Origin of the sequence: uncultured Williamsia sp. (assembly GCF_947494875.1) — a bacterium.
In the GTDB taxonomy this organism is placed as follows: Bacteria; Actinomycetota; Actinomycetes; order Mycobacteriales; family Mycobacteriaceae; genus Williamsia_A.
The window spans coordinates 1-115,343 of record NZ_CANLWM010000009.1 but is presented as its reverse complement, the minus strand read 5'-3'; the positions used below and the strand labels follow the sequence as shown (position 1 = coordinate 115,343).

Here is a 115,343-nt window from a genome sequence, read left to right as displayed (position 1 = left end):
CGGTTGCTCGCCCTGGCGCAGTGTGGTCGACGACGACACGACGCGTAGCGACACCCGCTGCGCCGAGGTGCGATCGGGGGTACCGGTGAGGGTCGCCGGCGGCGCGGTTCCGGGCTGATCGAGTGTGACCGCGGCCGGCGCGATCGGCAGCAGGGAGGCGCTGTCGGCGCCGACCGTGGTCTGCGTGGCGCAGCCGCTGTCGGACGCGGCCGTGCTCGAGCCGCCGTCGCGCGCACCCTCGGACGACCCGCATCCGGTCAGCACCAGCAGGGCGACGCCCGCGATCGAGGCCGCGGCCACGGGCAGTCGTCGGGCGGGGGACACTACGGGGGCGGGCACGCGATTCAGGCTAGCGACGGTCGTGAGGGATGATGGAGCGCGTGACCGACGACTCCCGGACCGACCCCGCGCCCACTCCGGTCACCGCGCCCGGGAACGCGTCTGACGCGCCGACCGCTGAGGGCCGCTCCCGGGCGGTCCTCGCGGTGCTCCCCGTCGTCGCTCTGGTGATCCTCGTGCTCGACCTCGTCACCAAGATCGTGGTCGTCGCGACCATCGACCCGCTGCGGCCGGTGCACATCATCGGCGACACCGTGACCCTGCGCCTGGTCCGCAACTCCGGCGCCGCGTTCTCCTTCGCCACCGGCTACACCTGGGTGCTCACCATCGTCGCCGCGGCCGTGGTCGTCGGCATCATCCGCTTCAGCGGACGCCTCCGGTCGGCCTGGTGGGCCGTGGGTCTCGGACTCGTGCTGGGCGGAGCGCTGGGCAACCTGGTCGACCGGTTCTTCCGGTCACCCGGGCCGCTGCGCGGCCACGTCGTCGACTTCGTCTCCGTCGGATGGTGGCCGGTGTTCAACGTCGCCGACTCCGCCGTCGTCTGCGGCGCGATCCTGCTGGTCGCGCTCACCGTGTTCGGGGTCGAGATCGACGGCACGCGCACGCCGTCGCGACAGTCGTCGAAGCGGTCCGCCGATGCGTGACAGTCGGTCGATGCCCGTGCCCGACGGCATCGACGGCATGCGTCTCGACGCCGGTGTCAGTCGCATCCTCGGCCTGTCGCGGACGGTCGTGGCGACCCTCGCCGACTCCGGGGACGTGACGGTCGACGGCGCCGCGGTGGGCAAGTCGCACCGGCTGACCGCCGGCACCTGGCTCGAGGTCACGCTGCCCGAACCCGCACGCCCGCCGGAGAACCCGGTCATGGAGGTCGAGGACATGACGGTCCTCTACGCCGACTCCGACATCGTCGTCGTCGACAAGCCCGTCGGCGTCGCCGCGCACGCGTCCGTCGGCTGGACGGGCCCCACCGTCATCGGCGGCCTGGAGGCGGCGGGCTACCGCATCTCGACCTCCGGCGCGCACGAGCGGCAGGGGATCGTCCACCGGCTCGACGTCGGGACGTCCGGCGTGATGGCGGTCGCGGTGTCCGAGCGGGCGTACACGGTGCTCAAGCGCGCGTTCCGCGAACGCACCGTCGACAAGCGCTACCACGCACTGGTGCAGGGGCACCTCGACCCGTCGAGCGGCACCATCGACGCGCCGATCGGCCGGCACCCCGGCAGCGAGTGGCGGTTCGCCGTCACCACCGCGGGCAAGCCGAGCGTCACCCACTACGACACGGTCGAGATGTTCGCCGCGGCCAGCCTTCTCGACGTCCACCTCGAGACCGGCCGGACCCACCAGATCCGGGTGCACTTCTCGGCGCTGCACCACCCGTGCTGCGGCGACATGACCTACGGCGCCGACCCCACCCTCGCCGCGCGGCTGGGACTCGAGCGGCAGTGGCTGCACGCGCGCGCCCTGGCGTTCGCGCACCCCGCCGACGGGCGGATGGTCGAGTTCACCAGCCCGTACCCCGACGACCTGCAGCACGCGCTGGACGTCCTGCGTGCCGGCTGACGGGGCGGACAGGGCGGGATCGGCGGCGCGGGCCGCGCGGACGATCGGCGCCGTCGTCGTGGCGGTGGTCGTGGTGATCGCGGGGCTGTACTGGCTCGGCGCCACGCACCCGCCGCGGTCGTCGGGTGTCGCCACCGACAGCCTCGGTCCCGACTCCGGCGAGCCCGTCGCGGACTACGTGGCCTCGTCGCAGCGCGGACTCGCCCGTGCCACCGGTGTGCGGTGGGCGCTGGTGTCGCTGCGAACGGCCGTCGACGACGCGACCGCACGATCGGTGATCGCGGGCACCACCCCGGCGCAGGTCGCGCTGCACGTCCCCATCCCCGACGTCGCCACCCCCACGGCGGTGGTCCCGGTCACGCCCGACGCCGGCTCGTTCACGACCGCGCGCGAACTCGCCGTGTCCCGCCTGGACACCGACGGCGGCCCGGTCGACGCCGATCGTGGCACCGCGGTGGACGAGGTCGTCACGCAGCGGCTGCGTGCGTCGTGCGCGTGCGTCGCCGGGGTCGTCGTCCGCGGTACGGCCGAGCGGTTGCGCACGATCGCGACCGATCCGCGGGTCCGTGTGGTCCAGGTGCTGCCCGCCGACGCCGGCGGCGGGCGGTTCGCGGTGGTGCCGCTGCTGCCCGAACAGACCGTCGGCGCGGCGCCGTTGCCCGACACCGGCGCCGTCCCCGCGCGCTGACCGGCGCGTCGCCGGGCGTGTCGCCCCGGAGTCGTCGGCCACGCCGCGTCTCCTCCCCGAGGACGTCGGTACCGACACCTAGACTGATCGGGTCGCGACGGCCGGTCCCATCCGCCGTCAGGGTGCACCGCCGCGGTCGCGACATCCGGGGATGCAGGTCAGGAAGGTCGTGGAGTGTCAGGTCAGTTCGTCCATCTGCACAACCACACCGAGTACTCCATGCTCGACGGGGCCGCGAAGGTGGCGCCGCTGTTCGCCGAGGCCAAGCGCCTCGGGATGACCGCGATCGGCATGACCGACCACGGCAACATGTTCGGCGCCAGCGAGTTCTACACCGTCGCCAAGAAGCACGACATCACCCCGATCATCGGCATCGAGGCCTACATCGCGCCGGGGTCCCGCTTCGACACCAAACGTGTCCTCTGGGGCGATCGAGACCAGAAGTCCGACGACGTGTCCGGCTCGGGCGCGTACACGCACATGACGATGGTCGCGGAGAACGCGACCGGCCTGCGCAACCTGTTCCAGCTGTCGTCGCTCGCGTCGATCGAGGGTCAGCTCGGCAAGTGGTCGCGCATGGACGCCGAGCTCATCGCGCAGCACGCGTCCGGGATCATCGCGACCACCGGCTGTCCCTCGGGGGAGGTCCAGACCCGTCTGCGCCTCGGTCACGAGCGCGAGGCGCTGGAGGCGGCGGCGAAGTGGCAGGAAATCTTCGGCAAGGAGAACTTCTACCTCGAGCTGATGGAGCACGGGCTCGAGATCGAGCGGCGGGTCCGCGACGGCCTGCTCGAGATCGGCCGCAAGCTCGGCATCAAGCCGATCGTGACCAACGACTGCCACTACGTGCACAAGTCCGACGCCGTCACCCACGAGGCGCTGCTGTGCATCCAGACGGGCAAGACGCTGTCCGACCCGACGCGGTTCAAGTTCGACGGCGACGGCTACTACCTGAAGTCCGCCGAGGAGATGCGCGCACTCTGGGACGACGTCATCCCGGGCGCGTGCGACAACACCGTCGAGATCGGCGAGCGCATCGGCGACTACTCCGAGGTGTTCACCCACCGCGACCGGATGCCGGTGTTCCCGGTTCCCGAGGGTGAGACGCAGGACAGCTGGCTGCGCCGTGAGGTCGCGTCGGGCCTGAAGCGTCGGTTCCCCGACGGCCCGGTCCCCGACGACTACGTCTCCCGCGCCGACTACGAACTCGACGTCATCATCCAGATGGGGTTCCCGGCCTACTTCCTCGTCGTCGGCGACCTCATCCGGCACGCGCAGGAGGTCGGTATCCGCGTCGGCCCGGGCCGTGGATCGGCCGCCGGGTCGCTCGTCGCCTACGCGCTGGGGATCACCAACATCGACCCCATCCCGCACGGCCTGCTGTTCGAGCGGTTCCTCAACCCCGAGCGCGTGTCCATGCCCGACATCGACATCGACTTCGACGACCGCCGTCGCGGCGACATGGTGCGCTACGCGACGGACCGCTGGGGCAGCGACAAGGTCGCGCAGGTCATCACCTTCGGCACCATCAAGACGAAGGCGGCCATCAAGGACTCCGCCCGCGTCCAGTTCGGTCAGCCGGGCTTCTCCGTCGCCGACCGCATCACCAAGGCGTTGCCGCCGCCGATCATGGCCAAGGACATCTCGGTCAAGGGCATCACCGACCCCGAGCACGAGCGCTACGGCGAGGCCTCCGAGGTCCGCGGTCTGATCGAGACGGACCCCGACGTCAAGAAGATCTACGACACCGCACTGGGTCTCGAGGGTCTGATCCGCAACGCCGGCGTCCACGCCTGCGCGGTCATCATGTCGTCGGAGCCGCTCACCGACGCGATCCCCGTGTGGAAGCGCGCCCAGGACGGCGCGATCATCACCGGCTGGGACTACCCGTCGTGCGAGGCCATCGGCCTGCTGAAGATGGACTTCCTCGGTCTGCGCAACCTCACCGTCATCGGTGACGCGATCGAGAACATCAAGACCAACCGCGGCATCGACTTCGACATGGACGCCGCACCCCTCGACGACCCGAAGACCTACGAGCTGCTCGCCCGCGGTGACACGCTCGGCGTGTTCCAGCTCGACGGCGGGGCGATGCGCGAACTGCTCAAGCGCATGCAGCCCACCGGGTTCGAGGACATCGTGGCCGTGCTGGCGCTGTACCGACCGGGCCCGATGGGCATGAACGCCCACAACGACTACGCCGACCGCAAGAACGGTCGCCAGCAGGTCACGCCCATCCACCCCGAGCTCGCCGAGCCCCTGAAGGAGATCCTGGCCGACACCTACGGCCTGATCGTCTACCAGGAGCAGATCATGCAGATCGCGCAGAAGGTGGCCGGCTACTCCCTCGGCCGAGCCGACATCCTGCGCCGCGCGATGGGCAAGAAGAAGGCCGAGGTGCTCGCGGCCGAGTTCGAGGGCTTCGAGGCGGGCATGAAGGCCAACGGGTTCTCGGCCCCGGCCATCAAGGCGCTGTGGGACACGATCCTCCCGTTCGCCGGGTACGCGTTCAACAAGTCCCACGCCGCCGGATACGGCCTGGTGTCGTTCTGGACCGCCTACCTCAAGGCGAACTTCCCGGCGGAGTACATGGCCGGCCTCCTGACGTCCGTCGGCGACGACAAGGACAAGGCCGCGATCTATCTGGCCGACTGTCGCAAGCTCGGGATCACCGTCCTGCCACCGGATGTCAACGAGTCGCAGCGCAACTTCGCGGCCGTCGGCACCGACATCCGTTTCGGTCTCGCCGCGGTGCGCAACGTCGGCACCAACGTCGTGTCGGCGATCCTGCGCGCCCGTGAGGAGCGGGGGAAGTTCACCAGCTTCTCGGACTACCTCGGCAAGATCGACGTGACGGCCTGCAGCAAGAAGGTCACCGAGTCCCTCATCAAGGCAGGCGCGTTCGACTCCCTCGACCACCCGCGCAAGGGCCTGTTCCTCATCCACTCCGATGCCGTCGACGCCGTGCTCGGCACCAAGAAGGCCGAGGCGGTCGGACAGTTCGACCTGTTCGGTGATGCCGGCGGTGACGATGCCATCGTCGACGACGTGTTCGCGGTCAAGGTGCCCGACGAGGAGTGGGACTCGAAGCACAAACTCGCCCTCGAACGGGAGATGCTGGGGCTCTATGTCTCCGGGCACCCGCTGGGTGGCATCGAGCACATCATCTCGGCGCAGACCGACACGTCGATCACCAGCCTGCTGGAGGGCAACGTCCCCGACGGCGCGCAGATCGTGATCGGCGGCATCATCTCGGCCGTCACGCGGCGCGTGAACAAGAAGGGCGAGCCGTACGCGGTGGTCACGCTCGAGGACATGGTCGGCGGCGTCGAGGTCTACTTCTTCCCGCGGGCGTTCCAGGCCTACGGCATGGACATCACGCCGGACGCCGTCGTCCTGGTCAAGGCCCGCATCAACAAGCGGGATGACTCGACGATGATCAGCGCCAACGACCTCGCCGTCCCGGACCTGTCGCACGCCGGTGAGTCACGGCCCGTCGCGGTCAGCATGTCGACACGACTGTGCACCCGGGACAGGGTGGGCGAGCTCAAGCGGGTCCTCGCGCGGCACCCGGGTACCGCCGACGTGCACGTCCGGTTGATCTCCGGGGACTCGACGACGCTGCTGCGTCTCGACGACACGTTCCGCGTGACGCCGAGCTCGGCACTCATGGGCGATCTGAAGGCGCTGCTCGGACCGAGCTGCCTGTCGAGCTGACGATCAGCGGTGCGTCAGGACCGCAGATGCGCGACGCGCAGCGCCCACCACGCGGCGGTGGTGGTCGCCGCGGCGGCGAGAACGGTGGTCTCCGCCGACAGCGTCGCCACGCCGACGACCACCGCGACCAGTAAGCCGACGATGAGCGCGTGCACCTTGTAGGCGGGCCACGGGACACCCGCGACGTCGACGGAGGGGACGGCGTGGACTCCGCTGGTCGTCTCGATTGTGGTCATCGTCAGTCCTCCTCCCGTGCCGGCGTGTCACGATCGTCGGTGCGGGTCGATCGGATCGGAAGGCCGACGTCCGCGCCGCGTCGACCACAGTGTACGACAACCCGCAGCCAAAAGTTCGGGACCCCGAACTCCCGTGTCGCGGGTCACCGCACGACGAGAGGATCATCATGCCTTTGCAGGGCGAATACGCACCGAGCACAAGCGACTGGGCGCGGGAGCACGCCGAGAAGATCGAGGCGTCGGGAGGTACCGAGGGCACCGAGATGAACGGCATGCCCGTCGTCCTGTTGACCACCGTCGGCAACAAGACGGGCAAGCTGCGCAAGACGCCGCTGATGCGGGTCGAGCACGACGGGCACTACGCGGTCGTGGCGTCGCTCGGCGGCGCCCCGAAGCATCCGGTCTGGTACCACAACATCGTCGCGAACCCGCACGTCGAGCTTCGGGACGGCGAGCAGGTGTTCGACATGGTCGCGCGCGAGGTGTTCGGCGGCGAGAAGGCGCAGTGGTGGGAGCGCGCGGTGGCGGCCTACCCGCCCTACGAGGACTACCAGAAGAAGACCGACCGCGAGATCCCGGTGTTCGTCCTGGAGCCCGCCGTCACGGAGTGACGCGGATCGCGGCCGTCGCGGATGAGACGATGGGACACGTGAGCACAGCAACGCGCGCGCAGACGGGTGGCGACGTCGCGGACGGACCACGTCTGACCGCCGACGACGTCCGCGCCGCTGCCGTGCGGGTGCGCGACGTCGTCGACAGGACCCCACTGCAGACCAGCGCGCGGCTGTCTCGTGCGACCGGCGCGTCCGTACTCGTGAAGCGCGAGGACCTGCAGACGGTCCGGTCGTACAAGATCCGCGGCGCCTACAACACGATGGCGCAGCTGTCGTCGGAGGAACGCGCCGCCGGTGTGGTCGCGGCGAGCGCCGGCAACCACGCGCAGGGCGTGGCCTACGCGTGTCAGGCGATGGGGGTGCAGGGGCGGATCTACGTCCCCACCACGACGCCGAAGCAGAAGCGTGACCGCATCCGGTGGCACGGTGGTGACGCCGTCGAGCTGATCCCGGTGGGGGACACCTACGACGCCGCGGCGGCCGCGGCGCAGGCCGACATGCTGCGTACCGGCGCCACCTGGATCCACGCCTTCGACGACGTCCGCACCGCCGCGGGCCAGGGCACCATCGCGGCCGAGATCGTGGAGCAACTCGGCGCCGTGCCCGACGTCGTCGTCATCCCGGTCGGCGGCGGCGGCTGTCTGGCAGGCATGGCGACACTGCTGCGCGAGGCCGATCCCGACGTGGTCATCGTCGGTGTGGAACCCTCCGGGGCACTGTCGTTGTCGGCGGCGCTGGTCCACGGCGGGCCCGTCACCCTCGGCGACATCGACCCCTTCGTCGACGGTGCCGCCGTCAAACGCGTGGGCAGCGTCGTGTACGACGTGCTCGCCCCGATGGCGCCGACGGTGGCCGCGCACCCCGATCTCCCGGCGGCCGCGACCGTCGAACCCGCCGGCCGGGTGCTCACACCGGGTTCCACGCACATCGTCCACGTCGACGAGGGCGCGTTGTGTTCGACCATGCTGGAGCTCTACCAGGACGACGGCATCATCGCAGAGCCGGCCGGAGCGCTCTCGGTGGCCGCGCTCGATCAGCTGTCGCTGCAGCCGGATTCGACCGTCGTGTGCCTTCTGTCCGGGGGCAACAACGACGTGTCGCGCTACGGCGAGATCATCGAACGGTCACTGGTGCACCAGGGTCTCAAGCACTATTTCCTCGTCGACTTCCCGCAGGAGCCGGGCGCGCTGCGCGGCTTCCTCGACGAGGTGCTCGGGCCTGCGGACGACGTCACCCTCTTCGAGTACGTCAAGCGCAACAACCGCGAGACGGGTGCCGCGCTCGTCGGCATCGAACTGGGTTCGGCCGACAGCCTCTCCTCCCTGCTGGACCGCATGAACGCGTCCCGGCTCAGAGTCGAGCAGCTGCACCCGGATTCGCCCGCCTACCGCTACATGACCTGATCGCGCGAACACCTGCCGAGCACCGCCCCTCGACGGGTCACCCCACCCGTTCGTCGGGCGCCAGGAACCGGTCGTTGGGCAGCTGGCACCGGTTTCAGTGCGCACGTGTGATCGTCACGGCCCGACCGAATGGTTCCTGGGGCCGAACAGGCGGTTTCTGACGCCCGACGAATGGCGGATGGTGTCCGTCGTGTGGGGACACGAGGGATCCCGGGGCGTGAGCTCTCAGGCGTGGGCGGGCGCGAGGATGTCGGCGACGATGCGGTGCGACTCCAGGCGTGCATCGAAGTCGGCGAGCATGGAGCTCACCATGATCTCCTGCACGCCGGTCGATTCCACGAGGGCGGCGATCTCGTCGGCGACCTTCTGCCGTCCGCCGACGATCCATGCCGAGGCGGAGTCGCCGATGGTGGCCTCCTGCATCGGGGTGAGCGGTTCGGCGAGGGCCTGCGCGACGGTGGGGTAGCGACCGGGGCGGGTTCCGTCCCGTAGACGCGCCATCGCGAGCCGGTGCGGTGCGGCCTGCTGCTGCGCGGTCGCGTCGTCGGATGCGGCGACGACGGTCACGGTCAGCATGGCGTACGGCTCGTCGAGGAAACCGGGCCGGAAGCTGTCGCGGTAGACGGCGAGCGCGTCGTAGGTGGCCGCCGGCGCGAAGTGTCGAGCGAACGCGAACGGCAGTCCGAGGAGTCCGGCCACCTGCGCGCTGTAGGTGCTCGACCCGAGCATCCACATCTCGACGGCCGCGCCCTCACCGGGGACCGCGGTGATCGCCGAATACGGGTGCTCGGGCGGGAACTGCCCGGCGAGGAACGCACGCAGCTGGGCGAGTTCTTGGGGGAAGTCGTCGGCCGACGGGTTCGCGGCCCGGCGCAGCGCGTGTGCGGTCACCTGGTCGGTGCCGGGCGCACGGCCGATGCCGAGGTCGACACGACCGGGGAACAATGCGTCGAGCGTCCCGAACTGCTCGGCCACGACGAGCGGTGCGTGGTTGGGGAGCATGATGCCGCCCGATCCGACGCGGATCGTCTCGGTGGCGCGGGCGACCTGGCCGATCATCACCGCCGGGCTGGAGCTCGCGATACCGGGCATGTTGTGGTGCTCGGCCAGCCAGAACCGCCGGTAACCGAGCTGTTCGGCGGCCACGGCCAGCGCGATGGACTGGTTCAGCGCCTCGGACACGGACGAACCGTCGACCACGGGCGCGAGATCGAGAACAGAGAACGACACAGTCATACCGGAGACAACACCTCCGCTTGAAGCGATATTTCTCGCCTCAGCGTACGAGCCGACGGCCGATGACCACGTTGTGCCCGGGTGACGAGAGCCCCGCGTCGGACACCTCGACCGGATCCCACGAGAGCAGTGGTTCCACCGGGATGGGGACCGTCGTCGGGCTGTCCGCGAGGACGCAGATCGTGCTGACCGCGCCACGGTGGAGGGCGAACCACCCCCGCTCGACGTCGTACGACGCGGACACCGAGTCCCACCGGTCGTCGGTGAGATCGGGCACGGACCGGCGCAGCGCGATCAGCGCCCGGTAGAACTCGAGCAGCCGCGCGTGGTCGGGCCGGGCGGGTTCCGACCAGTCCAGCTTCGACCGCAGGAAGGTCTCGGGGTCCTGCGGGTCGGGGATGTCCGCGGCGTCCCACCCGTGGTCGGCGAACTCGGCCTTGCGTCCCTCCGCCGTCGCCGTCCCGAGTTCCGGCTCGGGGTGGGAGGTGAAGAACTGGAACGGTGTCGACGCGCCCCACTCCTCACCCATGAACAGCATCGGCGTGTACGCCGAGGTGAGGACCAGCGCCGCCTTGATCGCCAGCTGCCCGTGGTCGAGGTAGGCCGACGGGCGGTCACCGATCGCGCGGTTGCCGATCTGGTCGTGATCGCAGGTGTAGACGACCATCTGCGACGGCGCGACCGTGTCGGGGTCGATGGGTCGGCCGTGGCGACGGCGTCGGAACGACGAGTACGTCATCGCGTGGAAGAACCCTCGTGTCAGTGCCGTCGCGAGGCAGTCGAGGCTGCCGAAATCCGCGTAGTAGCCCTGACGTTCACCGGACACCGCCGTGTGGACGGCGTGGTGCACGTCGTCGTCCCATTGCGCGGCCAGGCCGTAGCCGCCGTCGCGGCGGGCGGTGACGAGCCGCGGGTCGTTGAGGTCGCTCTCGGCGATGAGCGACAGCGGCCGACCCAGCGCGGTCGCCAGGGCATCGGTCGCGACCGCCAGCTCTTCGAGGAGGTGGATCGCGGTGTGGTCGACGAGGGCGTGGACCGCGTCGAGGCGAAGACCGTCGACATGGAAGTCGCGCATCCACCGCAGCGCGTTGTCGATGATGTGGGCGCGGACGGCGTCGGAGTCGGCCTGGTCGAGGTTCAGCGACTGGCCCCAGGTGTTCGCACCCTCGGTGAGGTAGGGCCCGAAGCGGGGGAGGTAGTTGCCCGACGGGCCGAGGTGGTTGTAGACGACGTCGAGGATGACGCCGACGCCGGCGGCGTGTGCCGCGTCGACGAATCGCCGAAAGCCGTCCGGCCCGCCGTACGGCTCGTGCACCGCGAACCAGGCGACACCGTCGTAGCCCCAGTTGTGCACGCCGTTGAACCCGTTGATCGGCATCACCTCGACGAACTCGACACCGAGGTCGACGAGGTGCTGCAGGCGCGTCACGGCCGCGTCGAAAGTGCCCTCCGGGGTGAAGGTCCCGACGTGCATCTCGTAGACCACCGCGCCACCGACAGGCCGTCCCGCCCATGCCTGGTCGGTCCAGCTGAACGACGCGGGGTCGTCGAGCGCGCCGGGGGAGTGCACGCCCTCGGGCAGTCGGGGAGCGCGCGGATCGGGGATCACGTCGCTGACGTCACCGTCGATCACGTAGCCGTACCGGCCGGAGTCCGACGCGACGTCGGCGACGGCGGTCCACCACTGTCCGTCGCGCGACATCGGCGTGATCGTGCCGTCGTGCCAGAGACCGACGCTCTCCGCCGACGGGGCCCACACCGAGAAGGTCTGCTGCGTCACCAGGTCAGCCTACGGAGAAGGTGGGTACCCCCGCGCGGCGGAGGCGTGCACGCCGCGCGGGGGTGGTCGTCAGTCGCCGAGGCGCTCTCCGGTGTCGGGTGCGAACAGGTGGACGGTGGACTCGGTCTGCCGGAAGCGCACCTGCTCACCGAGTTTCGCAGGCGCACGACGTGGCGTGCGTGCCACGAGGGTGACGGGCCCGCCGTCGAGCGTGCGCACGGCGGGGTCGTCGATGGTGGCGTAGACGTAGGTCTCGCTGCCGAGTTCCTCGAGCAGGGCGACCGTGGCGGGGATGCCGGTGCCGTCGTCGGAGAGCCCCAGGGCCTCGGGGCGCACCCCGGCGACGACGTCCTTGGCGCCGGCTCGGTCGGCCGCGGCGAGTGTGGTCCGTTCGATCGCGAGGGTGGCGCCCCCGATCGTCACACCGCCGTCGGCGAGCGGCGCCGTGAAGAGGTTCATCGCGGGGGATCCGATGAACCCCGCGACGAACGCGTTGACGGGGCGGTCGTAGAGCTCGGTGGGGGTGCTGAACTGCTGCAGCTTGCCGTCGCGCAGGACGGCGACGCGGTCACCCATCGTCATCGCCTCCACCTGGTCGTGGGTGACGTAGACGGTCGTCGTGCCGAGACGTCGCTGCAGCGCGGCGATCTGGGTGCGGGTCTGCACCCGCAGTTTCGCGTCGAGGTTGCTCAGCGGCTCGTCCATGCAGAACACCTGCGGCTCACGGACGATCGCGCGGCCCATCGCCACACGCTGGCGCTGACCACCGGACAGCTTGCCCGGCTTGCGGTCGAGGTAGTCGGTGAGGTCGAGCAGCTTGGCGGCCTCGGCGACCTTCTGCTTGCGCTCCTCGACGCCGATACCGCGCATCTTCAGCGCGAAACCCATGTTCTCGCCGACGGTCTTGTTCGGGTACAGCGCGTAGTTCTGGAACACCATCGCGATGTCGCGGTCCTTCGGTGCGACCCCGACCATGTTCGCACCGCCGATGGTGATGGCGCCGCTGTCGATCTCCTCCAGGCCGGCGAGCATGCGCAGCGCGGTGGACTTGCCCGAGCCCGACGGGCCGACGAGGACGACGAACTCACCGTCGGCGATGTCGAGATCGAGGGAGTCGACGGCGAGCTTGTCGGCGCCCGGGTAGACGCAGCAGGCCTTGTCGTAGGTGATGGAAGCCATGGGATTCTCCTGTGTGCGAGAGGGTCTGAGGTGTGGGGGTCGGTCAGGCGGTCACTTGATGGCGCCGAAGGACAGACCGCGGACGAGCTTGTTCTGGGCGATCCAGCCGCAGATGACCACCGGCAGCGCGGCCAACACCGACGCCGCGGACAGCTGTGCCCAGAACAGTCCCTGCCCGGACATGAAGCCGGTGAGGAACACCGGCATGGTCTGCGCGTTCACCGCGGTCATGTTCACCGCGAAGAAGAACTCGTTCCACGAGAAGATGACGCAGATCAGTGCGGTGGCGGCGATCCCGGGCGAGATGAGCGGGAGGATCACCTCACGCACCGAGGTCCAGAGGCTCGCGCCGTCGATGCTGGCCGCCTCGAGGAGTTCCTTGGGGACCTCGAGGAAGAACGACCGCATCATCCACACCGCGATCGGCAGGTTCATCGCCGTGTAGAGGATGACCAGCGTCCACACGTTGTCGAGCATCCCGATCTTCCCGACGATCACGTACAGCGGGATGATCGCCGCGACGATGGGCAGCATTTTCGTGCTGAGGAAGAAGAACAGTGCGTCGGAGGTCTTGCGGACCGGGCGCAGCGACAACGCGAACGCCGCGGGGACGCCGAGCAGCAGCACCAGGACCGTCGACGCGACCGTCGCGAACACCGAGTTGAGCAGCGGCGTGGCGATACCGGCGTCGAAGACGTTGCGGAACTGCTCGAGGGTCGGGGTGAAGAAGAACGTCGGCGGGTTGGTGTTGGCGTCGGCTTCTTTCTTGAACGCGGTCAACACCATCCACAGCACCGGGAAGAAGAACCCGATCGAGATGATCCAGGTGAACGCGGTCAGCAGGCCGCCCTTGGGATTCCGCTTCCGTCGGATCACCGGGGTCGGTGTCGCGTCGGCCGTGACGGGACGGGTCGGTGTCGTGGTGGCCATCAGACCGCCTCCTGGGTTCCGTCGAAGGACTTGAAGATGAGTCGCAGGGCCAGCGTCGCGACCACGATCGTCCCGACGACGGTGACGACGCCCATCGCGGCGGCCTGGCCGATGTCGAAGCCGAGGAAGGCCCGCTGGTAGATGTAGAACGGCAGGTTCGAACTCGCGACACCCGGACCGCCCGAGGTCATCATGTAGACGGCGTCGAAGGTGTTCACCAGGTAGATCGCCCCGAGCACCGTGCCGAGCTCGATGAACCGACGCAGGTGCGGCAGCGTGAGCTCACGGAACAGCCGGAAGCTGGTGGCGCCGTCCACCTTCGCGGCCTCGGCGATGTCCTTGGGCATCGACTGCAGGCCGGCGAGGATCAGCAGCATCATGAACGGCGTCCACTGCCAGACGAGTTCACCCATGACGCTGGCGAGCGGGTACTCGCTGAGCCAGTCGGTCTGGACGCCGAACGGGCTCAACACATAGTTGAGCAGGCCGCTGGTGGGGGAGAGCAGGCTGGTCTTGAACAGCAGTGCCGAGGCGACCGGGGTCACCAGGAACGGGGTGATCAGCAACGTGCGGACCACGCTGCGTCCGACGAACTTGCGGTCGAGCAAAAGCGCGAAGATCAGCCCGAGCACGACCGAGATGATCACGGTGCCCACGATCAGCAGGACGGTGTTGAGCGTGACCGTCCAGAACTGCGTGTCCTTGAAGACCTCGACGTAGTTGTTGAGCCAGTTGAACTGTCGCGATCCCGGGCGCACCAGGTTCCACGACTGGGTGGAGTAGTACAGCGTCACCACGAACGGGATCTGGGTGACGACGACCATGAAGATCAGGGCCGGGAGCAGGGGACCCCGGCGACGCCACCCCTCGGCGCGCGAGATGTGGTCGCGACCAGAGGTGATCGGTGCCCGTTCGCTGGGCGCCGGGGCGTCAGGGTCGACGAGTGCGGTGGCCACGGGTCACCTCTCCTTCTTGTAGGTGTCGCCGACTGCCTCGGCATACGTCTGGGACTGCTTCAGCGCGTCGTCGACACTGATCTGGCCGGCGATCGCGGCACTGATCTGCTGGCTGACGCGGGTACCGAGATCCTGGAACTCGGGGATCGCGAGGAACTGCACGCCGGTGTAGGGCACCGGTTCCAGCGACGGCTTCAGCTGGTTCGCCGCGGTCATGGCCGACAGGGTGGGCTCGGCGTAGGCCGACGACACGGCCTTGTACGCGGGGAGCTGATAGGTGGACAGCCGGCTGCCGGGCGGGACGTGGCTGGCCCCGAGGGTGTCGGCGACCATGGCGATGTACTTCTTGTCGGTCATCCAGTTGATGAACTTCCAGGCGGCGTCCTTCTTCGTGCTGCTCGACGGGATGCCCAGCGACCAGGTGTAGAGCCAGCCGTTGTCGCCCTTGGCCATGCTGGGCGCCTGGGCGTACCCGACGTCGCCGGCGATCGTCGAGGTGTCGGGGCTCTCGAGCACGGAGACGGCCGACGTCGCGTCGTACCACATCGCGGTCTGGCCCTGCGACAACAGGTTTCCGCATTCCTGGAAGCCGGACGACGCGGCACCGGGCTCACCGACCTGTCGGACGGTGTCGACGTAGAACTGCACCGCGGCCTTCACCTGCGGGCTGGTCAGCTGTGCGTTCCAGTTCTTGTCGTACCAGCGGCCGCCGAAGGCGTTGATGACGGTGTCGAGTGGGGCGAGGACCTCGCCCCATCCGGGCTTGCCGCGCAGGCAGATCCCGGACACGCCGGGCTTGTCGAGCTTGCGGGCGGCCTCGGCGACCTGCGGCCAGGTCGGCTTCTCGGGCATGGTGACGCCGGCCGCGGCCAGCATCTTCTTGTTGTACATGAGGAAGGACGACTCGCCGTAGAACGGCGCCGAGTACATCCCGCCCTTGTAGGACAGGGCGTCCTTCAGCGTCGGGATGAAGTCGTTCGCGTCGTACCCGGGAGTGCGGTCCATGTAGGGCTGGAGGTTGACCAGCCAGCCGTTCTGCGCCCACATCTGGGTCTCGTAGTTGCTGATCATCACGACGTCGAACTCGCCGCCGCCGGTCGACACCGACGCGGTGATCTTGGCGCGGGCCTCGTTCTCGGACAGGGTGACGAACTTGAGCTTCACGCCGGGGTTCTCCTTCTCGAACCGCCCGGACAGCGAGATGGCGTCCTTCATCTGCGAGTTCGAGACCAGTGCGATGGTGACGGCGTCGCCGCCGCCGTCGGTGAAGGAGCCGGCGCCGGCGCAGGCGGTGGCCGTGAGCGCGGTGGCGATGAGCGCGCTGATGCCGGCGACGAGTCGCCGGCGTGGGGAGCGGATCACTGGTCCGCCTTTCTCTTCGGGGTGGTGGCGAGGGCGGGTTCCTGGCCCGCCAGCCAGGTGGCACAACCGATGTCGGTGACGAGTACGGTCGCGAGGCCGCCGCGGAGTGCTCCGAGGATCGACTCGTACCGCGGAGGTCCGCCGGACAGCAGGATGGTGGTGGGGCAGTCGCGGACCACGTCGAGTCCGACGGACACGGTGCGTCCGGTGAGGCTGGAGACCACCGGATGTCCTGCGGCGTCGTAGAAATGGCCGCCGATCTCCCCGACGGCGCCGACGGCGGCGAGTTCGTCGAGGACGGCGGCGTCGACGAAGGCACCGGAGAACAACGTGCCCGAGGTCGACACCGTGCCGACACCGAACATCATCACGTCGGATTCCTTCGCGGCGGTCAGTGCCTGGGACACGATCGAGTCGGCCTCGAGCGCGGACACGGTGCCGGTGTCGGCGTAGAGCGGCGCGACGAGTCGCAGCGGGCGGGCCGAGAGTCGCTGGGCGCAGCCGGAGAGGATGCGCTCGACGCCGGTCTGGTAATCCGTGGCCGAGACCGAGCCGTCCATCTGCACCACACGCAGACACGACGCCGACCGCCCGCCGAGCGCGTCGGCGACGGCAACCGTCTCCGGGCCCCACGTGAAGCCGAGCGTGTCCGGGGGACTGAGTCGTCGGGCCAGGACCGATGCGCCGGCGCGACCGAGTGCGGCGTACCCGCCGCGGGAACCGTCCACCTCGTCGTCGATGACCAGCACCTCGTCGAGCGAGAACCGCTGCTCGAGATCGCGCTCGAGGTCGGTGTGCACCGATTCCGACAGTTCCGGTGGCACCTCGACGACGATCCGCACCAGTCCCTGCGCGCGGGCCCGGGCGACGAGACGGCCGGCCGTGGGCCGCGACACCCCGAGGCGCGTGGCGATCTCGGCCTGGGTGGCGCCCTCGAGGTGGTACATCGTGGCGGCACGCACGAGGAGACGCAGGTCCTGTGCGGAGTCGTCCGGCACGGTGCCTCCTCGTCGTCGAGGTGTGAGCAGATGCTCACTGGTCGGGCATGTGCTCAGTACGCTAGCATCACCGATGTGACGCAGACAACATCTCGGGCCGTCGAGTTGCCCGAATCACCGGATTCGCCGACCGCGATGCGCGCGGCCGTGCTCATCGAGCTCGGCCGCATCGAGATGGAGCAGCGGCCGGTGCCGCGCCCGGCTGCCGGTGACGTCCTCGTCGCGGTCAGCGTCGTCGGGGTCTGTGGATCCGACGCGCACTACTACCGCGAGGGACGGATCGGGGACTTCGTCGTCGACGCCCCGCTGGTCCTGGGTCACGAGGCAGCGGGTCGTATCGTCGCGGTGGGTGACGGGGTCGACCCGGTGCGGGTGGGTGAGCGCGTGTCGATCGAACCGCAGCGCCCCGATCCCGCGTCGGCCGAGACGCTGCGCGGTGAGTACAACCTCTGTCCGCACATGCGGTTCTACGCCACCCCGCCTGTCGACGGGGCACTCGCCGACTACGTGACGATCGGTGCCGCGTTCGCCCATCGGGTCCCCGACTCGGTCTCGGACACCGCTGCCGCACTGTTGGAGCCGGCATCGGTGGCGCTCGCGACGCTGCGCAAGGCCGCGATCGGTGCGGGATCGTCGCTGCTGATCGCCGGGGCCGGTCCGATCGGACTGATGTGCGCACAGGTCGCCCGCGCGATGGGCGCCACGCGGATCGTCGTGTCCGATCCCGACGAGCGCCGACGGGCGAACGCACCACGATTCGGCGCCACCCTGGTGATCGCGCCGGACATGGTCGTCGACGTCGAGCAGGTCGACGCGTTCGTCGACGCGTCCGGTGCGCCGGCGGCGATCGTCGACGGGATGCGCCGCGTCCGTCCCGCGGGACGCGTCGTGCTGGTGGGGATGGGCCCGGACACGGTCGCGGTGCCGCTCGGGGTGATCCAGAACCGTGAACTTGTCGTCACGGGCGTGTTCCGCTACGCCAACACCTGGCCGGCGGCGATCGAACTCGCCGCCGCCGGGCGGATCGACCTCGACGGGATGGTCACCGGACGGTTCCCGCTGGAGCAGGCGGACCGAGCCCTCGACGCGGACCGGACCCCTGGCAGCATCAAGGCCGTGATCGACGTGGCAGGAGACCCCCGATGAGCGAGACGACAACGCAGACCGCTCGCGGCTGGTCCGACTCGGTCCCGCCGTACCCGCGACACGACGTGACACCGGGGATCGTCCACATCGGTGTCGGCGGTTTCCATCGCGCCCATCAGGCGATGTACGTCGATCGTGTGCTGCGCGCGGATCCTGCTGCGCCCTGGACGATCCGCGGCGTCGGGGTCCTGCCGGCCGACCGCCGGATGCGTGACGCGCTCGCCTCGCAGGACCACCTGTACACGCTGACGTTGAAGCATCCGGACGGGACCGTCGAGACCCACACGATGGGTGCGATCGTCGACTTCCTCGTCGCCCCGGACGATCCCGCCGCGGTGGTAGAGGCGATGGCCGCACCCACCACCAAGGTCGTGTCGCTCACCATCACCGAAGGTGGCTACAACATCTCCTCCACGACGGGGGAGTTCGTGCTCGACGACCCCGCCGTCGCAGCGGATCTGCGCCCGAACGCGGTGCCGAGCACAGTCTTCGGGCTCGTCGTGGAAGCGCTGCGACGACGCCGCGAAAGGGGCGTCCCGTCGTTCACGGTGATGTCATGCGACAACATCCCGGGCAACGGGCACATGGCCCGTCGCGTGTTCACCACGTTCGCCCGGGCTCAGGATCCCGATCTCGCCGACTGGATCGATCTGCACACGACGTTCCCCAACTGCATGGTCGACCGGATCACGCCCGCCACGCCGCCCGGACTCGCCGCCGAGGTGCGCGAGCGCACCGGCATCGACGACGCCTGGCCCGTGGTCGCCGAACCGTTCACGCAGTGGGTGCTCGAGGACGACTTCGTCGACGGCCGGCCGGCGTTCGAGGACGTCGGGGTGCAGATGGTCGGCGACGTCGAACCGTACGAGCTGATGAAGCTCCGACTGCTCAACGCCGGACACCAGACCCTCTGCTACGCCGGGTATCTCCTCGGATACCGCGCCGTCGCCGACGCGACGCGCGACCCGCTGATCGCTGCGCTGCTGCGTGCCTACATGCAGACCGAGGGCCGTCCGAGTCTGCCGCCCGTTCCCGGCGTCGACCTCGACGAATACATCGACACGCTCGTGGAGCGGTTCTCCAACGACGCGATCGGGGACACCGTCGCCCGGTTGTGCGCCGAGTCGTCGGACCGCATCCCGCAGTGGATGGTCCCCGTGGTGCGGGAGCGGCTCGCCGCCGGCGGGTCGGTCGACATCTGCGCCGCGGTGATCGCCACCTGGACGCGCTATGCGGAGGGTGTCGACGAGGACGGTGCCCCGATCGACGTGGTGGATCGTCGGGCCGACCAGTTGGTGCCCCTCGCCCGGGACAGCCGCGACGACCCGCGCGCTTTCGTCGGTGTCCGCGACCTCTTCGGCGACCTCGTCGACGAGCCACGGTTCATGGAGCCCTACACCCGCATCCTGGAGTCCCTGCGCGAGAACGGGACTCGAGCGACCCTGGAGACCCTCCTCCGCGATAGGTAGACCCCGGGGCGCGCTCGCCGAGCGTGCCAAAACTGCCCGCCGAGCGGGCCAGAAGTGCCCGCCGAGCGTGCAGTAGATCTCGCCGACCGTGCGGAAAAGCTCGCTGACCGTGCAGAAGATTCGCTCGATCGTGCACTCGATCCCGCGGTGCGCGCTCGGTGGTATCTGGTGCACGATCGACGGGATCTGCTGCACGGTCGGCGGGGTCAGCCGTAGATGGTCGACCGCGCCTCGCGGTAGCGCTCGATCACCGTGGGGTCTTCGTCGGCCTCGACGGTCTCGGTGACCGGGGCCGCCCACTCCGGCGGGTTCTCCGCGCCGGAGAGCGCCCACGCCGCCTGACGGGCCGCGCCGTCGGCGACGTACTCGCCGGGTGCGGGCACCGCGACGGGCAGTCCGAAGACCACCGGTGCGAGCGCCCGGACCGCCTCCGACCGCACGCCACCGCCGACCAGCAGCACCCGCCGCGCGTCGACACCGCATGCGCGGATGTAGTCGAGTCCGTCGCGCAGTGAACACAGCAGGCCTTCGACGGCGGCCCGCGCGATGATCTCCGGGCGCGCCGACCGCAGGGTCAGACCCCACAGACTCGCCTGAGCCGTCGGCAGATTGGGCGATCGCTCACCCTCGAAGTACGGGACCATCACGACGCCCTCGGCGCCGGACGGTGCCCCGAGCGCCAGCTCGGCGAGGCGGTCGAGGTCGACGCCGAGCATGGCGGCGGTCGACGCGAGGACGGGCGCGCCGTTCAGGGTGCACACCAGCGGCAGGTGCCGCCCGGTCGCGTCGGCGAATCCCGCGACGTAGCCGGATCCGTCGTGGGTCGGTGTGCCCGACACCGCGGACACCACGCCCGACGTCCCGAGCGACACGACGATGTCACCGGGACGCGCGTCCACGGCCAATGCGGCGGCGGCGTTGTCGCCGGCGCCGGGACCGACAACCGCGCCAGACCCGATCTCACCGACGATCTCGGCGGGGCCGACGACCCGCGGCAGCAGTGGGTCACGATCACGGAACGCCATGCGGAGCAGTTCCCGGTCGTATTCGCCGGTCGCCGCGGCGAAATACCCTGTGCCGCTGGCATCGCTACGGTCGGTGGTCAGCGCCGACACGTCGTCGGAGCCGCGCAACCGCCACGACAGCCAGTCGTGGGGGAGGCAGACAACTGCGGTCCGGTCCGCCGAGTCCGGCTCGGCGTCGGCGAGCCAGCGCAGCTTCGTGGCAGTGATCGAGGCGACCGGCACGACGCCCACCCGATCGGCCCATGCCTGTGCACCGCCGAGTTCGTCGACGAGGTCGGATGCGGCGTCGGCGGAGCGGGTGTCGTTCCACAGCAGCGCATCCCGCACGACGGAGCCCGACTCGTCCAGACACACCATGCCGTGTTGCTGCGCGCCGACGGCGAGCGCGGCGACATCGTCGAGTCCGCCGGCGTCGGCGATCGCGGTCTGCAGTGCATCCCACCAGCGGTCGGGGTGGATCTCGGTCCCGTCCGGGTGCGAGGCCCGCCCGGACCGGATCACCGACCCGTCGTCGGCGTCGCGGATCACCACCTTGCAGGACTGGGTCGACGAGTCGATCCCTGCCACCAGCGTCATCGCCGGGTCACCTCGCTGCGTCACGCTCCAGCACGGTCACCGGAACTGCTCCGACCGCCAGTGTGCCCGAGACGATCTCGCCTGTGTGCCGATCGCGCCATGCGTCGGTGCCGAGATCGACCGACGCGTCGACGCCGGGTCGGGTCACGACCACCACGGCGACGCGCGGGGTGTCGTCGTCGCTGGCGGTGAACGCGACGACGCGGTCCGCGTCGGCGCCGGTCACGGACAGCGGGCGGTGTCCGCGTGCGCAGACGAACGCCCCGGCGTGGGCGCGGCGGGCGGCGAGCGCCTGACGTACCACCGCGACCTTCGGGTGGTCGGTGGAGGCCGACCAGTCGATCGCGCGCCGGTTGTCGGGGTCGACGAGGGAGTCCTCGAACCACTCGGTGCCCTGGTAGACGTCCGGAACGCCCGGCGTCAGCAACGACAGTCCCTTGTGCGCGAGGATCATCCACTCCCTCTCGGCCCGGGTGTCCGCCACGTGCGTTGCGATCGCCGCGCCGACGGGCCCGTCGATCACCGCGTCGATCCAGCGGTGCACGGCGCCTTCGGACTCCTCGTCGACCGAGGTCCACGTCGTGATCAGCGCGGCCTCGCGGATCGCTTTGGTCGCGTACTCGTGCAACCGCTCGCGGACGCTGTCGGGCACCGGTCCATCGTCCGGCCAGACGCCGACGATGTTCTGCAGCAGGAACAGGCCGGTCACCCCGTCGGGTGGCGGCGTCCGTGACTGCATCGTCGCGACCAGGTCACGCCACGCGGGCGGGTGGGCGGTGAGCGCGACGATGCGTGTGCGGACGTCCTCGCCGCGCTTGGTGTCGTGGGTCGACGACGTCGTCATCGACCGGGGGAAGTCCGCCGACCGTGCGGCGACGCGGGAGTGGTACTCGTCGACCGTGACGCCGAACCGGCCCGGGTCGCCACCGACCTCCTGCAGTGCCACCAGGCGTGCCGTCCGGTAGAAGAGGTTGTCCTCCACGCTCTTCGCGGTCGTCGCCCCGCACACCTGTGCCAGGCGTACGGCCGGTTCGCCGTCGTCGAGCACGGTGGCCCGGAGCAGGCCGACGGCCGTGGCGAGGTCCGGCCGTGCTTCGCGGACAGTGTCGAGGGTGTCGGACAGGAGTCCGGACAGCGACGGGTAGTCGGCACGGTAGACACCGAGCCGCCCGATCACCTCGGCGATCGCGTCGTCGAGCTCGGGTTGCGGGACCGCGGCCGGATCGGTGTCCCCGGAGTCCCGGGCGGCCACCCGGATCGCGCGCGACAGTCGCGCCCGCTCGGCGGGGAACAGCTCGGCCAGGGTCGCGCGCTTCCGGTCGTGTTCGGCGTCGTGCAGCCAGGCCGCACCACCGTCGTTCCCCACGATCTCGCGGTGCACAGCCGAGAACGTCTCCTCGGCAGCGGCGTCGACGAACACCCCGTCGACCCACCGCAGTGCGTCGTAGCCGGTGGTGCCGTCGACGGGGAGTGCGGGGTCGAGGGTCTCGTCGGTGCCGAGGATCTTCTCGACCCACAGGACCCGCTCGTCACCGATGTCGGCACGCAGGCGCGTCAGGTAGCCGACGGGGTCGACGAGACCGTCGGGATGGTCGACACGGATGCCGTCGACGAGGTCCTCGGCCACGAGCCGGTGGACCAGGGCGTGTGTCGCGGCGTAGACGTCCGCGTCCTCCTGACGGAGTCCTGCCAGCCCGTTCACGGCGAAGAACCGGCGGTATCCGATGACCCCGGAGTCCCACGGGACCAGCCGGTATGCCTGTGCGGCGTGCGCAGCGGCGGGATCCTCGGTAGGCGTACCCGGCGCCAGGGGGAAACGGTGCTCGTAGAAGACGAGTTCGTGTGCGTCGGCGTCGATCTCGAGCGCGGTCTCGTCGTCGGCCGAGCCGAGCACCGGGAGTGCGATCTTGCCGTCGGCCCCGTTGTCGGTGTCCCAGTCGATGTCGAAGTAGTGCGCGAACTCCGACGACGCGCCGTGGGTCAGCACGTCCCACCACCACGTGTTCTGGCGCGGGTCCTCGACGCCGGTGTGGTTGGGCACGATGTCGACGACGACGCCCAGACCGCGGTCGGCGGCCGCCTGACGCAGGCTGCGCAGACCGTCGATGCCGCCGAGCACAGGCGCGACGTCGACCGGCGGGATCCAGTCGTAGCCGTGCGTCGAACCCGCGGTCGCCGTGTTGATCGGCGAGAGGTACAGGTGGCTGACCCCGAGCGATGCGATGTGGTCGAGCACCGACTCGGCGTCAGCGAACGTGAACTCCGCTGTCAGCTGCAGGCGGTAGGTGGCGACGAGTGGTGGGCGGGTGGGTGTCTCCGTCACGTCATGCGACCTTGCGGAGCACCAGAACCGACCGGTCCCGCACCACGACGGTGCCGCCGGAGTCGGCCGTCACGTCGGTGTCGCCGACCGGGCTCGCGGTGTCCAGCACGCCCTTCCACTGCGAACCGTAATAGCTCGACGGCAGGACGAAGTCGATCGGCTCGTAGTGCGCGTTGAAGCACAGCAGGAACGTGTCGTCGACGACGAGCCGCCCGCGGATGTCCTTCTCGTTGATGCCGTCACCGTTGAGGTACACCGCGAGGCTCCTGCCGAACCCGGAATCCCAGTCCTCCGGCGTCATCTCGGTGCCGCCCGGCGTCAGCCAGGCGATGTCGCGGGCCTCCTCGCCGGTACGGATGGGGCGACCGACGAAGAAGCGACGTCGACGGAACACCGGGTGGTCGGTCCGCAACGCGAACGCCTTGCGCGTGAACGTGATCAGGTCGGCGTTCTTCTCCGCCAGCGTCCAGTCCATCCACGACAGCGGCGAGTCCTGGCAGTAGACGTTGTTGTTGCCCTGCTGGGTCCGGCCCATCTCGTCGCCGTGGGCGATCATCGGGGTCCCCTGACTCAGTGCCAGGGTGACGAGGATGTTGCGTTGCTGACGCTGACGCAGGTCCTCGATCTGTGGGTCGTCGGTGGGTCCCTCGACGCCGCAGTTCCACGACCGGTTGTAACTCTCGCCGTCGCGGTTGTCCTCGCCGTTGGCGTCGTTGTGCTTCTCGTTGTAGGACACCAGGTCCCGCAGGGTGAAGCCGTCGTGGGCGATGACGAAGTTGATGCTCGCACCCGGACGCCGGCCGGTCGCCTCGTACAGATCCGACGACCCGGTGAACCGCGACGCGAACTCGCCCAGCGTCGACGGCTCGCCGCGCCAGTAGTCGCGCACGGTGTCGCGGTACTTTCCGTTCCACTCGGTCCACAGGCCGGGGAAGTTGCCGACCTGGTAGCCGCCCTCGCCGACGTCCCAGGGCTCGGCGATGAGCTTCACCTGGCTCACCACCGGGTCCTGCTGGACCAGGTCGAAGAACGCCGACAGCTTGTCGACGTCATGCAGCTCGCGGGCCAGGGTCGACGCGAGGTCGAAACGGAAACCGTCGACGTGCATCTCGAGCACCCAGTACCGCAGCGAGTCCATGATCAGCTGCAGCGTGTGCGGGTGCCGGACGTTGAGGCTGTTGCCGGTTCCCGTGTAGTCCATGTACATCTCGGGTTGGCCGTCGACGAGCCGGTAGTAGGCGGCGTTGTCGATGCCTCGCATGCAGATCGTCGGGCCCATGTGGTTGCCCTCGGCGGTGTGGTTGTAGACCACGTCGAGGATGACCTCGATACCCGCCTCGTGGAAGGCGCGCACCATCGCCTTGAACTCGGTGACGGCGCTGCCCGCCCGCGTGGTCGACGCGTAGTCGGCGTGCGGCGCGAGGAATCCGAAGCTGTTGTAGCCCCAGTAGTTCCGCAGACCCTGGTCGAGCAGGGTCTGGTCCTGCAGGAACTGGTGCACCGGCATCAGCTCGATCGCGGTCACGCCGAGATCGGTGAGATGCTCGATGATCGCCGGGTGCGCGAGACCCGCGTACGTGCCGCGCAGGTGCTCGGGCACCTCCGGGTGCGTGGCCGTCATGCCCTTGACGTGCGCCTCGTAGATCACCGTCTCGTGGTACGGGCGGCCGGGGGCGCGATCGTGCTGCCAGTCGAAGAACGGGTTGATGACGACGGACACCATGGTGTGGCCGAGGGAGTCCAGACCGGGCATGCCCGGGACCGTCGCGTCCTCGGAGGAGTCGATCTCCGCGATCTCCGCGGACAGGTCCTCGTCGTCGGCGCTGCGCACCACGGGTTCGTCGGGGTGGACGACCTCCTCGACCTCCTCCTTGTCCGTGGCGACGTCGGCGGCAGGGGCCGTCGCGGGCGTCGGCTCGACCGTGGCGTCGTCGCCGGGCAGCTCGATCGGGTAGGAGTACAGAGACCGGTCGCCGTCGAACTCACCGAGGAACGCCTTGCCGTAGGGGTCGACGAGGAGCTTCGACGGGTCGCAGCGCAGACCCCGGGCCGGGTCGTAGGGGCCGTGCACGCGGAACCCGTAGCGCTGGCCGGGCGCGACCGACGGCAGGTAGCAGTGCCACACGAACCCGTCGACTTCGTCGATCCGTACCCGTGTCTCGCTGCCGTCCTTGCCGATGAGGCACAGGTCGACGGCGTCGGCCACCTCGGAGAACACCGAGAAGTTGGTTCCCGCGCCGTCGTAGGTCGCGCCGAGGGGATAGGGGGTGCCGGGCCACACCTCGAACGTCTCGGGCGCGATGGCAGGCGTGGTGTCGTCGACGGGGTCGCCGCCGGTGGTGCTGGGGTCCGCGGTCATTCCCACGCTCGTGACGTCATGGGACGACCCTATCGGCAGCGCGGGCCTCGCTCATCCCGACAGCGCGGCGTCACACCGGCGGCGACGGTGCACGCGGAAGCGGTCACGCCCAGGGGAGCGCGGCCTTCATCTGACGCTGCAGTTCCGGAGCCAGGCTGCGGACGAAGGTCGCGCTGAGGTGGTGCCAGTCGTGGTAGACGGTGATGTTGCCGATGACCGCGGGGCAGAACGTGTCGGTGCACCAGCCGCGCGACAGGTCGATCGGGTGCATGTTCGGGAACCGCGCGACGAGGTCGTCGGTGAGGTTGGTCGGCCCATAGGTCGACGCTCGGTCGGTGCCACAGGACTTCGCGTCGCCGCCGTCGGCCAGGCAGGTGGGGGTGTCGATGGGGCCCTTGGCGTTGTGCGGCCACACCGAGTCGCGGACGCCGAGCACGGGGATGTTCGCGTCGTGGAAGCGCTGGAAGATGCCCACGTAGTCCGGCGGGACCCAGTCGTCGGTGATGCCGTAGCGGGGACGGGTCGAGTTGGTGAACACAGCATCGGGCCTGGTGGCGATGATGCGGTCCATCACGCGCCGGACCCAGTCCGCGCACTGCGGGTAGGGGACACCGTCGGAGGTCGGGTTCGGGTCCGTCGACAGCGGACACCCCATCTTCAGGTAGGTGACCACCTTGAAGTCGTTCTGCTTGCCGAGGATGTCCAGTGCCGAGATCCAGTACTCGGCGTGCGACCCGCCGGCCAGCGCGATGGTGCGGGTGGCGGTCGGGTTGCCGTAGACCCCGACGTGGATCTCGGGGTCGGTGAAGCTCGAGATGTGTCCGTTGTACGAGGTCTCCGGCAGGTCCTTCAGCACCTCGAGAGCGCTCGGGACGGCGTCGACCTTGGGCACCGGGGCACCGTCGAGGAACGCGCGTGCACCGGGGTAGATGCGCGGGTCGAGGTTCGTGGTGTCGACGACGATCCCGTCGACGTGCCGATGCCAGGCGGTGATCCCGACGCCGGTGGCGAGCGAACCGACGATCAGCAGGATCGTGAGCACACCGGCGTACCCGGGACGCGCGAGCTGCAGCCGGGGGCGGCGGCGGGGCAGGAGGGGATCGGCGAGCGATTCCGCGGTCGCCGCGCCGTCGGCGTGCGCGTGGTCGGCGACGCGGTGCTTCCCACCGGACGGCGCGACGGCGGCCGAGCGTGGGGCCCGCAGCGGGTCCTCGACGTACCGCTTGGTGAGCCAGGCCAGTGCGAGTGACACCGCGATGAGCCCGACGCCTTCGACGAACGAGGCGTGGTTCTTCCCCCGCCAGGCGAGGTAGAAGATCAGCAACGGCCAGTGCCACAGGTAGAGGGCGTAGGAGATCGACCCGAGCCAGACCGGGAACCGACTCGCCAGGGCGCGGTTCACGACGGGCTGCGGCACGGCGTCGCCGCGCTGGGTCGCGGTCGCGCCCGCCCAGATCAGCGCGAGCGTCGCCAGCACGGGCACCAACGCCATGGGGCCCGGGTACTCCTCGACGCCGACGATCCACCATCCGCAGGTGACGATGAGCGCGAGCGCGACGACCCCGACGAGGGCCCGCACGGCGTTCGGGACACGCACCTTCGGCATCCACACGGCGAGCAGGCCGCCGGCCAGCGGTTCCCAGGTGCGCGCGATCGTGTCGTAGTAGTTGAACTGCTGGTTGACGCCCATCCGCATGTGCGCCCAGTAGAAGGACACCGCGGCGACGCCCAGGATCGCGATCGACACGAGGGCGCGCAGCACGGCGGGCCGGGTGACCTGCGGGATCCACCGCGACGCCACCTTGACGACGCCGCAGAAGGCGAGCGCCGTGAGCATCGTGACGACGAAGAACTGACCCTGCACGGACATCGACCACAGGTGCTGGAGCGGGCTGTTGGCCGAGCTCGCGGCGGTGTAGTCCTGGCTGTTGAACGCCAGATGCCAGTTCTGGTAGTACAGCGCGCTCGCGATGACCTCGCGACCGGTCGACACCCAGCGGGTCTGCGGCAGCACGACGATCGTGAGGACCGTGATGGCCAGCAGGACGGTGATCAGGGCGGGCAGCAGGCGCCGCAGCAGACGGGTGAGCCGGGTGCGTGGGTCGACCGCGGCCCACAGCGTCACCGTCGGTTTCTGGCTGACGAGGACGTGCTTGAGCAGGGAGCCGACGAAGAAGTAGCCGGAGAGCGTGAGGAAGACGTCGACGCCACCCGAGACGCGGCCGAACCAGATGTGGAAACAGGCGACGAGGGCGATCGCGACGCCCCGCAGACCGTCGAGGTCGATGCGGTAGGCGGCCTTCCCCTCGGCCCGTGCGGGCAGTGTCCGCTCCGGCGAGCGGGTCGGGGCGGTCACCACGTGGTCGTAATCTACCGGCCATCTCCGGTATTTCCACGTTCACCACACGGGAGCAGGCCCGCTGATCGCACGACCGGGACGGTGAACGGCGCGATCCGGACCCGCTAGCGTGGGCCGGATGGCCACTCCCGCCCCGCCGAACACCCGGCTGCGCGCCGACGAGATCGCCGCGATCGACGCGGCCGCCATCTGGCATCCCTACGGTTCGGCGCGTCCGGGGACACCGCCGATCGTCGTCGAGTCGGCGTCGGGGACACGGCTGCACCTCGCCGACGGGCGGTCGGTGGTCGACGGCATGAGTTCGTGGTGGGCGGCGGTCCACGGTTACGCGCACCCCGTGCTCGACGCGGCGGTCACCGAGCAGCTGGGGTCGATGGCGCACGTCATGTTCGGCGGTCTCACGCACGAACCGGCGGCCCGGTTGGCGCGCACTCTCGTCGACATCACCCCCGACCCGCTGCGACGGGTGTTCTTCTGTGACTCCGGCTCGGTGTCCGTCGAGGTCGCGGCCAAGATGGCGCTGCAGTACTGGCGCGGACAGGGGATCCGCGGTCGCACCCGGATGTTGACGTGGCGCGGCGGCTACCACGGCGACACCGTCACCCCGATGAGCGTCTGCGACCCCGACGGCGGCATGCACGCCCAGTGGACGGGGGTCCTGCCCGAGCAGGTCTTCGTGCCCACGCCCCCGGTGGAGCACGACCCCGCCTACGTCACGGTCCTCGAGGAGGCGGTCGTCGCACACCACGACGAGCTCGCCGCGGTCGTCGTCGAGCCGGTCGTCCAGGGCGCCGGCGGGATGCGGTTCCACGACCCGGCGTACCTGCGGGACCTGCGCCGCATCTGCGACGACCACGGCGTCCTTCTGATCTTCGACGAGATCGCCACCGGCTTCGGACGCACGGGGGAGTTGTTCGCCTCCGACCACGCGGGGGTCTCACCGGACATCCTCTGCCTCGGCAAGGCGCTCACCGGGGGCTACATGACCATGGCGGCGACGCTGTGCACCGACCACGTCGCGCAGGTGATCAGCGACGGCGAGATGGGCGTCCTGGCCCACGGTCCGACATTCATGGCCAACCCGCTGGCGTGCGCTGTGTCGTCGGCGTCGCTGTCGCTGCTGGCGACCGGGGAGTGGCGGGAGCAGGTCGCCGGCATCGGCGACCACCTCCGCGCCGGCCTCGCCGATCTGCGCGACCTGCCACAGGTCGCCGACGTCCGGGTCCTCGGTGCCATCGGGGTGGTGCAGCTGACCCGACCGGTCGACATGGACGTCGCCACCGACGCGGCGCTCGACGCGGGTGCGTGGCTGCGTCCCTTCCGGGACCTCGTCTACACGATGCCGCCCTACATCTGCAGCCCCGACGACCTCGACACGATCGTCGGCGGCATCCGCGCGGTCGTCACCGCGCACGCCGCCGTCTGAGGCGGCGAAACGCGCCGCCGGGGCCCCTCCTGAGATGTGAGACGCTGGGCCGCGATGACCGCCACCCCCGACCCCCGTCCCGACGCCGGCCGCCCCGCGGCGCTGGCGTGGATGGCGGAGGCGGCCCGGGTCCGGGAGGCCGAGGGGCTGCACCGTGAGCTGCGCCCCCGTCCGCCCGTCACCGACCGGCTCGACCTGGCGTCGAACGACTACCTCGGCCTCACCCGGGATCCCCGCGTCACCGCAGCCGCCGCTCGCGCCGCGCAGGAGTGGGGTGGGGGCGCGACCGCGTCGCGACTGGTCGTCGGGACCACCGAGGCCCATCACGCGTTCGAGCGCGACCTCGCCGACTTCCTCGGTGTGCCCGCGGCGCTCGTCTTCAGCTCGGGCTACATGGCGAACGTGGGTGCGGTGTCGGCGCTCATGGGCCGCGGCGACCTGATCGTCAGCGACGGCGGGGCGCACGCCTCCCTCATCGACGGCTGTCGGCTCTCCCGGGCCCGCGTCGTCGTCGTCGACCGCGGTGACCACGCGGCGGTCCGCGCCGAGCTGGCCGCCCGCTCCGAGGATCGTGCGCTCGTCGTCACCGATTCCGTCTACAGCATCGACGGCGCCGTCGCGCCCGTGGCGCAGCTCTACTCGGCGGCCCGCGACCACGGTGCGGCGCTCCTCGTCGACGAGGCGCACGCGATCGGAGTCCGCGGTCCCGGTGGCCGCGGCGTCCTGGCCGAGGTCGGACTCCGCGATGCGCCCGATCTCGTCGTCACCGGAGTGCTGTCGAAGTCGTTGGCCGCGCAGGGCGGTTTCGTCGCCGGCTCGCAGCTGCTCCGGGAACACCTCGTCGACCGGGCGCGCACGTTCATCTTCGACACCGGTCTCGCCCCTGCCGCGGTCGGCGCGGCGCACGCGGCGCTGGCGATCCTGCGCGACGAACCCCATCTCGCCGACCGGGTCCGCGACATCGCACGGCGGCTGGCCGCGGCGTGTGGTGGCGACGTCCCCGAGTCCGCCGTGGTGTCGCTGATCGTGGGGGAGCCGGCGCCCGCGCTCGCGGCGTCCCTGCGGTGCCGGGACGACGGCGTCGACGTCGGCTGCTTCCGACCCCCGTCGGTGCCGCCGGGCACCGCGCGACTGCGGTTGACCGCCCGCGCCGATCTGACCGACGCCCAGATCGACCGGGCGGCCGCGGTCGTGACCGCGGCCCGCGACGCGGCGATGGCAGGGGTCGTGTGAGCACGCTCGTCGTCACCGGGACCTCCACCGACGTCGGGAAGACCGTCGCGACCGCGGCATTGACCGTCGCCGCCGAAGCCGCGGGCATCTCGGTCGGCGTGTGCAAACCGGCGCAGACCGGGGTCGTCGGCGACGAGCCGGGCGACATCGCCGAGGTGGTCCGGCTGACCGGCACGCGATCCGTCGCCGAGGGGATCCGCTACCCGGACCCTCTCGCGCCGGAGACCGCCGCGGCCCGCGCGGGCATGCCGGCCCTGACCCTGCCCGATGTGCTGGACGTGGTGGCGCGCGTCGCCGACAGTGACCTCGTCCTCGTCGAGGGCGCCGGCGGTGTGCTGGTCCGCCTCGGTCCCGACCTCACCGCGCTCGACGTCGCCGAGGCGCTCTCCGCACCGCTCGTGGTGGTCGCCGCCGCCGGTCTCGGCACCCTCAACCACACCGAACTGACCGTCGCGGCCGCGCGGGCTCGCGGCGTCGAGGTCGCCGGTGTCGTCATCGGCTCCTGGCCCGACGATCCCGACCTCGCCACCCGCTGCAACGGGGACGACCTGCCGCGACTCACCGGCGTGCCCGTCGTCGGTGTGATCCCCGCGGGCGCCGGACGGCTGTCGCGAGAGGACTTCCGTGACCGCGCTCCGTCCTGGTTCACGGCGGAGTGGGTGGCCGGGCTCACCCCCGGATAGGGCACACTGATCCCGGTCCGCGACCGTCGACCGAGCGATCGGACGGTGGCCGGGACGCCATGACCGACCACATCTCGACCACCACATCTCGACCCGAGGAGCTCGCGTGACCCAGGCCCCAGTCCGACCGGAGCAGACCGACGCACAGGGTGCCGCCGAGGGAACCGACATCCTGGAACTGGCGCGCGAGAAGGTGCTCGAACGCGGCGTCCCGCTCGACCGTGACGAGGTGCTGCGCGTCCTGCAGCTCTCCGACGACCACCTCACCGAGCTGCTGCAGCTCGCCCACGACGTGCGCATGAAGCACTGCGGGCCCGAGGTCGAGGTCGAGGGCATCATCTCGCTGAAGACCGGCGGTTGCCCCGAGGACTGCCACTTCTGCTCGCAGTCGGGACTGTTCACCTCGCCGGTCCGCAGCGCATGGATCGACATCCCCTCCCTCGTCGAGGCGGCCAAGCAGACCGCGAAGACCGGCGCCACCGAGTTCTGCATCGTCGCCGCGGTCCGCGGACCCGACAAGCGCCTGATGAGCCAGGTCGCCGCGGGCATCGAGGCCATCCGCGACGAGGTCGACATCCAGATCGCCTGCAGCCTCGGCATGCTGACCCAGGAACAGGTCGACGAGCTCGCCGCGATGGGTGTGCACCGCTACAACCACAACCTGGAGACCGCGCGCAGCCACTTCCCGAACGTCGTCACCACCCACACCTACGAGGAGCGGTGGGAGACCCTGCGCATGGTCCGCGACGCCGGGATGGAGGTCTGCTGCGGCGGGATCCTCGGCATGGGCGAGTCGCTCGAACAGCGAGCGGAGTTCGCGACCGACCTCGCGGCGCTCGAGCCCGACGAGGTGCCGCTGAACTTCCTGAACCCGCGCCCGGGCACACCGTTCGGTGATCTCGAGGTGCTGTCCGCGTCGGACGCGCTGCGTGCGGTCGCAGCGTTCCGCCTCGCCCTGCCGCGCACCATCCTGCGGTTCGCCGGTGGCCGCGAGATCACCCTCGGCGACCTCGGCGCCAAGCAGGGCATCCTCGGCGGCATCAACGCGGTCATCGTCGGCAACTACCTGACGACCCTGGGCCGGCCCGCCGAGGCCGACCTCGACCTGCTGACCGATCTGCAGATGCCGATCAAGGCGCTCAACGACAGCATCTGACCGACCGTGACCCCCGAGTTCGTGACATCGGCGTCGGCGGATCCGCTGACCGAACCGCTGGCGTTCAGCGTCTACACCGGTGTGCCCGTCGCCGACGGCGGTGACGCGGACGTCCCGACCGCGGCTCGGCTGGGTCTCGAACCGCCGCGGTATTGCGGGCAGTGCGGGCGACGCATGGTGGTCCAGGTGGTCCCGACAGGCTGGACGGCGAAGTGTTCGCGCCACGGGTCGGTGGACTCGTCCGACCCCACCCGCCGATGAACACTCCCGACGCGCCCGCGATCCCCGACCGTGTCGTGGTGCGTCGCGACCCGCACGCGCTGGTCCGTCCCGCGGTCGTCGTACTCGCTGTGCTCCTCGGGCTCGGCGCGGTCGCCGGTGTCGTGTGGGGCCTCGTCGTCCCGGGCGTGACCGGCGTCGTCGTCGCCCCGGGTCGCGCGGGTTCGCTCGGTGCCGACACCGGTCACCGGTTCGACGCGATCGCCCTCTTCGCCTGTATCTCGATGGTCGTCGGTGTGCTCGCCGGTGTCGTCGTGTGGTCGGTGCGGGCCCTGCGCGGCCCGCTCGGCGCCGTGCTCGTCGTCGTCGGCACGATCGCGGGCGGCGCGCTCGGCGCCTGGCTCGGCGGTCTGGTCGCGCACGCCCGCCACCCCGGACCGGGTGGCGCCGCGGTCGGCGGGTACTTCACCAGCGCACCGGGGCTGCGGCTCTCGGGTGCGCAGCTCGACCTCACCGGGGGGCTCGACATCTCGGTGGGCGTGGGCATGTCGTGGGCCGTGCTCGTCGTCGCACCGGCGGTGGGTCTCGTCGTGGTGCTGGTGCGGATCCTCGCGGCACGCTCGCCCGATCTCGACGTCCCCGCCGAACTTGCTGCGCCACAGCATGACTCAGGGCGGCGGACGCAGGGTGGCGAACTCGTCGGTGACGCGTAGCCCGGTGTCGGTGAAGCGGTAGAGCGCCGGCGGACGTCCGCCCGAGCGCCCCGTCGGTCCGGTGGTCCCCGTGGCGACGACGACCCCGCGCCGCGACAGGATGCGCAGCAGGTTCGTCGCGTCGACCGGATATCCCAGCGCCGCACCGTAGATGTCGGACAGCGTCGACATCGAGAACTCCGTGGGCGCCAGCGCGAACGCGATGTTGGTGTATGAGAGCTTGGCGGCCAGCCGACGCCGCGCGGACTCGACCACGTCGCCGTGGTCGAAACTCGTGACCGGGAGGTCGTCCACCGGATGCCAGCGCGTGTCCGACGGGGGAGTGCTCACCGACTCGGGACGCACGAGGGCGAGATAGGTCGACGCGACGACCCGCGGTCCGGGGACACGGTCCGGCGCGGAGAACACCGACAGCTGTTCGATGTGCGCGACCTGGCGCAGGTCGACCTTCTCGGCGAGTTGCCGGCGCGCCGAGGTGCGCAGGTCCTCGTCCGCGCCGAGCAGGCCACCCGGCAGCGACCACGTGCCCGCCTGCGGATCCTGACCCCGTTCCCACAGCAGGACCGACAGGTGGGGGGTGCCCTCGGCGAGACCACGGACGCCGAAGACGGCGGTGAGCACCTCGTGCAGGATGCTCGGTGGCATGGCTGGAGTGTAGGGCCCGCGCCGCGCGGTGTTACGCTGGCGGCACGTTTTCGACCGACAGTCGAAAACCTCTCGGCGCAGCCCCGTCGAGGACCCCACCGAAAGGAGGGCGGTCGTGTCGATCACCACCGCCGTCACCCCCGACGTCATCGATGCGAACGACCCCGGCCCCGAATGGGCGGCCGAGGTCCGCCGCCTCGCCGACCTCCGGGGAGCCACGCTGCTGGCGCACAACTACCAACTGCCGGCCATCCAGGACGTCGCCGACCACGTCGGCGACTCCCTCGCTCTCTCGCGGATCGCGGCGTCCGCGCCGGAGGACACGATCGTCTTCTGTGGCGTGCACTTCATGGCCGAGACCGCGAAGATTCTCGCGCCGGAGAAGACCGTCCTCATCCCTGACGCCCGCGCCGGGTGCTCCCTGGCCGACTCGATCACCGCCGACGATCTGCGGGCCTGGAAGGCCGAGTTCCCCGACGCCGTCGTCATCTCCTACGTCAACACCACCGCCGAGGTGAAGGCGCTCACCGACATCTGCTGCACGTCGTCGAACGCGGTCGAAGTCGTCGCGTCGATCGACCCCGACCGAACAGTGCTGTTCCTGCCCGACCAGTTCCTGGGCGCACACGTGAAGCGGGTGACGGGCCGGACGAACATGCACATCTGGGCGGGCGAGTGCCACGTGCACGCCGGGATCAACGGCGACGAGCTCACCGCCCAGGCCACCGCCCACCCCGACGCCGACCTCTTCGTGCATCCGGAGTGCGGCTGCGCGACCTCGGCGCTCTACCTGGCCGGTGAGGGTGCGGTGCCCGCCGACAAGGTGAAGATCCTCTCGACCGGCGGCATGCTCGACGCCGCACGGGACACCGGCGCCCGCGAGGTACTCGTGGCCACCGAGATCGGCATGCTGCACCAGTTGCGCCGGGCCGCACCGGGAGTCGACTTCCAGCCGGTCAACCCCAAGGCGTCCTGCAAGTACATGAAGATGATCACGCCGGAGGCGCTGCTGCGCAGCCTGCGGGACGGCACCGACGAGGTCCACCTCGACCGCGCCGTCGCCGACGCCGCCCGCGCGAGCGTCGAGGCGATGATCGCGATCGGCACGCCCGGCGGCGGCGGGGAGTGACCGCGAGCGGGGCCGTCGGCCAGACCGGTCGCGGCGAGACGACCCTCACCCCGCCCCCGACGGAGGACGTCCGCCGGGTCGTCGCGGAGGGGTTGGCCGAGGACCTGCGGTACGGACCCGACGTGACCACCTCCGCGACCGTGCCCGACGGGGCCACGACCACCGCGGTGGTGGCCAGTCGGGCCGCGGGCGTCGTCGCCGGCGTCGACGTGGCACTCGCCGTCTTCACCGAGGTGATGGGGGACGCGGTGCGGGTCGTCGACCGCGTCGCCGACGGCACCCGCGTCGCACCGGGGGACGTCGTCGTGCGGCTCGCCGGGCCGACGGCCGGACTGCTCACCGCCGAGCGCACCGCGCTGAACCTGCTGTGTCACCTGTCGGGGATCGCCACGGCGACCGCCGCGTGGGTCGACGCGATCGACGGCACCGGGGCGTTCGTGCGCGACAGCCGGAAGACGCTGCCCGGTCTGCGCTCGCTGCAGAAATATGCGGTGCGCGCGGGCGGAGGCCTCAACCATCGGATGGGTCTGGGCGACGCGGCGCTGATCAAGGACAACCACATCGCCGCGGCCGGATCGGTCGAGGCCGCGTGGCGGGCCGTGCGCGACGCCGCCCCCGACATCGCGGTCGAGATCGAGGTCGACTCCCTCTCCCAACTCGACGAGGCACTCGCACTCGACGCGCAACTGATCTTGCTCGACAACTTCGAGCTGTGGGAGACGCAGATGGCGGTCTCGCGCCGCACACGCGCGAATTCGTCGACGCTGCTGGAGAGTTCGGGTGGGCTGACGCTCGCCGACGCCCACGACTACGCCCGCACCGGCGTCGACTTCCTCGCCGTGGGCGGTCTCACACACTCGGTCGCTGCGCTCGATCTCGGTCTCGACCTGTAGGACCCGATCTGTCCGGTTCGTCCACCGTTCATGCGCATGCGGGCATACTTTCGCGCCACGGTGAGTTGAACCCGCTCGTACAACGCGTCATCCGCACGCGTGCCACGACGTACGAGAGGAAACCGATTCGTGACGACCACCGTCAACGCCGTCGCCGCTGTCTCCGCGACCGATCCGCTGGAGATCACCACCATCGAGCGTCGGGACCTGGGTCCGAAGGACATCCGGATCGACATCAAGTTCGCCGGCATCTGCCACTCCGACATCCACACCGCCCGCAACGAGTGGAAGGGAACGAAGTACCCGGTCGTGCCCGGTCACGAGATCGCCGGGATCGTCTCCGAGGTCGGCTCCGAGGTCACCCTGCACAAGGTCGGCGACCGTGTGGGCGTCGGCTGCTTCGTCGACTCCTGTGGCGAGTGCGCGCCGTGCAAGAACGGCGACGAGCAGTACTGCGAGAAGGGCGTCGTCCAGACCTACAACTCGACGACCTACGAGGGCGAGTTCACCCACGGCGGGTACTCGCAGCAGGTCGTCGTGACCGAGAAGTTCGCGCTGAAGATCCCCGAGGGCATCGAGCTCGACGTCGCGGCCCCGCTGCTGTGCGCGGGCATCACCCTGTACGCGCCGCTCAAGCACTGGGGAGCCGGCCCGGGCAAGCAGGTCGCCATCATCGGCATGGGCGGCCTCGGCCACGTCGGTGTGAAGATCGCCCACGCCCTCGGTGCCGAGGTCACGGTGCTCAGCCAGACCCTGAGCAAGGAGGAGGACGGCAAGAAGTTCGGTGCCGACCACTACTACGCGACCAAGGACAACGACTCGGTCTTCGACGACCTGGCCAACCGTTTCGACCTGATCATCAACACGGTCTCGGTGAACCTGCCGCTCGACAAGTACATCGGGATGCTCGCCGTCGACGGCACGATCGTCGAGCTCGGTGTCCCGGAGAACGCGCTGGAGGTCGCGGCGTTCTCGCTGCTCACCAACCGCCGGTCGCTGGCGGGGTCGATGGTCGGCGGCATCGCGCTGACCCAGGAGATGCTCGACTTCTGCGCCGAGCACGACATCGCGGCCGAGATCGAGACGATCAACGCCGACCAGGTGAACGAGGCCTACGACCGCGCCGTCGCCTCCGACGTGCGGTACCGCTTCGTCATCGACACGGCCAGCCTGGCCTGATCACGGCGGCTCCGGCCTGACGCCGGATGCCACGTCGCGGCCGCCGACCCCTGCGAGGGTCGGCGGCCGCTGTCGTCTGCGCAGTACGCGGTGCGATTCGAAAACGGGTCGCAGCACCGAATACGCTGGACACGCCGACACGCACCCCACTGACGAGGAGATCGCCTCCATGCTCGCCCGAACCGACCTGCGTGGCGCGACCCTGTCGACGGCACAGTTGCGGCGCGCGCTGCCGCGCGGTGGCACGGACGTCGACGCGGTCCTGTCGACCGTCACCCCCGTGGTGTCGGCGGTGCGCGAGCACGGGGCGAGCGCAGCACTCGATGCCGGGGAACGGTTCGACGGGGTGCGGCCGGACTCCGTGCGCGTGCCGGCCGACGTCCTCACCCGGGCGCTCGACGGTGTCGACCCCGACGTCCGGGCAGCGCTGGCCGAGTCCATCCGCCGCGCGCGCATCGTCCACGCCGACCAGCGGCGCGGCGCCACGCGCACCGAGGTCGCGCCCGGCGGGTCGGTCACCGAGAAGTGGGTCCCCGTCGGCCGCGTGGGGCTCTACGTGCCCGGTGGCAACGCGGTCTACCCGTCGAGCGTCGTCATGAACGTCGTCCCCGCCCAGGAGGCCGGCGTCGGATCGCTCGTCGTGGCGTCGCCGCCGCAGAGCGCGTTCGGCGGATGGCCGCATCCGACGATCCTCGCCGCGTGCGCGCTGCTCGGCGTCGACGAGGTGTGGGCCGTCGGCGGGGCGCAGGCCGTCGCCCTGATGACCTACGGGGGCACCGACACCGACGGCGCCGACCTCGACCCGGTCGACCTCATCACGGGGCCGGGCAACATCTACGTCACCGCGGCGAAGCGGCTCTGCCGCGGCATGGTCGGCATCGACTCCGAGGCCGGGCCGACCGAGATCGCCATCCTCGCCGACGCCGGGGCCGACCCGGTCGCCGTCGCCGCCGACCTCATCAGCCAGGCCGAGCACGATGTCCTCGCGGCGTCGGTGCTCGTCACCGACAGCACCGAGCTCGCCGACGCCGTCGACACCGAGGTCGACCGTCAGGTCGAGCAGACCAAGCACCACGAGCGGGTCCGGACGGCGCTGTCGGGCGCGCAGTCCGGCATCGTCCTCGTCGACGACATCGACGCCGGACTCGCGGTCGTGGACGCCTACGCCGCCGAACACCTCGAGATCCAGACCGCCGACGCACCCGCTGTCGCCGACCGCGTCCGCAACGCCGGCGCGATCTTCGTCGGTCGCTACGCGCCGGTGAGCCTCGGCGACTACTGCGCCGGGTCGAACCACGTGCTCCCGACATCCGGCTCCGCGCGACACAGTTCGGGACTGTCGGTGCAGACGTTCCTGCGCGGGATCCACGTCGTCGACTACGACCGTGACGCGCTGGCCGAGGTGGCGCCGCACGTGGTGAATCTCGCCGCGGCGGAGGACCTGCCCGCCCACGGCGACGCCGTGCGGGTCCGCTTCGCCGACGCCGGGGGCCCGCCGTGACCACCCCGGGCGCGCGATTCGGCGTCGACGACCTCCCGCTGCGGGACGTGCTGCGTGGCCGCTCGGCCTACGGCGCACCGCAACTCGACGTGCCCGTCGCGCTGAACACCAACGAGAACCCCCACCGACCGTCGCAGGCTCTCGTCGACGACGTCGCCGAATCGGTACGGGCCGCCGCCGACCGGTTACACCGCTACCCCGACCGCGACGCGGTCGCTCTGCGCACCGACCTCGCCGCCTACGTGAGCACCGCGACGGGCGTCGCGGTGACCGTCGACAACCTGTGGGCGGCCAATGGGTCCAACGAGATCCTCCAACAACTCCTGCAGGCGTTCGGCGGGCCCGGCCGCAGCGCACTGGGTTTCGAGCCGTCCTACTCGATGCACCCGATCATCGCGACCGGCACGGACACCACCTGGGTGGCCGCGCCCCGTCGGGCCGACTTCTCCCTCGACGTCGACGCTGCCGTCGCCGAGATCACCCGCCGCGCACCGGACGTCGTGTTCGTGACGTCGCCGAACAACCCGACCGGTCAGTCACTGGACCCCGACGAGATCCGCGCGATCGCCGCGGCCGCCCCGGGCATCGTGGTGGTGGACGAGGCCTACGCCGAGTTCTCCGACCGGCCCAGCGCCGTGGCCCTGCTCGACGAACTCGGCGACCGCCTCGTCGTGAGTCGCACCATGAGCAAGGCGTTCGCCTTCGCCGGTGGTCGGCTCGGGTACCTCGTCGCCGCACCGGCGATGGTGGAAGCGCTTCTGCTGGTGCGTCTTCCGTACCACCTGTCGGTGCTCACGCAGGCCGCGGCCCGCGCCGCGCTGCGCCACGCCGACGAGACACTCGCCGGCGTCGCCCACATCGTCGCCGAGCGCGGCCGTGTGGTGACCGCCCTGCGTGACCGCGGTTTCACCACCGTGGAATCCGACGCGAACTTCGTGCTCTTCGGCCCCTTCGATGACGCCCGCGCCGCGTGGCAGGGCTTCCTCGACCGCGGCGTGCTGATCCGCGACGTCGGGATCAGCGGCCACCTGCGGGTGACGATCGGTCTGCCCGACGAGAACGACGCATTCCTCGCCGCGGCGGCGGATCTCGCCCCCACGGGTGCCGCCACGGCGGCCACCACCTCGTCAGGAGCACGCCAGTGACCGAGCACCGCACCGCGCACATCGAACGCACCACCCGCGAGTCGTCGGTCACCGTCGACCTCGACCTCGACGGCACGGGTGTCACCGACATCAGCACGGGCGTCCCGTTCTACGACCACATGCTCACCGCGTTCGGCGCGCACGGCAGCTTCGACCTCACCGTGCGGGCGCAGGGTGACGTGGAGATCGAGTCGCACCACACCGTCGAGGACACCGCGATCGTGCTCGGTCAGGCGTTCGCCGATGCGCTCGGCGACAAGGTCGGCATCCGGCGCTTCGGCGACGCGTGGATCCCGATGGACGAGACTCTCGCCCACGCCGCCGTCGACGTGTCCGGGCGCCCGTACTTCGTGCACACCGGCGAACCGGATCACCTCCTCACCGCGGTGATCGGCGGTTACCCCGGCGTCGCCTACAACACCGTCATCAACCGGCACGTGTTCGAGTCGTTCGCCACCAACGCGCGCATCGCTCTGCACGTGCGCGTGGAGCACGGCCGCGACCAGCACCACATCACCGAGGCGCAGTACAAGGCCGTCGCCCGGGCACTGCGCGCCGCGTGCGAGCCCGACCCGCGTCGCGCCGGCGCCGTGCCGTCCACGAAGGGCGCCCTGTGACGGCACGCGTCACCATCCTCGACTACGGCTCGGGCAACCTGCGGTCGGCGCAGCGCGCGCTGGAACGCACCGGCGCGGAGGTGACCGTCACCGCCGACCGTGCCGCTGCACTCGACGCCGACGGTCTCGTCGTGCCGGGGGTCGGCGCGTTCGCGGCGTGCATGGCGGGTCTCACCGCGGTCGGCGGCGAGCGGATCATCGGCCGGCGCCTCGCCGGTGGCCGTCCCGTCCTGGGCATCTGCGTCGGCATGCAGATCCTCTTCGAGCACGGCGTCGAGTTCGGCGTCGACGCACAGGGGTGTGGTGAGTGGCCGGGCACCGTGCGGCAACTGCCCGCACCCGTCCTTCCACACATGGGCTGGAACACCGTCGAGGCCGGCGAGGGTTCGGTGCTGTTCGACGGCCTCGACGACGACACCCGCTTCTACTTCGTGCACTCCTACGCGGTGCAGGAGTGGGAGATGGACACCGACGGCACACGGCTACGCCCGGCCACGCTGACGTGGTCGGAGCACGGCGGACCGTTCCTCGCCGCGGTCGAGAACGGTGCGCTGTCCGCGACACAGTTCCACCCCGAGAAGTCCGGCGACGCCGGGGCGCAGCTGCTGGAGAACTGGGTGCGGAGCCTGTGAGCGCAGGCTCGGACTTCTCCGTCGCACGCCTCGCGGTGACCGTGATGGGCGCCGGGGTCGTCGGGTTGGCCGTGGTCGCCGGGATCACCGTCGCGGTCGCACAGGCGTCGGCCGGTGTCGCGCTCGTCGTGGCGCTGCTCGGGGTCGTCGCGGTGATCGCGCTCATGGGATTCGTCGCACGGCGCTCGATCGACAGGGCGATCACCACACAGCAGGACGGCGAGAGCCGACGGGAAGGGCACACGGGATGACCACCACACTGGAGCTGCTGCCGGCGGTCGACGTCGCCGACGGGCAGGCGGTCCGCCTCGTCCAGGGCGCCGCCGGGTCGGAGACGACCTACGGCTCGCCGCGGGATGCGGCGATGGCCTGGCAGGCCGACGGCGCCGAGTGGATCCACCTCGTCGACCTCGATGCCGCGTTCGGCCGGGGTGACAACCGCGAGCTGCTCGCGGCGGTCGTCGGCGAGCTCGACGTGAAGGTCGAATTGTCCGGAGGCATCCGCGACGACGACTCCCTGCGCGCCGCCCTGGCCACCGGCTGCACGCGGGTGAACCTCGGTACCGCCGCGCTCGAGAACCCGGAGTGGTGCGCGCGCATCGTGTCCGAGTACGGCGACCGCATCGCGATCGGCCTCGACGCCGTCCACGAGGACCGCGGCTGGCGGCTGCGCGGTCGGGGGTGGGTGTCCGACGGGGGGGACCTCTGGGAGGTGCTCGACCGGCTCGAGCGCGACGGATGCGCCCGCTACGTCGTGACCGACGTCAGCAAGGACGGCACGCTCACCGGACCGAACCTCGACCTCCTGCGTGAGGTGGCACAGAAGTCGTCCGCGCCGGTGGTCGCCTCGGGCGGGGTGTCCACCGTCGACGACCTCACCGCCATCGCCGGACTCGTCGACGCCGGCGTCGAGGGCGCGATCGTCGGCAAGGCGCTCTACGCGGGCCGGTTCACCCTCCGCGACGCGCTGGCGGCGGTGGCCGCGGTCTGATGGCCCTTCCTCCCGGACTCCCGTCCGACCTCGACCCCCCGCGGCTGCTGTCCATCGCCGCCGAACTGCTGGACGCCGCCGAACCCCGCTTCGTCGAGGGTGTCGGTGCCCCGAGCGCGGTGGACAAGGGCGGCAACGACTTCGCCACCGAGCTCGACCTCGAACTCGAACGGACACTCTCGGCGCAGCTGGCCGAGATGACCGGGATCGGCGTGCACGGAGAGGAGTTCGGCGGGCCCGACCCCACCGAGGGCACGGTGTGGGTGGTCGACCCGGTCGACGGCACCTACAACTACTCGGCGGGGCTCCCACTGGCGGGCATGCTGCTCGCGCTGCTGCACGACGGGCAGCCGGTGCTCGGCCTCACCTGGCTGCCGCTGCTCGGTCGGCGGTATGCGGCGACCGTCGACGGACCCGTGACGTGCAACGGTGACCCGCTGCCGCCGTTGCAGCCGACGGCGTTGAACGACACCGTGATCGCGGTCGGCGCCTTCAACCTCGACAGCCGCGGCCGGTTCCCCGGGCGGTGGCGGGTGGACGTGTTGGGTGAGGCGTCGCGGCGGGTGTCGCGCCTGCGACTGCTCGGCAGCACGGGCATCGACATGGCGTTCACCGCGGCCGGGAATCTCGGTGGCGCAGTCTGTTTCGGGCACCACCCGTGGGACAACGCGCCGGGCGCGGCGCTGGTGATCGGCGCCGGTGGCGTCGTCACCGACCTCACCGGCGCACCGTGGACCGCGTCGTCGTCGTCGATGCTGGCCGCGTCCCCGGGTGTGCACTCGGAACTGCTCGAGATCATCGCCGGTGTGGGCGATCCGGAGGACTTCCGATGACCGTCGCCGTACGGGTGATCCCGTGTCTGGACGTCGACGCCGGTCGCGTGGTGAAGGGCGTGAACTTCGTCGACCTGCGCGATGCGGGCGACCCCGTCGAACTCGCCGCCGCATACGACGCCGCCGGTGCCGACGAACTGACGTTCCTCGACGTGACCGCGTCGAGCTCTGGCCGGTCGACGATGCTCGACGTCGTCGCCCGCACCGCCGACCAGGTGTTCATCCCGCTGACCGTCGGTGGCGGCGTGCGCACGGTGGCCGACGTCGACCAGCTGCTGCGCGCGGGTGCGGACAAGGTGGGGGTGAACACCGCGGCCATCGCGCGGCCGGAGGTGCTCGGGGAGATGAGCCGCCACTTCGGGTCGCAGTGCATCGTGCTGTCGGTCGACGCACGCACCGTGCCGGAGGGCTCGGCGCCGACCCCGTCGGGCTGGGAGGTCACCACCCACGGCGGCCGCCGCGGCACGGGCATCGACGCCGTCGAGTGGGCTCGTCGCGGCCAGGACCTCGGGGTGGGGGAGATCCTCCTGAACTCGATGGACGCCGACGGCACCAAGAACGGGTTCGACCTGCCGATGATCGCTGCGGTGCGCGCGGCCGTCGGTGTACCGGTGATCGCCAGCGGCGGCGCCGGGAAGGTCGAGGACTTCGCGCCGGCCGTCCGCGAGGGAGCCGACGCCGTCCTCGCCGCGTCGGTGTTCCACTTCGGTGAACTGCGCATCGGCGAGGTCAAGGACGCGATGCGCCGCGACGGGATCACCGTCCGCTGAGCGGACACTCGTGGAGGAGGAACCGATGGCACTGCCGGCCGAGATCGCCGAGCGGCTCAGCCTGTCCGACGACGGCCTGATCGCCGCGATCGCGCAGGAGCAGGGCACCGGTGAGGTGCTGATGCTCGCGTGGATGGACGCCGAGGCCCTCGACCGCACCCTGCGCACCGGGCGGGCGACGTACTGGTCGCGCTCGCGTGGCGAGTACTGGGTCAAGGGGGAGACGAGCGGGCACACCCAACGGGTGCACGACGTCCGTCTCGACTGCGACGGCGACGCGGTGCTGCTCACCGTCTCCCAGATCGGGCCCGCCTGTCACACCGGCACCCACAGCTGTTTCGACGTCAGTCGCTCCCTGCCGCTGACGACCCCGACCGGATGAGGAGTCCCCGATGCCGTTGATCCAGATCAGTCAGACGCCGGGCCTGAGCGACCGCGTGAAGCGGGAGACGATCGCCGCGGTCACCGACGCGTACGCCAAGGCCACCGGCAAGAACCCCGACTCGGTGTGGGTCACGATCACCGAGGTGCCGCGGTCCCACTGGGGCGTCGGCGGCGAGCCGCTGGGACACTAGGCGTCGTGAGGACCGACGACAGCGCCGACCGCTCCACGACCACGCGCGAGCAGTTCGTCGACCTCGCGCGCGATCACCGCGTCGTGCCGGTGACCCGCAAGGTCGTCGCCGACTCCGAGACGCCGCTGTCGGCGTACCGGAAGCTCGCCGGCGACCGGCCCGGCACGTTCCTGCTCGAGTCGGCGGAGAACGGGCGATCGTGGTCGCGCTGGTCGTTCATCGGTGCCGGCGCGCCGGCTGCGCTGACCGTCGTCGACGGCGAGGCGCACTGGTGGGGATCCGTGCCCGACGGCGCACCCCGCGACGGGGATCCGCTCGTGGCGCTCGCGGAGTCGCTGCGGCTTCTCGCCACCGACCGCCTCCCCGGGATGCCGCCGCTCACCGGCGGGTTCGTCGGGTATCTCGCGTACGACGCGGTTCGCCGCCTCGAGCGTCTGCCCGACACCTGCGTCGACGACCTGCACCTGCCCGAGATGCTCATGCTGCTCGCGGCCGATCTCGCCGCCGTCGACCACCACGAGGGGTCCATCACCCTCATCGCCAACGCGATCAACTGGGACGGCACCGACGCCCGCGTCGACGAGGCCTACGACGACGCCGTCGCGCGACTCGATCGCATGACCGCCGCACTCGCGTCCCCGGCGCCGTCCACGGTCTCCACCTACCACCGACCGGACCCGGAGTACCGCGCCCAGCGCAGCCGCGACGAGTACGCGACCGTCGTCACCTCGCTCGTCGGGGAGATCGAGGCCGGTGAGGCGTTCCAGGTGGTGCCGTCGATGCGGTTCGAGATGACCACCGACGCCGACCCCATGGACGTCTACCGGGTGCTGCGGTCGTCGAACCCGAGCCCGTACATGTACCTGCTGCGGATGCCCGGGGTCGGTCGTGACCCGTTCACGATCGTCGGGTCGTCGCCGGAGGCGCTCGTCACCGTGTCGCAGGGGACCGCCACCACCCACCCGATCGCGGGGACGCGCTGGCGCGGCGCCACCGAGGACGAGGACCACCTCCTCGCCAAGGATCTCCTCGCCGACGAGAAGGAGAACGCCGAGCACCTCATGCTCGTCGACCTCGGCCGCAACGACCTCGGTCGCGTGTGCGAGCCGGGCAGTGTCACCGTGCACGACTACCGCCACATCGAGCGGTACAGCCACGTGATGCACCTGGTGTCGACGGTGACCGGCCGCCTGCGGGGCGACGCCACCGCGCTCGACGCGGTCGCCGCGTGCTTCCCGGCCGGCACCCTCACCGGCGCGCCGAAGGTGCGGGCGATGGAGCTCATCGACGAACACGAGCTCACCCGACGCGGCCTCTACGGCGGTGTTGTCGGCTACCTCGACTTCGCCGGCGACGCCGACACCGCCATCGCGATCCGCACCGCGGTCATGTCCGGGGACACCGCCTACGTGCAGGCCGGCGGTGGTGTCGTCGCCGACAGCGACGCCGACTACGAGTACAACGAGGCCCGCAACAAGGCCCGGACCGTCCTCACCGCCATCGCCGCGGCAGAGACGATGACCCCGGCCGTGGCCTCGGGAACAGCAGGAGTCCACCCATGACCGACGCCGCGGCCGACGCCGCCCTCATCCGCCGACGCAACGTCCGGACCGCCGCGATCCTGCTGGTGCTCTCGGCCGCCGCTCTGTGGGGCGCGTCGCGTCTGCCCTGGGCGACCCTCACCGCGCAGGACGGTCTCAGCCCGGCGCGCGACTTCACCGTCCACGGCTCCGACTGGAGTCCGTGGCTCACGCCGGTCGCGATCGTGCTGGTGGCGGCGGTCGCCGCCACGGTCGCCCTCAAGGGATGGGCGCTGCGGCTGACGGCGCTGGTCGTCGCGGTCATCGGGATCGTGTCCCTGCTGCCGGTCATCTCACTGCTCACGGGGGACGACCCCGGGGCGTACGCCGCGCGATCCATCGACCTGGCCGGCCGCTACCAGGTCGCCTCGGTCGACACGCGGCCGTGGGTGGCCGTGGTGGTGGTCCTCGGCGCGGTGCTCGCGGTGTCGGCCGCGACGGTGCTGCTCCGGGTGGCCCGCGGCGCCACGTCGATGTCGTCTCGCTACCGCTCGCCTGCGGCCCGGCGCGCCGAACTCGAGGAGACCGTCTTCGCCGAACGCGCCGCGCGCGAGCGCGCGGCGCCGTCCGACGCGGCGACGACATCGGCCGGCGCATCCGGCGACGCGTCCGAGCAGGTCACCGAACGCATGCTGTGGGACGCGCTGGACACCGGCGCCGACCCGACCGATCCCGCCGCGACCAGGCCCACCGCCCCGGACGGGCGACCGGACGACGAACACCCCTCCGACGGGACGGGTCGCTGACCGCTCACGCGTGCCGGACCGACCCCGTGACGGGCGGGTCCCCGCCGCCCGGCTACCCTTGACCGACATCACAGGTCGCACCGCGGCGGTGTTCGCAGATCGATCTCGAGACGCTCAGAAGGGGGCCGCGATGACTTCGCCGACCGTCCTCGACTCGATCATCGACGGCGTCCGCGCCGATGTCGCGGCGCGGGAGGCCGCTCTCGACTTCGCGGCCGTGAAGGCGGCTGCGGCCAAGGCGGCCGACCCCGTCGACGCGATCGCCGCACTGCGCGAGCCGGGTATCGCGGTGATCGCCGAGTGCAAGCGCTCCAGTCCGTCCAAGGGCGCGCTCGCCGACATCCCCGATCCCGCCGAGCTCGCCCGTGCCTACGAGTCCGGCGGCGCACGGATCATCAGCGTGCTCACCGAGGAGCGCAGGTTCGGCGGATCCCTCGCGGACCTCGACGCCGTGCGTGCCGCCGTCGACATCCCGGTGTTGCGGAAGGACTTCATCATCGGGCCGTACCAGATCCACGAGGCCCGCGCCCACGGCGCGGACGTGGTCCTCCTCATCGTGGCCGCGCTCGAACAGAACGTGCTCGCCTCCCTGCTCGACCGCGTGGAGTCCCTCGGCATGACGGCTCTCGTCGAGGTCCACACCGAGGCCGAGGCCGACCGCGCACTGTCCGCCGGCGCGACCGTGGTCGGGGTGAACGCGCGCAACCTGAAGACCCTCGAGGTCGACCGCGACGTGTTCGCGCGCATCGCCCCCGGCCTGCCGACCGAGACCATCCGGGTCGCCGAGAGCGGCGTCAACGGCACCGCCGACCTGCTGGCCTACGCCGGAGCGGGTGCGGACGCCGTGCTCGTCGGCGAGGCCCTGGTGACGCGTGGGGACCCGCGCGCCGCGGTCGCCGAACTCGTCACCGCCGGGACCCACCCGTCCTGCCCGAAGCCGGTGCGGTGATCCGATGACCACGCACGACCGGTCTCCCTTCGACACCGAGTTCCCCACCGCGAGCAGGGGACTGGCGGAACGGACCTCGTCCGACCCGGATGCTCGCGGTTACTTCGGCTCCTTCGGCGGCCGGCACGTGCCCGAGGCCCTCATGGCCGTCATCGACGAGGTGACCACCGCCTACGAGAAGGCCCGCGTCGACGACGACTTCCTCGCCGAACTCGACCGCCTGCAGCGGGATTACAGCGGTCGCCCGTCGCCGCTCTTCGAGGCGGCGCGGCTGCGCGAGCACGCCGGCGGTGCCCGGATCTTCCTCAAGCGCGAGGACCTCAACCACACGGGCTCACACAAGATCAACAACGTCCTCGGTCAGGCCATGTTGGCGCGGCAGATGGGCAAGACCCGCATCATCGCCGAGACCGGTGCCGGACAGCACGGCGTCGCGACGGCGACCGCCTGCGCGCTGTTCGGTCTCGAGTGCATCGTCTACATGGGTCGCGTGGACACCGAACGGCAGGCGCTCAACGTCGCCCGGATGCGTCTGCTCGGGGCGACGGTCGTCGCAGTCGAGGCGGGCTCGGCCACGCTCAAGGACGCGATCAACGAGGCGATGCGCGACTGGGTCACCAACGCGCACAACACTTATTACTGCTTCGGCACCGCTGCAGGACCGCACCCGTTCCCGCTGATGGTCCGTGACCTGCAGCGCATCGTCGGGCTCGAGGCCCGCGCGCAGATGTTGTCGACACTGGGCCGCCTGCCCGACGCGGTGACCGCGTGTGTGGGTGGCGGGTCGAACGCGATCGGCATCTTCCACCCGTTCATCGAAGATGAGGGTGTACGGCTCGTCGGCTTCGAGGCCGCCGGCGACGGCGTCGACTCGGGACGCCACGCCGCGACGTTCTCCGGCGGGACACCGGGCGCGTTCCAGGGCGCGTACTCCTTCCTGCTGCAGGACGACGACGGCCAGACGATCGAGTCCCACTCGATCTCCGCCGGCCTGGACTACCCGGGCGTGGGCCCGGAACACGCCCATCTCCTCGAGACCGGTCGTGCCGAGTACCGCCCGGTCACCGACACCGAGGCCATGGACGCGTTGTCGCTGCTGAGCCGGACCGAGGGGATCATCCCCGCCATCGAATCGGCCCACGCCGTGGCCGGCGCGCTGACGCTGGGACGTGAACTCGGCGACGGCGCCGCGGTGCTGGTGAACCTCTCCGGACGCGGCGACAAGGACGTCGACACCGCAGCCCGGTGGTTCGGACTGTTCGACGCGCCGGACGCCGCGTCGTGAGCGATCGGCTCGCCGACGTCTTCGCACGCTGTTCCGCCGAGGGGCGCGCCGCGCTGATCGGGTACCTGCCGGTCGGTTTCCCCGATCCCGCCCGCTCCCGCGAGCTGCTGCGATTGCTTGTCGAATCCGGTTGCGACATCGTCGAACTCGGCATCCCGTACTCCGACCCCGTGATGGACGGACCCACCATCCAGGCCGCCGCGAACACCGCGCTGGCCGCGGGCGCACGCGTCCGCGACGTCTTCGCCGCCGCGGAGGTCGTGGCCGACGCCGGTGGTTCCCCGGTCGTCATGTCGTACTGGAACCCGGTGCTGCGCTACGGCATCGACGCGTTCGCCCGCGACCTGGCCGCGGCCGGCGGGCAGGGGATCATCACCCCGAACCTCATCCCCGACGAGGCCGACGCGTGGGTCACCGCGTCCGACGCGCACGGTCTCGACCGCATCTTCCTCGTCGCCCCGTCGTCGACCGAGGAGCGTCTGGCCATGACCGTCGAGTCGAGCTCGGGGTTCGTCTACGCCGCCTCCACCATGGGTGTGACCGGCGCCCGCGACGCGGTCTCCGACGCCGCGCCCGAGCTGTGCGCCCGCATCCGGCAGCACTCCGACATCCCGATCGGAGTGGGTCTCGGTGTGCGCAGCGGGGCGCAGGCCGCCGAGATCGCCGCGTACGCCGACGGCGTCATCGTCGGGTCGGCACTCGTCAGCGCCGCCGAGGACGGGGACGCCGCGCTCGCGGCGATCGTGGGTGAACTCGCCGACGGTGTCCGTGCCGCGGGTGTGCGCCGGTGACCCCCTCGTCGAGCACCACCGTGCTCGCCTACATCCCGAGTCCGCCCCAGGGTGTCTGGTACCTCGGGGACTTCCCGCTGCGCGCGTACGCGCTGTGCATCATCGTCGGCATCGTCGTGGCCGTGTGGTGGGGCAACCGCCGCTGGGTCGCCCGCGGTGGCGGCGAGGGCGAGGTCCTCGACGTCGCCATCTGGGCGGTGCCGTTCGGTCTCGTCGGCGGACGGCTCTACCACCTGGCGACCGACTGGCGCACCTACTTCGGTGACGGCCCCAAGACGCCGATCGACGCGCTGAAGATCTGGGACGGCGGACTCGGCATCTGGGGCGCGGTGCTCCTCGGTGCGGTCGGCGCCTGGATCGGCACCCGTCGAGCAGGTATCTCGCTCCCGGCGTTCGGCGACGCCATCGGCCCGCCGATCCTGCTCGCCCAGGCGATCGGGCGGCTCGGCAACTACTTCAACCAGGAGCTCTACGGCGCGCACACCTCACTGCCGTGGGGGTTGGAGATCTACGAGCGCGTCGACGCGAACGGCAACGTCGGGCCGGGTCTCATCGACGGCCGGTCGACCGGCACCGTCGTGGACGTCGTCCAACCGACCTTCCTCTACGAGCTGCTGTGGAACGTCCTCGTCGTGGTCGTCCTCGTCGTCCTCGACCGCCGGTTCCGCATCGGTCACGGTCGCCTGTTCGCCGGGTACGTCGCCGGGTACTGCCTCGGCCGGTTCGTCATCGAACTGCTCCGGGAGGACACGGCCACCCACGTGTTCGGCATCCGGATCAACGTGTTCACCGCGGCGATCGTGTTCCTGTGCGCCGTGGCCTACATCGTGTTCGCGCCGAAGGGCCGTGAGACGCCCGACGAGGTCTACCGCGCCGGCGCACACCCGCGAGCGGGGGACGTGTCATCCGACGACGAGACCGCCCACCACACCCCCGAGGCCGACGACGCGGCCGAGCCGGGGACCGAGGACAAGGCGGCCGGGCCCGACGCCGGCGAGCCCGACACCGGTGGTCCCGAGTCCGCCGAGCCGGACACGTCGGACGCGGGCACGTCGGACACGGACACCGACACGTCGGAGGCGGACACCACGACCTCCGAGACCGACGCATCGCGGTCCGACACCGCCGATCCGGAGACCACCGAGGGCGACGCGGACACGACGGCGCGCCCCGCGCGCTGACCCCCTCGCACGACATCCCGGGCGGGGCAACACCGTTGGGCCACCAGCGGATGGACGGCGGATGACAGCTCGGCGCGGTCGTGGTGACACCCCCGGCAGGGGACTAGGCTCACGTCCGTGAATCGCCGCACCAAGATCGTCTGCACGCTGGGTCCCGCCACCGACAGCGCAGAACGCGTGCGAGATCTCGTCGAGAGCGGGATGGACGTCGCGCGACTGAACTTCAGCCACGGCAGTCACGAGGACCACCAGGCGATGTACGAACGTGTCCGCGCCGCATCGGACACCACGGGTCGCGCAGTCGGCGTCCTGGCCGACCTGCAGGGCCCGAAGATCCGCCTGGGTCGCTTCGAGCAGGGCCGCACCGAATGGGCCACGGGCGAGCAGGTCCGCATCACCGTCGACGACGTCGAGGGCACCCACGACCGTGTGTCGACGACCTACAAGGAACTCGCCGCCGACGCCCAGCCGGGCGACCGACTGCTCGTCGACGACGGCAAGGTCGGGCTGACCGTCACCGACGTCGACGGCAACGACGTGGTGTGCCGGGTGACCGAGGGCGGTCCGGTCAGCAACAACAAGGGCGTCTCGCTGCCCGGCATGAACGTCTCGGTGCCCGCGCTGTCGGAGAAGGACATCGCCGACCTCGAGTTCGCGCTGCGCCTCGGCGTGGACCTCATCGCGTTGTCGTTCGTGCGGTCGCCGTCCGACATCGAACTCGTCCACGAGGTGATGGACCGCGTCGGTCGTCGTGTGCCGGTGATCGCGAAGCTCGAGAAGCCCGAGGCGATCGACAACCTCGAGGCCGTCGTGCTGGCGTTCGACGCGGTCATGGTCGCCCGCGGTGACCTCGGCGTCGAGTTGCCGCTGGAGGAGGTGCCGCTCGTTCAGAAGCGGGCCATACAGATGGCACGGGAGAACGCAAAGCCGGTCATCGTCGCGACGCAGATGCTCGAGTCGATGATCGAGAACTCGCGACCGACCCGCGCCGAGGCGTCCGACGTCGCCAACGCCGTCCTCGACGGCGCCGACGCGGTGATGCTGTCCGGCGAGACGTCGGTCGGCAAGTACGTGATGGAGACCGTGCGGACGATGGCCCGCATCGTCAACGCCGTCGAGAACGGCACCCGCGACGTCCCGCCGCTCAGCCACGTCCCCCGCACCAAGCGCGGCATCATCTCCTACGCCGCACGTGACATCGGGGAACGGCTCGACGCGAAGGCCCTCGTCGCGTTCACGCAGTCCGGGGACACCGTCCGCCGACTGGCGCGGCTGCACACCCGGCTGCCGCTGTTGGCCTTCACCCCGCTGCCCGAGGTGCGCAGCCAACTCGCGCTCAGCTGGGGCACCGAGACGTTCCTCGTCGACTCCGTCGAGAGCACGGACGCGATGATCCGCCAGGTCGACCAGTCGCTCCTGCAGATCGGTCGCCTCGTCGCCGGCGACCAGGTGGTCATCGTCGCCGGTGCCCCTCCCGGTACGGTGGGCTCCACCAACCTGATCCACGTGCACCGGATCGGGGAAGAGGATCACTAGCGGACCGACCGGGGGGCGGGCGTGTGGACCTGACGATGCAGAGTGATCTCGACAAGCTGCTCGACCTGTTCGACCTGAGCGACGCCGGCGGCGACGTGTTCGTCGGGCGGCACCCGGAGCAGAAGACGCCACGGACGTTCGGCGGCCAACTCCTCGCGCAGGGCGTGATCGCCGCCGGTCGGACCATCACCAAGGGCTCGCCACCCGTGCACGCCGTGCACGCCCACTTCATCCGCGGCGGTGACACGTCGCAGCCGCTCGAGTACCACGTGCACCGCTCCCGTGACGCCCGCAGTTTCGCCAACCGCCAGGTGACCGCGATGCAGGGCGACACCGAGATCGTCACCATGCTGGTGGCCTTCCAGGACAACGCGTCGGGACTCGAGCACGCGGTCGAGATCCCCGAGGTGCCCTACCCGGAGGACCTGCCGCCGCTCGGTGAGCACTTCAAGGGCTACGAGGACCGGATCGCGGCGTTCGTCGACGCGATCCACCCCGTCGACATCCGGTTCGCCAACGACCCGACGTGGAAGGCACGCGAGACCGGTGAGCGGATCGAGAAGAACCGGGTGTGGATGCGGGCCGACGGTCTGCTGCCCGACGACCCGCTGATGCACGTCGCGACGATGTGTTACGCCTCCGACACCACGGTGCTCGACTCCGTCATCAGCACCCACGGGCTGTCGTGGGGCATCGACCGCCTCTTCGCGGCGACGGTGAACCACTCGATGTGGTTCCACCGCGAGTTCCGTTTCGACGACTGGATGCTCTACGCGACCGAGTCGCCCGTCGCCGCCGGCTCGCGGGGTCTGGCCTCGGGTCGGTTCTTCACCCGCGACGGGATCCTGGCCACGACGGTCGCCCAGGAGGCGCTCATCAAGGTGTTCCCCTCCCGCGACTGATGTCTCCCGGCGACGTCGCGGTCACCGTCGTCGGTGGCGTCAGCCCGCGCCGTTCTCGGCGAGCAGGGCCAGGCGGTTCAGGCACTCGCGCAGTCGAGGCGCCATCGCCAGGCGCTGTACCTCGTCCGGCGCCCACGCGAAGGGCGGGGTCTCGGCATGCTCGTCCATCACCAGTCGTGAACCGCCGTTGGTCTTCTCGACGGTCAGCGCGATGCGGGCGGTACCGAAAGGCCACGCGCGCGCGGACAACTCGAGGTACCCGGCGCGCGATTCCAGCGAGCGGGTCTCGTCGTCGAGCAGCACCGGCCACGCGCCCACCGAGTGGTGGATGCGGGCACCTGCGCTGGGCCAGGTGGGATCGACGTCGCGGATGCGCGCCGCGCCGACCACCCAGGACGAGAAGAGCCAGCCGTTCGAGAGCACCGACCACACCTGGGCGGGTGTCGCGGAACTCTCGTGGGTCACTGCGGGCATGGTCGTGTCACCTCTCGTGTGGTCGGGACCGGTCGCCGCTGTGGTACCCCGCCGCGGGCCGGACGAACCCGTGGCGTGTCCCACGATTGAGATGGTTCGGTCGTGGGTACCCACCCGACGACACCTAGGAGGAGACATCACCGACACCCTCGAGTCCACCCGACTCATCGACGGCGCGGGTCTCGCACCGCAGCTTCCCACGCCCCGCGGCGCGATCTCCCGCGCCGTCGTGGCGCTGCTCGCGTCGGACGCCGACGCCACGACCCCGGACGTGACCCTCGCGATCGATGCCGCGGCGGTCGACGCGGCCGACCCGTACGGCGACGACCTCCAGCTGGCCCTGCACGTCTGTTACGAGCTGCACTACCGCGGGTTCGCCGGCGTCGACGCCGAATGGGAGTGGAACCCCGCCCTGCTGACGCTGCGCGCACGGCTCGAACGGGTCTTCCGCGCCTCGGTCGTCGCGGACACCGCGGTCTCGCCCGACACCGGTGCCGCCGAGGTCGAGGCGGAGATGGACGCGCTGTCGACCGAACCGATGGACGGCGAGGGTCCGTCGTGGTTCCTGCGGCAGGAGGGGACCTGGGAACAGATGCGGGAGATGTTCGCATTGCGCTCGATCTACCACCTCAAGGAGGCCGACCCGCATGCGTGGGCCATCCCGCGACTGACGGGTCAGGCCAAGGCGTCGTTCGTCGCCGTCGAGTTCGACGAGTTCGGTGGGGGACGCGGGGATCGGGTCCACCAGCAGCTCTTCGCCGACCTGATGCGCGCCGCCGACCTCGACACCGCCTACCTCGGATACCTCGACCGCGCACCGGCCGCGGCCCTGGTCCCGGTGAACCTGATGACGATGTTCGGGCTGCACCGGGCGTCGCGCGGGGCCACGGTCGGCCATCTCGCCGCGACCGAGATCACGTCGTCACCCGGGTCGCGTCGTCTCGCCGAGGCGCTGCAGCGACTCGACGCGCCGCAGGAATGTGCCGCCTTCTACCTCGAACACGTCGAGGCCGACGCCGTCCACGAGCAGGTGCTGCGCACCGACGTCGTCGGCGACCTCGTCACCCGCGAGCCGTCGACCGCCCCGGACGTCCTGTTCGGGATGCGCGCGTTCGGTCTCGTCGAGGACCGGCTCGCCGACCACATGATGCGCAGCTGGCTCGCCGGACGATCGGCGATCGACCTGGGCTGACGGCCCGCGGGGTGTCGGTGGGGACACCCCGCCGGCGGTCATCGGTCCGCGCGGATCCGCCGTCGGTGGCTGGTGTCGCACAGCGGATAGGTCTTGCTGCGTCTGCAGGCGCAGAGCGCCACCATGAACCGGTCCGACTCCACCACCCGCCCATCGGGCATCTCCACACGCACGGGGCCCTCGACCATGATCGGGCCGCCCGGCACCACGCGGACCGTGCGACGGTCCGTCACAGCGACGCCCGGATGACGGCGAGTTCCTCGGTGTCGGCGCCGGGCGGGAGCAGGCCCCGTGCGACGAGCCAGTCGCGGCGGTCGAGCATCACCGGCCCGAGCGGGATCCGTGTGCGGGACAGCACCTCCGACGACAGGCCCGCGTCCCGGCAGGCCTGCACGGTCGCGTCGATGCCGGCGACCTCGGAGTGCACGAGGAGGGCGACACCGCCGGGTACGAGCAGGTCGGGGAGCCTGCAGCACAACGGGTCCAGCACCGATCGTCCGTCACGGCCGGCGTCCCAGGCGGATTCGGCCGACGCGTGGTCGACGTCCTCGCGCGGGGCGGGGACGTAGGGCGGATTGCAGACGACGACGTCGAACGGGCCGTGCTCGATCGCGTCGGTGAGACATCCGCGTCGGGCATGCATCGCCGGCGCGTGACGGGCGGCGTTGGCGGCGGCGCTGCGGACCGCGGCGGGATTCAGGTCGAGAGCGAGGACCTCGGCCGCGCGCCGACGGGCCGCGGTCACGGCCGCGATGCCGGTGCCGCAGCACAGGTCCAGCACGCGGGAACCGGCGACGCGGTCACCGAGCCCACGGATGGCCTCCACCAGCAGGTAGGAATCGCTCTGGGGAGCGTAGACGGACAGGTCGACGACCAGGTCGTCGGCAGGCAGAGAGAGGGTGGGTGCGGGGGAGGACGGGCCGGCCGGGGCCGGGAAGGGGGTCTGCAGGAGCACGTGTCACCTCGCGACATCGATGTCGATCGGTGCCGTAGCGTCGACACCTCAACGAGGACATACCCGTTCTCGCGCCGGGCGAAACCCCGATGGCCTCAGACGTTCTCCAGCACCATCCCGCGGTGCATCACGCGGTCGCCGACGACGCCGGAATGGTCGGCACGGTGCAGGACACACCGGTTGTCCCACATCACGACGTCGCCCGCTGACCACGCATGGGCGAGGACATTGTCGTCGCGGGTGCTGTGCTCGAGCAGGGAGACGATCGTGTCCTGCGCCTCCTCGGCGCTCAGGCCCGAGATCGCCGCGCACCGTTGCGGTGTCGAGAGATAGAGCGCGGTCCGTCCCGAGCGGGGATGCGGAGCGGCCAGCGGGTGGTCGGCGGAGGTCTCGGCGTCGTCGTCGAGCTCCAGCCCGGTGACGACGTGGGTGACCGTGCGCCGGGTCAGGTCCTCGCGGACGATGTCCGGCAGCGTCTCGAACGCGCGGTACTGGTCGGCGAAGAGGGTCTGCCCGCCCTGTTCCGGCACCTCGACCGCCCGGAGGGCGGTGTACGCCGGCGGCTGAGCGACATAGCTGGTGTCGGTGTGGAATTGCGACCGCGGCGGAGTCGTGCGTCCGACGTTGGAGATGACGTTGAGCTCCGGGAAGTCCTCGACCGGTGTCTCGCCCTGCGTGAAGGTGGTCTGCCCGAAGGACCGGAGAAAGTCGAGGAACGCGACGTCGTCGATGTCCTGGCCGGGGAACACCGCGACACCGTGCTCGGCCAGGAGGACTCGCAGTGCGTCGACGGTGTCGGGATCGATTGCGCCGACGGTGATCTCGGTGACGCGCACACCGAACGGATGCAGCGGGGTGGTCTTCATGCGGTCGCCCTCTCTCGGTCGAGTTCGTGCAGCACGGTGTCGAAGAGCGTGGTGAGGTCCATCCCCGCGGCCGCGGCCATGACGGCGATCACGCTGCCGGGGGAGAACGAGCAGTAGGGCCCGGCCTCGAGAAAGAACGGCCTGCCGTCGGGGTCGATGCGGAAGTCGAAGAGGCTGTAGTGCCGGCAGCCCAGAGCGGTGTGCGCACGTCGGGCCGCCTCGTGCACCCGCGCGACCACGGGATCGTCGTCGGGCACGATCCACGCGCGGTCGGTGGTCTTCGCGACGAGGAACAGGTCACCGTCGTCGCCGCGGGAGAGCTTGTCCCGGGGCGTGCGGATGGGCGCGGACTCGGCGTCGACGGCGTACTCCTCGAGCGGGAGGCACACCAGCTCGGCGTCGCGGACCACGATGCCGCAGCGGACCTCTCGGCCCAGCGGCACGAACTCCTCGACGAGCGCGGAGGTGCCGTGGGCGAGGGCCTCCTCGAGCGCCCGGGGCAACTCGGTCGGATCTGTGACGAGGGTGACGCCGACGGAGTTGTCGGCGTCGACGGGCTTCACGACCACCGGCGGCGCGAGGCCCGGTGTGTCGCCGCGGGTGACGACCTCCCCGGCCGGGACGGCCACGCCCGCCGCCGCGACGACTGCGCGCGCCTGCGCCTTGTCCGCGGCGACGGCCATCACCTCGGCGGTGTTGCCGATGACGTCGATGCCGAGAACCGCGAACAGAGACCGGTACGCGGTCATGCCCGGGCGGCAGAACATCTGCGGCAGAACGGCATCGACGTCGAGCGAGCGGATGTGCGCGATCGCGCCGGCCACGTCGAGGTGCTCCGCCTCGGCGATGGTCGATGCCTGCAGATCGGCCGGGAACGTCCATGCCCGATCAGGCGACACGTGCGCGATGACGTGCTCGAACCGGTCGTCACCGGCGAGCGCGTCGAGACACCCTCCGGCATAGAGGCGCGACAGGTCTGCGAAGAACTCGTCGACCGGGGATCCGACGAGGTGCAGGAGACGACGCGCCATCTCAGTCGCCGCCGTTCTCGACGAGTTTGCCGATGTTGAGGTCGATCCGTGCCCACCCGCGCCGCGCACGCAGGTTCGCCAGCAGCAGCGACGGGATGTGCGCGTGGTGGACCATGAAGAACGGCAGCGGGTCCTCGGGGGAGAAGATGGCGTCGGTGCTGCGTCGGATGCTGTTCCACCGCGCACGCCGGTCGGGGCCGGTGAGCAGACGCCACAGCTCGTGGTAGATCCAGTGCGTCGGACGCGATGTCGGGGTCGGGACGATCGTGGGGTGACCGTCGTCGAGGTACGCCGCGGCCAACTCGGGGTGGTCGTAGAACATCGTGATCGCCGAGTGGGTCCGGGGGTTGCACTCGATCGCGTAGACCTCGCCGTCGGGCGCCTCGATGAAGTCGAACGACGCCTGGCCGGTGAGCCCGGTCGACGCGAGGAACGTCTCGACCCAGTCCCGGATGCGCGGGTGTTCGGTCATGGCGTAGTTGATCTGGAACGCCGACGACTCGCAGCATGCCCACACCTGCAGCCTGCCGTCGCGGACGGTGCCGTGCGTGCAGTACTCCGTGCCGGCGATGAACTCCTGCAGGATCCACGGGTCCTCGTCGCTGATCGACAACGTCCGCGCGAAGGCCGCGTTCTCCCGGGGTGTCTCGGCACGTAGCCGGGTCAGGTCCATGCGCCCCACGGGGTTGTAGGCGATGCGTTTGAGGATGTACTCCCGGCCCGGGCGGAAGTCGAAGTCGTCGATCTGCGCGGGGTGGGTGATGCGGGCGAAGTGCGGGACCGACAGCCCGAGCTTCTCCGCGCGCTCGGAGAACGCGGCCTTGTCGTCCAGCATCGCGATGGTGTCGACGTCTCCGTGCAGCACCTCGCACCGCTGGTCGAGCAGTGAGCGGGCCGCGGCCTCGACGACACTGGACGCCGGACTCGACACGGGCACCACCACGTCGACGCGCTCGCGGTCGACGATGTCGGCGAGCGCGCGGGCGTAGTCGGGTGAGCTCGTCTCGGGTGTGGTGTGGAATGCGTCGACGGCGCGCGAGAACCGGTGTCCTGTCTGGCGATACTTCGCCGACTCGACCAGGACCACCCGATGGCCCGCGGCGTGGAACGCGCGTGCCAGCGCGAGTGACTTCGTCATCTTCCCGCCGGTGACGAGGACGGTGCGACGGTCCCGCGCCGGGGTCGCCGCGGGTGGGCGGTGGCGGCCGGCGAGTGCGACACCCACCACGACGCCGTCGACAACCGCCGTCAGGACCGACGCGGCGAGCACACCCACGGTGCGCGCCGCGTTGGCCTCGCGCAGCGACGTCACGACGCTCGCGTCTCCACCCGGCGGATCAGGGTCACCCCGTCGCGGATGGGCACCAGCACCTGCTCGACGCGGTCGTCCGCGGCGACGGCGGCGTTGAAGTCGGCGATCGCACGACCGTTCTCGGTGGCCGGCGTGCCGTCGCGATAGGGCTGACCCTGCATGAGGGTGTTGTCGACCGCGATGACGGCATGCGGTGCGAGCAACGAGGACTCGAGCAGGCGGTCCAGATATCGCGCGTACCCGGCCTTGTCCGCGTCGATGAAGACGAGGTCGAACGGCGCGATGCCACCACGCTCGGCGTGACCGGCGAGTTCGCGCAGCGTGTCGTCGGCCGGGCCCACCAGCACGTCGATGCGATCGGCGACACCCGCCTCGGCGAACGACTCCTGCGCGAACGCCGCGACGTCGGCGTCGATCTCACTCGCCACCACGCGAGCCTCCGGGCCCGCGGCCTGCGCCATCGCGAGCGCCGAGTACCCGGTGAACATGCCCAGCTCGAGGATGCGGCGGGCGCCGGTCATGTGGACGAGGAACTCCAGGAAGCGTCCTTCGACGTGACCGGACAGCATCTCCTGCTCGAGCGGGACCGCGTGATCCCCCGTGTCCCAGTCGGTGCCCTGCGTCCGTCGGGTCAGGCCGGCCAGGGCCGGGGACTCCGGCGACGTGCAGGTTGCCACGTACTCGTCGAGACCTGTTGCCAGATCACGGGATCGACGTGCGGCCTCCAGGATGTCGCCGTCCACCCCCGCGTCGGCCAGTCGTTCGCAGAGCGTGACCAGCTCGGAGGCCAACACCGTCGTCGGTGTGACCGGCCGTGGTGCGGGGAGGGTCTCGGCGCCGGCGGAACGGTCAGGCATCGCTGCGGTCGGTGAACATGCCCGTTCCCTCGCCGCCGCGCGGGAACTCGGCGCAGATCTTTCGGTGCACCTCGAGCGTGTCGACGAGTTCGCCGGTGGACACGTCGTTGAGGAAGACGCAGCTGCCGATCGGGTTCGGGATGGCGGCGCGCAGCATGCCGTCGCGGGTGCGCAGGATCGAGTCGGTCGCCTCGGTGAGCAGCTCCGCGGTGAGATACGGGCTGTCGAGCGCCAGGCCGATACGGCTCATCGCGCCGAGCACGCGATCGCGCTCCTCGGGTGTGATGTGCCCGCGCTGCTCGGCCAACGTCGTCGAGTAGGCCATGTCGACGTTGATCGCGTGGCCGTGGAAGTACGGGGCGGGCGGGGTGAGCTCCAGCGTGGGGCTCCATGTGTGGCCGAAGGCGATCACCCGGTCGAGATCGATCTCGTGCAGGTTCGGCGATTCGAGTTCGAGCATGGTCGCGATGGCGGCGTAGGTCACCCGGTCACCGATGGCCCGGATCTCCGGGGTGCCGTCGAGGTGTCCGAAGCGGGTCCGCAGGAGGTCGGGGCCGTGTTCGTCGAGGAGGTCGAAGATCTCCCGGTTGCCGACGACCGAGATCTTGATGAGCTCGGCCATCCCGTTGCGCACCTGGTCCTCGGGCAATGTCGCGAGGAACGAGAAGTCCAGCAGGACCTGCTGGCTGGCGTGGTAGGCGCCGAGACGGTTCTTGTGCTTGCCGTGGTTGACGGCGACCTTGATCGACACGCTGGCGTCGATGAGCCCGATCAGGGTGGTGGGGATGCGGATGTAGGGCGTGTTGCGCCGGTAGGCCGCGCAGGCGAATCCGGCGACGTCGGTGCTCAACCCGCCACCGACGACGAGCACCGGCTCGGTGCGCACGAGACCGAACGCGTCGAACGCGGTGACGATCTTCTCGAACGTCTCCAGCGACTTGGCGGTCTCGGCGATCGCCACCTCGTGCACGGTCAGTTCGATGCCGTGGTGGGCGAAGTACGCGCGGAACCGCTCGCCGTACAGGGCCGCCACCGACTCGTCGACGACCATGAGGCAGCGTCCGTAGGGGGCGTAGGCCTCGGCGAGATGCCGGTTTGCCGTGTCGAAGACACCGTCGACGTACACCAGGTCGTACTCGATCTTCTCGTAGCCCTCGACGTGGAACGACGTGTCGGTCGCGGTCACGCTGGCCTGCATGTTGTTCATGGGTTCTCCTGGTCTGCTGCGATCGACGGTGCCGCGATCGAGGTCGTGTCGGTCGTCGTGATCAGGCGGCCGCGGAAGCGAGGTCGCCCACGTGGGTGGGGTCGAGGGCATCGACCTGTTCGAGTGCGTCGGCGAACGTCGTTCCCGCGGTGTTCTCGTTGGGGAAGGCGACGCAGCGGATGGATGCGGCCCGCGCGGCGCTCACACCACCCACGTTGTCCTCGATGGCGACGACGTCGCCGGCGGACTCACCGAGCTGGGTCAGCGCGTACTCGTAGACCGCCTTGTCCGGCTTCGGCGAGTCGACGGAGGTGACGTCGGTGATGATGTCGAACGAGTCGGTGCTGACGTCGGGTCCGAGTGCGGAGAGCACCGCCGCGACGTTCTCCTGCGAGGTCGTGGTGACGAGGCCGACCTTCATCCCGCGCTCCCGGGCGGCGGAGATGGTCTCCACGACGCCGGGACGTGCGGACGCGCCGTCCTGCAGCAGGATGGTCCGGAAGATCTCCGACTTGGTCGCGTGGACGGCGTCGGCGTCGACCTTCTCGCCCCGCTGGCCGGCGTAGTCGGCGACACGGTTGGCGCCCCCGTTGCTGCCGAGCATCGAGCGGTAGTCGTCGCGGGACCACTCCCAGTCCAGCCCGTGCGAACGAAACGCCTCGTTGAACGCGCGCCGCTGGATCTCGGAGGTGTCGACGAGGGTGCTGATGGAACCGAACAGAACTGCGGACACGGTGTGACCTTCCGGTGGTTGTGATGCACGCGCGGAACCGTCGGAACTCGCGGCGCGCGATTGCCAGTGTGAACCGGCGGCTGTCGAGGATTAGTCCTCGCACGTCAATGACGTTGAGAGCGCAGTGGTTTCACTCACAACACAGGCATATGTGCTCACAGTACAGTACCGGTCGCTTCGTTCAATAGTGTTTCGGTGAAAACTTTCTGGCCGAAAATCTCGGGCCCATGCGGGCGGGGAGGCCGCAAGTGATGGCAGAGTCGTGTGGGACAGCAGGTGACATGGGGGTCCACGACCGAACCGGAGATGACGGTGAGCAACGAGGATGCGCGCGTGGCACGCACGCGTGCCGACGTCTCCCGGACCGTCCGACGGTTGCTGGCCGAGGAGGGGTGGGACGCGGTCACCCATGCGCATGTGGCGCGGGTGGCCGGGTACTCCAAGACGACGCTGTACACGCACTGGCCGGCCCGGGCCGACCTCCTCCGCATCGCGGTCGAGTCGCTCGGGGACATGCCCCACGCCGAGGCGGTCGGTGATCTGCGGGCGGATCTGATCGCCGAGGTGACGGCATTCCGGACGGCGATCGAGGAACTCGCGCTCGACAAGGTCCTGATGGCCCTGGCGCAGCAGGGCGCCACCGACGCGCAGATCGCAGAGGTCCGCAAGGCGCTCGTCGCCGACGGTGAGCGCCACGTCCGCCACCTCCTGTCCGTCGTCACCGACGAGCGTCGACGCGACGCCGCGGTGCAGATGGTCTCGGGCGTCGTGCTCTGTCCCGCCGTCATGTACGGCGACCTGCCCGACGACAACGTCATCGCCGAGGCGGTCGACATCCTCCTGGGTGGGCTCGGGGAGGGGTGAGCGGCCCCGACGCGAGCGGCGTCCGGTGGGTGCGGCGGATGGACGACGGCGTACCGATCGACCTCGCCGTACGCCGGTCGCATGGCGGGACCGGCAGGCCGGTGCTCGCGGTGCACGGCATGGGGGGCGACCACACGACCTGGCGCCGACTCGCCGCCGCCCTGCGCTCGGAGGGGCGTCCCGTCGTGTCCTACGACCAGCGGGGCCACGGGCAGAGCTCGCGGGGTGTCTACGACCTCGACCGGATGCGCGACGACCTGCTGTCGATCATGGCCGACCTCCCCGGCGACGGGTCCGTCGACGTCGTCGCCCATTCGCTCGGCGCACATGTGGCACTGCGGGCGGCGATGGTGGCCCCCGACCGCTTCGGGCGGCTCGTCCTCGAGGAGGTGCCACCCACCCCGCGGGACGCCGCCGACGTCGCCGAGGGGATCGTCCCGCGCAGCTCACCCCGCGAGATGGTCCTCGGGGTGCTCGACGTCATCCGCGACCCGCGTCCGGTGATGCGCTTCGACGTGCGACTGGCACCGACGGTCCAGGCGGCGTTCGGCGAACCCGACCCCGACTGGTGGGCCGGCCTGTCGCGGGTACGCACCCCGGTGCTCGTCGTCTCCGGCGGCGAGCAGAGCTTCCTCCCGCCGCGGCACCTGCGCACACTCGCCGGTGCGCTGCCGGACGGGCACTTCCTCGCCATCCCGACCGGGCACAGCGTGCACCGCGACCGTCCCGACGACTTCGCCGCCGCCGCGCTGGGCTTCCTGCGCGGCGAGGACGTCGGGGCCCGACGCTGACACACTCGCCGCTGATGAGCGCACCCGATCCCGAGTCCCGCTGCCCGTGCACGTCGGGATCGCCGTTCGGCGAGTGCTGCGGGCCCGTGCTCGACGGCACGCGACCGGCACCGACCGCGGAGTCGCTCATGCGGTCGCGGTTCACGGCGTTCGCGATCGGCGACGTGGCGCATCTGGAGGCGTCGTGGCACCCGACGACCCGGCCGCAGTCGATCGACCTGGACCCCGATGTGCGGTGGTACCGGCTCGACGTCGAGGACGTCGTCGCGGGCGGGCTGTTCGACGATCGGGGCGAGGTCGCGTTCCGCGCGTTCCACCGGTCGCCCGACGGTCGTGGCGTGCTGGCCGAGCGAAGCCGTTTCGTGCGCGAGAGCGGCCGATGGACCTACCTCGACGGCGTTCTGGGCTGACCCGTCGGTCGGGGTCAGCGCGTCGTGATCCAGGTGAGAACCGACTGCGCGGCTCTCGGATCGCCGTACTGGGTGCCGACGACCCCGGCGACACCCGCCCCGATCGCGGCACCCACCGCGGCCCCCGGGACCGCGAGGAGGCAGGCGCCGAACACGGTGCAGCCGACGACGAGTCCGACCGCCGCACCGACGACCGTCCCGACTCCGGCGCCCGCAGCAGCGGCGACCGTGCCCGCACGGTTCAGGCCGTTGGCGACGTGGAAGAGCATGTCGTAGTAGGCGCGGTCCTTGGCCTTCGAGACCGGGTGCCGGCCCTGCTTCAGCGCCGTGGCCACGGCTGTCGGCAGCACTGGGGTGAGGGTGGCCGTCCGACCGCCCGCCCCGAGCGTCGTCCGCAGTGCGACGGGCGTCCCGTCGAGGGGGACCGAGGTGGGGATCCGGTCGAGGACGCGGCCGCGGGTGTCGGTGACGACCAACCCGTCCGGCGCCGCCCGGAAAACGGCGCCCGACAGCGCCGACGTGATGTTGCCGTCGTCCGAGACGGCAACCCGATAGGTGGGCGGTGTGCCCGCGCCCGCGGCACCCGACACACTCCCACCGATGACCATCGCCGCGACCACCGCGGGCACGGCGACCGATGTCGCCCGCGCCCGGACTCGCATGCGTCCACCCCGCATGATCTCCCCCTCAGGACTGCTGTCGCGGATGCTATCCGACGGCGGTGCGACCGGCGGGACGCGGAGAAACTGTGTGCCCTCGGTGAGACTCGAACTCACACTGGACGGGTTTTGAATCCGTTGCCTCTGCCAATTGGGCTACGAGGGCGTGGCGTCGTCGGGCCGGCGGTCCGTCAGGCGCGCGGAAGACCACGCTAGTGGATCGCCGGTCGCCCGGGCCAGCCGGTAGGGTTGCCCGGCACATCACCGGCGCCGCACCGTTGCGGTCGCCCGGCCCGCACCACCCCACCCGTGGAGGTCGTCGTGACGCCCGCACCGTCCCCATCGTCGGTCCCGCCGCAGCGCCCCGCACCGCAGCGTTCCCCCGCCCCCGAGGAGCCCGCCGCGGACCCGACGCCGGCGCCGCGACGTGTGCTGGTCGCCGAGGACGACTCCCTCATCCGCATGGATCTCACCGAGATGCTGCGGGAGGAGGGCTACGACGTCGTCGGGGAGGCCCCGAACGGACAGGTGGCCGTCGGCCTCACCGAATCCCTGTCACCCGACCTGGTGATCATGGACGTGAAGATGCCCGTCCGCGACGGGATCGACGCCGCGGGCGAGATCGCCCGCAAGCGGCTGGCCCCGGTCGTCATGCTGACCGCCTTCTCCCAGCGGGACTTCGTGGAGAAGGCGCGCGACGCGGGCGCCATGGCCTATCTCGTCAAGCCCTTCAGCAAGGCCGACCTCGTGCCGGCCATCGAGGTCGCCGTCTCGCGCTACACCGAGCTGACGACGCTGGAACGCGAGATCGCCGACATGAACGACCGTCTCGCGACGCGCAAGCTCGTCGAGCGCGCCAAAGGATTGCTGATGTCCAGTCAATCATTGTCCGAGCCTGAGGCTTTCAAGTGGATCCAGCGTGCCGCGATGGATCGCCGCACGACGATGAAGGCCGTGGCGGAGGTCGTCGTGGAGACGCTCGGGGACGGCAAGGACTGATCGCAGGCCGACATCGTTGAGCCGGGCTAACGAATTCTGGGCCTGAACGACACACTGCCGCAACACGATTGCCACATTCCGGCCGTCGCGGGGGACACGAGTCGGCGAATGACGCCGATGTCGCGCGAACGCAGGCGATCGGGGCTAAGTTCTCTCAGCAGCGTCAGCGGCAGTCGCTGACGGACCTCGTGCGGAGACTTCTCGCCGCCGATCGGAGGAATGACCAGATGAATCGTCGGGTGACGGTGGGAGCGTTCGCGGTCGCGATGGCCGCCGTGCTGACCGTGTCGGCCTGTGGCAGCAAGAGTTCGGGTGGGTCGGAGGGTGGATCCTCCGGATCGGCGTCGTCGTCGTCCGGCGTGACCATCGCCCCGATCGCCCAGATCGACACCTCGGGCAAGGAGGTCCCCTCGGGCAACGAGTCGTCGGCGATCCTGCCCGCCGGCGACGGCAAGGCCACCTGCCCCGCCTCCACGATCGCGATGGCCGGCGCTCTGACCGGTGACAACGCGGCGCTGGGCATCAACATCCGCGACGGCGCGCAGCTCGCCGTCGACCAGCACAACAAGGCCAACGCCGGCTGCCAGATCACCCTCAAGACGTTCGACACCGAGGGTGACCCACAGAAGGCCAGCCAGGTGGCCCCGCAGATCACCAACGACCAGTCGATCATCGGTCTCATCGGCCCGGCGTTCTCGGGTGAGACCAAGGCGACCGGCGGCGTGTTCAACCAGGCCGGACTCGTCGCGACCACCGCGTCGGCCACCAACCCGGCGCTCGCGAGCAACGGGTGGAAGACGTTCTTCCGCGGCCTCGCCAACGACGACGTGCAGGGTCCGGCGGTCGCGAAGTACATGACCGGCAAGCTCGGCTTCACGAAGGTCTGCGTCATCAAGGACGACAGCGAGTACGCAGCCGGCCTTGCCCGGGCCATCACCACCGGCCTGGGCTCCGCCAACGACAGCTCGTGCAACGGCGACGTCAAGACCAAGGACCGCGACTTCTCGGCCATCATCACCAAGGTCACCGCGGCCAAGCCGGACGCGGTGTTCTACGCCGGCTACTACGCCGAGGCCGCACCGCTGGTGCAGCAGATGAAGAACGCCGGCGTCGACGCGACGTTCGTGTCCGGTGACGGCGTGAACGATCCGCAGTTCGTCTCGCAGGCCGGGTCGGCCGCCAAGGGTGCCGACCTGTCGTGCCCGTGTGGTCCCGCCCCGGAGGCCTTCAAGGCGGCGTACAAGACCGAGTTCAACCAGGACCCGGGCGTCTACTCCGTCGAGGCCTACGACCTCGCGACGATCCTCATGCGCGGCATCGGTGCCGGCAACACCACCCGTCCGAAGCTGCTGGAGTACGTGCGCAACTACGACGGTCAGGGTCTCGCCCGCACCTACAAGTGGACGTCGGACGGTGAGCTCACCAGCTCGCTGATCTGGATGTACGACGTCAAGTAGTCACACGCCGGTCGATGCGCCCGGACCCCGGGTCCGGGCGCATCGTCGTGTGATCGGGTCTGCGCGGCCGTGTCGGCCGGGAGGGAACCACAGCGATGCACGCACTGGCCGACGGGATGGTCCTCGCCTCGACCGTCGACTTCGACCTCAAGTCGCTCTACGACAGCTTCTGGACACTGACCGTCGAGGGTCTGACGTACGGCGCGATCTACGCCCTGGTGGCGGTCGGGTACACACTCGTCTACGGCGTCCTCAAGCTGATCAACTTCGCCCACTCCGAGGTCTTCATGGTGGGCATGTTCGGTCAGTACGTGGCGCTGCTGCTCCTCGGCTTCACGCCGTCGGGCAACGCCTACGCAGAGGGCACGGCGATGACGCTGGTGTACCTCGTGATCGCGTGCCTGTTCGGCATGGCGGTCTCCGGCGTCACCGCCGTCGGTCTGGAACGTGTGGCGTACCGGCCGCTCCGAAAGCGCGGGGCCAAGCCGCTGACGTTCCTCATCACGGCCATCGGCATGTCGTTCGTGCTGCAGGAGTTCGTGCACTACGTCCTGCCGAAGTTCGGCGGTGATCCGCCGCTGGGCGGGTCGACCGCGCAACCCGGCATCCGCCTCGTCGAGCAGAAGAAGCTCTTCGAGCTCTTCGACGCGTCGGTGTTCAACCTGACGCTGATCATCATCGGCAGCGCGCTGGTGTTGACCTTCCTGGCCGACACCCTGATCAACCGGACGAAGCTCGGTCGCGGGATCCGTTCCGTCGCACAGGATCCCGAGGCCGCGACACTCATGGGCGTCTCCCGCGAGCGCGTGATCATGCTGACGTTCCTCATCGGTGGACTCCTCGCCGGCGCCGCCGCGTTGCTGTACACGCTGCGCGTGCCGACCGGCATCGTCTACAACGGCGGTTTCATCCTCGGCATCAAGGCGTTCTCCGCCGCGGTGCTCGGGGGCATCGGCAACATCCGCGGCGCGCTGCTCGGCGGCCTGTTGCTGGGCGTGATGGAGAACTACGGTTCGGTCGTGTTCGGCAACCAGTGGAAGGACGTGGTGGCGTTCGTGCTGCTGATCCTGGTGCTGATGATCCGGCCCACCGGCATCCTGGGCGAGAAGCTGACGAGGGCCCGCGTATGAGCGCCACGACGGACACATCCACACCCGAGCGTGGCCGGGGACTCGGCGACCGCATCCGGTTCTGGTGGAACAACCTGCCCCGCCCGCAGCAGTGGGCGATCGGGGTGCCCGCGGTGCTGATCATCGCGCTGCTCCCGGTGATCAAGCCGCCGATCATCAGCACGACGGCGGTCGACTTCGGCGGCATGATGGCGCAGTTCGCGATGATCGCGCTCATCGCGATCGGCCTCAACGTCGTGGTGGGGCAGACGGGACTGCTCGACCTGGGCTACGTCGGCTTCTACGCCGTCGGTGCCTACGTCGTCGCCATGTTCACCTCGCCGGCGAGCCCGGTGTGGAACTCGAGCGACCACGGGTTCTTCTCCGGGCCCTGGGCGTGGTTGGCGTGCGTGCCGCTGGCGATCGTGCTGACCGGGCTCACCGGAGTTGTCCTCGGCACACCCACACTGCGACTGCGCGGTGACTACCTCGCCATCGTCACCCTCGGGTTCGGCGAGATCGTCCGGCTGCTCGCCGACAACCTCACCGACGTCACCAACGGCGCGGCGGGTCTGCAGAACGTGCTGTTCCCCGAGATCGGACGGTCTGCGCAGAACCCCGACGGCGTCTTCTCCTCCGGCAACAACTCCGGCACGCTGAACTTCGGCGTGTGGTGGTTCTGGCTGGGACTCGTCCTGGTGATCGCGGTGCTGTTCTTCGTCGGCAACCTCGAGCGCAGCCGTGTCGGCCGGTCCTGGATCGCGATCCGTGAGGACGAGGACGTCGCCGAGATCATGGGTGTGCCCACGTTCCGGTTCAAGCTGTGGGCGTTCGTGATCGGGGCCGGGATCGGCGGGCTGTCGGGCGCGTTGTACGCGGGACAGGTGCAGTACGTGGACCCGAAGGGTTTCACGGTCATCAACTCGATGCTGTTCCTGTGCGCCGTCGTCGTCGGCGGTCAGGGCAACAAGCTCGGCGTCATCGTCGGGGCGTTCATCATCGTGTACCTCCCCGCGCGGGTGCAGGGCATCGAGGTGGGTGACCAGTCCCTCGGTGACTTCAAGTACCTGTTCTTCGGCGTGGCGCTGGTGGCGCTCATGATCTTCCGGCCGCAGGGCATGTTCCCCGCCCGTGCCCGACTGTTGGCCTACGGCAGGCAGGTCTATGCGGCGGTGACCTCGCCGGTGCGCGCGCGGCGGGCCGATGCACCCGTGGTGGAGGCGAAGTCGTGACCGGCGACCACAGGGCCGACGAACACAGGGCCGACGACGCGGGTCGTCCCGCCGACCCGACACCGGCTGACGAGGTGCAGGCGGTCCTCGCCGACCCGGCCTCGACGACGGTGGTCGACCCGACCGACGTCAACCCCGATCTCGCCGACCCGGACTTCGTCGCCGACGTCGTCGCCCCGAGCCGCGACATCGGCGCGAAGGTGGGCGAGCCGTTGCTCGAGGTCTCCGGCCTCACCGTGCGGTTCGGCGGTGTGACCGCCCTCGACGACGTCAGCTTCACGATCAACCGTGGTGACATCTTCGGGCTCATCGGCCCGAACGGCGCCGGCAAGACCACCTGCTTCAACGCCATCACCGGCGTCTACGAGCCGTCTGCGGGATCGGTGACCTTCGACGGCCGTCCGCTGAAGCGGGTAAAGCGTCACGAGATCACCCGTCGCGGCATCGCCCGCACGTTCCAGAACGTCCGACTCTTCGGGGAGATGACGGCGCTGGAGAACGTCGTCGTGGGAACCGATGCGCGGCACCGCACCTCGGTGCTCGGCGCGGCGCTCCGGCTGCCGCGGCACCAGCGCGAGGAGCGCGACGCCGTGGACCGCGGGATGGCACTGCTCGAGTTCGTCGGGATCGGTGCGCGGGCCGCGGAGAAGGCCCGTAATTTGCCCTACGGCGACCAGCGACGTCTCGAGATCGCCCGCGCGTTGGCCACCGAACCGAAGCTGCTGTGTCTCGACGAGCCGGCCGCCGGGTTCAACCCCAGCGAGAAGGTCGCGCTGATGGAGCTGATCCAGAAGGTCCGCGACGACGGGTTCACCGTGCTGCTCATCGAGCACGACATGAAGCTGGTCATGGGGGTCACCGAACGCATCGTGGTGCTGGAGTTCGGTCGCAAGATCGCCGAGGGCACCCCACAGCAGGTCCGCGACGACCCTCGTGTGGTCGCCGCCTACCTCGGTGTCCCCGACGAGTCCGAGGAGCACGCCGATGACTGAGCAGACCGGGACCGAGCGCGAGGTCGTCCTGCGCATCGAGGACATGTCGGTGTCCTACGGTCGCATCCAGGCCATCCGCAACCTGTCGCTGACCGTCAGGTCGGGCGAACTGGTGTCCCTGCTCGGCGCGAACGGCGCGGGCAAGTCGACGACGATGCGCGGACTGTCCGGGCTCCGGCCGCTGTCGACGGGACGCATCGAGTTCCTCGGCACCGACATCACACGGATGCCCGCCCACAAGCGGGTCGCGATGGGTGTGGTGCAGGTTCCCGAGGGGCGACGCATCTTCCCCGGGATGACGGTCGTCGAGAACCTCGACATGGGTTGCTACGGGCGGAAGTTCGAGTCCAAGGCGGAGTACGCACAGACGCGCGACCGGGTGTTCGAACTGTTCCCGCGACTGGCCGAACGACGCTCGCAGCTCGGCGGCACCATGTCCGGCGGTGAACAGCAGATGCTGGCGATCGGGCGCGCGATGATGGCCCGTCCCACCCTGCTGCTGCTCGACGAGCCGTCGATGGGCCTCGCGCCGATGGTCATCGCGCAGATCTTCGACATCATCGGCGAGATCAACGCCGCGGGCACCACCATCCTGCTCGTCGAGCAGAACGCCCACCAGGCGCTCAAACGCGCCGACCGCGGGTACGTGCTGGAGACGGGTGAGATCACGAAGTCGGGGACCGGTGCGGAGCTGCTCGCCGACGACTCGATCCGCAACGCCTACCTCGGCGTCGCCTGACTTCCCCCACGCCCGCCTCGCCTGTCGGGTGCGCTCCCTAGACTCGGGGGCGTGACTCCCGCCTCGACGTCCGCGACCCGCACCGGCCCCGCCAAGGGGTCGTCGTCCGCGAAGGGCTCGGCTCCGACGCTGATGTTGCTCGACGGGCACTCGCTGGCCTACCGGGCGTTCTTCGCCCTGCCCGCGGAGAACTTCAAGACCGCCTCGGGTCAGACGACGAACGCCGTCTACGGGTTCACCTCGATGCTCATCAACCTCTTGCGCGACGAGCAGCCGACGCACATCGCGGCCGCGTTCGACGTGTCCCGCAAGACGTTCCGCGCCGAGATGTTCTCCGAGTACAAGGCGCAGCGGTCGAAGTCGCCGGACGAGTTCGCCGGTCAGGTGGACCTCACCAAGGACGTGCTCGCGGCGATGGGCATCCCGGTCCTCGCGATCGAGGGCTACGAGGCCGACGACATCATCGCCACGCTCACCACCCAGGCGCGTGCACAGGGGTTCCGCGTGCTCGCGGTCACCGGCGACCGCGACGCCCTGCAACTCGTCGACGACCACACCACCGTGCTCTACCCGCGCAAGGGCGTCTCCGACCTCACCCGGTTCACCCCGGAGGAGGTCGACGCCAAGTACGGCCTCACGCCGACGCAGTACCCCGACTACGCCGCGCTGCGCGGCGACCCCAGCGACAACCTGCCCGGCATCCCGGGCGTGGGGGAGAAGACCGCCGCGAAGTGGATCCGCGAGCACGGGTCGCTGGAGGCGCTCGTCCACGACGTCGATCAGGTGAAGGGCAAGGTGGGCGACGCCCTACGAGAGAACCTCTCGTCGGTGCTGATGAACCGTCGGCTCACCGAGCTCGTGCGTGACGTCGACCTGCCGCTGGGTCCCGAGGACCTGGCGCTCAAGCCGTGGGACCGCGACCGCATCCACCAGCTCTTCGACGACCTCGAGTTCCGTGTGCTGCGGGACCGGCTGTTCTCGACACTGAGCTCGGTGGAGCCCGAGGCCGAGGCCGGCTTCGAGGTCAACGGCGAGATCCTCGCCCCGGGCTCGGTCCGCACCTGGCTCGACGACCACACCCGCACCGGGCGGACCGCCCTGGGCGTGGTCGGTCCGCAACGCGTGTTCGGTTCCGACACCGAGGGGATCGCGCTGGCCGCCGAGGACGGGCACGCCGCCTGGCTCGACACCGCCGTGCTCGACCCCGACGACGAGTCGGCGCTGGTGGACTGGCTCGGCGACGCCGATGTCGCGAAGGCCGTCCACGAGGCGAAATGGGCGTTCCACGCGCTGCGGGGTCGGGGCTGGCCGCTGGCCGGTGTCACGAGCGACACCTCCCTCGCCGCCTACCTGGTGCGCCCGGGCCAGCGATCGTTCAATCTCGACGACCTGGCCCTGCGCTACCTGCGGCGCGAGCTGCGGTCGGACGACGCCCCCGACGACGGACAGATGTCCCTCCTCGACGGTGAGGCCGAGGAGGCGCACGCCGCCGAGCAGCACATGATCGCCGCGCAGGCGGTGCACGAGCTCGCGGCCACCCTCGACGCCGAGCTCCAGACGATCGACTCGCTGTCGCTGCTCACCGAGATGGAGCTGCCGCTGCTCATGGTGCTCGCCGAGATCGAGGCGGCCGGGATCGCGGTCGACACCGCGCACCTCGAGGCCCTCGGTCAGGGTTTCGCCGACCGCATCCGCACCGCCGCCGACGCCGCCTACGCGGTCATCGGGGAGCAGATCAACCTCGGGTCGCCCAAGCAGTTGCAGACGGTCCTCTTCGAGAAGCTCGAGATGCCGAAGACCAAGCGGACCAAGACCGGTTACACCACCGATGCGGACGCCCTCGCGAGCCTGTACGAGAAGACACAGCACCCGTTCCTCGAGCACCTGCTCGAACACCGGGACGCGACGCGGCTGAAGGTCACCGTCGACGGGCTGCTCAAGTCCGTCTCGGACGACGGTCGGATCCACACCACCTTCAACCAGACGATCGCCGCGACCGGGCGGCTCTCGTCGACCGAACCCAACCTCCAGAACATCCCCGTGCGCACGGAGGCGGGCCGCGTCATCCGCAAGGGGTTCGTCGTCGGGACCGATCCGTCCGGTGACGCATTCGACTGTCTGATGACCGCGGACTACAGCCAGATCGAGATGCGGATCATGGCGCACCTGTCGGAGGACGCGGGACTCATCGAGGCGTTCAACACCGGCGAGGACCTGCACAGCTTCGTCGGTTCGCGCGCGTTCGGAGTCCCCATCGACGAGGTCACCGTCGACATGCGCCGACGGGTTAAGGCGATGTCGTACGGACTGGCCTACGGACTCAGCGCGTTCGGGCTCGCCGCACAGCTCAAGATCAGCACCACCGAGGCCAAGGAACAGATGGACGCGTACTTCTCGCGCTTCGGCGGGGTCCGCGACTACCTGCACGAGACGGTCGAGGAGGCGCGCCGCAACGAGTACACCTCGACGCTGTTCGGCCGCCGCCGGTACCTGCCCGACCTCAACAGCGACAACCGGCAGCGCCGCGACGTCGCCGAGCGTGCCGCGTTGAACGCACCGATCCAGGGCACCGCGGCCGACATCATCAAGGTCGCCATGATCGACGTGCAGCGCTCGCTCGCCGACACCGGCCTGCGGTCTCGGATGCTGCTGCAGGTGCATGACGAACTCGTCTTCGAGGTGGCCCCGGGGGAGCGTGACCAGCTCGAGGATCTCGTGCGCCGCACGATGGGCGGGGCGATCGAGCTGTCGGTCCCTCTCGACGTCTCGGTCGGCTACGGCCGCTCCTGGGACGAGGCGGCGCACTGATCACCTGCTGAGGTCGGTCACCGATCGCGCGTCGGAGTCCCAGCGCCGGAGCCCGTCGAGGTGGATCGTGCCGTCGACACGGTGGTCGATGACGACCCGCAGCACCTCCGCCAGCTGCTCGAACGGCACGCGCCGGGCGACGGTGACGTGGGCCGTCCACCCGCCCGGCTCGCTGTGCGCCACCGGGTCCACCGCGGAGTCCCCGATCGTCTCGCTCACCGCGGAGTGCACGGACAGCAGGTCGGCGGTGGGCACCACGAGGATCGCCACGGTCGCGCTGCGTCCGCCGAACACCACGGGCGCGCCCAGCTCGACCGGAAGGGGAAGGCGGTCGACGGCGAGACCGCGCAGGGCGTGGTCCGTCGAGTCGTCGATCGTCCGGGCCGCGACGAGCGTCACGTGCGGTCGGTTCGAGTCCGCGGTCACCGACGCCTGACTGGGCAGACCCGCGTCGGCCAGCCCGTCCCAGATGCCGCGTATCCGACGCTCGGTGTCGCTGTCGGGGAGCAGTTCGACGGAATGTGCCATGGAGACAGTGTGATCGGCTCAGTTAAAACCCGGTAACTCCGAGCGCCGCCCAGCGTTCATGTCGTCTACTGTCACCGAGGCGACGACACGCCGTGTCGCCCGGACCCGAAGGGGATCAATCAGTGCGATCGACACGACTCGCGACCACGGTCGCCGCCGCGGCAGTGGTACTGCTCGCGGCCGCCGGCTGCTCGAACAGCGAGGGCGGTGGTTCCGGGGCGGCCCCGTCCTCGGGCGCGCCGACCTCCGTCGCGAAGAACGACGCGCTCGCCGCGCAGCTCCCCGCGAAGATCAAGAACGCCGGCGTCATCGTCGTGGGCGTCAACGTCCCGTACGCGCCCAACGAGTTCAAGGACTCCTCGGGCAAGATCGTCGGCTTCGACGTCGACCTGGTGAACGCGATCGCCTCGACCCTCGGTGTGCGCGCGGAGTACAAGGAATCGGACTTCGCGAAGATCATCCCCGCAGTCCAGCAGGGCACGTACGACATGGGCATGTCGTCGTTCACCGACTCCAAGGAGCGCCAGCAGCAGGTCGACTTCGTCGACTACTTCAGTGCCGGCACCCAGTGGGCGCAGCCGACGGGCAAGACCGTGGACCCGAACAACGCCTGCGGCCTGCGCGTCGCGGTCCAGTCCGACACGGTCCAGGACACCGACGAGATCCCGGCCAAGAGCGAGGCGTGCACCAAGGCCGGCAAGCCCGCGATCGTCAAGCAGAAGTACGACAGCCAGGCCGACGCGACGAATGCGCTCGTCCTCGGTCGCGTCGACGCGATGTCGGCGGACTCCCCGGTCACCGCATACGCGATCAAGCAGTCGAACGGCAAGATCGAGAAGGCGGGGTCGATCTTCGACTCGGCGCCCTACGGGTACCCCGTTCCGAAGGGCTCCGCGCTGGGACCGGTCCTGCAGAAGGCCGTACAGGCGCTGATCGACAACGGGACCTACCGGGCGATCGCCGGCTCGTGGGGTGTCCAGGAAGGCGCCATCACGAAGTCCGTGATCAACGGCGCCACCAGCTGATCGGATGTCCGTGACCCCGCCCGGTGCGGGCCCCGCCGGGCCCGCACCGTCGGATCCCGTCCCCATCAGGGCCATCCCCGTCCGTCGCCCCGGACAATGGATCGCCGCCGTGATCGTCGCGGTTCTCGTGGTGCTGTTCGTCTACGGCGCCGCGACGAACCCGGCCTACGGCTGGTCGACCTACGGCAAGTACCTCTTCGACACGCGGATCCTCTCCGGCGTCGGGTACACCCTCGCGCTGACGGTGCTGTCCATGGTGATCGGCGTCGTGCTCGGCGCGCTGCTGGCGGTCATGCGCCTGACGCCGAACCCGGTGTTGCGCACCGTGAGTTGGGTCTACCTGTGGATCTTCCGCGGGACACCGGTCTACGTGCAGTTGGTGTTCTGGGGTCTCTTCCCGTCGATCTACAAGACCATCAAGCTCGGCATCCCGTTCTCGACGACCTTCGCCGAGTTCGACATACAGGACCTCAACGCCGCGTTCACGTTCGCGGTGATCGGCCTCGCCCTGAACGAGTCCGCCTACATGGCCGAGATCGTGCGCGCCGGGATCCTCTCGGTCGGGGAGGGCCAGACCGAGGCCTCGAAGGCACTCGGGATGTCCTGGGCGCAGACGATGTGGCGCACGGTGCTCCCGCAGGCCATGCGCGTGATCATCCCGCCGACCGGCAACGAGGTCATCAGCATGCTGAAGACCACCACCCTGGTGACCGCCGTGCCGTTCAGTCTCGAGGTGTACGGCCGTCAGGCCGACATCGCCGGCGTGATCTTCCAGCCGATCCCGCTGCTGCTGGTCGCGTCCACGTGGTACCTCGCGATCACCAGCGTCCTGATGGTCGGGCAGTTCTACCTCGAGCGGTACTACGCGCGCGGCGCGACGAAGGCGCTGACCGGGCGGCAGCTCGCGGCGATGGAGGCCATGACAGGTCAACGTGACGGCAGCGCCGGGGCGGGGGGATCGTGACCACACCGATGGTGCGCGCCGAGCAGGTGTGCAAGGACTTCGGGTCCATGCGGGTGCTCAACGGGGTGTCGCTCGAGGTGAAGCGGGGCGAGGTGCTCTGCGTCATCGGGCCGTCCGGTTCGGGGAAATCGACCTTCCTGCGGTGCATCAACCACCTGGAGTCGGTCAACGCCGGTCGCCTCTACGTCGACGGCGAGCTGATCGGGTACCGCGAGTCGAACGGGAAGCTGTACGAGCTCAGCGAGAAGCAGGCCGCCAAGCAGCGCCGCGACATCGGGATGGTGTTCCAGCACTTCAACCTGTTCGGCCACCGGACGGCGCTGGAGAACATCGTGGAGGCGCCGATCCGCGTCAAGGGTGTCGATCGCTCGACCGCCGTCGCCCGCGCGAAGGACCTGCTGGGCCAGGTCGGCCTCGCCGACAAGGCGGACTCGTACCCGGCGCAGCTCTCCGGCGGTCAGCAGCAGCGTGTCGCGATCGCGCGGGCGCTGGCGATGGACCCCAAGCTCATGCTGTTCGACGAGCCGACGTCCGCGCTCGACCCCGAACTCGTCGGCGACGTCCTGCAGGTGATGCGCAACCTCGCGTCGGAGGGCATGACGATGGTCGTCGTCACCCACGAGATGGGGTTCGCCCGAGAGGTGGCCGACCACCTCGTGTTCATGGACGGTGGGCGGATCGTCGAGGAGGGCATCCCCAGCGAGGTGCTCAGCGCGCCCCGTGAGGACCGCACGAAGGCGTTCCTCTCGCGCATCCTCTAGACCATGACCTCCGGGGTCATCGACGCGATGACCTCCCGGCGACGACGATGAGGTCGTCCGCACAGGAGGTCACCATGACGCACACACCCGCCACCCCGCTCCCGGCCAGTCTGCCCCGGTGGCTGCGTCCGGTGATGGTCGCCGACCGCACGCTGTCGGCGTGGTTCGTCGGGTGCGGCTTCGGGTTCGCGCCCCTGCTGCTCGCATTGACCGACGCTCCATGGGCGTTCGCTCTCGCGGTCACGGCCATCGCCCTCGCAGGACTGTGGCTCGGGCTGCTCGGTGTCGGGATGGCCGTGGGCCTGGGCCACGTGCTGCGGGCGGGAGACGAACTGCCGCACGACTTCTGGGCGTCCATCATCCAGATACCGCCGCCCGCCACCACCCGGTCCGAGGGCGGACACCGATGACCGCCACCGCGCCGGTGGGGGAACAGTTGCGGTTCTGGCGCGAGCGGCGTGGGCTGAGTCAGCTGGCCGTGTCGTCGGAGACCGGTGTGTCGACGCGGCACCTCAGCTGGGTCGAGACCGGGCGGTCACGCCCGTCGGCGGCGATGGTCCTCCGCCTCGCCGACCACCTCGACGTCCCGCTGCGCGAGCGGAACCGCCTTCTGCTCGCGGCGGGTCATGCCCCGGTCCACTCCGAGCACGCCCTCGACGACCCCGAGGTGTCTGCCATCGCAGACGCGCTGCGCACCGTGCTCGACGCGCACCGTCCGTACCCGGCGCTCGTGCTCGACCGGCGATGGCAGGTGGTCGTCGCGAACGATGCCCTCGGCCCGCTCCTCGTCGGTTGTGCCGAGCACCTCCTCGCGCCACCCGTCGACGTGGTCCGTCTGACGCTGCACCCCGACGGCCTGGCCCCGCGGATCGTCGACCTGCCGACGTGGCGGTCGCATCTGCTGGCGCGGGTGCGTCGTCGCCTCCGCGAGACCGGTGACCCGGCACTGGCCGCCCTGCTCGCCGAGTTCGACGACCCGTCGGACGTGTCGCCCCCGCCCACCGAACCGGTGGTCACGCTGCGACTGCGTGTCGAGGAGAGGGTGCTCGCGCTGTTCTCGATGAGCGCGACGGTCGAGACGGCCGGCGACATCACCGTCGACGAACTGGCCGTCGAGTTGTTCTTCCCCGCCGACGACGGGACCCGCGGGTGGTTCGCGCGTCGGTGACGGGTCGGTCCGGTCAGCCCGGCAGGTGGGTGACGAAGATCGCGGTGCCGGGGAAGTACTGACCGCGCAGCGGGCTCCATTGCCCCCACTCCTGCTCCAGCCACTCCGGCCACTCCGGTTCGACGATGTCGTCGAGGACCAGACCCGCGGCCCGGATCTCCCGCACCCGATCCCCGATGGTCCGGTGGTGTTCGACGTAGGCGACCCGTCCGTCCTCGTCGACCTCGACGTACGGCGTGCGGTCGAAGTAGGGGATCGCCACCGTCAGCCCGCGCGGGCCGGGGTCGTCGGGGAAGATCCACCGCACCGGGTGGTTGACCGCGAACACCCATCGGCCGCCCGGCCGCAGGACACGCGCCGCCTCGGCCATCACCCGCGCCGAGTCGGCGACGAACGGGACCGCCCCGAACGCGGAGCAGACGACGTCGAAGGTGGCGTCGGCGAACGGCAGGTGTTCCGCGCCGGCCTGGACGAGCGCCGGGACACGGTCCGAGGTCCCGGCGACGATCGCGCGACGACCCCGGGCGAGCATCGCCTCCGACACGTCGAGACCGACCACCCGCGCGCCCTGGGTCGCCAGCCAGCGAGCGCACGGCGCCGACCCGCACCCCACCTCGAGGACGTCACGTCCGGCGACGTCGCCCAGGAGGCCCGCATCGCCCTCGTGCAGGCCCTCGGGGCACCACACGAACTCGCCGCCGGGGGAGTCCACACCCAGGAAGCCCCCGTGCTCTGCGTCGTACGACCCCGCGTCGGAGTCCCACCAGCGCCGACTCGCGTCCTCGCTGACCGCCGAGTCGGCGGTCGCGCCGCGTGCGGGTCTGCTCACCGGCCCCTCCAGCCCTGTTTGCCCAGCGTCCTGGCCCTGGCGTAATCTCGGACCCGCGCGTGCCCATGCTCGCGTGGGTAGTCATGCCCTCGTCCGACCGGTCTGTGTGACCGGCGCGGGCGAGCCGGCTGCGGAACATCCGATCCGCCCGGCCGGTTGCACAGACCACCTGAGATCCACACACCTACGACCATTTGTCCGGAGCAACCCACCACATGCCGTCCTCCACCATCGCCTCGCCGCAAGTTGCCGTCAACGACATCGGCACTGCCGAGGACTTCCTCGCCGCCATCGACTCCACGATCAAGTACTTCAACGACGGCGACATCGTCGAGGGAACCATCGTCAAGGTCGACCGCGACGAGGTCCTGCTCGACATCGGGTACAAGACGGAGGGCGTCATCCCCTCCCGTGAACTGTCCATCAAGCACGACGTCGACCCCAACGAGGTCGTCGAGGTCGGCGACGCGGTGGAAGCACTCGTCCTCACCAAGGAGGACAAAGAGGGCCGGTTGATCCTGTCCAAGAAGCGCGCTCAGTACGAGCGCGCCTGGGGCACGATCGAGGAGCTCAAGGAGAAGGACGAGGCCGTCAAGGGCACCGTCATCGAGGTCGTCAAGGGCGGCCTCATCCTCGACATCGGACTCCGCGGCTTCCTGCCCGCGTCGCTCGTCGAGATGCGCCGCGTCCGCGATCTGCAGCCGTACATCGGCAAGGAGATCGAGGCCAAGATCATCGAGCTCGACAAGAACCGCAACAACGTGGTCCTGTCGCGCCGCGCGTGGCTCGAGCAGACCCAGTCCGAGGTCCGCAGCGAGTTCCTGCACCAGCTCGCCAAGGGCCAGGTCCGCAAGGGCGTCGTGTCCTCGATCGTCAACTTCGGCGCCTTCGTCGACCTCGGTGGGGTCGACGGCCTGGTGCACGTGTCCGAGCTGTCCTGGAAGCACATCGACCACCCCTCGGAGGTCGTGGCCGTCGGCGACGAGGTCACCGTCGAGGTGCTCGACGTCGACCTGGACCGCGAGCGTGTCTCCCTGTCGCTCAAGGCGACCCAGGAGGACCCGTGGCGTCAGTTCGCCCGCACCCACGCGATCGGTCAGATCGTCCCGGGCAAGGTCACCAAGCTGGTGCCGTTCGGTGCGTTCGTCCGCGTCGAGGAGGGCATCGAGGGCCTGGTGCACATCTCGGAGCTGGCCGAGCGCCACGTCGAGGTGCCGGATCAGGTCGTCGCGGTCAACGACGACGCCATGGTGAAGGTCATCGACATCGACCTCGAGCGTCGCCGTATCTCGCTGAGCCTCAAGCAGGCCAACGAGGACTACACCGAGGAGTTCGACCCCTCGAAGTACGGCATGGCCGACAGCTACGACGACGCGGGCAACTACATCTTCCCGGAGGGTTTCGACTCCGAGACGAACGAGTGGCTCGAGGGCTTCGAGAAGCAGCGTGAGGCGTGGGAGGCCCGGTACGCCGAGGCGGAGCGTCGCCACAAGCTGCACACCGCGCAGATCGAGAAGTTCGCCAAGGCGGCGGAGGAGGCGGCCAACGCCCCCACCGACTACTCCTCGGAGTCGACGGCCGCCACCGGCGGCGCCTCGACGAGCAGCTCCTCCACCAGCGCACCGCGCGGTGGGTCGCTCGCCAGCGACGAGCAGCTCGCCGCACTGCGGGAAAAGCTGTCCGGCAACGCCTGACACGCGCACGCACGTCCACGACGGCGCCCCGACCCACACGGGTCGGGGCGCCGTTGTCGTGACGAGGGTCACGACCGCCCCGCGGTGTGAGGGAGTCGTGGCACCAGTGGAGCCGGTTCGGTCGCGCAGACCTTGCCAATGAACGTTGTCACCTGAGAGTGTTCCCCCGTGAACATGGTCTCGCGACTGCAGATCTGGCAGTTGGTGGGAATCCTCGTCGTCGCCATCGCTTTCGGGTCTCTCGTCGGCATCCGCTACGTCAAGCTCGACCACCTCGTCGGCGCCGGGATCTACACCGTGCACGCCGATTTCGCCGATTCCGGCGGCATCTTCACCAACGCCGAGGTCACCTACCAAGGTGTGCCGGTGGGCCGTGTGGGCGCACTGACGCTGCGCCCGGACGGCGTCCGCGTCGACCTGGCGCTCGACACCGGCGGGCCGCGCATCCCCGCCTCGGCGCAGGCCGTCGTCGCGAACCGGTCGGCGATCGGTGAGCAGTACGTCGACCTGCGGCCGGCGGCCGTCGACGGTCCGTCCCTGTCCGACGGATCGGTCATCACGGCCACCTCCATCCCGGTGCCGGTGCAGGACGTGCTCTCGTCCGCGGTGGACTTCACGCAGTCGGTGCCGCTGGACGACCTGCGGACCGTGATCACCGAGCTCGGCAAGGCATTCGACGGCAACGGCGAGAACCTGCGCACGCTGGTCGACTCGTTGGCGAACCTGTCGAAGTCGGGCAACGACAACCTCCCGCAGACGATCTCGCTGATCCGCAACTCCGACACCGTCTTGACGACCCAGGCGGCGCAGTCCGACGCCATCCTCGACTGGTCGCGCGATCTGGGTCTCGTCACCGCCCAGCTCGCGTCGAGCGATCCCGACCTGCGTCGACTCCTCACCACGGGCCAGACGTCGGCCACCCAGCTGTCGGCGCTGCTCGAACGATCCGGCGGCGACATCACGACGGCGCTGCGCGACCTCGGCACGGACGTCCGGAACGTCCACGGCACCTTCTACGGCGTGTCACCACTGCTGGCGATGCTGCCGGGACTGTCCGGCGGTGCGTACTCCACGGCGCCCGGCGACGGCACCATCCACTTCGGTGCGACGCTGGAGACCAACAATCCGCCGTCGTGCACCCTCGGCTACGAGAAGACGCAGCAGATCATCGCCGAGGAGAAGCGGAAGAACCCGGACTTCGACATCGACTACGACGACTTCCCGTTCAACACCGACGCGCGGTGCGCTGTCGCGCAGGGGAATCCCACCGACGTGCGCGGGGCGCAGAACGCGGTATACGCCGATCCCGGCGTGCGACAGCCCTGGGACGGCACGCCGAAGAAGGACCCCGACAAGCTGGACCTGAACCCTCTCGTCACCCAGCTGTCGTACCTGCTCGGGGTGGCACCGCGCTGAGGCGGTGGCCGCCGGGCGACGTCTGACACACTGACCGTGTGATCAGAGTCGGGCTGACGGGTGGCATCGGGGCGGGCAAATCGACCGTGGCGAGGGCCTTCTCGCACCGCGGTGCGTACCTCATCGACGCGGACGTGATCGCGCGGGAGGTCGTGGCCCCGGGCACCGAGGGCCTCGACGAGCTCGTCGCGGAGTTCGGGCAGGACATCCTCGGCCCCGACGGCGCACTCGACCGTGCCGCGCTGGCCGCCAAGGCGTTCGTCGACGAGGACAGTCGTCAGCGACTGAACGCCATCACCCACCCCCGTGTCGGTGCGCGCACCTGGGAGCTGATGCAGGCCGCCCCCCACGACGCGATCCTGGTGCAGGACATCCCGTTGCTCGTCGAGGGCGGGATGGCCCCGCACTTCCACCTGGTGGTGATCGTGTGGGCCGACGAGCAGACACGGCTGCAGCGGCTGACCGATCAGCGCGGCATGCCCGCCGACGACGCCGCGGCGCGCATCCGCGCCCAGGCCGACGACGGCCGGCGTCGCGCGGTGGCCGACGTCTGGCTCGACAACTCCGGGTCACCGGACGCCGTCGCGGACGCCGCGGGGACGCTGTGGGACGAGCGGCTGGTCCCGTTCGAGGCGAACGTCCGGGCCGGCGTCGCGGCCACCCCGTCCGGTCCCGTGCCGTCGGGTCCCGAGGCCGACGGCATCGCCGACCGCACCGTGAACCGGCTCCGCGCGGTCACGGGCGACCGGGCGCGCAGCGTCGACCGAGACACGTCGGGCGAGGGCATCGTCATCCGTGTGACGGTCGCCGACGACGAGTCCGCCGCCGGACTCGTGAACCCGTTGACCGAGGCCGGCTTCCCCCGCGTCGACGGCGACGGGCAGGTGCACGGCTGCGCGGACCCCGGGCGTCCGGTCACCGTCCGCGTCGTCGCCGCCGACTGACCCCGGGGTCAGTCGTCCCGCCAGCGCAGCGGGCACCCCTGCTCGGCGAACCACCGGTCCACGTCGTGGGCGGTAGCCGCGACGCCCGCGAGGGTGGACGTCGCGATCTGTACCGCCGCGGTCGCGTCGGCCAGGTCGAGATGTCCCCGCCGATGCGCGTCCAGCAGTTCGTCGACGTCGAGCAGCTCCAGGGGCCGACCGGGTACGTCGACGAGATCGAGGTACCAGTCCACCGAGTGCCACCGGCCGAGGTCGTCGGGGCCGGTGAAGCCTCCGACGTCGAGGTAGAGCCGTTGGCCGGTCCGATGGCCGTCCACGAAGTGGAAGATGCTGGCCCGCAGCCCGAGACCGGGCAGGAGCCAGGACTCGAGGTGGTCGAAGCGGGGATGGTCCGCGGTGCGGGACATGTAGAGCCCGAACGGGGTCTCCTCGTACACGAGCACCGGACGCACGAACCCCTTGTTGTCGGTGTTCGTCCGCGCCGGCACGTCGAACACCTCCCGCTTCGGGGCGTGGGTGCTCGGGGGCGCGGCGCCGTCCATCGGCGGACCCTATCGCCCCCGACCGACGTCCGCGCAGGGTGGACCGCACATGTCGGACCCCGCGCCTACGCTGGATGCATGGCATTCGCGGCAGAGCACCCGATCGTCGCCCACTCCGAGTTCCGGCCGGTCGGGGACATCGAACGGTCCGAGGCGATCTTCGAGGTCGTCAGCGAACACCAGCCCGCGGGCGACCAGCCGACGGCCATCACCGAGCTCGAACGGCGACTGCGGGCAGGGGAGAAGGACGTCGTCCTGCTGGGCGCGACCGGCACCGGCAAGTCGGCCACCACGGCGTGGCTGATCGAGAAGGTGCAGCGCCCCACGCTGGTGATGGCGCCGAACAAGACCCTGGCGGCGCAGCTCGCCAACGAGCTGCGCGACATGCTGCCGAACAACGCCGTCGAGTACTTCGTCTCGTACTACGACTACTACCAACCCGAGGCGTACATCGCGCAGACCGACACCTACATCGAGAAGGACTCGTCGATCAACGACGACGTCGAGCGGTTGCGCCACTCGGCCACCTCGAGCCTGCTCTCCCGGCGCGACGTCGTCGTGGTCGCGTCCGTGTCGTGCATCTACGGTCTCGGCACCCCGCAGTCCTACCTCGACCGCTCGGTCGAGCTGGAGGTCGGCCTCCAGGTCGACCGGGACGCGCTGCTGCGGCTCCTCGTGGACGTGCAGTACACCCGCAACGACCTGAGTTTCACCCGAGGCAGCTTCCGGGTCCGCGGGGACACGGTCGAGATCATCCCGTCCTACGAGGAACTCGCGGTGCGCATCGAGTTCTTCGGCGACGAGGTGGAGGCGCTGTACTACCTGCACCCGCTCACCGGTGACGTGATCCGCAAGGTCGACTCGCTGCGCATCTTCCCGGCGACGCACTACGTCGCCGGCCCCGAGCGGATGCACAAGGCGATGGAGTCGATCGAGGCCGAACTCGAGCAGCGTCTCGCGGAACTCGAGCGAGCGGGCAAGCTGCTCGAGGCGCAGCGACTGCGGATGCGCACCAGCTACGACCTGGAGATGATGCGTCAGGTCGGCTTCTGCTCGGGCATCGAGAACTACTCGCGCCACATCGACGGGCGTGGTCCCGGGACCGCGCCGGCCACGCTGATCGACTACTTCCCGGACGACTTCCTCCTCGTCATCGACGAGTCGCACGTGACCGTGCCGCAGATCGGCGGGATGTACGAGGGCGACATGTCCCGGAAGCGGAACCTCGTCGAGTACGGCTTCCGCCTGCCGTCGGCCGTCGACAACCGGCCCCTGACATGGGACGAGTTCGTCGACCGCATCGGTCAGACGGTGTACCTGTCCGCGACACCCGGGCCCTACGAGCTCGGCCAGTCCGGCGGGGAGTTCGTCGAGCAGGTCATCCGGCCGACCGGGCTCGTCGACCCGCAGGTGGTCGTGAAGCCGACCAAGGGTCAGATCGACGACCTCGTGCACGAGATCACCACGCGGTCGGAGCGGGACGAGCGCGTCCTGGTGACGACGCTGACGAAGAAGATGGCCGAGGACCTCACCGACTACCTGCTGGAGATGGGGATCCGGGTGCGGTACCTGCACTCCGAGGTCGACACGTTGCGCCGTGTCGAGCTGCTGCGCCAGCTGCGCTCGGGCGACTACGACGTCCTCGTCGGCATCAACCTCCTCCGCGAGGGCCTCGACCTGCCTGAGGTGTCGTTGGTCGCGATCCTCGACGCCGACAAGGAGGGGTTCCTGCGCAGCACCACGAGCCTCATCCAGACGATCGGGCGCGCGGCCCGCAACGTCTCCGGCGAGGTGCACATGTACGCGGACAAGATCACCGACTCCATGCGCAACGCCATCGACGAGACCGAGCGGCGGCGTGAGAAGCAGATCGCCTACAACAAGGCGGCCGGCGTCGACCCCCAGCCCCTGCGCAAGAAGATCGCCGACATCCTCGACCAGGTCTACAAGGAGGCCGAGGACAGCGTCGACATCGGTGGTTCCGGCAGGAACGCGAGCCGGGGTCGCCGCGCGCAGGGCGAGCCGGGACGGTCGGGGAGCAGTGCCGGTGTCATCGAGAAGCGCGACGTCTCGTCGATGCCGCGGGCGGAACTGGCCGATCTCATCGCCTCGCTGACGGACCAGATGATGTCGGCGGCGCGCGATCTGCAGTTCGAGCTGGCCGGTCGACTCCGCGACGAGATCGCCGATCTGAAGAAGGAACTGCGCGGGATGGACGCCGCGGGTATTCGCTGACACCTTCGTGGGGCCGGTGTGTCGATCACCACGAACGCCGGGACAAACCCAGGATCGTGCCACTATTGTCCGGTCCGAGCGTGTGTTCGATCTGCGGGCACACACGAGCGATCGGTCATCGTTGATCAGACGGAGGAATGGATGAGCGCGTACACCACGGTTGTCGTCGGCACCGACGGCTCCGAGTCGTCGATGAAGGCCGTCGAGCGGGCCGGTGCGATCGCCGGCGACTCGGCGAAGCTCGTCATCGCGTGCGCCTTCTTCCCGCACGAGAGCAAGGACGTCAACACCATGTCCGACGTCCTCAAGGACGAGTCGTACCAGGTGCGCGGGAGTTCGCCCACGGAGGAGATCCTCCGCACCGCGCGCGAGCGCGCAGTGAAGGCCGGAGCCGCGACGGCCAACGTGAACACCCGCCCGGTGAAGGGCGCACCCGTCGACGCTCTGCTGCAGCTCGTCGGTGACACCAAGGCCGACCTGCTGGTGGTCGGCAACAAGGGCCTGAACTCGATCGCTGGGCGTCTGCTCGGCTCGGTCCCGGCCGACGTCGCCCGCAAGTCCGCGTGCGACGTGCTGATCGTCCACACGGTCTGACACACGAAGACATCTCGACCGAGCGTGGGTGGCACAGCCACCCACGCTCAGTCGTCTGTGGCGAGGAACGCGGGCAGAGGGTCGGCGTGGACGACGGTCAGTCGCTGGGTCGCCCGGGTCAGCGCCACATAGAGATCGTTCAGACCCCGCGCAGACTGCTCGACGATCATCGCCGGTTCCACGACGACGGTCCGATCGAACTCCAGGCCCTTGCAGTCCGCGACGCTCAGCACGCGCGTCTCGACGTCGCCGACCGCGTCGCTCACCTCGGCGACGAGCGCGTCGGGGACGACGACGGCGCTGATGCCCTCCGCGCCGTCCATCCGGGCGGCGTCGACGGCGCAGGCCGCCCGGCGGCCGCTGTCGACCTGTCGGATCAGCGGGGCCGTCCCGGCCCGGCGGATGGACCGCGGAGCCCGGGCCGCGGGGTCGATCGCGGCGAGCACCCGCGCGGCGAGCTCCATGATCTCGGCCGGCGTGCGGTAGTTCACCGTCAACTCGTGCCGTCGCCAGCGTTGTGCGACATAAGGTTCGAGCACCGCACCCCATGACCGTGTGCCCGCCGGCGCGCCGGTCTGCGCCGTGTCGCCGATCACGGTCATCCACCGGTTCGGGATGCGACGCATGATCATCCGCCACCCCATCGGCGACAGCTCCTGCGCCTCGTCGACGATGACGTGTCCGAACGCCCACGTGCGGTCGGTCTGTGCGCGTTCAGCGGTCGTCAGCGAGGTGCGACGCGTCTGCCGCGCGGCGAGCTGTTCGGCGTCGATGAGGTCGTAGGCCATGAGGATCTCGGGGTCGAGCTCGTCCTCGAGATCCTGTGGCGCCGAACCGGTCAGGATGTCGAGGGCTTCCTGCGCCTCCGCGAGCCGTTGGCGGTACCGGGCCTGTTCCTCGCGCTCGTCCTCGCCGGTGTCGTAGCCGATGATCTCGGCGAGCTCGTCGAGCAGGGGAACGTCGTCGATGGTGAACCGTCCCCGCGTCGCGGGCGGCCGCAGCAGGGTGTCCCGCAGCGTGGCATCGGTGCCGCGCGTCGCGGCCCGCAGGCGGTCGGCGTCGTGCAGGAGTTCGTCGAGGACGACCTCGGGGGTCAGATGCGGCCACAGGCCGTCGAGGGCGGCGCGGATCGCGTCGTCGTGCTCCATCTCGTCCCGGATGTCGGCGATGTCACCGGAACTCAGCAACTGGCTACCGTCGACGATCGACGACCCGATGCGCGAGGCGTGCTGGTCGGCGAGACCGTCGAGTGCGGCGCGGACGAACACCGACCTCGCGCGGTTGTGCGGGCGGCGGGTCGACCGGGCGCGGCCTCGCGCCCGCTTCACGATCTCGCGGTCGATGTGCAGCGGGTATCCGTCGAACCGGACGGTGATCGTCTCCGGTGGTAGGGGCTGGCGGTCGCGCACGGCTTCACGCAGCACGTCGACGATGTCGAGCGCGCCCTTGCACGCGGCGGCGTCGGGAGCATCGTGGCCGACCGCCCGGACACCGGGGTACATGTCGCCGATCGTGGCGAGCAGGACGCCGGTCTCGCCGAGGCTGGGGAGCACCTGTCCGATGTAGCGGAGGAAGTCGTCGTTGGGTCCGACGACGAGAACGCCACTGCGCGACAACACATCCCGGTGCGTGTACAGCAGATAGGCGGCGCGGTGCAGCGCGACGGCGGTCTTGCCGGTGCCCGGTCCGCCCTGCACGACGGTGACACCGCGATGGGACGAGCGGATGATCTCGTCCTGCTCGCGCTGGATCGTCTCGACGATGTCGGTCATCTCACCGGTGCGTGCCGCGGTGAGCGCGCCGATGAGGGCGGCCTCGTTCACGACGTCACCGCGGGTGCTCGCGTCGAGATCGCCGGCGTCGAGCCGTTCGTCGTTGACCGCGACCACCCGTCGGTTGCGGGTGCGGATGTGCCGACGGACCGCGACGGACTCCGGTGCGGCGGGAGTCGCCAGGTAGAAGGGCCGCGCGAGCGGGGCGCGCCAGTCGAGGAGAAGCGTGGTGTCCTCGGCGTCGTCGTCGAGGATGCCGATCCGGCCGATGCGGCGCACCTCGTCGTCCTCGAGGTCCAGCCGCCCGAAGTAGAGGTTGTGTTCCGCCGCGTCGAACTTGGTGAGGTCCTCGGAGTACATCCGTTCGTAGGACTCGCGTTCGGACTGCGACTGCGGCGTGCCGTCGGTCTCGGTGAGCGCGGTGCGCAGGCGACGGTTGGTGGCCGCGCGCATCCGGTCGAGCCGTGCGTAGACGTGGTCGAGGTGCGCCTGCTCCACCGTGGTGGCGTCGGGCGTGGTCTGGGTCATCTGGTGGAACTCATGCGTGGAGATCGGTGGATCCGCGGATGTCGGTGTGGGTCACGGGGAGTCGAGGATACCGCCGCGCCTGCCGACCCCCGGCCCCGACGGACGGCGTGCCCGTGGGGACCGGGGGAGCGGCAACGGTGTCACCGCAGGTCGGATGCGGCCTTCTCGAGACGCTTGCGGGCGCGACGGCTCAGCACCACGCCTTCGTCCTGCGCCTGGGCGGCGAGCGCCTCGGCGCGGGCGCGCGCCTGCTGCACCAGATCGGGTCCACGGTCGCGGGCGGAGTCGGCCAGGTCGGAACCACGGTCGCGGGCGCGATCGGCGAGATCGGAGCCGCGGTCCTTGGCCGTGTCCAGCAGGTCCGCACCGCGGTCGCGGGCGCGGTCGGCGAGGTCGGAGCCGCGGTCCTTGGCCGTGTCCAGCAGGTCGTCAGCGAACTCGGAACCACGCTTGCGGGCCTTCTTGGCCAGCTTGTCGCTCTCCTTCGACGCTTTCTTCGCGAGCTTGTCGCGCTCCTTCGAGGCCTGCTTCGCGAGATCCTCGGCGCGCTTGGACGCCTCCTTGGAGGCCTCCTCGGCGCGCTTGCGGGCGGCCTTGGCGGCCTTGCGGCCCAGCTCCGCCCCACGCTCGGCGGCGGACTCCGCGATGGGGGTGGCCTTCTCCTTCGCGGCCTCCGCGAGCGGGATCGCGCGATCCCGGGCGGCCTCGGCCAGCGGGACGGCCCGCTCCTTGGCGGCCTCGGCGACGACGGGCGCCTTGTCGCGGGCGACCTCGGCGAGGTGACCCGCCCGGTCCGCGGCGATCGACTTCAGGTGGTCGAAGCGGTCGTCGTCGTCACCGACGAACGGGATCGCCGAGGTGACCGCGTCGGAAGCGTGCTCGACGGCCTTGCGGCCGCGGTACGCGACGGACGGCTTGCCCTCGGTGTCGACGGCGGTGATCAGCAGGCCGCCGAGAAGGCTGATGTTCTTGAGGAAGTGGATGAGCTGGGCGTTGCGCGCCTCGGCGTCCTCCTCGTTCCAGAAGTCGTGCCCGGCCAACGTCGTCGGCACCAAGGACCCCGCGAGGGCGAGCGCAGCGATGCGGGGGATCTTGCCGGTGGCCAGCAGGACGCCGCCGCCGACCTGGACCGCCGCGTTGATCCGCACCAGGCTCTCGGTGTCGTCGGGCAGCGGGTCGGTGATGTCGTCCGGCAGGGTGTCCTGGGACTTCTTCACGAACGGCCGCGCGGTCTCGGCGAACGGCTGCGGGTTTCGCAGAGCGGTGACACCGGACGCGATGAACACACTCGCGAGCATCGGTCGGGCAATTCGGCGGATCAACACTGATGGGCCTCCTCGGGCAACGGACAGTCACACGCCGGAGACCCGGATGACTCGGGCAACGGCAGGGCGAGCACGACGTTACCGGCAGCGACCCCCCGCAGGAGGGGTCCCGACACGCCTCACCAGCCGCGTTCGCGCCATTCACCCAGGTGGGGCCGTTCGGCGCCCAAGGTCGTGTCCAGACCGTGACCGGGGTGGACGTTGGTCTCGTCGCCGTAACGGTCGAAGACCTTGGTGGTCACGTCGTCCAGTAGGCGCTCGAAATCGCCTGGCTCCCAGGTCTTCCCGACGCCGCCGGGGAACAGGCAGTCGCCGGTGAACAGGTGGGTGGTGCCGTCGACCTCGAGAGCGAGAGCGATGGACCCCGGGGTGTGGCCGACGAGGTGGATCGCCGTCAACCGCAGGTCGCCGACCTCGACGACGTCCCCGTCGTCGATCAGACGGTCCGCCGCCACCGGGATCTCCGGCGCGTCGATCCGGCCCGCGGCGGTCGGGGCCCTCGTCGCGGCCGCGACGGCGGCCAACGCCTGCCAGTGGTCGAAGTGCTGATGCGTGGTGAGGATGGTGGTGAGCCGGCCCGGGACCGCCTCGAGGAGACCCAGGATGCGGTCCGCGTCGTTCGCGGCGTCGATCAGCAGCTGGTCTCCGGTGCGGGAACACGTGACCAGGTAGACGTTGTTGTCCATCGGGCCGACCGACATCTTCGTGATCGTCGCCGACGGCTCGGTCAGCCGGTGCGCACCCGACTGGTCGCTCACGTCGCCGGTGTAGTCGTCGGACAGGGGCACCTGAGCAGCGGTCATGTGGTCAACCTACCGTCGGTGTGATCCGTGCGACGGGCTGTTGTCGGGCCGATCCCGCCGCCACGCGCGGTGTCGGTGGCGGCACATACAGTGATCCAGGGCCGTGTATCCACGAGTCACGCACACGAAAGCAGGGGATCAACCAGTGGCAGACCGTCTGATCGTGCGGGGAGCTCGAGAGCACAACCTCCGCGGCATCGACGTCGACCTCCCTCGCGACAGCCTGATCGTCTTCACGGGCCTGTCCGGGTCGGGGAAGTCCAGCCTCGCGTTCGACACCATCTTCGCCGAGGGGCAGCGTCGCTACGTCGAGTCGCTCTCGGCCTACGCGCGCCAGTTCCTCGGTCAGATGGACAAGCCCGACGTCGACTTCATCGAGGGCCTCTCGCCGGCGGTGTCGATCGACCAGAAGTCGACGAACCGGAACCCGCGGTCGACGGTGGGCACGATCACCGAGGTCTACGACTACCTCCGGCTGCTCTACGCCCGCGCCGGCACCGCGCACTGCCCGGAGTGCGGCGCCGCGATCGCCAAGCAGACGCCGCAGCAGATCGTGGACCAGGTCCTCGAGATGACCGAGGGGACCCGCTTCCAGGTGCTCGCGCCCGTGGTGCGCACCCGCAAGGGCGAGTTCGTCGACTTGTTCGCCTCGCTGCAGACGCAGGGGTTCTCACGTGTCCGTGTCGACGGCGTCGTGCATCCGCTGACCGAACCGCCGACGCTGAAGAAGCAGGAGAAGCACGACATCGAGGTCGTCGTCGACCGTCTCGTCGTGAAGGCCTCGGCCAAGCAGCGTCTCACCGACTCCATCGAGACCGGGCTGCGTCTGGCCGACGGGATCGTCGTGCTCGACTTCGTCGACCTCGACGAGTCCGATCCCGAGCGCGAGCGGCGGTTCTCCGAGCGGATGGCCTGCCCCAACGGCCATCCCATCGCCATCGACGACCTCGAGCCGCGGTCGTTCTCCTTCAACTCGCCCTACGGCGCCTGCCCGGAGTGCGACGGCCTGGGCATCCGGAAAGAGGTCGACGAGGAGCTCGTCGTCCCCGACCCGGAGATGACCCTGGCCGAGGGTGCGATCGCGCCGTGGTCGACCGGCCACAACGCCGACTACTTCCTGCGGCTCATGTCCGGCCTCGCCGAGCAGATGGGCTTCGACGTCCACACACCGTGGAACCGGTTGCCCGTCAAGGCCCGCCGCGCGCTGCTCAACGGCAGCGACCACCAGGTGCACGTCCGGTTCCGCAACCGGTACGGCCGGACCCGCTCGTACTACACCGAGTTCGAGGGGGTGATGAAGTTCCTGCACCGGCGCATGGAGCAGACCGAGTCCGAACAGATGAAGGACCGGTACGAGGGGTACATGCGCGACGTCCCGTGCCCGGTCTGCTCGGGTGCACGCCTGCGGCCGGAGATCCTCGCCGTCACCCTCGACCACCCGCGGTTCGGCACGAAGTCCATCGCCGACGTCTGTGCGCTGTCGGTGGCCGACTGCGCCGACTTCCTCACCGACCTGACCCTCGGCGCGCGGGAGCAGGCCATCGCAGGCCGCGTCCTCAAGGAGGTCCAGGCCCGGATCCGGTTCCTCCTTGACGTGGGTCTGGAGTACCTGTCGCTGTCCCGGGCCGCGGGGTCGCTGTCGGGTGGCGAGGCGCAGCGCATCCGTCTGGCGACGCAGATCGGATCCGGCCTCGCCGGGGTGCTCTACGTCCTCGACGAGCCGTCGATCGGGCTGCACCAGCGCGACAACCGGCGCCTCATCGACACGTTGACCCGCCTGCGGGACCTGGGCAACACGCTGATCGTCGTCGAGCACGACGAGGACACCATCCGCGCCGCCGACTGGATCGTCGACATCGGACCGCGGGCGGGTGAACACGGGGGCAAGGTCGTCCACAGCGGCCACTACGACGACCTGCTGGCCAACACCGAGTCCCTGACCGGTGCCTACCTCTCGGGGCGCGAGTCGCTTCCCATCCCGACGCGACGCCGCGCCATCGACACCAAGCGACAGCTGAAGGTGATCGGTGCGCGTGAGCACAACCTCGGTGGCATCGACGTGGCGTTCCCGCTGGGCGTCCTCACCGCGGTCACCGGGGTCTCGGGGTCCGGCAAGTCGACGCTCGTCAACGACATCCTCGCCACCACGCTCGCCAACAAGCTCAACGGCGCGCGGCAGGTGCCGGGCCGGCACACCCGCATCACCGGCCTCGACCACCTCGACAAGCTCGTCCAGGTCGACCAGTCGCCGATCGGCCGCACCCCGCGGTCGAACCCGGCGACCTACACCGGCGTGTTCGACAAGATCCGGACCCTGTTCGCCGCGACCACGGAGGCCAAGGTCCGCGGCTACCAGCCGGGTCGGTTCAGCTTCAACGTCAAGGGCGGTCGCTGCGAGGCGTGCACCGGCGAGGGCACCATCAAGATCGAGATGAACTTCCTGCCGGACGTCTACGTCCCGTGCGAGGTGTGCCACGGTGCGCGCTACAACCGCGAGACCCTCGAGGTGCACTACAAGGGCAAGACGATCGCCGAGGTGCTCGACATGCCCATCGAGGAGGCCGCCGACTTCTTCGAGCCGGTCACCTCGATCCACCGCTACCTCAAGACGCTCGACGAGGTCGGCCTCGGTTACGTCCGCCTCGGACAGCCGGCCCCGACCCTGTCCGGCGGTGAGGCGCAGCGCGTCAAGCTGGCCTCGGAGTTGCAGAAGCGCTCGACCGGCCGCACGGTCTACGTCCTCGACGAACCGACCACGGGTCTGCACTTCGAGGACATCCGCAAGCTGCTCGACGTCATCAACGGACTGGTCGACAAGGGCAACTCCGTGATCGTCATCGAGCACAACCTCGACGTCATCAAGACCGCGGACTGGATCATCGACATGGGACCCGAGGGCGGTTCCGGCGGCGGCACCGTCGTCGCGGAGGGCACACCCGAGCAGGTCGCCGGCGTGGCGGAGAGCCACACCGGGGGCTTTCTGCGGGAGATCCTCACCCCGGAGAAGCCGGCGGCTCGTCGGAAGAAGGCCGCCACGGCGACACCGGCCAAGGCCCAGAAGAGCGCCTCGAAGAACGGCGCGGCGAGCCCCCGGTCACGGGCCCGCGCCTCTGCCTGACGGTTGGTCGAGGTCAGCGGACCGGGCCGGTGTACTTCTCGCCCGGGCCGTGACCGGGCTCGTCGGGGACGGCGCTCGCCTCGCGGAAGGCGAGCTGCAGGCTCTTGAGGCCGTCGCGGATCGGTGCGGCGTGCAGTCCGAGGTCGGGCAGGGCGGCGGTCACCAGACCGGCGAGTGCCGTGATGAGCTTGCGGGCCTCGTCCAGGTCGACGCGGTCGCCCGCGCCGGGATCATCGGCCAGGCCGAGCTTCTCCGCCGCCGCGCTCATGATCATGACGATCGACCGGGTGACGACCTCGACGGCCGGGATCTCCGCGAGCTCCCGGACATCCTCGGAATCGGGATTCTGGGACATGGCTGTTAGACTTCCACGTCAGACCGCCCCGGCGAGAGCCGGGGTTTGCAAGTGGAGCCCGCTCCCACCGTCCGACACGGCTCAGCCGCAGTCGTACGGTCCGGTCACCGCATCGCCTCCCACCAGGGAATACCGATGTGGTGCCTCCCGTTGGAGGTGGCACGTGCGTGGGTCCTGCGGACCCTCTCGACGCTGCCGACCGGTCAGTGTGGGCCCCGCCGATCGCCGATCGGACGGGGCTTTTTCGCTGGCTGAGGGTGTTCGACGAGCAACGCGTCGCACGACGTGGGAGGTTCCGGTCCGCCGGCGCCGTCCCGCACCATCGAAGTACTAACGAGGAGGCCCCATCAGCACAGAGACCCGCATCAACGAGCGCATCCGCGTCCCGGAGGTCCGACTCGTCGGGCCCAACTCGGAGCAGGTGGGCATCGTGCGTGTTGAAGATGCCTTGCGATTGGCCATCGAGGCCGATCTCGACCTGGTGGAGGTGGCGCCCGACGCCCGTCCGCCGGTCTGCAAGATCATGGATTACGGCAAGTTCAAGTACGAGGCCGCGCAGAAGCAGCGTGAGTCACGTCGTAATCAGCAGATGACGGTCATCAAGGAGCAGAAGCTCCGACCGAAGATCGACGACCACGACTACGAGACCAAGAAGGGTCACGTCATCCGGTTCCTGGAGGCGGGCTCGAAGGTCAAGGTCACCATCATGTTCCGCGGGCGTGAGCAGTCGCGACCGGAGCTCGGCTACCGGTTGCTGCAGCGACTCGGCGCGGACGTGGGGGAGTACGGGTTCGTCGAGACGTCCGCCAAGCAGGACGGGCGCAACATGACCATGGTGCTCGCCCCCCACAAGGGCGCGAAGACGCGCGCGAAGGTCGCTGAGGCCCGCGACGCCGGGCCGCAGGCGCACTAGCGCACGAGCACCAGACAAGCACCACCGGAAGAACTCGAGGAAACATCATGCCGAAGGCGAAGACCCACAAGGGGACCGCGAAGCGTTTCAAGGTCTCGGGCACCGGCAAGATCCAGCGGCAGAAGGCGAACCGCCGCCACCTGCTGGAGCACAAGCCGACCAAGCGCACCCGCCGGCTCGACGGCACCACCGTCGTCGCCGAGGTCGATGCCCCGCGCATCAAGCGCCTGCTGAACATCTGAGCCCCGCGCTCACCAACCCCGACCCGACCGCGCTGCGGTCGGCCGAGAAGTAACGAGGTACGCACGTGGCACGCGTGAAAAGGGCGGTCAACGCCCAGAAGAAGCGTCGGTCGACGCTGGAGGCATCCAAGGGCTACCGCGGCCAGCGGTCGCGGCTCTACCGCAAGGCCAAGGAGCAGCAGCTCCACTCGCTGACGTACGCCTACCGCGACCGTCGCGCCCGCAAGGGTGAGTTCCGCAAGCTGTGGATCGCGCGCATCAACGCCGCGGCCCGCGCGAACGACATCACCTACAACCGCTTCATCCAGGGCCTGAAGATCGCCGGCCTCGAGGTGGACCGCAAGATCCTCGCCGAGATCGCCGTCAGCGATCCCGAGGCCTTCACCGGCCTCGTGGACGTCGCCCGCAAGGCTCTCCCGGCCGACGTCAACGCCCCCGCGGCCTGACGCCGACCACACCGCACGCGACCGGACGACCCGTGATGGACGCGCTCACCGAGCGCTCCACACGGGTCGTCTCGTTGTCGAAGCTGCATCGCGCGGCACAGCGGCGGGACCGCGGAGCGTTCCTCGTCGAGGGCGCGAACGCGGTGATCGCCGCGCTCGCCGTCGGAGCGGTGCGGACCGTCCTCGTCCGCGAGCACGACGTGACGTCGTTCGCGGCAGTCCTCGACGACGCCAGCGCCGCCGGGGTCGAGATCGCCGTCGTCACGGCTCGCGCGGCGGACAAGCTGGCCGAGACCACCACGACGCCCGGACTCTTCGCCGAGTGCGCCACCCTCGACACCGACCTGGACGCGATCGTCACGTCGGGGCGTGACGGAGCCGTGGTCGTGGCGGTCGACCTCGCCGACCCCGGCAACGCGGGCACACTGATCCGCACCGCGGACGCCACCGGATGCGCCGGCGTGCTCCTGGCAGGTGACGCCGTCGACGTCCACAACGGCAAGTGCGTGCGGGCCAGTGCCGGCTCGGTGTTCCATCTCCCGGTCGCCCGCGATCGCGACGTCCCCGCCGCGCTCGCACGACTGCGGGACGCCGGGTACACAGTCCTCGCCACGGCCGCCGACGGCGAGCTCTCCCTCGACGATCTCGACGCCGCGGGCGCAGACGGTCCGCTCGCCGCCCGCGTCGCCTGGCTCTTCGGCAACGAGGCCCACGGACTGACGCCCGAGGTGGCGCGGGCCGCCGACCACCGCGTGTCCATCCCCATCCGCGGCCGGGCCGAGAGCCTGAACATCGCGGCCGCCGCGGCGATGTGCCTGTACGTCAGTGCCCGGGTGCGGGCCGCGCAGGTGTCCTGACCTGCGCTGCGGCGCCGAAAACCCCCTGGCCTCCATCCGATAGGCTCAAGACCCGGCGAGTCCCGCCGATCCCGTCCGACCCCCGAGGAGCCCGCCCCGTCGTGACCACCGACCAGACCAGCCCGGATGTCGACGGACTCGACCTCGGCCCGGCGGCCGAGGCCGCCGAGGCGGCCTTCGCCGCGGCCCGTGACCTGAGCGCGCTGGCAGAGGCCAAGACCGAGCACCTCGGGGACCGATCACCGATCGCACTCGCGCGCCGCCGTCTCGGCGACCTGCCCAAGGAGCAGCGGTCGTCGGCGGGCAAGGCGGTGAACGCGGCACGGTCGCGGGCGCAGGCCGCGCACGACGCACGACGCGACGAGCTGGTCGCCGAACGCGACGCCGCCGTGCTGGTCGCCGAGTCGATCGACGTCACGCTGCCCACCGCACGGCGCCCCCTCGGTGCCCGCCACCCGGTCACGGTGATCGCCGAGCAGGTCGCCGACGTCTTCGTCGGCATGGGGTGGGAGATCGCCGAGGGCCCCGAGGTCGAGACCGAGCAGTTCAACTTCGACGCGCTCAACTTCCTCCCGGACCACCCGGCGCGCTCCATGCAGGACACCTTCTACATCGCGCCGGAAGGGTCCCGGCAGGTGCTGCGGACCCACACCTCCCCGGTGCAGGTCCGCACCATGCTGGAGCGCGACGTGCCGATCTACGTGGCCTGCCCCGGCCGCACCTTCCGCACCGACGAGCTCGACGCCACCCACACACCGGTGTTCCACCAGGTCGAGGGACTCGCCGTCGACAAGGGCCTGACCATGGCGAACCTGCGCGGGACGCTGGAGATCCTGGCCAAGGCGATCTTCGGCCCCGACACCACCACCCGGATGCGCCCGAACTACTTCCCGTTCACCGAACCGTCGGCCGAGGTCGACGTGTGGTTCCCGGCCAAGAAGGGCGGCGCCGGCTGGGTCGAGTGGGGCGGTTGCGGGATGGTCAACCCGGCGGTGCTCCGCGCGAGCGGGATCGACCCGGAGGTGTACTCCGGCTTCGCGTTCGGCATGGGTCTCGAGCGGACCCTGCAGTTCCGCAACGACCTGTCCGACATGCGGGACATGGTCGAGGGCGACGTGCGGTTCACGCTGCCCTTCGGTCCCGCCGTCTGACGCGGCGTCAGACCCCCTCTCGCAGAACCCCGTGTCGTAGAACCCCGAAAGAGGTCGATCCCGAGTGCGTGTGACCCAGTCCTGGATGGTCGACGTGGTGCGCGGCGGTGCGCCCGACTTCGTCGCGACGCCCGCCGCGCTCGACGCCGCGTTCGTGCGCGTCGGGTTCGAGATCGAGTCGCTGGAGGAGTTCCCCGAGATCACCGGCCCCCTCGTCGTCGGCCGGGTGGTCGAGATCGAGGAGCTCGAGGGTTTCAAGAAGCCGATCCGCTTCTGCAGCGTCGAGGTGGGCGAGAGCGAGCCGCGGGGGATCGTCTGCGGCGCCCGCAACTTCGCCGAGGGCGACCTGATCGTGGCGGCGCTGCCGGGCGTGGTGCTGCCCGGTGACTTCGCGATCGCCGCGCGGAAGACCTACGGCCGCACCTCCGACGGGATGATCTGCTCGGTCACCGAGCTCGGCGTCGGCGACGACCACTCCGGCATCCTCGTGCTCGAACCCGGGTCCGCCGCGCCGGGCGACGACGCCCGCGAGGTGCTCGGCCTCGCCGACTGCGCGATCGACGTGAACGTCACCCCCGACCGTGGCTACGCGTTCAGCGCCCGCGGCCTCGGGCGGGAGCTCGCCGCGAGCTTCGACCTCCCGTTCGTCGACCCCGCCGACCGCTCGATCGCCGCGGCGGCGTTGACCGGTGGGGGGAACTCGCCGGCGGTGCGTGTCGAGGAGGCGTCGTCGGCGACGCGGTACTGCGCGCAGGTGGTTCGCGGGATCGACCCGGCGGCACAGTCGCCGTGGTGGATGCGCAAGCGACTCCTGGTGGCCGGTGTGCGCCCGATCTCGGCTGTCGTCGACGTCACCAACTACGTGATGCTCGAGCTGGGTCAACCGCTGCACGCGTTCGACGCCGCGCACGTCGCCGGCACGATCACGGTGCGTCGCGCGACCGCGGGGGAGACCCTGACCACCCTCGACGGCACCGACCGCACCCTCGACCCCGACGACGTCGTCATCGCCGACGACGCCGGGCCGATCGCGCTGGCCGGTGTGATGGGTGGCGCCCACAGCGAGGTGTCCGACGCGACCACCGACGTGATCCTGGAGTCGGCACGCTTCGACCCGGTCGCGGTGTTCCGCACCGGCCGGCGACACCGCCTGTCCAGCGAGGCGGGCAAACGGTTCGAGCGCTCGGTCGACCCGGAGCTCGCGCCCGTCGCGCTCGCCCGTGCCGCGGAGTTGCTGGTGGATCTGGCCGGGGGCCAGGCGGATCCGTCGTACACCGACGTGCGCGTCGACGTGCCGGCCGGCGTGATCGTCGTCGACGCCGACCTGCCGGACCGGGTGGCCGGGGTCGAGTACCCCCAGGGCACCACCGTCCGACGGCTCGAGCAGGTGGGGTGCGCCGTCACCGGCACCGGACCGCTCACCGTCGAGCCGCCGTCGTGGCGCCCGGATCTGCGCGGGCCCGCCGACCTCGTCGAGGAGGTGCTGCGCCTCGAGGGGCTCGAGAACATCCCGGCGATCGCGCCGAGCGCTCCCGCGGGGCGGGGGCTCACCCCGTCGCAGCGCCGACGTCGCGCCATCGGCAGGGCACTGGCCGTCTCCGGACACGTCGAGGTGTTGCCGTTCCCGTTCCTGCCCGCCGACGTGTTCGACGCGTGGGGGCTGCCCGCCGACGACCCTCGTCGGGCCACCGTGCGCGTGCTCAACCCGCTGGAGTCCGACCGCTCCGAACTGGCCACCACGCTGATCCCCAACCTGGTCGAGATGGCCGTCCGGAACATCACCCGCGGGCAGCGTGATGTCGCGCTGTACACGATCGGCCAGGTCGTGCTCGGCGACGGCGACGTCCATCCGGTCGCTCCGATCGACGTCTCGGACCGACCGACCGACGAGCAGATCGCCGAGCTCTACGCCTCGCTCCCGCGGCAGCCGCTGTCGGTGGCCGTCGTGCTGGCCGGCAACCGCGAGCCGGCGGGACCGTGGGGTGCCGCGCGCGCCGTCGAGCCGTCGGACGCCTTCGAGGCGGCGCGCATCGTCGCCGAGGCGTCCGGCGTGACGGTGCGGATGGTCGCCGACGACCACCTGCCGTGGCACCCGGGTCGCTGCGCACGGGTCGTCGCCGACGGGCCCGACGGTCCCGTCGACGTGGGATGGGCCGGTGAGCTGCACCCGCGCGTCATCGAGAACTCGGGACTGCCGGCACGGTCGTGCGCGGTCGAGATCGACCTCGACGCCCTGCCCATCGGGACGGCACTGCCTGCGCCTGCGCTCTCGGCGTTCCCCGCCGTGCTGCAGGACGTCGCCGTCGTGGTCGACGCCGCGGTCCCGGCGGCCGACGTGCAGGACGCACTCGCGCACGGCGCCGGCGCGCTGCTCGAGGAGATCCGGCTGTTCGACGTGTTCACCGGCGAGCGTTTGGGGGAGGGCCGCAAGTCGCTCGCCTTCGCGCTCCGGTTCCGTGCACCCGACCGGACGCTCACCGAGGACGAGGCCAGCGAGGCCCGTCTCGCCGCCGTCGCGCACGCGGAGCAGGCGGTCGGAGCGCGTCTGCGCTGAGGTGCGCGCCCCGACCCGATTCTGAATAGAGTTGCAGTGGTCTGCATAATGACCACATGACGACGATCGCCGTGGCCGGCGCCAGTGGTTACGCGGGTGGGGAGATCCTGAGACTGCTCCTCGGGCATCCCCGCGTCTCCTCGGGTGAGGTCACCATCGGGGCGCTCACCGCCGGCGGCAACGCCGGTACCCGGCTCGGCGAGCACCAACCGCACCTGTTCCCGCTCGCCGACCGCGTCCTCGACGACACCACCCCCGAGGTGCTGGCCGGGCACGACGTCGTCTTCATGGCGCTGCCGCACGGCGCGTCCGGGCCGCTCGCCGACGGACTCCCGCCGGCGACGCTGGTGATCGACTGCGGCGCCGACCACCGACTCACCGACGCGCAGGAGTGGACCCGGTTCTACGGGACCGACCACGCGGGAACCTGGCCCTACGGCCTGCCGGAGATCCCCGGCGCCCGCGAGGTCCTGTCCGGCGCGACACGTGTCGCGGTTCCGGGGTGCTATCCGACGGTCTCGGTGCTGTCGCTGCTGCCGGCCGTCGCCGCCCGGATCGTCGACTCGGCCGTCACCGTCGTCGCGGTCAGCGGTACGTCCGGCGCCGGCCGCTCCACCCGCGTCGACCTGCTGGCGTCGGAGGTCATCGGATCGGCCCGTGCCTACGGTGTCGCCGGTGCGCACCGGCACAACCCCGAGATCGGGCAGGCGCTCTCGGCGGTGGCGGGCGAACCCGTCGCCGTCTCCTTCACCCCGGTCCTGGTGCCGATGGCCCGCGGCATCCTGGCGACCTGCACCGCCCGCACCACCGCGTCCGCCGACGAGGTACGGGCCGTGTACGAGAAGGCCTATGCAAACGAGCCGTTCGTCCACCTCCTCCCCGATGGAGTGTTGCCGACGACCGGGTCGGTCGTCGGCTCGAACTCGGTCGCGTTGTCGGTGTCCGTCGACGAGCGGGCGCAGACCCTGGTCGTCGTCGGCGCGATCGACAACCTCACGAAGGGGACCGGCGGCGCCGCCGTGCAGTCCATGAACATCGCGCTCGGCTTCGACGAGGCCGAGGGCCTCACGACCGTGGGGGTCGCACCGTGACGACATCGACGACGCCTGCCGTGATCCGGGGCCAGGGCGTGACCGCGCCCCTCGGGTTCCGTGCCGCAGGGATCGCCGCCGGCATCAAGGCGTCCGGTCGGCCGGACCTCGCACTCGTGTTCAACGAGGGACCCGAGTACGCCGCCGCCGGCGTGTTCACCCGCAACAAGATCAAGGCCGCGCCCGTGCTGTGGTCGCAGCAGGTGCTCACCGCCGGCCGGCTGCGGGCGGTGGTGCTCAACTCCGGTGGCGCCAACGCGTGCACCGGACCGGACGGGTTCACCGACACCCACACCACCGCCGAGGCCGTCGCCGCGGCACTGAGCAACTGGGGCACCGAGACCGGCGCGGGCGAGGTGGCCGTGTGTTCCACCGGGCTCATCGGCGACCGGTTGCCGATGGAGCGGCTGCTGCCCGGTGTCGACGCGATCGTGAAGGACATGGCCGGCGGCCTCTCCGGCGGCACCGACGCGGCCCACGCGATCATGACCACCGACACCGTCCCCAAACAGGTCGCGGTGCACCACGCCGACGGTTGGAACGTCGGCGGCATGGCGAAAGGCGCGGGGATGCTCGCGCCGTCGTTGGCCACGATGCTCGTCGTCATCACCACCGACGCGAAGGTCGATGCGGCAGCGCTGGATTCGGCGCTGCGCTCGGCGACCGCCCGGACCTTCGACCGCCTCGACGTCGACGGCTCCTGCTCGACCAACGACACGGTGCTGCTGCTGAGTTCGGGCGCGAGCGAGATCGTCCCGGACGCCGACGAGTTCGCCGCCGCGGTGGCCGCCGCGTGCGACGACCTCGCCGACCAGCTCATGGCCGACGCCGAGGGCGTGACAAAGCGGATCCGGATCACCGTGACCGGTGCGACGACCGAGGACGCCGCGGTCGCGGCGGCACGGACCGTCGCCCGCGACAGTCTCGTCAAGACGGCGCTGTTCGGATCGGACCCGAACTGGGGCCGCGTCGTCGCCGCGACCGGGATGGCGCCGGCCGACCTCGACGTCGATCGACTCACGGTGGCGTTCAACGGGGTCGAGGTGTACCGGCAGACGGCGGGTCTACCCGGAGCGCGTGAGGTCGACCTGTCCGGCGCCGACATCGAGCTCGCGATCGACCTCGGCGTCGGCGACGCCCAGGCGACGATCCGCACGACGGACCTCTCGCACGGGTACGTCGAAGAGAACTCGGCGTACTCGTCATGACCGCGACCGAGACCTCCGGCCTCAGCGCGCTGGCCAAGGCGCACGTCCTCACCGAGGCGCTGCCCTGGCTGCAGCGCTTCGCGGGCAAGGTCATCGTCGTCAAGTACGGCGGCAACGCCATGGTCGACGACGAGCTCAAGGCGGCGTTCGCCCAGGACATGGTGTTCCTGCGTACCTGCGGCATCCACCCCGTCGTCGTCCACGGTGGGGGGCCGCAGATCTCGGCGATGCTGGCGCGGCTCGGTTTGACCGGCGAGTTCCGCTGCGGGTACCGCGTCACCACCCCCGAGGTGATGGACGTCGTGCGGATGGTCCTGTTCGGCCAGGTCGGTCGCGAACTCGTCGGGCTGATCAACGCCCACGGGCCGTACGCGGTCGGCATCTCCGGTGAGGACGCCCAGCTGTTCACGGCGACCCGTCGCACCGTCGCGGTCGACGGCGTCGCCACCGACATCGGACTCGTCGGCGACGTCACCACGGTGACCCCAGCCGCCGTCACCGATCTCATCGCGGCAGGTCGGATCCCCGTGGTGTCGTCCATCGCCCCCGACGCCGACGGCGTCGTGCACAACATCAACGCCGACACCGCCGCCGCGGCACTCGCGGAGGCGCTCGGCGCGGAGAAGCTCGTCGTGCTCACCGACGTCGAGGGTCTCTACACCGACTGGCCCGACCGCGGGTCGTTGGCGTCGCAGGTCGCGGCCACGGAGCTCGAGTCCCTGCTGCCGCAGCTGGATTCGGGCATGGTCCCGAAGATGGAGGCGTGCCTGCGCGCCGTGCAGGGTGGCGTCCCGCGTGCCCATGTCATCGACGGTCGCGTGCCGCACTCGATGCTGCTCGAACTGTTCACCGAGGAGGGGATCGGCACGATGATCCTCCCCGATCCCGCCCCACTGACCGACCCTGCCCCGGTGCCCGATCCTCACACGGGAGACGCGTCATGACCTCGACCGACGAGACGACCACCGGCACCGACACCCTGCGGGGTCGCTGGTCGGCCGCACTGATGGACAACTACGGCACCCCCGGACTCACGCTCACGCACGGGTCGGGCGCGGTGGTCGTCGACGCCGACGGACGCGAGTACCTCGACCTGCTCGGAGGCATCGCCGTCAACGCACTCGGCCACGGCCACCCGGCCGTCGTCGACGCGGTCACCCGCCAACTGCAGACGCTGGGTCACGTCTCGAACCTCTACGTCTCCGAGCCCGTCGTCACGCTCGCCGAGGCGTTGCTCGACCGGTGGGGTGTCCCGGGCCGGGTCTTCTTCTGCAATTCCGGCGCCGAGGCCAACGAGGCCGCCTTCAAGATCGCCCGCCGGACCGGTCGATCGCGGATCGTCGCCACCGAGAACGGTTTCCACGGACGCACGATGGGTGCGCTCGCCCTCACCGGTCAGCCGGCCAAGCGGGCACCGTTCGAACCGATGCCCGCCGGCGTCACGTTCGTGCCCTACGGCGACGTCGCGGCACTCACGGCGGCGGTCGACGAGGACACCGCCGCGGTCGTACTCGAACCGATCCAGGGGGAGGGCGGCGTGGTCGTCCCACCCGCCGACTACCTCGCCGCCGCGCGTGCGGTCACCGCCGACCACGGTGCGCTGTTGATCCTCGACGAGGTGCAGACCGGTGTCGCCCGGACAGGGCCCTTCTTCGCCCATCAGGCGGCGGGCATCGTGCCCGATGTCGTGACCATGGCCAAGGGGCTCGGTGGGGGGCTGCCGATCGGCGCCTGCCTGGCCACCGGACCCGCGGCCGAGCTGCTCACGCCAGGCCAGCACGGCACCACGTTCGGAGGCAATCCCGTCTGCGCCGCGGCCGCACTCGCGGTGCTCGCGACGATCGACGCGGAACGCCTGGGCGACCACGCCGCCGCGGTGGGCAAGACGATCGCCTCCGGCGTCGAGGATCTCGGCCACGCGATGGTGTCCCATGTCCGCGGTGCGGGCCTGCTGCTGGGAATCGTGCTCACCGAGCAGCGGGCGAAGGCGGTCGAGACCGCAGCGCGCACAGCCGGATTCCTCGTCAACGCCCCCGTGCCCGACGTCATCCGGCTCGCACCGCCGCTGGTGCTCACCGACGAGCAGGCCCGCGGGTTCGTCGGTGCGCTCCCGGCGATCCTCGACGAGGCCATGGAGGCCGACTCATGACCATCCGGCACTTCCTCCGCGACGACGACCTGACCCCCGACGAGCAGGCCGAGGTGCTCGCGCTGGCCGCCGAGCTCAAGGCGAACCCGTTCTCGCGCCGTCCCCTCGAGGGGCCGAAGGGCGTCGCGGTCATCTTCGACAAGAACTCGACCCGCACCCGTTTCTCGTTCGAGGTGGGCATCGCCCAGCTCGGCGGGCACGCCGTCATCGTCGACGGCAAGAGCACGCAGATGGGCCGCGACGAGACCCTCGCCGACACCGGACGGGTGCTGTCGAGGTTCGTCGACGCGATCGTGTGGCGGACCTTCGGCCAGGAACGTCTCGACGAGATGGCCGCCGCGGCAACCGTCCCTGTGGTCAACGCCCTATCCACGGAGTTCCACCCCTGCCAGGTGCTCGCCGACCTGCAGACGATCGTCGAACGCAAGGGACGCACCGCCGGTCTGTCGATGACCTACCTCGGCGACGGTGCCAACAACATGGCGCACTCGCTGCTGCTCGGCGGGGTCACCGCGGGGATGGATGTCACCGTGGCCGCCCCCGAGGGGTTCATCCCGACGCCGTTCGTGCTGGAGGCCGTCCGCGCCCGGGCCGCCGAGACCGGGGCGACGGCACGGGTTCTCACCGATCCGCGCGAGGCGGTGCAGGGTGCCGACGTCGTCGTCACCGACACCTGGACCTCGATGGGCGACGAGGGCGACGGTCTGGACCGCGTGGGCCCGTTCCGGCCGTACCAGGTCAACGACGACCTGCTCGCCGAGGCCGCCGACGACGCGATCGTGCTGCACTGCCTGCCCGCGCATCGTGGCGACGAGATCACCGACGCCGTCATCGACGGCCCCCGCAGCGTCGTGTTCGACGAGGCCGAGAACCGCCTGCACGCGCAGAAGGCGCTGCTGGTCTGGCTGCTGGAGCGATCACGGTGAGCGCGCTCGAGCACTCCCACACGGAGACCCGCGGGCCCGACACCCGCGGTCCGTCGGGGCGGCTGTCGCACACCCGCGCCGGCCGGCACGCGGCGATCGTCGCGATCCTGGCCGAGAACCACGTGCACAGCCAGGCCGAACTGCAGGCACTGCTGGTGCGCGCGGGGATCGAGGCCACGCAGGCGACGATCTCCCGAGACCTCGACGAGCTCGGCGCGGTGAAACTCCGTGCGGCCGACGGCGGAGCGGGCGTCTACGTCGTACCCGAGGACGGGTCACCCGTCCGCGGGGTGTCCGGCGGCACCGACCGCCTGTCCCGACTGCTCGCCGACCTGCTCGTCTCGACCGACCACAGCGGCGGGATGGCCGTCTTGCGGACGCCACCCGGCGCCGCCCACTACCTCGCCAGTGCCATCGACCGCGCCAGCCTGCCTCAGGTCGTCGGCACCGTCGCGGGGGATGACACCATCTTCGTGGTCGCCCGCGACCCCGTCACCGGCGCGGAGATCGCCCGCATGCTCGAGGACCTGGCGTGAGCCGGGCCGCCTCGGACCGACCGACCACCACCGACACATCAGGAGCTGTAGACAACCATGGCTGAACGCGTCATCCTCGCCTACTCCGGCGGCCTCGACACCTCCGTCGCCATCAGCTGGATCGGCCGGGAGACCGGCAAGGAGGTCGTCGCCGTCGCCATCGACCTCGGTCAGGGCGGCGAGGACATGGAGATCGTGCGGCAGCGCGCCATCGACTGCGGTGCGGTCGAGGCCGTGGTCGTCGATGCCCGCGACGAGTTCGCCGAGCAGTACTGCCTGCCGACGATCCAGTCGAACGCGCTCTACATGAACCGCTACCCCCTGGTCTCGGCGATCAGCCGTCCGCTCATCGTCAAGCACCTCGTCGACGCAGCCCGCGCGCACGGCGGAACCGTCGTCGCCCACGGGTGCACCGGCAAGGGCAACGACCAGGTGCGGTTCGAGGTCGGGTTCAACACGCTCGCACCGGAACTCGAGGTGCTCGCCCCGGTCCGTGACTACGCGTGGACCCGCGAGAAGGCGATCGCCTTCGCCGAGGAGAACGCGATCCCCATCAACGTGACCAAGAAGTCGCCGTTCTCCATCGACCAGAACGTCTGGGGACGGGCCGTGGAGACCGGCTTCCTCGAGGACCTGTGGAACGCCCCGACCAAGGACGTCTACGACTACACCGAGGACCCCGCGGCGAACTTCACCGCGCCCGACGAGGTCACCATCTCGTTCGACAAGGGCCGCCCGATCGCGATCGACGGGCGCCCCGTGTCGGTGCTGCAGGCGATCCAGGAGCTCAACACCCGCGCCGGTCGGCACGGCGTCGGCCGCCTCGACGTCGTCGAGGACCGCCTCGTCGGCATCAAGAGCCGCGAGGTGTACGAGGCGCCCGGCGCCATGGTGCTCATCCGGGCGCACGAGGAGCTCGAGCACGTCACCCTCGAGCGCGAGCTCGGACGCTACAAGCGCCACGTCGACCAGGACTGGGCCGAGCAGGTCTACGACGGTCTGTGGTTCTCGCCGCTGAAGTCGGCTCTCGACAGCTTCGTCGCGCACACGCAGGAGCACGTCACCGGTGACATCCGGCTCAGCCTCCACGCGGGAGTCATCGACGTGAACGGCCGGCGCAGCGGGGAGTCGCTGTACGACTTCACCCTCGCCACCTACGACGAGGGCGACGCGTTCGACCAGTCCGCGGCCAAGGGCTTTGTCCAGTTGCACGGGCTGTCGTCGAAGATCGCCGCCCGCCGCGATCGCGGCGCCGTCGCACCGCAGGCGCTGTCGGATGTCGGGAACGTGGAGTCCGGGGAATGAGCGATGCCCCGCACGGCACCAACACCGGGGCGCTGTGGGGCGGTCGGTTCGCCGGGGGTCCCGCCGACGCGATGGCGGCGCTGAGCAAGTCGACGCACTTCGACTGGGCGCTCGCCCCGTACGACGTCCGCGCCTCTCAGGCCCACGCCCGGGTCCTGCACCGTGCGGGCCTGCTGTCCGACGACGATCTCGCCACCATGCTCGGCGGGCTCGAGTCGCTCGCGGCCGACGTCGCGTCGGGTGAGTTCGTCGCAGCCGAGTCCGACGAGGACGTGCACGGCGCGCTCGAGCGCGGTCTCATCGAGCGGGTCGGCCCCGAGGTGGGCGGACGGCTGCGTGCCGGACGTTCCCGCAACGATCAGGTCGCGACCCTCTTCCGCATGTGGCTCCGCGACGCGATCGTCGTCGTGGCCGAGGGCGTGCTCGAGGTGTGCGCGGCCCTGGTCGACCGGGCGGTGACCTATCCCGACGCCGTGATGCCGGGCAAGACGCACCTGCAGGCGGCTCAGCCGGTGTTGCTGGCCCACCACCTGCTCGCGCACGCGCATCCGCTGACCCGCGACGTCGACCGCCTGCTCGACCTCGACCGGCGGACCGCCGTGTCGCCCTACGGATCCGGTGCGCTGGCCGGGTCGTCGCTCGGACTCGACCCCGACGGGATCGCCGCCGACCTCGGCTTCGACGCGGCCGCCGACAACTCGATCGACGCGACGAGTTCGCGCGACTTCGCCGCCGAGGCGGCGTTCGTGTTCGCGATGATCGCCGTCGACCTGTCGCGCCTGTCGGAGGACGTGATCCTCTGGACGACGTCGGAGTTCGGGTACGCGACGCTGGCGGACGAGTGGTCCACGGGCAGCTCGATCATGCCGCAGAAGAAGAACCCCGACGTCGCCGAACTCGCGCGCGGCAAGAGCGGTCGGCTCATCGGGAACCTCGCGGGTCTGATGGCCACGCTGAAGGCGCAACCCCTGGCCTACAACCGGGACCTGCAGGAGGACAAGGAGCCGGTCTTCGACTCCGTGGCCCAGCTGTCCCTGCTGCTGCCCGCGATGGCCGGGATGGTCGGCACCCTGACGTTCCACCCGGAGCGGATGGCACACCTCGCCCCCGCCGGGTTCACCCTCGCCACCGACATCGCCGAGTGGCTGGTCCGGCAGGGCGTTCCCTTCCGCGTCGCCCACGAGGTCGCGGGGGCGTGCGTCCGGGCTGCGGAATCCCGCGGTGTCGGACTCGACGAGCTGTCCGACGAGGAGTTCGCGACGCTCTCCGAGCACCTCTCGCCGGCCGTCCGCGAGGTGCTCACGGTCGACGGGTCCATCGCCTCCCGCTCGGCGCGGGGCGGTACGGCGGGAATTCGCGTCGGCGAACAGCGAGCAGCTCTGGCCGAACGAGTCGAGACCCTGCGGGAACGGGTACGCCGGTCCTCGGACCGCAAGTAGAGTGACACCGTCGCGGCGCCGGTCGGCGTCGCTGCGCGTGCAGTCCTGACGCAGGAGGTGTAGTCGCGTGGTGGGCATCCCGAACCTCGGTCGCGCACTCGACCGGGTGGTCGCCACCGCCCAGAACGGTCTCGAGGTCATCCGCATGGGCGGGCTCGACACCGGGACCACCCCGGCGCCGTTCCGGGTCGAGGAGACGTCGTCGATGTACCGCCTGCGGCGGTATTTCCCCGACGACGTCGCCGACGGGCCCGCCGTGCTCCTGATCCATCCGATGATGGTCTCGGCGAACATCTACGACGTCACCCGGCACAACGGTGCCGTGTCGATCCTGCACGCCGCAGGCATCGATCCGTGGGTCGTCGACTTCGGCTCACCCGACCAGGTGGCCGGCGGCATGGAGCGCACCCTCGCCGACCACATCGTCGCCCTCGACGAGATCGTCGATCTCATCCACGACGAGACGGGTCGACCGGTCCACCTCGTCGGGTACTCGCAGGGCGGCATGTTCGCCTACCAGACCGCGGCGTACCGGCGGTCGCGCGACATCGCCAGCCTCGTCACGTTCGGCAGCCCCGTCGACGTGCTCGCCGCGCTGCCGCTCGGGTTGCCCGCCAACATCATGGCCCCGCTGGCGGAGGTGTTCGCCGACAACGTCTTCAACCGTCTCGCCATCCCCGGCTGGCTCGCGCGCACCGGCTTCCAGATGTTGGACCCGGTCAAGGCGGCCCGCAGCCGCATCGACTTCCTCCGCCAACTGCACGACCGCAACGCGCTCCTGCCCCGCGAGGACCAGCGTCGCTTCCTCGAGAACGACGGGTGGGTCGCGTGGTCGGGACCCGCGATCGCCGAACTGCTCCGACAGTTCGTCGTCCACAACCGCATGGTGTCCGGCGGCTTCGTCATCCGCGACCGCCTCGTCACGCTGGCCGAGGTGACCTGTCCGGTGCTGGCGTTCGTCGGCAGCGCCGACGACATCGGGCAGCCGTTGGCCGTCCGCGGCATCAAGCGTGCCGCCCCGCGTGCCGAGGTCTACGAGTCCGTCCTGCCCGTCGGTCACTTCGGTCTCGTCGTGGGTTCCGTCGCCGGCGCGCAGAGCTGGCCCACCACCTCGCAGTGGATCCGGTGGCGCGAGGATCTCGACGACCAGCCCGGCGACATCGTCCCGATGGAGGCCAACCCCCAGGACTCGACCGGTTCCGGCGTCAGCCTCGCCTCACGCGTCACCCACGGCATCGGCGCCGTCGCCGACGCGAGCGCCGGTGTCGGTCGCGAACTGGCGCACGCCGCCGACTCGATCCGCCGCACCTCGCAGGCGGTCCTGCGGGAGTCGGTGCGCACCCTGCCGCGACTCGTGCGCCTCGGCCAGATCCAGCCGGGCACCCGCATCTCGCTGGCCAAGTTGATGACCGAGAACGCCGATCGGTTCGGTCACCGCGAACTGTTCCTGTTCGAGGACCGGGTGCTCAGCCACGTGGAGGTCAACCGTCGCGTCGACAACGTCGTCCGCGGTTTCATCGCCTGTGGTGTCCGACCCGGCGAGCACGTCGGCGTGATGATGGAGACTCGTCCCAGCGCCCTGGTCGCGATCGCGGCGCTCTCGCGCCTCGGTGCGGTCGCCGTGCCGCTGCCCCCGGACGCCGCGCTCGACCCGATGCTGAACCTCGCCGACGTCACGGTCGTCGTTGCCGACCCCGACAGCCTCGACCACGTGATCGGCCACGCCGACCGGGTCCTCGTGCTCGGTGGTGGCGATTCCCGCGCGATCCCCGAGGCCGACGGCGACGCCGTCGTCGACATGGAGAAGATCGACCCCGACGAGGTCGAACTGCCGTCGTGGTTCCGGCCCGATCCGGGGCTGGCCGGCGACCTCGCGTTCATCTTCTTCACCACCACCGGCGGCACGCTGCAGCGCTGGCCGGTCACGAACCACCGCTGGGCCCAGTCGGCCTTCGGGGCGGCGTCCGCGGCGTCCATCGACGGCAACGACACCGTCTACTGCCTGACCCCGCTGCACCACGCGTCGGGCCTGCTCACCACCCTCGGTGGGACCGTGGTGGGCGGCGCGCGGATCGCGCTGTCGTCGGGGATCGGACCGGAGAGCTTCGCCCGCGAGGTGTACCGCTACGGCATCACCGTCGTCTCCTACACGTGGACGATGCTCAACGGGATCGTCCGCGACCCCGACCTCGCGATCACCGACCACAACCCGATCCGCCTGTTCATCGGCTCGGGCATGCCCGCCGGTCTCTGGGACGACGTCGTCGCGCGGTTCCCGGACGCGGGCGTGATGGAGTTCTTCGCCACCGCCGACGGTGCCGCGATCCTCGGCGACGTGTCCGGCTCCAAGGTCGGCTCGATCGGGCGTCCGCTGCCGGAGACGAACCGTGTCCGGGTCGCCGCCTGGGACGTCATGGAGGAGCGTTTCCACCTCGACGGCCGCGGTTACGTCCGCGAGGCACACGTCGACGAGGTCGGGGTCCTGCTCGCCCAGACGCGCCAGCGCGACGAGACCGGCGCCACCGTCCTGCGTGCGGTGTTCAGCCCGCACGACCGGTGGGAGACGTCCGGGCAGCTCGTCCGTCGCGACATCGACGGCGACCACTGGCTGATGGGCAGCGTGAACGGGGTCGTCAAGAGTGACGAGGGCCCGGTGTACCCGCAGCCGATCATCTCCGCGCTCTCGCGGCACCCCGACGTCGACCAGGTCGTCGTCTACGGCACCCGGGTGGGGAACCACGAACTCGCGGTCGCCGTGGTCTCGCCACAGCGGCACACCGCCAACCTCACGGTGTCGTCGCTGCGTCTGGCGCTCGCGGGACTGCCCGCGTCCGAGAGGCCGCACATCGTGTGGGCGGTCGACGAGATCCCGCTCAGCCACTCCTACCGTCCGGTCCCGAACTGTTTCCGGGCCGAGGGCGTGCCGCGGCCGAGCGCGCGTGTCTGGTACCGCGACGAGAACGGCCGCTACCGCCGGTTGACCCGCACGGTCGCCGACGATAAGGGGTGGTCCACGCAGGGCGACGCGATCACCACGGCCAAGTCGTCCTGAGCCCGATCACCGGCACCGCCGCACCGACGGGGAGACTGGGACCATGCCGCTCGACGCGTACCTGACCGACCGCCTGGTCTGCCCGCAGGACCACGGACCGCTGCTCCACCTCGACACCGACACGGGACCCGACGAGGTGCTCTACAACCCGCGCCTGCGGGTGGTCTACCGCGTGGACGACGGCATCCCCGTGCTGCTGATCCCCGAGGCCCGGCCCGTCGACGACACCGAACACGCGGCACTGATGGCCAGGTCCGACCGCTGAGGTGACGCGTCCCCTCGACCGCGCACAGCTCGCGGTCGACCCCGTCGACGCGGCCCGACGACTGCTCGGCTGCGTCGTCGAGCACGGCCCCGTGGCGCTGCGGATCGTCGAGACCGAGGCGTACGGCGGCCCCGAGGGCGGCCGACACCCCGATCCGGGCGCGCACTCCTATCGCGGTCCGACGCCCCGCGCCGCGGTGATGTTCGGTCCGGCCGGGCACGCCTACGTCTACCGGTCGTACGGGATCCACCTGTGCGTGAACATCACCTGCGAATCCGACGGTGAGGGCGGTGCGATCCTGCTGCGCGCGGCCGAGGTCGTCGCCGGCCACGACGTGGTCGCAGGACGCCGTCGCTCACCGTCGGGTGTCGTCCCACCCGTGAAGCGGTGGGCCATGGGGCCGGGCAACCTCGGGTCGGCGCTGGGCGTCGGACTCGAGGACTCCGGCCGCGACGTGCTCGACACCGGCTCCGACCTGCGGCTCGTGGCGGGCGAACCCGTCGAGGCCGCGCAGGTGCGCAGCGGACCACGCGTAGGCCTCACCGTCGCCACCGGCCGCCCGTGGCGTTTCTGGGTCGACAGGCACCCCGCGGTCTCGACCTGGCGACCGGGCTCGGCCACCGTGCGCGCCCGCCGATCGGGGACTGCGGGGGATGCGGAAAGATCGGACTGGTGAGCACCGACATCATCGACGACCTGCAGTGGCGCGGGCTGATCGCCCAGTCGACCGATATCGACGAGCTGCGTGCCCGGGTGGCGCGCGGAAGGCTCTCCCTCTACGCCGGGTTCGACCCGACCGGCCCGAGCCTGCACGCCGGGCACCTTGTGCCGCTGCTCACGCTGCGTCGGTTCCAGCTCGCCGGGCACCGACCCGTGGTGCTCGCCGGAGGCGCCACCGGGATGATCGGTGACCCGCGGGACGTGGGGGAGCGGACCATGCAGACCGCCGACACCGTGCGCGACTGGGCGAGCCGGATCGACGCGCAGCTGCAGCGGTTCGTCACCCTCGACGACTCACCGACCGGTGCGGTGGTGGCGAACAACCTCGACTGGACCGGCGGGCAGTCCGTGGTCGACTTCCTCCGCGACGTCGGGAAACACTTCTCGGTCAACGTCATGCTCGCCCGCGACACCATCAAGCGACGACTCGCCGGTGACGGGATCAGCTACACCGAGTTCAGCTACATGCTCCTGCAGGCCAACGACTTCGTGCAGTTGAACCGTCTGCACGGATGCGAGCTGCAGATCGGCGGCTCCGACCAGTGGGGGAACATCGTCGCCGGCGTCGACCTGGCCCGTCGCACCGACGGCACCGCACTGCACGCACTGACGGTCCCGCTGGTCACCGCCTCGGACGGCACCAAGTTCGGGAAGTCGACCGGCGGCGGCAGCCTGTGGCTCGACCCGACGATGACCAGCCCCTACGCCTGGTACCAGTACTTCGTGAACACCGCCGATGCCGACGTCGTGCGATACCTGCGGTGGTTCACGTTCCTCGAGCGTGAGGAGATCGACGAGCTGGAGAAGCTCACCGCCGAGTCGCCCCATCTTCGCGCGGCACAGAAGCGCCTGGCGTCCGAGATGACCACCCTGGTGCACGGCGCCGACCAGACCGCCGCCGTCGAGGCGGCCAGCCAGGCACTCTTCGGACGCGGGGACCTCGGAGGCCTCGACGAGGCCACCATCGCCGGCGCGCTCCGGGAGACCGGCGCCGTCGAACTCGGTCCCGACGACCCGCGCACGATCGTCGAGCTGCTCGTCGTGACCGGGTTGTGCGACGGAAACAAGGCCGCGCGGCGCGTGATCGGCGAGGGCGGCGCCTACGTCAACAACACCAAGATCGACGACGACGCATGGCAACCCGGTGCCGGCGACCTCCTCCCGGGTGGGTGGTTGGTGCTGAGGCGAGGCAAGCGGACGGTGGCAGGTGTGCACCTCGCGGCGGCCACGTAACCGACAGCACGCCGCTGGCCAGGCAATTTGACCCCGTGTTCGCATCTGTGTAACTTCTTCCATGCACCGCAGCGAGGGAAAACACCGCCGGGCCTCAGAGCCCGCCGGAACCGCTAGCGCGAGGTGCAGAACCCCAGATCGAAAACGCTGGAAACAGTCGTCTCGTCTGGCAACTCCCACGGGAACCCCGAGCAGGGCGGAACGTGTGGGTGTGTGTTCTTTGAGAACTCGATAGTGTGTTGACAATTGTTGGTGAGTTTTTGTTGCCTGCGATCATCTGTCAGTGGTGGTTGTGGGTTTTTTTGGATTGTTTGGTCAGGTTGTGCTTTCCTGATTGTGTTGAAACTTAGTGTTTCAGTGTTTTTTCATGGAGAGTTTGATCCTGGCTCAGGACGAACGC

The 115,343-nt window shown here is 70.3% G+C and carries 105 protein-coding genes, 1 tRNA gene and 1 pseudogene (1 of these 107 running past the window's edge); 75 read left to right on the top strand and 32 right to left on the bottom strand.

Annotation, left to right across the window (positions count from 1 at the left end; genetic code table 11):
* Positions 1-339, bottom strand: the 5' portion of a protein-coding gene (locus Q1A98_RS20085; protein ID WP_299576762.1) for a hypothetical protein. Its footprint begins 633 nt before the window's first position; only the first 339 of its 972 coding nucleotides appear in the window; it begins with the start codon at positions 337-339; the stop codon falls past the left edge of the window.
* Positions 340-380: 41 nt separating this feature from the next.
* On the opposite strand from Q1A98_RS20085, the gene lspA reads away from it, so the two are divergent.
* The 4 genes from lspA (at position 381) to dnaE (ending at position 6,307) form a co-directional block, all read left to right on the top strand.
* Positions 381-983, top strand: a complete 603-nt coding sequence (gene lspA / locus Q1A98_RS20080) for a signal peptidase II (RefSeq protein WP_299576760.1) — start codon at positions 381-383, stop codon at positions 981-983.
* A complete protein-coding gene (locus tag Q1A98_RS20075) occupies positions 976-1,902 on the top strand; it encodes an RluA family pseudouridine synthase (protein WP_299576758.1) in 927 nt (308 codons plus the stop codon). Before lspA ends, Q1A98_RS20075 begins: the two co-directional genes overlap by 8 nt.
* Positions 1,892-2,590: a hypothetical protein gene (locus tag Q1A98_RS20070; RefSeq protein ID WP_299576756.1), complete on the top strand. Its 699-nt coding sequence runs from the start codon at positions 1,892-1,894 to the stop codon at positions 2,588-2,590. The genes Q1A98_RS20075 and Q1A98_RS20070 overlap by 11 nt, the downstream gene beginning before the upstream one ends.
* A gap of 174 nt (positions 2,591-2,764) precedes the next feature.
* Positions 2,765-6,307 (top strand): DNA polymerase III subunit alpha, encoded by a 3,543-nt coding sequence (gene dnaE / locus Q1A98_RS20065; RefSeq protein WP_299576754.1) that lies wholly within the window; start codon positions 2,765-2,767, stop codon positions 6,305-6,307.
* Positions 6,308-6,321: 14 nt separating this feature from the next.
* Here the strand turns inward: dnaE and Q1A98_RS20060 are convergent, their stop codons facing one another.
* Positions 6,322-6,543, bottom strand: coding sequence for a hypothetical protein (locus Q1A98_RS20060; RefSeq protein WP_299576752.1), 222 nt, complete (start codon positions 6,541-6,543; stop codon positions 6,322-6,324).
* 167 nt (positions 6,544-6,710) lie between these two features.
* On the opposite strand from Q1A98_RS20060, the gene Q1A98_RS20055 reads away from it, so the two are divergent.
* On the top strand, positions 6,711-7,154 hold the full coding sequence (locus Q1A98_RS20055; RefSeq protein ID WP_299576750.1) for a nitroreductase family deazaflavin-dependent oxidoreductase: 444 nt from the start codon (positions 6,711-6,713) through the stop codon (positions 7,152-7,154).
* A gap of 29 nt (positions 7,155-7,183) precedes the next feature.
* A complete protein-coding gene (gene ilvA / locus Q1A98_RS20050; RefSeq protein WP_299576748.1) occupies positions 7,184-8,560 on the top strand; it encodes a threonine ammonia-lyase IlvA in 1,377 nt (458 codons plus the stop codon).
* A gap of 225 nt (positions 8,561-8,785) precedes the next feature.
* Here the strand turns inward: ilvA and Q1A98_RS20045 are convergent, their stop codons facing one another.
* The 7 genes from Q1A98_RS20045 to Q1A98_RS20015 form a co-directional block, all read right to left on the bottom strand.
* On the bottom strand, positions 8,786-9,796 hold the full coding sequence (locus Q1A98_RS20045; RefSeq protein ID WP_299576746.1) for an LLM class flavin-dependent oxidoreductase: 1,011 nt from the start codon (positions 9,794-9,796) through the stop codon (positions 8,786-8,788).
* A 40-nt stretch (positions 9,797-9,836) separates the two neighbouring features.
* Positions 9,837-11,576, bottom strand: a complete 1,740-nt coding sequence (gene treZ, locus Q1A98_RS20040) for a malto-oligosyltrehalose trehalohydrolase (RefSeq protein WP_299576744.1) — start codon at positions 11,574-11,576, stop codon at positions 9,837-9,839.
* Positions 11,577-11,645: 69 nt separating this feature from the next.
* The gene (locus tag Q1A98_RS20035) at positions 11,646-12,755 is read right to left on the bottom strand and encodes an ABC transporter ATP-binding protein (RefSeq protein ID WP_299576742.1); all 1,110 of its coding nucleotides are present in this window, start codon (positions 12,753-12,755) and stop codon (positions 11,646-11,648) included.
* 51 nt (positions 12,756-12,806) lie between these two features.
* Positions 12,807-13,685: a carbohydrate ABC transporter permease gene (locus Q1A98_RS20030; RefSeq protein WP_299576740.1), complete on the bottom strand. Its 879-nt coding sequence runs from the start codon at positions 13,683-13,685 to the stop codon at positions 12,807-12,809.
* The gene (locus Q1A98_RS20025) at positions 13,685-14,587 is read right to left on the bottom strand and encodes a carbohydrate ABC transporter permease (RefSeq protein ID WP_299577057.1); all 903 of its coding nucleotides are present in this window, start codon (positions 14,585-14,587) and stop codon (positions 13,685-13,687) included. Before Q1A98_RS20025 ends, Q1A98_RS20030 begins: the two co-directional genes overlap by 1 nt.
* A gap of 57 nt (positions 14,588-14,644) precedes the next feature.
* The gene (locus Q1A98_RS20020; RefSeq protein ID WP_299577055.1) at positions 14,645-16,000 is read right to left on the bottom strand and encodes a sugar ABC transporter substrate-binding protein; all 1,356 of its coding nucleotides are present in this window, start codon (positions 15,998-16,000) and stop codon (positions 14,645-14,647) included.
* Positions 16,000-17,001 carry a sugar-binding transcriptional regulator gene (locus Q1A98_RS20015; protein WP_299576738.1) on the bottom strand — a complete coding sequence of 334 codons (1,002 nt, stop codon included), beginning with the start codon at positions 16,999-17,001 and terminating at the stop codon, positions 16,000-16,002. Before Q1A98_RS20015 ends, Q1A98_RS20020 begins: the two co-directional genes overlap by 1 nt.
* A 135-nt stretch (positions 17,002-17,136) precedes the next feature.
* On the opposite strand from Q1A98_RS20015, the gene Q1A98_RS20010 reads away from it, so the two are divergent.
* Positions 17,137-18,147: an NAD(P)-dependent alcohol dehydrogenase gene (locus Q1A98_RS20010; RefSeq protein WP_299577053.1), complete on the top strand. Its 1,011-nt coding sequence runs from the start codon at positions 17,137-17,139 to the stop codon at positions 18,145-18,147.
* Positions 18,144-19,616, top strand: a complete 1,473-nt coding sequence (locus tag Q1A98_RS20005) for a mannitol dehydrogenase family protein (protein ID WP_299576735.1) — start codon at positions 18,144-18,146, stop codon at positions 19,614-19,616. Before Q1A98_RS20010 ends, Q1A98_RS20005 begins: the two co-directional genes overlap by 4 nt.
* Before the next feature lie 206 nt (positions 19,617-19,822).
* On the opposite strand, the gene Q1A98_RS20000 is transcribed toward Q1A98_RS20005, so the two are convergent.
* The 4 genes from Q1A98_RS20000 to Q1A98_RS19985 all read right to left on the bottom strand — a co-directional run bounded on the left by Q1A98_RS20000 (position 19,823) and on the right by Q1A98_RS19985 (position 28,255).
* Positions 19,823-21,217, bottom strand: coding sequence for an FGGY family carbohydrate kinase (locus tag Q1A98_RS20000; protein WP_299577051.1), 1,395 nt, complete (start codon positions 21,215-21,217; stop codon positions 19,823-19,825).
* Between the two features lie 7 nt (positions 21,218-21,224).
* On the bottom strand, positions 21,225-23,540 hold the full coding sequence (gene treY, locus Q1A98_RS19995; protein WP_299576733.1) for a malto-oligosyltrehalose synthase: 2,316 nt from the start codon (positions 23,538-23,540) through the stop codon (positions 21,225-21,227).
* Between the two features lies 1 nt (position 23,541).
* Entirely contained in the window at positions 23,542-25,899 is a 2,358-nt protein-coding gene (glgX, locus tag Q1A98_RS19990; protein WP_299576731.1) for a glycogen debranching protein GlgX, read from the bottom strand.
* Positions 25,900-26,002: 103 nt separating this feature from the next.
* Entirely contained in the window at positions 26,003-28,255 is a 2,253-nt protein-coding gene (locus Q1A98_RS19985) for an acyltransferase family protein (protein WP_299576729.1), read from the bottom strand.
* A gap of 121 nt (positions 28,256-28,376) precedes the next feature.
* Here Q1A98_RS19985 and Q1A98_RS19980 point away from each other — a divergent pair, with 121 nt between their 5' ends.
* The 6 genes from Q1A98_RS19980 (at position 28,377) to Q1A98_RS19955 (ending at position 33,688) form a co-directional block, all read left to right on the top strand.
* Positions 28,377-29,684 (top strand): adenosylmethionine--8-amino-7-oxononanoate transaminase, encoded by a 1,308-nt coding sequence (locus Q1A98_RS19980; RefSeq protein ID WP_299576727.1) that lies wholly within the window; start codon positions 28,377-28,379, stop codon positions 29,682-29,684.
* Positions 29,685-29,738: 54 nt separating this feature from the next.
* Positions 29,739-30,917: an 8-amino-7-oxononanoate synthase gene (locus tag Q1A98_RS19975; protein ID WP_299576726.1), complete on the top strand. Its 1,179-nt coding sequence runs from the start codon at positions 29,739-29,741 to the stop codon at positions 30,915-30,917.
* Complete coding sequence (gene bioD, locus Q1A98_RS19970) at positions 30,914-31,600, top strand: dethiobiotin synthase (protein ID WP_299576724.1); 687 nt, start codon at positions 30,914-30,916, stop codon at positions 31,598-31,600. The genes Q1A98_RS19975 and bioD overlap by 4 nt, the downstream gene beginning before the upstream one ends.
* Before the next feature lie 106 nt (positions 31,601-31,706).
* Entirely contained in the window at positions 31,707-32,756 is a 1,050-nt protein-coding gene (gene bioB, locus Q1A98_RS19965) for a biotin synthase BioB (RefSeq protein ID WP_299576722.1), read from the top strand.
* Positions 32,757-32,762: 6 nt separating this feature from the next.
* On the top strand, positions 32,763-33,017 hold the full coding sequence (locus tag Q1A98_RS19960) for a hypothetical protein (protein ID WP_299576720.1): 255 nt from the start codon (positions 32,763-32,765) through the stop codon (positions 33,015-33,017).
* Entirely contained in the window at positions 33,014-33,688 is a 675-nt protein-coding gene (locus tag Q1A98_RS19955; RefSeq protein ID WP_299576718.1) for a DUF2567 domain-containing protein, read from the top strand. Before Q1A98_RS19960 ends, Q1A98_RS19955 begins: the two co-directional genes overlap by 4 nt.
* On the opposite strand, the gene Q1A98_RS19950 is transcribed toward Q1A98_RS19955, so the two are convergent.
* The gene (locus tag Q1A98_RS19950) at positions 33,644-34,333 is read right to left on the bottom strand and encodes an NUDIX domain-containing protein (protein ID WP_299576716.1); all 690 of its coding nucleotides are present in this window, start codon (positions 34,331-34,333) and stop codon (positions 33,644-33,646) included. The two genes, Q1A98_RS19955 and Q1A98_RS19950, sit on opposite strands and share 45 nt — an antisense overlap.
* Positions 34,334-34,448: 115 nt before the next feature.
* Between Q1A98_RS19950 and nadA the strand changes: the two genes are divergently transcribed.
* The 21 genes and pseudogenes from nadA to Q1A98_RS19845 all read left to right on the top strand — a co-directional run bounded on the left by nadA (position 34,449) and on the right by Q1A98_RS19845 (position 53,568).
* Positions 34,449-35,462, top strand: a complete 1,014-nt coding sequence (gene nadA / locus Q1A98_RS19945; protein WP_366943487.1) for a quinolinate synthase NadA — start codon at positions 34,449-34,451, stop codon at positions 35,460-35,462.
* Between the two features lie 92 nt (positions 35,463-35,554).
* On the top strand, positions 35,555-36,355 hold the full coding sequence (gene nadC / locus Q1A98_RS19940; protein ID WP_299577049.1) for a carboxylating nicotinate-nucleotide diphosphorylase: 801 nt from the start codon (positions 35,555-35,557) through the stop codon (positions 36,353-36,355).
* Between the two features lie 129 nt (positions 36,356-36,484).
* Positions 36,485-37,534, top strand: coding sequence for an NAD(P)-dependent alcohol dehydrogenase (locus tag Q1A98_RS19935; RefSeq protein ID WP_299576714.1), 1,050 nt, complete (start codon positions 36,485-36,487; stop codon positions 37,532-37,534).
* Between the two features lie 169 nt (positions 37,535-37,703).
* Positions 37,704-39,035, top strand: a complete 1,332-nt coding sequence (gene hisD, locus Q1A98_RS19930; RefSeq protein ID WP_299576712.1) for a histidinol dehydrogenase — start codon at positions 37,704-37,706, stop codon at positions 39,033-39,035.
* A complete protein-coding gene (locus Q1A98_RS19925) occupies positions 39,032-40,180 on the top strand; it encodes a histidinol-phosphate transaminase (protein WP_299576710.1) in 1,149 nt (382 codons plus the stop codon). The genes hisD and Q1A98_RS19925 overlap by 4 nt, the downstream gene beginning before the upstream one ends.
* Positions 40,177-40,797, top strand: coding sequence for an imidazoleglycerol-phosphate dehydratase HisB (hisB, locus tag Q1A98_RS19920; protein WP_299576708.1), 621 nt, complete (start codon positions 40,177-40,179; stop codon positions 40,795-40,797). Before Q1A98_RS19925 ends, hisB begins: the two co-directional genes overlap by 4 nt.
* The gene (gene hisH, locus Q1A98_RS19915; RefSeq protein WP_299576706.1) at positions 40,794-41,429 is read left to right on the top strand and encodes an imidazole glycerol phosphate synthase subunit HisH; all 636 of its coding nucleotides are present in this window, start codon (positions 40,794-40,796) and stop codon (positions 41,427-41,429) included. Before hisB ends, hisH begins: the two co-directional genes overlap by 4 nt.
* Positions 41,426-41,680, top strand: a complete 255-nt coding sequence (locus Q1A98_RS19910) for a hypothetical protein (protein WP_299576704.1) — start codon at positions 41,426-41,428, stop codon at positions 41,678-41,680. Before hisH ends, Q1A98_RS19910 begins: the two co-directional genes overlap by 4 nt.
* Positions 41,677-42,420, top strand: a complete 744-nt coding sequence (gene priA, locus Q1A98_RS19905; RefSeq protein WP_299576702.1) for a bifunctional 1-(5-phosphoribosyl)-5-((5-phosphoribosylamino)methylideneamino)imidazole-4-carboxamide isomerase/phosphoribosylanthranilate isomerase PriA — start codon at positions 41,677-41,679, stop codon at positions 42,418-42,420. The genes Q1A98_RS19910 and priA overlap by 4 nt, the downstream gene beginning before the upstream one ends.
* On the top strand, positions 42,420-43,253 hold the full coding sequence (locus tag Q1A98_RS19900) for an inositol monophosphatase family protein (RefSeq protein WP_299576700.1): 834 nt from the start codon (positions 42,420-42,422) through the stop codon (positions 43,251-43,253). Before priA ends, Q1A98_RS19900 begins: the two co-directional genes overlap by 1 nt.
* Entirely contained in the window at positions 43,250-44,023 is a 774-nt protein-coding gene (hisF, locus tag Q1A98_RS19895) for an imidazole glycerol phosphate synthase subunit HisF (protein WP_299576698.1), read from the top strand. Before Q1A98_RS19900 ends, hisF begins: the two co-directional genes overlap by 4 nt.
* Positions 44,024-44,048: 25 nt before the next feature.
* Positions 44,049-44,405: a phosphoribosyl-AMP cyclohydrolase gene (gene hisI, locus Q1A98_RS19890; protein ID WP_299576696.1), complete on the top strand. Its 357-nt coding sequence runs from the start codon at positions 44,049-44,051 to the stop codon at positions 44,403-44,405.
* A gap of 10 nt (positions 44,406-44,415) precedes the next feature.
* Positions 44,416-44,598 (top strand): 4-oxalocrotonate tautomerase family protein, encoded by a 183-nt coding sequence (locus tag Q1A98_RS19885; RefSeq protein ID WP_299576694.1) that lies wholly within the window; start codon positions 44,416-44,418, stop codon positions 44,596-44,598.
* A gap of 5 nt (positions 44,599-44,603) precedes the next feature.
* Positions 44,604-46,160, top strand: a complete 1,557-nt coding sequence (locus tag Q1A98_RS19880; RefSeq protein WP_299576692.1) for an anthranilate synthase component I — start codon at positions 44,604-44,606, stop codon at positions 46,158-46,160.
* Positions 46,157-46,924, top strand: a complete 768-nt coding sequence (locus Q1A98_RS19875; protein ID WP_299576690.1) for a TIGR02234 family membrane protein — start codon at positions 46,157-46,159, stop codon at positions 46,922-46,924. Before Q1A98_RS19880 ends, Q1A98_RS19875 begins: the two co-directional genes overlap by 4 nt.
* A 130-nt stretch (positions 46,925-47,054) precedes the next feature.
* The gene (gene trpC / locus Q1A98_RS19870; protein ID WP_299576688.1) at positions 47,055-47,873 is read left to right on the top strand and encodes an indole-3-glycerol phosphate synthase TrpC; all 819 of its coding nucleotides are present in this window, start codon (positions 47,055-47,057) and stop codon (positions 47,871-47,873) included.
* A gap of 4 nt (positions 47,874-47,877) precedes the next feature.
* Positions 47,878-49,158, top strand: a complete 1,281-nt coding sequence (gene trpB / locus Q1A98_RS19865; protein ID WP_299576686.1) for a tryptophan synthase subunit beta — start codon at positions 47,878-47,880, stop codon at positions 49,156-49,158.
* Complete coding sequence (trpA, locus tag Q1A98_RS19860) at positions 49,155-49,949, top strand: tryptophan synthase subunit alpha (RefSeq protein WP_299576684.1); 795 nt, start codon at positions 49,155-49,157, stop codon at positions 49,947-49,949. The genes trpB and trpA overlap by 4 nt, the downstream gene beginning before the upstream one ends.
* Positions 49,946-50,818 (top strand): annotated as a pseudogene (gene lgt, locus Q1A98_RS19855) (prolipoprotein diacylglyceryl transferase); the annotation flags it as partial. The gene trpA and the pseudogene lgt, both read left to right, overlap by 4 nt.
* 429 nt (positions 50,819-51,247) lie before the next feature.
* Positions 51,248-52,666: a pyruvate kinase gene (gene pyk / locus Q1A98_RS19850; RefSeq protein ID WP_299576682.1), complete on the top strand. Its 1,419-nt coding sequence runs from the start codon at positions 51,248-51,250 to the stop codon at positions 52,664-52,666.
* A 35-nt stretch (positions 52,667-52,701) separates the two neighbouring features.
* Positions 52,702-53,568 carry an acyl-CoA thioesterase II gene (locus tag Q1A98_RS19845; RefSeq protein ID WP_299576680.1) on the top strand — a complete coding sequence of 289 codons (867 nt, stop codon included), beginning with the start codon at positions 52,702-52,704 and terminating at the stop codon, positions 53,566-53,568.
* Between the two features lie 39 nt (positions 53,569-53,607).
* Here Q1A98_RS19845 and Q1A98_RS19840 read toward each other — a convergent pair whose 3' ends face one another.
* Positions 53,608-54,042 (bottom strand): SRPBCC family protein, encoded by a 435-nt coding sequence (locus tag Q1A98_RS19840; protein WP_299576678.1) that lies wholly within the window; start codon positions 54,040-54,042, stop codon positions 53,608-53,610.
* Positions 54,043-54,133: 91 nt separating this feature from the next.
* On the opposite strand from Q1A98_RS19840, the gene Q1A98_RS19835 reads away from it, so the two are divergent.
* Entirely contained in the window at positions 54,134-55,234 is a 1,101-nt protein-coding gene (locus tag Q1A98_RS19835; protein WP_299576676.1) for an iron-containing redox enzyme family protein, read from the top strand.
* A gap of 38 nt (positions 55,235-55,272) precedes the next feature.
* On the opposite strand, the gene Q1A98_RS19830 is transcribed toward Q1A98_RS19835, so the two are convergent.
* The 8 genes from Q1A98_RS19830 to Q1A98_RS19795 all read right to left on the bottom strand — a co-directional run bounded on the left by Q1A98_RS19830 (position 55,273) and on the right by Q1A98_RS19795 (position 62,195).
* A complete protein-coding gene (locus Q1A98_RS19830) occupies positions 55,273-55,467 on the bottom strand; it encodes a CDGSH iron-sulfur domain-containing protein (protein ID WP_299576674.1) in 195 nt (64 codons plus the stop codon).
* Complete coding sequence (locus Q1A98_RS19825) at positions 55,464-56,189, bottom strand: HemK2/MTQ2 family protein methyltransferase (RefSeq protein WP_299576672.1); 726 nt, start codon at positions 56,187-56,189, stop codon at positions 55,464-55,466. The genes Q1A98_RS19830 and Q1A98_RS19825 overlap by 4 nt, the downstream gene beginning before the upstream one ends.
* A gap of 95 nt (positions 56,190-56,284) precedes the next feature.
* Entirely contained in the window at positions 56,285-57,055 is a 771-nt protein-coding gene (locus Q1A98_RS19820; protein ID WP_299576670.1) for a TauD/TfdA family dioxygenase, read from the bottom strand.
* The gene (locus Q1A98_RS19815; RefSeq protein ID WP_299576669.1) at positions 57,052-58,086 is read right to left on the bottom strand and encodes a D-alanine--D-alanine ligase; all 1,035 of its coding nucleotides are present in this window, start codon (positions 58,084-58,086) and stop codon (positions 57,052-57,054) included. Before Q1A98_RS19815 ends, Q1A98_RS19820 begins: the two co-directional genes overlap by 4 nt.
* Before the next feature lies 1 nt (position 58,087).
* Positions 58,088-59,398 carry an ATP-grasp enzyme gene (locus tag Q1A98_RS19810; RefSeq protein WP_299576667.1) on the bottom strand — a complete coding sequence of 437 codons (1,311 nt, stop codon included), beginning with the start codon at positions 59,396-59,398 and terminating at the stop codon, positions 58,088-58,090.
* Entirely contained in the window at positions 59,395-60,255 is an 861-nt protein-coding gene (locus Q1A98_RS19805) for a class I SAM-dependent methyltransferase (RefSeq protein WP_299576665.1), read from the bottom strand. The genes Q1A98_RS19810 and Q1A98_RS19805 overlap by 4 nt, the downstream gene beginning before the upstream one ends.
* Positions 60,248-61,462: a sedoheptulose 7-phosphate cyclase gene (locus Q1A98_RS19800; RefSeq protein ID WP_299576663.1), complete on the bottom strand. Its 1,215-nt coding sequence runs from the start codon at positions 61,460-61,462 to the stop codon at positions 60,248-60,250. The genes Q1A98_RS19805 and Q1A98_RS19800 overlap by 8 nt, the downstream gene beginning before the upstream one ends.
* A 61-nt stretch (positions 61,463-61,523) precedes the next feature.
* The gene (locus Q1A98_RS19795; RefSeq protein WP_299576661.1) at positions 61,524-62,195 is read right to left on the bottom strand and encodes an HAD-IA family hydrolase; all 672 of its coding nucleotides are present in this window, start codon (positions 62,193-62,195) and stop codon (positions 61,524-61,526) included.
* A gap of 333 nt (positions 62,196-62,528) precedes the next feature.
* On the opposite strand from Q1A98_RS19795, the gene Q1A98_RS19790 reads away from it, so the two are divergent.
* Genes Q1A98_RS19790 through Q1A98_RS19780 form a run of 3 tightly spaced genes read left to right on the top strand, consistent with a single transcriptional unit; the run spans position 62,529 to position 64,260 of the window.
* On the top strand, positions 62,529-63,059 hold the full coding sequence (locus Q1A98_RS19790) for a TetR/AcrR family transcriptional regulator (protein ID WP_299576659.1): 531 nt from the start codon (positions 62,529-62,531) through the stop codon (positions 63,057-63,059).
* Positions 63,056-63,850, top strand: a complete 795-nt coding sequence (locus Q1A98_RS19785) for an alpha/beta fold hydrolase (protein ID WP_299576657.1) — start codon at positions 63,056-63,058, stop codon at positions 63,848-63,850. The genes Q1A98_RS19790 and Q1A98_RS19785 overlap by 4 nt, the downstream gene beginning before the upstream one ends.
* 14 nt (positions 63,851-63,864) lie before the next feature.
* Positions 63,865-64,260, top strand: coding sequence for a YchJ family metal-binding protein (locus Q1A98_RS19780; protein ID WP_299576655.1), 396 nt, complete (start codon positions 63,865-63,867; stop codon positions 64,258-64,260).
* A 14-nt stretch (positions 64,261-64,274) separates the two neighbouring features.
* On the opposite strand, the gene Q1A98_RS19775 is transcribed toward Q1A98_RS19780, so the two are convergent.
* Complete coding sequence (locus Q1A98_RS19775) at positions 64,275-64,922, bottom strand: hypothetical protein (protein ID WP_299576653.1); 648 nt, start codon at positions 64,920-64,922, stop codon at positions 64,275-64,277.
* A gap of 89 nt (positions 64,923-65,011) precedes the next feature.
* Positions 65,012-65,085 (bottom strand) — tRNA-Leu (locus tag Q1A98_RS19770).
* A 263-nt stretch (positions 65,086-65,348) separates the two neighbouring features.
* Between Q1A98_RS19770 and Q1A98_RS19765 the strand changes: the two genes are divergently transcribed.
* The 7 genes from Q1A98_RS19765 (at position 65,349) to polA (ending at position 74,255) form a co-directional block, all read left to right on the top strand.
* Positions 65,349-65,918 (top strand): response regulator, encoded by a 570-nt coding sequence (locus Q1A98_RS19765; RefSeq protein ID WP_299577047.1) that lies wholly within the window; start codon positions 65,349-65,351, stop codon positions 65,916-65,918.
* A gap of 227 nt (positions 65,919-66,145) precedes the next feature.
* Positions 66,146-67,375: a branched-chain amino acid ABC transporter substrate-binding protein gene (locus tag Q1A98_RS19760; RefSeq protein ID WP_299576651.1), complete on the top strand. Its 1,230-nt coding sequence runs from the start codon at positions 66,146-66,148 to the stop codon at positions 67,373-67,375.
* 95 nt (positions 67,376-67,470) lie between these two features.
* Positions 67,471-68,505 (top strand): branched-chain amino acid ABC transporter permease, encoded by a 1,035-nt coding sequence (locus Q1A98_RS19755; RefSeq protein ID WP_299576649.1) that lies wholly within the window; start codon positions 67,471-67,473, stop codon positions 68,503-68,505.
* Positions 68,502-69,716, top strand: coding sequence for a branched-chain amino acid ABC transporter permease (locus tag Q1A98_RS19750; protein ID WP_299576647.1), 1,215 nt, complete (start codon positions 68,502-68,504; stop codon positions 69,714-69,716). The genes Q1A98_RS19755 and Q1A98_RS19750 overlap by 4 nt, the downstream gene beginning before the upstream one ends.
* A gap of 74 nt (positions 69,717-69,790) precedes the next feature.
* Entirely contained in the window at positions 69,791-70,708 is a 918-nt protein-coding gene (locus Q1A98_RS19745) for an ABC transporter ATP-binding protein (protein WP_299577045.1), read from the top strand.
* A complete protein-coding gene (locus Q1A98_RS19740) occupies positions 70,701-71,447 on the top strand; it encodes an ABC transporter ATP-binding protein (RefSeq protein ID WP_299576645.1) in 747 nt (248 codons plus the stop codon). Before Q1A98_RS19745 ends, Q1A98_RS19740 begins: the two co-directional genes overlap by 8 nt.
* A 51-nt stretch (positions 71,448-71,498) precedes the next feature.
* Complete coding sequence (gene polA / locus Q1A98_RS19735) at positions 71,499-74,255, top strand: DNA polymerase I (protein WP_299576643.1); 2,757 nt, start codon at positions 71,499-71,501, stop codon at positions 74,253-74,255.
* On the opposite strand, the gene Q1A98_RS19730 is transcribed toward polA, so the two are convergent.
* Positions 74,256-74,783: a 2'-5' RNA ligase family protein gene (locus Q1A98_RS19730; protein WP_299576641.1), complete on the bottom strand. Its 528-nt coding sequence runs from the start codon at positions 74,781-74,783 to the stop codon at positions 74,256-74,258. It lies immediately after the preceding gene.
* 170 nt (positions 74,784-74,953) lie between these two features.
* On the opposite strand from Q1A98_RS19730, the gene Q1A98_RS19725 reads away from it, so the two are divergent.
* The 5 genes from Q1A98_RS19725 (at position 74,954) to Q1A98_RS19705 (ending at position 78,701) form a co-directional block, all read left to right on the top strand.
* The gene (locus tag Q1A98_RS19725; protein WP_299577043.1) at positions 74,954-75,808 is read left to right on the top strand and encodes an ABC transporter substrate-binding protein; all 855 of its coding nucleotides are present in this window, start codon (positions 74,954-74,956) and stop codon (positions 75,806-75,808) included.
* A gap of 4 nt (positions 75,809-75,812) precedes the next feature.
* Positions 75,813-76,772, top strand: a complete 960-nt coding sequence (locus Q1A98_RS19720; RefSeq protein WP_299576639.1) for an amino acid ABC transporter permease — start codon at positions 75,813-75,815, stop codon at positions 76,770-76,772.
* 8 nt (positions 76,773-76,780) lie between these two features.
* Positions 76,781-77,533 (top strand): amino acid ABC transporter ATP-binding protein, encoded by a 753-nt coding sequence (locus Q1A98_RS19715; RefSeq protein WP_299577041.1) that lies wholly within the window; start codon positions 76,781-76,783, stop codon positions 77,531-77,533.
* Between the two features lie 74 nt (positions 77,534-77,607).
* Positions 77,608-77,943: a hypothetical protein gene (locus tag Q1A98_RS19710; protein ID WP_299576637.1), complete on the top strand. Its 336-nt coding sequence runs from the start codon at positions 77,608-77,610 to the stop codon at positions 77,941-77,943.
* A complete protein-coding gene (locus tag Q1A98_RS19705) occupies positions 77,940-78,701 on the top strand; it encodes a helix-turn-helix transcriptional regulator (RefSeq protein ID WP_299576635.1) in 762 nt (253 codons plus the stop codon). The genes Q1A98_RS19710 and Q1A98_RS19705 overlap by 4 nt, the downstream gene beginning before the upstream one ends.
* 13 nt (positions 78,702-78,714) lie before the next feature.
* Here Q1A98_RS19705 and Q1A98_RS19700 read toward each other — a convergent pair whose 3' ends face one another.
* Complete coding sequence (locus Q1A98_RS19700) at positions 78,715-79,530, bottom strand: class I SAM-dependent methyltransferase (RefSeq protein ID WP_299576633.1); 816 nt, start codon at positions 79,528-79,530, stop codon at positions 78,715-78,717.
* A 215-nt stretch (positions 79,531-79,745) separates the two neighbouring features.
* On the opposite strand from Q1A98_RS19700, the gene rpsA reads away from it, so the two are divergent.
* The 3 genes from rpsA to coaE all read left to right on the top strand — a co-directional run bounded on the left by rpsA (position 79,746) and on the right by coaE (position 83,584).
* Positions 79,746-81,224: a 30S ribosomal protein S1 gene (rpsA, locus tag Q1A98_RS19695; RefSeq protein WP_299576631.1), complete on the top strand. Its 1,479-nt coding sequence runs from the start codon at positions 79,746-79,748 to the stop codon at positions 81,222-81,224.
* Positions 81,225-81,398: 174 nt separating this feature from the next.
* Positions 81,399-82,640 (top strand): MCE family protein, encoded by a 1,242-nt coding sequence (locus Q1A98_RS19690; RefSeq protein ID WP_299577040.1) that lies wholly within the window; start codon positions 81,399-81,401, stop codon positions 82,638-82,640.
* A gap of 38 nt (positions 82,641-82,678) precedes the next feature.
* Positions 82,679-83,584, top strand: coding sequence for a dephospho-CoA kinase (coaE, locus tag Q1A98_RS19685; protein ID WP_299576629.1), 906 nt, complete (start codon positions 82,679-82,681; stop codon positions 83,582-83,584).
* A gap of 8 nt (positions 83,585-83,592) precedes the next feature.
* Here the strand turns inward: coaE and Q1A98_RS19680 are convergent, their stop codons facing one another.
* Positions 83,593-84,126 carry a DUF402 domain-containing protein gene (locus Q1A98_RS19680; protein ID WP_299576627.1) on the bottom strand — a complete coding sequence of 178 codons (534 nt, stop codon included), beginning with the start codon at positions 84,124-84,126 and terminating at the stop codon, positions 83,593-83,595.
* Between the two features lie 78 nt (positions 84,127-84,204).
* Between Q1A98_RS19680 and uvrB the strand changes: the two genes are divergently transcribed.
* A complete protein-coding gene (uvrB, locus tag Q1A98_RS19675; RefSeq protein WP_299576625.1) occupies positions 84,205-86,361 on the top strand; it encodes an excinuclease ABC subunit UvrB in 2,157 nt (718 codons plus the stop codon).
* Between the two features lie 141 nt (positions 86,362-86,502).
* Positions 86,503-86,955 carry a universal stress protein gene (locus Q1A98_RS19670; RefSeq protein ID WP_299576623.1) on the top strand — a complete coding sequence of 151 codons (453 nt, stop codon included), beginning with the start codon at positions 86,503-86,505 and terminating at the stop codon, positions 86,953-86,955.
* Positions 86,956-87,002: 47 nt separating this feature from the next.
* Here the strand turns inward: Q1A98_RS19670 and Q1A98_RS19665 are convergent, their stop codons facing one another.
* The 3 genes from Q1A98_RS19665 to Q1A98_RS19655 all read right to left on the bottom strand — a co-directional run bounded on the left by Q1A98_RS19665 (position 87,003) and on the right by Q1A98_RS19655 (position 91,383).
* On the bottom strand, positions 87,003-89,255 hold the full coding sequence (locus tag Q1A98_RS19665; protein ID WP_299576621.1) for an ATP-binding domain-containing protein: 2,253 nt from the start codon (positions 89,253-89,255) through the stop codon (positions 87,003-87,005).
* 140 nt (positions 89,256-89,395) lie between these two features.
* Positions 89,396-90,553 carry a DoxX family membrane protein gene (locus Q1A98_RS19660; RefSeq protein WP_299576619.1) on the bottom strand — a complete coding sequence of 386 codons (1,158 nt, stop codon included), beginning with the start codon at positions 90,551-90,553 and terminating at the stop codon, positions 89,396-89,398.
* A 146-nt stretch (positions 90,554-90,699) separates the two neighbouring features.
* Positions 90,700-91,383, bottom strand: a complete 684-nt coding sequence (locus Q1A98_RS19655) for an MBL fold metallo-hydrolase (RefSeq protein ID WP_299576617.1) — start codon at positions 91,381-91,383, stop codon at positions 90,700-90,702.
* Positions 91,384-91,528: 145 nt separating this feature from the next.
* On the opposite strand from Q1A98_RS19655, the gene uvrA reads away from it, so the two are divergent.
* Complete coding sequence (gene uvrA / locus Q1A98_RS19650; RefSeq protein WP_299576615.1) at positions 91,529-94,501, top strand: excinuclease ABC subunit UvrA; 2,973 nt, start codon at positions 91,529-91,531, stop codon at positions 94,499-94,501.
* A 13-nt stretch (positions 94,502-94,514) separates the two neighbouring features.
* Here the strand turns inward: uvrA and Q1A98_RS19645 are convergent, their stop codons facing one another.
* Positions 94,515-94,856, bottom strand: a complete 342-nt coding sequence (locus Q1A98_RS19645) for a DUF1844 domain-containing protein (RefSeq protein ID WP_299576613.1) — start codon at positions 94,854-94,856, stop codon at positions 94,515-94,517.
* Between the two features lie 346 nt (positions 94,857-95,202).
* On the opposite strand from Q1A98_RS19645, the gene infC reads away from it, so the two are divergent.
* The 18 genes from infC (at position 95,203) to tyrS (ending at position 114,943) form a co-directional block, all read left to right on the top strand.
* On the top strand, positions 95,203-95,769 hold the full coding sequence (gene infC / locus Q1A98_RS19640) for a translation initiation factor IF-3 (RefSeq protein ID WP_299577038.1): 567 nt from the start codon (positions 95,203-95,205) through the stop codon (positions 95,767-95,769).
* Positions 95,770-95,816: 47 nt separating this feature from the next.
* Positions 95,817-96,011 (top strand): 50S ribosomal protein L35, encoded by a 195-nt coding sequence (gene rpmI, locus Q1A98_RS19635; RefSeq protein WP_299576611.1) that lies wholly within the window; start codon positions 95,817-95,819, stop codon positions 96,009-96,011.
* Between the two features lie 65 nt (positions 96,012-96,076).
* Positions 96,077-96,457 carry a 50S ribosomal protein L20 gene (gene rplT, locus Q1A98_RS19630; protein WP_299576609.1) on the top strand — a complete coding sequence of 127 codons (381 nt, stop codon included), beginning with the start codon at positions 96,077-96,079 and terminating at the stop codon, positions 96,455-96,457.
* A gap of 35 nt (positions 96,458-96,492) precedes the next feature.
* A complete protein-coding gene (locus Q1A98_RS19625; RefSeq protein WP_299576607.1) occupies positions 96,493-97,314 on the top strand; it encodes an RNA methyltransferase in 822 nt (273 codons plus the stop codon).
* 101 nt (positions 97,315-97,415) lie between these two features.
* Positions 97,416-98,465, top strand: a complete 1,050-nt coding sequence (gene pheS, locus Q1A98_RS19620; RefSeq protein WP_299576605.1) for a phenylalanine--tRNA ligase subunit alpha — start codon at positions 97,416-97,418, stop codon at positions 98,463-98,465.
* A gap of 64 nt (positions 98,466-98,529) precedes the next feature.
* The gene (pheT, locus tag Q1A98_RS19615; protein ID WP_299576603.1) at positions 98,530-101,019 is read left to right on the top strand and encodes a phenylalanine--tRNA ligase subunit beta; all 2,490 of its coding nucleotides are present in this window, start codon (positions 98,530-98,532) and stop codon (positions 101,017-101,019) included.
* Between the two features lie 56 nt (positions 101,020-101,075).
* Positions 101,076-102,110, top strand: coding sequence for an N-acetyl-gamma-glutamyl-phosphate reductase (gene argC / locus Q1A98_RS19610; protein ID WP_299576601.1), 1,035 nt, complete (start codon positions 101,076-101,078; stop codon positions 102,108-102,110).
* On the top strand, positions 102,107-103,318 hold the full coding sequence (gene argJ, locus Q1A98_RS19605; RefSeq protein WP_299576599.1) for a bifunctional glutamate N-acetyltransferase/amino-acid acetyltransferase ArgJ: 1,212 nt from the start codon (positions 102,107-102,109) through the stop codon (positions 103,316-103,318). Before argC ends, argJ begins: the two co-directional genes overlap by 4 nt.
* Entirely contained in the window at positions 103,315-104,262 is a 948-nt protein-coding gene (gene argB, locus Q1A98_RS19600) for an acetylglutamate kinase (protein ID WP_299576597.1), read from the top strand. Before argJ ends, argB begins: the two co-directional genes overlap by 4 nt.
* Complete coding sequence (locus Q1A98_RS19595; RefSeq protein WP_299576595.1) at positions 104,259-105,467, top strand: acetylornithine transaminase; 1,209 nt, start codon at positions 104,259-104,261, stop codon at positions 105,465-105,467. The genes argB and Q1A98_RS19595 overlap by 4 nt, the downstream gene beginning before the upstream one ends.
* The gene (argF, locus tag Q1A98_RS19590; protein WP_299576593.1) at positions 105,464-106,393 is read left to right on the top strand and encodes an ornithine carbamoyltransferase; all 930 of its coding nucleotides are present in this window, start codon (positions 105,464-105,466) and stop codon (positions 106,391-106,393) included. Before Q1A98_RS19595 ends, argF begins: the two co-directional genes overlap by 4 nt.
* Positions 106,394-106,455: 62 nt before the next feature.
* Positions 106,456-106,929, top strand: a complete 474-nt coding sequence (locus Q1A98_RS19585; RefSeq protein ID WP_299577036.1) for an arginine repressor — start codon at positions 106,456-106,458, stop codon at positions 106,927-106,929.
* Between the two features lie 57 nt (positions 106,930-106,986).
* Positions 106,987-108,234: an argininosuccinate synthase gene (locus Q1A98_RS19580; RefSeq protein ID WP_299576591.1), complete on the top strand. Its 1,248-nt coding sequence runs from the start codon at positions 106,987-106,989 to the stop codon at positions 108,232-108,234.
* On the top strand, positions 108,231-109,673 hold the full coding sequence (argH, locus tag Q1A98_RS19575; RefSeq protein WP_299576589.1) for an argininosuccinate lyase: 1,443 nt from the start codon (positions 108,231-108,233) through the stop codon (positions 109,671-109,673). The genes Q1A98_RS19580 and argH overlap by 4 nt, the downstream gene beginning before the upstream one ends.
* A gap of 67 nt (positions 109,674-109,740) precedes the next feature.
* Positions 109,741-112,725, top strand: a complete 2,985-nt coding sequence (locus tag Q1A98_RS19570) for an AMP-binding protein (protein ID WP_299576587.1) — start codon at positions 109,741-109,743, stop codon at positions 112,723-112,725.
* Positions 112,726-112,768: 43 nt separating this feature from the next.
* On the top strand, positions 112,769-112,990 hold the full coding sequence (locus Q1A98_RS19565) for a Trm112 family protein (RefSeq protein ID WP_299576585.1): 222 nt from the start codon (positions 112,769-112,771) through the stop codon (positions 112,988-112,990).
* Between the two features lies 1 nt (position 112,991).
* Entirely contained in the window at positions 112,992-113,666 is a 675-nt protein-coding gene (locus Q1A98_RS19560) for a DNA-3-methyladenine glycosylase (protein WP_299576583.1), read from the top strand.
* Entirely contained in the window at positions 113,663-114,943 is a 1,281-nt protein-coding gene (tyrS, locus tag Q1A98_RS19555) for a tyrosine--tRNA ligase (RefSeq protein WP_299576581.1), read from the top strand. Before Q1A98_RS19560 ends, tyrS begins: the two co-directional genes overlap by 4 nt.
* Positions 114,944-115,343: the final 400 nt, after the last annotated feature.

Coding starts and splice junctions, on each gene's coding strand:
- Q1A98_RS20075 (WP_299576758.1), top strand. CDS start 976: ATGCGTGACAGTCGGTCGATGCCCGTGCCCGACGGCATCGACGGCATG.
- Q1A98_RS20060 (WP_299576752.1), bottom strand. CDS start 6,543: ATGACCACAATCGAGACGACCAGCGGAGTCCACGCCGTCCCCTCCGTC.
- Q1A98_RS20055 (WP_299576750.1), top strand. CDS start 6,711: ATGCCTTTGCAGGGCGAATACGCACCGAGCACAAGCGACTGGGCGCGG.
- ilvA (WP_299576748.1), top strand. CDS start 7,184: ATGGGACACGTGAGCACAGCAACGCGCGCGCAGACGGGTGGCGACGTC.
- Q1A98_RS20045 (WP_299576746.1), bottom strand. CDS start 9,796: ATGACTGTGTCGTTCTCTGTTCTCGATCTCGCGCCCGTGGTCGACGGT.
- Q1A98_RS20035 (WP_299576742.1), bottom strand. CDS start 12,755: ATGGCTTCCATCACCTACGACAAGGCCTGCTGCGTCTACCCGGGCGCC.
- Q1A98_RS20030 (WP_299576740.1), bottom strand. CDS start 13,685: ATGGCCACCACGACACCGACCCGTCCCGTCACGGCCGACGCGACACCG.
- Q1A98_RS20010 (WP_299577053.1), top strand. CDS start 17,137: ATGCGCGCGGCCGTGCTCATCGAGCTCGGCCGCATCGAGATGGAGCAG.
- Q1A98_RS20005 (WP_299576735.1), top strand. CDS start 18,144: ATGAGCGAGACGACAACGCAGACCGCTCGCGGCTGGTCCGACTCGGTC.
- Q1A98_RS20000 (WP_299577051.1), bottom strand. CDS start 21,217: ATGACGCTGGTGGCAGGGATCGACTCGTCGACCCAGTCCTGCAAGGTG.
- glgX (WP_299576731.1), bottom strand. CDS start 25,899: ATGACCGCGGACCCCAGCACCACCGGCGGCGACCCCGTCGACGACACC.
- Q1A98_RS19980 (WP_299576727.1), top strand. CDS start 28,377: ATGGCCACTCCCGCCCCGCCGAACACCCGGCTGCGCGCCGACGAGATC.
- Q1A98_RS19975 (WP_299576726.1), top strand. CDS start 29,739: ATGACCGCCACCCCCGACCCCCGTCCCGACGCCGGCCGCCCCGCGGCG.
- Q1A98_RS19955 (WP_299576718.1), top strand. CDS start 33,014: ATGAACACTCCCGACGCGCCCGCGATCCCCGACCGTGTCGTGGTGCGT.
- Q1A98_RS19950 (WP_299576716.1), bottom strand. CDS start 34,333: ATGCCACCGAGCATCCTGCACGAGGTGCTCACCGCCGTCTTCGGCGTC.
- hisD (WP_299576712.1), top strand. CDS start 37,704: ATGCTCGCCCGAACCGACCTGCGTGGCGCGACCCTGTCGACGGCACAG.
- priA (WP_299576702.1), top strand. CDS start 41,677: ATGACCACCACACTGGAGCTGCTGCCGGCGGTCGACGTCGCCGACGGG.
- Q1A98_RS19900 (WP_299576700.1), top strand. CDS start 42,420: ATGGCCCTTCCTCCCGGACTCCCGTCCGACCTCGACCCCCCGCGGCTG.
- hisF (WP_299576698.1), top strand. CDS start 43,250: ATGACCGTCGCCGTACGGGTGATCCCGTGTCTGGACGTCGACGCCGGT.
- hisI (WP_299576696.1), top strand. CDS start 44,049: ATGGCACTGCCGGCCGAGATCGCCGAGCGGCTCAGCCTGTCCGACGAC.
- Q1A98_RS19885 (WP_299576694.1), top strand. CDS start 44,416: ATGCCGTTGATCCAGATCAGTCAGACGCCGGGCCTGAGCGACCGCGTG.
- Q1A98_RS19875 (WP_299576690.1), top strand. CDS start 46,157: ATGACCGACGCCGCGGCCGACGCCGCCCTCATCCGCCGACGCAACGTC.
- trpC (WP_299576688.1), top strand. CDS start 47,055: ATGACTTCGCCGACCGTCCTCGACTCGATCATCGACGGCGTCCGCGCC.
- trpB (WP_299576686.1), top strand. CDS start 47,878: ATGACCACGCACGACCGGTCTCCCTTCGACACCGAGTTCCCCACCGCG.
- Q1A98_RS19845 (WP_299576680.1), top strand. CDS start 52,702: ATGCAGAGTGATCTCGACAAGCTGCTCGACCTGTTCGACCTGAGCGAC.
- Q1A98_RS19840 (WP_299576678.1), bottom strand. CDS start 54,042: ATGCCCGCAGTGACCCACGAGAGTTCCGCGACACCCGCCCAGGTGTGG.
- Q1A98_RS19835 (WP_299576676.1), top strand. CDS start 54,134: ATGGTTCGGTCGTGGGTACCCACCCGACGACACCTAGGAGGAGACATC.
- Q1A98_RS19820 (WP_299576670.1), bottom strand. CDS start 57,055: ATGAAGACCACCCCGCTGCATCCGTTCGGTGTGCGCGTCACCGAGATC.
- Q1A98_RS19815 (WP_299576669.1), bottom strand. CDS start 58,086: ATGGCGCGTCGTCTCCTGCACCTCGTCGGATCCCCGGTCGACGAGTTC.
- Q1A98_RS19805 (WP_299576665.1), bottom strand. CDS start 60,255: ATGCCTGACCGTTCCGCCGGCGCCGAGACCCTCCCCGCACCACGGCCG.
- Q1A98_RS19800 (WP_299576663.1), bottom strand. CDS start 61,462: ATGAACAACATGCAGGCCAGCGTGACCGCGACCGACACGTCGTTCCAC.
- Q1A98_RS19780 (WP_299576655.1), top strand. CDS start 63,865: ATGAGCGCACCCGATCCCGAGTCCCGCTGCCCGTGCACGTCGGGATCG.
- Q1A98_RS19775 (WP_299576653.1), bottom strand. CDS start 64,922: ATGCGAGTCCGGGCGCGGGCGACATCGGTCGCCGTGCCCGCGGTGGTC.
- Q1A98_RS19760 (WP_299576651.1), top strand. CDS start 66,146: ATGAATCGTCGGGTGACGGTGGGAGCGTTCGCGGTCGCGATGGCCGCC.
- Q1A98_RS19755 (WP_299576649.1), top strand. CDS start 67,471: ATGCACGCACTGGCCGACGGGATGGTCCTCGCCTCGACCGTCGACTTC.
- Q1A98_RS19750 (WP_299576647.1), top strand. CDS start 68,502: ATGAGCGCCACGACGGACACATCCACACCCGAGCGTGGCCGGGGACTC.
- Q1A98_RS19740 (WP_299576645.1), top strand. CDS start 70,701: ATGACTGAGCAGACCGGGACCGAGCGCGAGGTCGTCCTGCGCATCGAG.
- Q1A98_RS19730 (WP_299576641.1), bottom strand. CDS start 74,783: ATGGCACATTCCGTCGAACTGCTCCCCGACAGCGACACCGAGCGTCGG.
- Q1A98_RS19720 (WP_299576639.1), top strand. CDS start 75,813: ATGTCCGTGACCCCGCCCGGTGCGGGCCCCGCCGGGCCCGCACCGTCG.
- Q1A98_RS19715 (WP_299577041.1), top strand. CDS start 76,781: ATGGTGCGCGCCGAGCAGGTGTGCAAGGACTTCGGGTCCATGCGGGTG.
- Q1A98_RS19710 (WP_299576637.1), top strand. CDS start 77,608: ATGACGCACACACCCGCCACCCCGCTCCCGGCCAGTCTGCCCCGGTGG.
- Q1A98_RS19705 (WP_299576635.1), top strand. CDS start 77,940: ATGACCGCCACCGCGCCGGTGGGGGAACAGTTGCGGTTCTGGCGCGAG.
- rpsA (WP_299576631.1), top strand. CDS start 79,746: ATGCCGTCCTCCACCATCGCCTCGCCGCAAGTTGCCGTCAACGACATC.
- Q1A98_RS19690 (WP_299577040.1), top strand. CDS start 81,399: ATGGTCTCGCGACTGCAGATCTGGCAGTTGGTGGGAATCCTCGTCGTC.
- Q1A98_RS19680 (WP_299576627.1), bottom strand. CDS start 84,126: ATGGACGGCGCCGCGCCCCCGAGCACCCACGCCCCGAAGCGGGAGGTG.
- uvrB (WP_299576625.1), top strand. CDS start 84,205: ATGGCATTCGCGGCAGAGCACCCGATCGTCGCCCACTCCGAGTTCCGG.
- Q1A98_RS19670 (WP_299576623.1), top strand. CDS start 86,503: ATGAGCGCGTACACCACGGTTGTCGTCGGCACCGACGGCTCCGAGTCG.
- Q1A98_RS19665 (WP_299576621.1), bottom strand. CDS start 89,255: ATGACCCAGACCACGCCCGACGCCACCACGGTGGAGCAGGCGCACCTC.
- Q1A98_RS19660 (WP_299576619.1), bottom strand. CDS start 90,553: ATGCTCGCGAGTGTGTTCATCGCGTCCGGTGTCACCGCTCTGCGAAAC.
- Q1A98_RS19655 (WP_299576617.1), bottom strand. CDS start 91,383: ATGACCGCTGCTCAGGTGCCCCTGTCCGACGACTACACCGGCGACGTG.
- Q1A98_RS19645 (WP_299576613.1), bottom strand. CDS start 94,856: ATGTCCCAGAATCCCGATTCCGAGGATGTCCGGGAGCTCGCGGAGATC.
- rpmI (WP_299576611.1), top strand. CDS start 95,817: ATGCCGAAGGCGAAGACCCACAAGGGGACCGCGAAGCGTTTCAAGGTC.
- Q1A98_RS19625 (WP_299576607.1), top strand. CDS start 96,493: ATGGACGCGCTCACCGAGCGCTCCACACGGGTCGTCTCGTTGTCGAAG.
- argC (WP_299576601.1), top strand. CDS start 101,076: ATGACGACGATCGCCGTGGCCGGCGCCAGTGGTTACGCGGGTGGGGAG.
- argB (WP_299576597.1), top strand. CDS start 103,315: ATGACCGCGACCGAGACCTCCGGCCTCAGCGCGCTGGCCAAGGCGCAC.
- Q1A98_RS19595 (WP_299576595.1), top strand. CDS start 104,259: ATGACCTCGACCGACGAGACGACCACCGGCACCGACACCCTGCGGGGT.
- argF (WP_299576593.1), top strand. CDS start 105,464: ATGACCATCCGGCACTTCCTCCGCGACGACGACCTGACCCCCGACGAG.
- Q1A98_RS19580 (WP_299576591.1), top strand. CDS start 106,987: ATGGCTGAACGCGTCATCCTCGCCTACTCCGGCGGCCTCGACACCTCC.
- argH (WP_299576589.1), top strand. CDS start 108,231: ATGAGCGATGCCCCGCACGGCACCAACACCGGGGCGCTGTGGGGCGGT.
- Q1A98_RS19565 (WP_299576585.1), top strand. CDS start 112,769: ATGCCGCTCGACGCGTACCTGACCGACCGCCTGGTCTGCCCGCAGGAC.